Source organism: Rhizobium grahamii CCGE 502 (genome assembly GCF_000298315.2).
In the GTDB taxonomy this organism is placed as follows: Bacteria; Pseudomonadota; Alphaproteobacteria; order Rhizobiales; family Rhizobiaceae; genus Rhizobium; species Rhizobium grahamii.
Map to the genome: position 1 here is coordinate 1 of NZ_AEYE02000017.1, position 85616 is coordinate 85616.

Genomic DNA, 85616 nt, shown 5'->3' on the forward strand with positions numbered 1-85616 from the left:
GCCTGTTTCGACCTCGGCGCAAGGCTGATCTGCAGAACGCTCAGTTGTGACGTGAGCAACGGCCATCCGATGCCATTGGTTTGATCAAGCCCAAACCATACTGGCACGCGGCAAAATTCCAGTCGGCATGACTGGAGGACGCTCAACCAGCACTGGCAGATCTCGCAAATCTCGTCGACGAGGCGGCAGCAAGAAAGGAACAAGTACTCTCAGAGAACAAATTCGTCACAAGCGAATTCTTAGTCTTATTATTGCCACTGGTTCTCGGAAGAGCCATCCCCGATTTCAAAGGTGGCTTCGGCGCCACGTCCTCGGCAATGCCGGGAAAAAGCCCTGTCGCACCGATCAGCACATCAAGGGGAAGGAGAAGAAGGCGAGGCCGCGGCTTCATGGGTCAGCGACACGACCTGTTTCATCGCCTTCTGCGCTATGTACGATAGCGCCGGCTGCCGTTCACGTTCTTTCCGACGATTTCCCTAATGATCGTCAACGTTTCTCTTGCTGCCTCCTTAGGCGGCAAGGCCGTATCTGCTACATTGCTCACAAGCTTCGTGATGTCGTGATCGATGTCCTTCTCGGACCATCGCTTGCCGCTGGCGACGGTGATATAGACCGAATAGGCGTGGTGCATGGTACCGGGGCGTTCGCCGATGATGTGGAGAACCTCTCGCAAGCTGTTGGGGTCTGCCTTTTCGAAAAGCAACTCACCGATCCGGTAGCCGGCCCGTACCCTCCCGCCGGTGACGAGGATGTTGCTGTCGCTCATCGGCACGTCGGCCTCGGCAAGCAGCCTACGCATCTCCTCCAGATAGGGTGCAAGATGTCCGTCGTCCATGATGGCCTTGGCGTTGAGGCCGTCTGAGATAACGATCTGGCCCTTGGGCAGGTCGCCCCCCCAGGAATCCCTTATCCTTTCGATGTCGGCAATGGCTTCCGGGTTCAGCTTTTCGCCGGAATCCGGATGGGCGATATAGTCGTTGCGATCGCTGGACAGGGTGCGGACTGGTACGACATTGGGGATGCCGGCGATGAACTCGGGCGTGAGCTCGGCCCACAGAGACTGCTTGGCATCATCGTACAACCCCCTGACCTTGACTGCGAGCTCCGAGTTCAGATCCCAGATGTTTTCGCCGTGCCCGGTGGCCAGGTCGACACCTCTTTCTTCCACCTGCTTCATCTTCTCCCGGCCCTCCGCATAGACTGCATCCCTGGGCCGCTTGTCACCCTTGGCGAGGCGGTACTGGTAGTACACCCAGAGAGGATCCCCGTAGTTGGCAGAGTATCTGTCGTTCTCGTCGACGATCCCGATCCGTTTGTAGAAATCCCACATCGCATCATTGACCTTGAAGCCGAATCTTTCCCTCAACCGGACATGGTCCTGGAACGACGTCGTGAGATAGCTCAACATGGGATCGTTTTTCGTGGGCAGTGCAATGAGATAGACGGGATTGGCCGGCATGATCTGGTCCTGGCACCAATCCAGATCTTCCAGGCTGACCGCCATGTGCAGTGTCGTGCAGATATCGAGGCCGATGGTCAGGCCATGGAGCTTGCCCATGGCAATATCCTCGAGACAGCACCGTACCAACTGCTCGCGGCTCTTGAAGACCTCGGGCCCGATGAATCCGGCGACATCGTTGACATGAAGCCACGCGCCCTTTGGCTGCACCTTCGCGAGCTCTAGTCCCACCGCCCTGCTGAACCCATACTTTCGGGACTCGAGCACCATCATATCGACGCCGTTTGCGACGCCGTTGGTGAATTCAGAGCCCTGGCCGGTCTCGAAGTAGAGGCCATACCTCTGGCCCTTCTTTGCGCGCGCATACTTCAGGATCTTGTCATTCGTAATGTCAAAGATCTTGTTGCAGTCGTCCGTTCCAGCAAGGCTTTGGAACATCGTGGCAACGGTTGCGGGATAATTTTCGGCCACCTCCGCCTGGACATCGATATGCGAAAGCACACACCAGGGGATCACGTCGCCTAGCTGGAACGTATCGACTACGTCCTTGAGCGCCCGTTCGACCGTAGCGACGCTCGCCACCGTACTGTCGACGGGATTGGTGCCGATGACAATGTCGCCCGTTGCGTAGGAAAAGGCATCGAAAACCTGCCAGACCACATCGTCTGGATGATCAGTGGGAGAATTGGGCTGGATGCGAGCCCCCATGTATCCCTTTGAGCCGATCATCGTGCCGGGCAGCACATTGAAGATTTTCTGGCCGAGGGCGATGAGCTCCTCGTTGCTCATCAGTTTCGGTACGCAGCCGATCGTATCGCTCGTCAGGCCATTCATGACGCCCTTGATGTCGATCTCGGACCGGGTCAGGAGAAAATCCTTCAACTGGCCCATGGTCCAGTCCTTGACCTTTGCATATTGGGCCTGGTCGGTCGTCTGCCAGATTAATCGTTGCAGATCGTCCTCGAACAGCGGATGCTCGTAGAGATCCCCTATTTTCGTGTTTGTCAGCAGGGCGCGGGCATTTGTCCGTGTCGCCTCGTCGGCCGCCCCAACTCCAGTGGCCCGATCTCCCTCCTTGAAGTCATTCGCCGCGCCGATCACCTGTTGATAGACCGTGCGATCAAATCCGCCGGTTCTTCTGCTGACATAAGCAAAGACGTCCTCGCCCGGCGCGACTTCCCCGACCACGATGCTGTCTCGGGCGGCCCTTGCAGCATTGCCGTAGCTTGCAAGGACAGTGGAAGCGCTCATCATGACGAGAAGCTCTCTTCTGGAGAGCCCTTCATGTCCCTCTGAGTGGCCCTTGTGCATGGCTATCTCCCTTTGTCGAAGACCGACACTGTGGTCAGGCTGGCACGGATTAAACGAAATGCAGGAAAGGCCCAGGCGGTTTTCCGCCCTGAGATGCGAAAACAAAGAGATGGAGCGTTTCGTTAATCGAGAAGCGCAGGTCGAGGTCAGATCGTCATCACGACCCGGCCGTCGATCTTGTTCTGCCGCATCCGATCGAATATGGCGTTTATGTCATCGAGACGCTCGGTCGAGTAGTGAACCTTAACCTTCCCGTCGCTCGCGAACTGAAGGCATTCAGCCAGGTCCAGCCGGGTGCCGACTATCGACCCCCTGATGGTCTTGCGGTTCAAGACGGTGTCGAAGATGTCCAGTTCGAACGAGCCTGGCGGCAATCCAACGAGAGACATCGTGCCGCGCTTCGCGAGCATGCCAAGACCTTGCCGGAAGGCAACCGGCGAGACCGCCGTGACAAGCACCCCCTGGGCCCCGCCGCAAAGCCGGTGAACCTCCGCCACAGGGTCAGCCGTCTTGGCGTTGATAACGGCGCTGGCACCCATTTCGCGGGCTAGTTCGAGTTTGTCGTCGGCTATGTCGACAGCAATGACCTCGAGGCCCATCGCCTTGGCATATTGAACCGCGACATGACCGAGCCCGCCTATGCCCGAAATCACGACGGTATCGCCGGGTTTCGTGTCCGTCTCTTTCAGCCCCTTGTATACGGTGACCCCGGCGCACAGGATGGGAGCCGCCGCTTCAAAATCGAGGCGGGCTGGCAGATGCCCGACATAATTGGGGTCCGCGAGCACATATTCCGCGAACCCGCCATTGACCGAATAGCCAGTGTTCTTCTGCAGATCGCACAAGGTCTCCCAACTGGCGAGACAGTGGCGGCAATGTCCACAGGCCGTGTGAAGCCACGGCACGCCAACGCGATCGCCCTCTTTCACAGATGTCACGCCCCCGCCCACGGCGACCACGGACCCGACCCCTTCATGCCCCGGAATGAATGGCGGACTGGGCTTCAGCGGCCAATCTCCGTCGGCCGCATGCAAGTCGGTATGACAAACGCCGCAAGCTTCGATCTTCACAAGGACTTGGCCCTGACCGACCTCGGGGATCGGTACCTGCTCGATGGACAGCGGCTTCTTGAACTCTCGCACGACGGCGGCTTTCATCGTCTTCGACATTGTGCCCTCCCTCGGTGATGCCGACGATACGCTGATGCCTGTTCAGGTGGCGCCGACCCACCATGTTTTGATGAGCGCGATAAGGAGCGAAAACGACATGCCACGCCCTTGAGGTTGCAGTGCCTTGATGAGCTTGAACCGGGCGCGGTGGTTGGATTGACGGCAAGCGCTCACTCCGGCGTTCATAGTGCACGTCGCGACAACCTACGTCAATTGGAAGCCGCCGCGGGTGTCGCCGCGAGCCTTTTTAGAATTGCCACGTTCGCAATCGCCTGGCCGCAAAATCCGACACGGCCCAAGGTTTTACCTCATCCGGCCCTCACGTCCGGCTTTGCAAATCGCGGCATTTCCAACGTCGTCTCCAACGCGAAGCTACCCGCGCGCTTTCTTATAAACGCATTCCCCATACACCGTCTCGAAGAGAATACCGCCAAGTGATGCCCGTGTGGGAGGGCTGTCTCCCGTATGGATAACGCGTCTTTGGACCGACCGAAGCTTCATCCTCGCTATCAATCTCAGCCATCCGCCGGTCGTACTCTGAAATGACAGCAGGCATGCCGATCTTTCGCTGGAGACTGCCGGCCAAGGCCACTACGGCGAGTTATGATGTCAGGGCACGGGTCCCTGACTTGCGCGGAGCCGGCCGCTCCTATGCAGCATCTTGAACTGCCGTCCCACTTGCAGCAAGCCAGATGCTCACAGCCGCCGCCCCCGCGTCAGGACTGCCGATTGCGCGCTCGCCGATATAGCTGGCCCTCCCCAGCTTCGGTCGCATGTCAATCGTCAGTCGCATGCCTTCTTGAGCCGCAGTTACAGCACGTTGCCAGGCGTCCTTCGGAGAGAGTCCCGCGGCGAGTTGATCCTTGAACATCGATGCCGCAGGGTGCAGGGCGTCCACCATGGTCCGATCGCCAGGCTTTGCTCCACCCAAATCGGAAATCGCCTGGACCGCAGCCGAAAACGCAGCGGCAATGTCATTGGCGGACGGGTCTTCGATCTTGGCCAAATGCCTGGATGCCCGCATCAGTCCAGCTGCATAAAATGGGCCCGAACTCCCGGCGATCGCCTTTCTGACGCGATCGGCGGCAGAAGATAGGCCTTTCGAGACGGAAGAGAATGCGGTTTCGGGAATGTCCAGAATGGCCTCGGCGCCCCGACGCATGCTTGCGCCGAGATCGCCGTCGCCGGAAATTCCATCCAGCGTGGCCAGTTCATCTTCCGCCGCAATCAGTGCCCGTGCAGCATAGGCGAATATCTCCTGCAATCGCCGCCCCGCGAGGGTGATAATCACTTGGTCTTCCTGCGCTTCGACAGGTAGGTTGTCGGGACGATCCGGTGTTGCCACAAGCTGCGTGTTGAGATGGCCGCTGCCCGGCCAGTCGCGCGCTTCGACAGGCATATCGAAAAGCGGCAAGTCGTCAGATGTGACCGGCATAACCGACAATGAAAATCCCGGCATATCCAAAGCAGACAGGAACGTGCCCGCCCAGGCCCGCACGACCGTCACGCCTGCGGTTGAGAGAGTTCCAAGGCCGCTTCTTGCGAGAATCGCAAGCTCAAGCGGCGGCGTTGAACCAAGTCCGTTTACCAGGAGGACGGCTTCGTCTCCTCTTCTGATCTTTCCGTCGGCCAGGATGGTTCTCAGCGTCAGCTCGACCAACTCATCGGCGCTGGCAATTTCCCTGCGGAGAACTCCCGGCTCTCCGTGAATACCAAGACCAACCTCGATTTCCTTTTCGCCAAGAACAAAACCCGGTTTCCCGACAGAAGGAAGAATGCAGGTTCCGAGCGATATGCCCATCGAAGAAACGCGCTGAGCTGCACTGCGTGCGATTGCGGCGACGTCAGTGAGGCAATTCCCCTGGGCCGCTGCGGCTCCTGCCAGCTTGTGGACGAGAATTGTGCCAGCGAGGCCGCGCCGTCTGTCCGGAGCCACCGTATCGCGCAAGGCGGCATCGTCAGCAACAACAACAATTTCGACCGGAATGCCCTCTGCCCTTGCTATCTCGGCTGCAAGCCCGAAGTTCAATCTGTCACCGGTGTAATTCTTGACAACCAGCACGGCACCCGCGGGTCCACTGACCGCCCGGATGGCCGACAATATCGCGTCGGAACTCGGCGATGTGAAGATGTCGCCAGCTACCGCAGCAGAAAGCATAGACCTGCCCACGTAGCCTGCATGCGCCGGTTCATGTCCGCTTCCGCCGCCGGAGATGACAGCAACGGGACGGGCTGCAGCATCTGGCAAGCCCGATTGAATGACTATATTCTCGTCGGAAAGAAGACCGGTGCCTGGCGATAATGCAACGACGCCTTCCAGCGCCTGTCGGACAGCCTCTTCGGGACGATTGATCAGCTTTTTCATCTGCACTCCTGAATGCTTTTGAACCTTTGATTTCGGGGGATTTGTACGTCCGGCCGCTGCCTACGGAGAGGCTCCGACGGCAAGGCTTGGGAGGGCGCGGCGGTTGGTCCGACGAGGCGTGTGTCCTTGTAACCGATGCTCGATAAAGCGAGCGGCAATCGACGCCGGCCATGCAAGGCCAAAATAGAGTAGTGCCGTCAGCGCAAAGACATGTAGCGGCAGAAAGCTCTCCGACATCAGCTCCCGTGACACCAGGGTGAGTTCGGGAACAGATATCAGGGCACAGATCGAACTGTCTTTCATGAGAGAGACGAGATTGATCAACAATGGCGCGATCGTCTGCCGGACGGCCTGCGGCAGAAGAATAATCCTGAAGGCTGCAAGTGGCGTCAGACCAGCTGCAAGCGCGGCCTCTCGTTGACCAGCAGGAATTGCACCGAGACCGGCACGAAAGACCTCTGCAAGATAAGCTGCATAGACCATCCCAAGGCCGACCGTGCCGGCCATGAATGCCGACAATGTGATGCCTGCCTCCGGCAGGGCAAAATAGAGCAGGTAGAGGATCACCAGAATCGGGACGCCGCGGGCAATCGAGATGTAAAGGCGTGCGACCAGTCGAGGGATAAGTCCGCGCCGCGAGCGCAGGTACTCGATCAGCAGGGCGATGATGGAAGCGAGACAGAACCCTCCTGCGGTCAATGAAAGCGTAAGGTGAAGCCCCTTGAGGAGACGCGGACCCCAGTCAGCGAGGTTGTTGGAAATGATTTCGATGAACATCATCTAATCTCCAGTTTCTGCTCCATCAGGGAGACGGACCGCGCAACGACGCTGGTCAGGATCAAATAGACCGCGGCAGCGCCGCCGTAGATCAGTGTCGTCTCGAAGGTTTCGTTTACGAGCTGTCTTGCATTGAAGAGGATCTCGGGCGCGGCGATGGCCGCGACCAGGGACGTATCTTTGACGAGCGAGACCGCGTAGTTTCCAAGGGAAGGGAGAGCCAGGCTCAGCCCCTGCGGGAACACGATCAGCCGGAACGCAGCGAGAGGCGAGAGGCCAATCGATGCCGCCGCTTCACTTTGCCCGACGGGAACGGACTGAAATCCAGAGCGGAAGATGTCGACACAGATAGCGCCGCCGATCAGTCCCAATCCAGCAACCGCCGCCGCGATTGAGGAAAGCCTAAAGCCGAGCGACGCCAGACCGAAGTAGAGAAGGAACAGGAAGGTCAGGCTCGGAATGTTGCGCAAGCTCTCGACATAGAAACGGATGGCGATCCGCAGTAGGCGGTTGTCTGAAAGAAATTCAATGGTTGCCAGAGCGATGCCGATGATGAGGGCCACGATAAGCGACCCAGCGGTCACCTCGATAGTCACTGCCGCACCTGAAACGAGTGCTCCTGCAAGCATGCCAAGAAGGTTGTCATTCATGCCCACCTCCCCCAAGCTGCAGGCTCGCAAGAAATTGCTTCAGTCGCGCTGTTTGGGGATCATCGAGGACGGCCCTGGCTGGACCTTCCTCGATGATACGGCCGCCGTCCATGAAGATGATGCGATCGGCAACCTCGCGCGCAAACGCAATTTCATGCGTGACGAGCACCATCGCCCGACCTTCCTGCGCGAGTTCCTTTATAACCGTCAGAACCTCTCCCACCAGCTCCGGGTCGAGCGCGGACGTCGGCTCATCAAAAAGCAGCAACTTCGGCTGCTGGGCAAGCGCGCGGGCGATCGCAACACGCTGTTGCTGTCCACCAGAGAGCCGATGCGGCATATCATCAGCTTTCTGTGAGAGATGGACTTTCGCGAGCAGTTCGGCGGCAAGCTTGTCCGCCTCTCCCCGCTTCAATCCTCTTACTTTTGTCGGCTGCAGTGCCACGTTTGCGTGAACCGACAAATGTGGCCAGAGGTGGAAGTGCTGGAAAACCATGCCTATGTCCGCTCGTTGGGGCGCCATCTCACGTTCAGTCATCAAACGCCCGTTCCTGCGACGACCGATCAGTGTCCCTTCCAGGCGAATTTCGCCTTCGCTTGGCGGCTCGAGGAAATTGATCGCTCTCAGACAGGTCGATTTGCCGGATCCACTGGGACCAATCAGCGCAACGCGCTCTCCCCGTCGCAAATTGAAGGAGATGCCGTTGAGAACCCTCAACGGACCAAATGACTTTCCGAGGTCTTTAACCTCAAGAAGAATGTCGGCGGCCATCGCGACCTCCTTTTCTGTGAAGAGCGGCCGTTTCACCGGCCGCTGATGCTCAATGGTTACAAACCGGTGGTGCCCAATCGGCAGGTCGGTCGACGCCCGCCCTGAAATTCTCCGCAGACGGCGTGTAGTTCGCCTCGCTGATATTGCCGTAGAGCTTGCCGATCGACTTGATCTGGCATGAGGCCCATAGGGCGCGGATCTCCTTGCTCAGTGCCGCCGCAAGGTCCGCATTCTCCTTGGATAGACCGAACACATATTGACGCCCGAGACCGGTCAGGAGTGGGAAGTCAGGGTTGTTATCGGTGAAGGCCAGGTTGACGAGACCCCAATCAGGGTTCTTCGACAGCGCATAATCGATGACCGGTGGGTCTCCGACCAACGCTTCGACACGACCAGCCAGGAGGTCGCGCAGCGCGGCATCAGTGCTGTCGTAAAGCGATAGCTCCAAACCCGGGATCTTCCTGAGCTCAGGCAGGAAGGAAAATCCCGTCATCGATCCGACCTTGCGGTTTTCTAGATCCTTCAAGCTATGCCAACCATCGTTCTTTTTGGAGGTAACACCATTCTGGAAATAGCCGGTCGGGTCGCTCATCGACAGGGTTTCGGCCCGTTGCTTTGTCCAGGCAACGTTGCCTCCGATGACATCGACACGGCCTGTCTGCACCGCCGCAATTGCGCCTGACCACTCCATCGGAACCGGCCTGATTGTCAAACCCAGCTTTTCGGCAGCAATCTGCAGGATGTCGCCGTCATAGCCGGCAAGTTTTCCACCACGCGCCACCAGCCCCGGCATATCACCAGTGATGGCGACAGAAAGAACGCCCGGTTCGGCAAGGTGATAAGCCGGCTCGGCGGCGAACGCAGAGCTCCATTGAAGGCTTGCAGTCAACGCAAGCGCTCCTCCAAGCAGTTGAACAAAAGAATATCGCACGTCTGTTCCCCTTTCTTTTTCCTCTTTCAGGGTTGTTCCGCCGGCGTGAGTGCCGGTTGGAATCGTGTCATGGACAGGCCGGCAATCGATGTCGGCGAGTGACCATCAAGACAAAGTTCGCTAAGGACTGCGCCCACGGCTGGCCCCAGCTGGAAACCGTGACCGGAAAAGCCAAAGGCATGAAAAAGACCGCTCACGTTGGGGCTTTCCCCTACAATCGGGAGACCGTCTGGCATGCGTCCCTCGATCCCGGTCCAGCTGCGGACCAGGAGAACATTGGCAAGCTGAGGCACCATGGCGATCGCCTCGGCAGCAGCTTCCATTGTCACGTCATCCAGAGGTCGGGCTCGTTGCGAATCCCGATCGGCAGAGCCGAGCCCTGCCCCAAAGACGACGCTGCCTTGGGTTGCCTGACGGATGTAAATACCGCCTCCGCAGATTCCGAGATTCGGCCCAATCAAAGGGGCGATCGGTTCGGTCACGCACATGTTCGGTGCCATGACGCCCTCTTCGACATGATCGTCGAATTGCGCGGCGAAAGCCGACCCCCAGGCCCCCGCCGCATTGACGAGGCGCCGCGCCTTGACAGGGACGGGATCGTTTTCGAGATGTAATACGAATCCTTCGACACAAGTGGTCGCGGTCCTGACGGTCGCACCCTCACGAATGTGTGCGCCCCAAGCCCGAGCGGCTCGCGCGAAGGCAGGCGCCACAAGACGCGGATTTGCCTGCCCGTCCTCGCTGCACAATGAACCACCGGGATAATGACCGGCAAGATAAGGGAAGCGGCGCTTCAGATCACTCGCGTCGAGGATTGCAGCATAGATGTCGTGCTCGGCAAGCAACCGCTGATGCGCGATCAGTTCCGCCATATCCATGTCATTTCGAGCCAGCTTCAAGTGGCCGGTCACCGCGAACTCACAGCTGGTGCCAACCAGTTGTTTCAGATTTCCCCAGATGGCGCGGCTGCGCCGCGCCAGTGGAAGCTCCGCCGGGTGGCGTCCCTGTTGGCGCACGCCACCATAGTTCACGCCGCTAGCCTGGGCGCCGCAGCGCCCTCGCTCCAGGAGAACTACGGATGCGCCTTTCAAAGCCGCGTGCAGTGCCGTGGAGCATCCCGCGAGGCCGCCGCCGATAATGGCGAGATCATAGAGACTGGTCATGAAAGTCCCTTTGCAAGCTCGGATAGCGGAACCGGTTTGAGCGGAGCCTGAGCGCGGATGCGACCAACAGACTCGATCGGGACACCGCCGGTTACCGCAATAAGCTCAGCCGTCACCGGTCCGCATATACGGCCCTGGCACCGGCCCATGCCCACCCGACAAAACGCCTTGATCCGATTGATCTCGGTTTCGCCCGACGCAAGCACCGCCTGGCGGATTGCGCCCGCCGTCAGCTCTTCGCACCGACATACCGTAACCTCGTCTGGAAGAGACGCGGCCTGCGCGTGCGGGTAGACAAAAGCCTTGTCGAGTCCCCTTCTGAAACGGGCCGATCTTTCAACAAGTCGACGGTCACGGCTCAAGCGCGGATGAGCGGCATATCCGGCGTCAACGAGCAGTGCCGAGGCGGCAATCCGGCCAGTCAGCTCCGCAACGTCGCTGCCTCGAACAGACATCCCGTCGCCTGCAAGATAGACATTCGGTATCGTCGAGCGCCCGTCGAGGTCAGCGCGTGGCAGCCATTGTCGTTGCCCCGCGTCGAAAGAAAATTCAGCACCAATCAGGTCGGCAATCTGAGACTCGGCTTTCAGGCCATGCCCGATCGCCAACGCGTTGCAGGACAGGATCGCGTCGCGCCGCCCGTGCCTGAACGACAATGCGGCGACCTTTTCGTCAGCGCCGCGCATTACCTCGACCAGCTCAACACCCTGATGAATCGCAATACCGCGCGCCCGCAATGCTGCCATGTAGTAGAGACCTCTGACGAACGTTGCCTTGCCACTCATCAGTGATGGAAGGTGACGCCAGGCGCTACGCGGCCTGCCCGTTTCCAGCACGGCGACGACACGTGCGCCTGCCAAGGCGTACTGGTAGGCGACGAGATAAAGGAGAGGTCCAGTCCCGGCAAAAAGGACGCGACGACCAATGAGAGACGCATCTGCCTTCAGCGCGACCTGAGCTCCGCCAAGGCTGTAAACTCCAGGCGCTGTCCAGCCTTTGACCGGACAAATGCGATCCATTGCCCCGGATGCGATAATGAGGCTCGACCATGGTTGCACAAAGGCCTTGTCTGCATTGACGACGTGAAGCATTCCGTGCGCCGCACCCCAGACCTGGGTGTTCGGGAGATAGTCAATTTCACTCTCGAGCGACGCGGCTGCGTTGAAATTCGCGATCGCTCTTGCGGCATCGAACCCATAGAGCTGCTTTGGCGGTCGCAACAAGTCCGGTTGCGGTTGCCGAAAGATCTGCCCGCCTGCCTTCGGTGCCTCATCGATAAGCACCGGTCTAATACCAGCCTCAACCAGCACGCCAGCGGCCGCGATTCCAGCCGGACCTGCGCCTATGATCACGACAGGTGCCGTCATGGCAGCATCTCCTGCGTCGTCATCAGCTGCATCCCCTCTTCGACGCGGGTGGTACAGGCGCGCAGCCGACGGCCGTCCGTCCGCCAGATCCAGCAGTCCTGGCACGCGCCCATTATGCAGAAGCCGCTACGCCGTTGTTGCGAGAAGTCCGAGCTGCGCACATAGCCAATTGCCAAGCGAAGCGCCGTCAAAACGCTCTCTCCCCGCCTTGCAGATACCGGTCGATCATCGACGGTGATGTTGACCGGCGCGACCTCCACGACGGCCAGCGTTGCCGGCCCTGAATTGTGCTTTCTGGCCATTTCGCTCCTCACTCCCGCATTTGTTGTTGACAGGCTAGAGATCCATATTATGGATGTCAACGCTGTGACTTATCCAATCTTGTCTGTTCAAGCTGAGGGTGTTCGAAACTTGGGTACTACTTCCGGGAGTATAGAAGCGGCGGCAAAGCCATATGGTCTTTTGGTCATAGCAAACTCGTGCACAGCGACGACCAGGGTGCCCGAGCCGGTTCTGGTGGCCGCGCGCAAAACCCTCCTCGACACTTTGGGTGTTGCGGCAGCTGGTTCTGTAACGACGGGCGGCAAGGCCTCCTATGAAGCCGCCCCGCACATCTGGGGCAAGGGAGGTTCTTCAGTCTGGTTCTCCACGATGAAGCTGACCTCGGCAGGCGCTGCCTTCGTGAATGCGACCTACGCTGCTGCCTTAGATCTCGATGATGGTCATCGAGCCGCATCCGGACACCCGGCAGCTGCGATCGTCCCTGCGGTCCTGGCGGTCGGCCAGGCAATGGGTGCCAGTCCGACACGGCTGCTCACAGCCACCGTACTCGGCTACGAGGTCGCTGTCAGGGTCTCTGCCGCTCGTGATATCGCAAGCTTGCGGACCACCGACAGCGGGCTGTGGTGCGGCCTTGGCGTCGCAGCTGCCGCAGGATGGCTAGCTCGCCACCCCGCCCCAGTCATCGCACATGCGATGGCGATCGCTGGGCAGACGTCGACGTCTCAGGCGGCCACCGGTTGGACCAAGCTTGGCCACACCGTCAAGGAAGGGATCCCCTGGGCTACGGCCAATGGTCTTCAGGCCGTTATTCTGGCGGCAAGTGGCCACCAAGGACCCCTGGATCTTCTTGACGATCCCAACGCGTATGATCGTACCGTGCTGCTTGACCACTTCGGACGCAACTGGGCAATAGAGGAAGCCTACTTCAAGATCTACAGCTGCTGCCGATGGGCTCACGCCGCAATCGACGGCGCACTCATTCTCAAGAGCGCGATGCACCTGCGCGCCGGAGACATCGAAAGCATCCTTGTCGAGACCTTCGATCGGGCGCTGACGCTTCCCAACCAGAGCGAACCGCGCTCGAACGAGGCCGCGCAATATAGTATCCCCTTTTGCATCGCTCTTTCCCTGGTGCATGGCGCAGAAGCACTGTTGCCGCTTAAGGATGATTATCTTCGAGACCCCGCCGTAATCGATCTTGCAAAGCGAATTCGATTGACAGAGGCGTTCGAGTATAGAGGCGCTTTCCCCGCTGCCACACCAGCACGCGTCACTACAATCGCCAATGGCCGCCGCAAGACGCTCGAGGTCTATCTGCCAAAGGGCGAACCGCACAATGCCCTATCGGACGCAGACCTGCAGCGAAAATTTGAAAGGCTTGCTGCCATCGGACCTCTTTGCGCCGACCAAGCCCAAGAGATACTTGAGTTAGTCAACCGTCTTCAGTTCGATAATGCTGCTCATCTTGTTGCCGCACTCGAACCGCGCTTGAATATGAAGTGACCGGGGCGCCGGGCGGGACCAGCAATATCACTTGCGTACCGCTCGCTGATGAAGCGCTACCGCTCGCTGCGCCGTTCCGATCGTCACCGCGTGGCTTACGCCAGCCGTGACAATTTGGCATCGTCGGCATAAGCAAACTGGACATCGCACTCTCAAAGAAAACGCTCTCACGTACGTCCTGGCCGTTTACATTGCCGTCGCGATGTATATGGAATCGCCTCAAAAGCGATGCGGGAATTGATATGGCTAATGACGAGATCGCGGGAACTGGCACGCAATTGCTCGATCGAGCCGTCGCGATCCTGAAATATCTCGGAGAGGTCGGCCAAAGCGGGGCCTCGATGGCGAGGATCGTCGATGTCATGGGCCTGAAGCAGCCGACCGTACACCGCATTGTCACTGCACTCGAACGACACGGGTTGGTCGATCGCGAACGTCAGACCAAGAAATACAGATTGGGGCTCGCACTCTTTGCCATGGGCGCTGCAGCAGCTGACGGAACCGGACTGCGCCAGCTTGCCCGGCCCGCACTGATGCGTCTTGCCGCAACAACTGGCGATTCCGTCTTCCTCATGGCCCGCGCCGGATTCAACACCGTGTGTGTCGACAGGCAGCAGGGCACCTATGTGATCGATAGCCTTACCGGTCATATAGGCGGGCAAATCCCGATGGGGATCGGCCCGGCGAGCCAGGCTATCCTTGCCTTTCTGCCGCCGGCCGAGGCCGACGTCATCCTGGACAAGAACGCAGCCCTCTACAGACAATATGGAGCTTTCACAGCCCGCAAGATCAAGGACGCAATCAAAAAGATCAGGGCTGATGGTTATGCGGTGGATGACGGGGAACTCGTCGCCGGTATCTCGTCCATCGCCGTTCCGGTCCTGCCGCCCGGAAGAGACGCGATCGCCTCCATTGCCATCAACCTGACAAGTCCGAGGCTGACCGACAGCCGCCTGCCAGAGCTCGTCGCCTTGCTGACGACTGAGGTGCGACAGATCGAGGCGCAGCTCAATCCACTGGCGGAATGATCGGCGCAAGGGCCAGGCGGGACTGGATCCCTCATGCTATTGCCACTCATAGCCGGTATCGAGCGCCACCTCCTTCAGGCCAAGCGATGAAAGAACGAGGCGTGGGCGGGCACCGAGCTTCTCGCAAAGCTGTTCGAAGGCTGGCCTGTCGAAGCCATGCCGGGTCATCAAATAGTCATGATGGATTCCGCTCAGCACCAGCGCTGAGGTAACATTCGCCTGACTGGCGCCCCTGATATCCGTTTCCAGGCTGTCTCCGATCGCAAGCACTCGACTGGGGGGCAGTTGCATCGTTCTCAGCGCCTTCTGGTAGGTCGGCAAAGTCGGCTTGCCAAAGCGATAAACCCTTCCTCCCACAGTTTCATACTCGGCCGCCACCACGCCAGCGCAGGCGACCTCCCGGTCGCCGATCATTACGCTCAGATCCGGATTCGCGCAGATGAGCGGTAGGTGACGTGCTGCTGCCTCCTTCAGCTCCGCGAGGTCTGCGGTTTGCCCAAATGCCCCCGTGGCGAGAACAAAATCCGCATGCGAAGCATCTGCCACCCTTCTAAAGGCCAATCCTGTCAGAAGCCCTGATAGCTCGCCTGGTCCAATATGAAGGTATCTCGATCCCAAGGCTGGCATAAAAGGATGTTCCCGCGTCGCCAAGGCCTCGAAAACCAGCTCACCAGAAGTGATCAACGTGTCATAATATCTCATGTCGATCTTCATCGAATGAAGCCGGTTCGCGACTTGGTGTGCCCGCCGCGGCGAGTTCGACAGCAAGCAGATTCTTTTCCTGGCAGACCTGAGGTAGCCAAGTGCTTCAATGGCCGGGGGGAAGGACCGTACACCATCATGCACAACACCGAAGAGGTCGATGATGAAACCTTCGTAGCTCTCGGCTACGCTTCGCAGTGTCTCTTGCTGACGATCTGATTTGTGCATGACGTTTGCTCTTTACCGAATGGCATCTCGTGGTTGGGCGAGGTGGGCAACGACCGCGAAAACCACAAAACTGCCACCGAAGGCAGTTTGCCAGGACGGACGCATGCCGTAAGCAAGCCAGACGAAGCCGATAGAAAATGGCACTTCCGCCAGGGAAAGCAGCGCCGTATCCGCCGGGGGAAGCAACCGTGCTCCCTTGGCAAAAAAGATCAGGCCGATCGTCATCTGAAACAATGCAAAGCATGCAAGCAGGCACGCTTCGCGACCTGTCACGGCAAGTCGATCGGCAAGCAAGGCTGCTGCGACCGTTGACAAGGCGTTGGACAGCGCGACCATCCCGAGAACCGTGGGCGTCTTCGACATTCTGATGGCAATGGTCATGACTGCCATGCAGCTTGTCATTGCCAGCGCCAGAGCGTCTCCCAAGATGCGCAATCCCGACGACATCGAACCTGAAAAGATGAATATCGCACCCGCTGCAGCAAGGACGCCATAGGCTGTTGCTTGGCGCGACGCGGTCTCCTTTGACACCACAACAGCAATCATGGTTGTCAGCAGGGGCAGTGCTGCATGAATGACCGCGACATTGGCAACCGATGTCAGCCGCAAAGCTGCGATGAAAAGCAAAGTTGCCAACGCGGACATCGTGCTTGCCAGTAAAGCGTGGCTGTCAAAGCCAGTCAAAGCGCGTCGGTCAGGTTGATGGATGATAAGGAGACTGGTGAAAATAAGCGCAAAAGCGCTGCGCCAGAAGACAACCGTCCAAAGCGGTGTGTCCAAAAGACCCATAAACAGACCTGCCGTGCTGAACATGGCGGCTGATGCCAAGACAAATAACGGAGCCAGCAGACGAGGCTTCATGTCTGTTCTCCCGGGCTATTGGTGCGATAGTTGCGCTGGCTGGACCGGCCGAGCCTTGTGAGGATTTCCTGCGGTATTGTTGCTGCAGCGCCAGCTAGGTTTTCCACGGGCTGGCTTGTGCTTACGAGTTCGACCCAGAGGCCTTGTCGCCTAACCGCAGCAGGAATTCCGGTCACGTCAACGGCGGCGTACTCCATTGACACCCGGCCCACCACGGGTGCGCGATGAGAGCCAATCTCGACCGACATCCGGTTGGCGAGCGACCACGGCAAACCATGCGCATAGCCTGCCGCAATCACCGCAATCCAGCTCGGACGCTGTGTACGAAACGTCGCCATATAACCGATCGTTGCGCCAGCCGGAAATAGGCGCGTATCAACGATCCGGGCGCGCAACCTTACGACAGGGAGGAATGGGTTAGGATTGAAGTTTGCACCGCCGATTCCGAAAATAGCAGAGCCAATACGCACCTGATCGAAATGATAGGCTTCGCCGAGTCCCAGTCCGGAGGATGCGACAAGACTACGGCGGACATCTCCAAGCAGTCCAGCCATTCCGATGAACCGATCCCGCTGCAGCCGGTTCAGCGGATGTCGTAGATCGTCGGCACATGCAAGGTGGCTCATCACCAGAACTGGGCACGGTTGATTGAGGTGCATGAAGCGGCAGGTATCAGGTTGGTTCAGACCCAGCCTCGACAAACCGGTTTCGAGGTTTATCGCGTACGAGACCCCGGTGGATGAGACCGCCCTTGCCTCGGACAGCGTGTTGCAGACCGGCACCAGACGATCGCTGCGGTACTGCATTTTGCGGCTCGGGCGAAATCCATCGAGCACGAAGATTTCGGGCTCCGGTAACCGACGGCGGATTCGCACTGCTTCGCGTACATCGGCGACAAAAAAGCTCTGACATCCGACGCTTGCAAGCGACGAGACAATTGGGTCGAGCCCGAGGCCGTAAGCATCGCTCTTCACCACCGCGCTCACCCCAACCTTCTTGCCAACAAGGCGCCTAACGGCCTGAAAGTTATACTCGATCGCTGATAGATCGACGCTAAGTCGGGTCCTTGGTCTCATTGACAGTTCCTACTCGCAAAAGCTGTGCTGCTCCCCGTTCCAATTTTCAGTTGAACTTTAGATCAAACTAATGCACAGTGCAATCTATTGATGTCCTTGATAACAAATAATCGTAGAACGGGAGAGGCAAGATGACACCTGATCGTCAGACGAAAATTCTCATCATTGGACAGGGCGTCCTTGGCGGCGACGTTCTGGACCTGCTGCTGCAGAGTGGCGCGGACCTGGCAATCACTGTCGGGGCGCGCAACCCCGAAAAAGCCCTGCAGCGGATCAATCTTGCGCGTTACACCGCGCTCAACCTTGGCCACTCGCAGCCAGTCGATTTGGTGGGCGTCGACCTCATGGAGATACAGCAGACGGCAGATCTCATCGAAAGGCTGAAGCCCGATATCATCTTCAATGCCACAACGCTTCACAGCTGGTGGGTAATAACCAAGCTTCCACAGGCCGCCTTCGCTCGTCTCGATGCCGGTCGCGGCGGCATATGGACGCCGATGCATCAGGTTCTGGTCCGCAAGCTCATGAAGGCAGTCCGCCTGGTCGACAGCAAGGCTGTGGTTGTCAATGCATCCTATCCCGACGTGGTCAACGCATCGCTTGCCGGCGAAGGGCTGGCACCGTCCGTCGGCATCGGCAATATCGCCAATGCAGTTCCCGGTATCAGACTGGCTGCTGCGCACATGCTTAACCTGCCACCTGCAGCCGTCGACGTACGCTTCTTCGCACATCACTATTTGAGCTACCGGATGCCGAGCACCGGTGGAACCGACGGGGCGCCCTATCATCTGACCATCTATGTCAACGGGATGGAGATCCCGGCCGAAGAGATAGACCACGACGCTCTTTTCAAGTCCGTGGCTGGCCGGTTTCGGCGGATCAAGGGTCTTGCCGGGCAGTCTGTTACAGCTTCGTCAGCGACGGCCATGCTCCTTGCACTTGCAAATCCGGCAGGACAGGTTGTCCACGCGCCAGGGGTGCATGGTCTGGTCGGCGGCTACCCGGTGCGCATAACTAAGGCCGGCCTCCTTGTCGATCTTCCCGAGACGTTGACGCTGGAAGAGGCAATCGACGTCAATTACCACTGCCAGCACTATGATGGAATCGAAAGTATCGATGTTGACGGTACGGTCCGCTTTACAGCGGCTTCGACAGCGGTCCTCCGCGAAGTCCTCGGTTACGATCTGAATGCGTACAGACCTGAAGAGTGTGAAGAGCGCGCAGCGGAACTCGCCGCTCACTTTGCCCACTATGCAAGGATCAACGGGATGCCTTCCGCTGAAGCCAGCTAGGCCAGCAGACCAATGTGTTGGGGAGAGGCTTCGTCTGGCTGCCCGGACCATATCGTCAGTTTGCGTTGACCACAGTCGAAAATGACGGAAAACGCAGTCGCGGTCTGTTCACGCGTCGAAAATGACTTGAAGATCGCATCGGGTGCGCCTGTTCGGTCGTGTAACAGCGCCGACAGGCTTGCAGCGTCCGTCAAGGTGTGCAGGCGCGCGGCCCTTAACCTCTCGCGGCTGGAAGGGTAGTGGCGCGCTCCGGCTTCGATATCTTCCCAAATCGAGGCATCGGGAAAGAGGGGATGGTTTGTATGAACGACGGACCCGACAATGTGGCGAGAGACGCCAACCGAAGGACCGACCTCGGCGAGTTGCAGTCGACCGGCAGCATCGCCAAGGATGAAAGAGCGGCCGGACATGTGATGCTGACACATCAGCACGCTGAGAGCGGCTTCAACGCTTGGCCGCGCAAGCATCAATCGGCGAATGACGAGGCTCGGCAGGCTGTCGTGCTTCTCATCGAGCATCAGGTCATTGTTGACAAATGCGAAGCCGCTGTCGTTCAGACCGACCCAACCCAGAGTCCCGGCGGTTGCTATCGTGACCATGCGCTTGCCTGGAGACTCGTGCACGAGAACGGCAAGATGCCGTTCCGCGCCTTCGGGTCCATCCCAATTCTGCGCAACAAGCGCGCCAGATGGCGTGGAAACCGCCGCCGAGGTGCATCCCGTGGTTCTCTGCGAAAAGTACTCGAAGCAGGACAGCAGGTACATATCGACGGTGGAAATTCCCGTCTCCGCGGCCATTCCTTCAAGCTCGGACGAAAGATCGGGATCGAGTGCAGAAGCCTTTTCCAAGGAGGCCACGGCTTTCGCTGATGCGCATTTCCACACGTCAGCATCAGCCGTGCGGCGTAAATGGTCGTAGTTGGCGACGATGAGACTGCGCAAATGGGCGGCATGCTGTTGGCCGCGTTCGAATGCCGTGCCGCGCAAGACGATGACTGGAATTTTCGATTTCGCCACAGGCCACCTGGAGTTTCTTAGGAGCTAGATCCATAAAGTGGATATGCGCATTTCTCCAGACACTGCTCGTTGGGATTGTGTGAAAGTTTTATGCGTCCGAGGACGGATGGAGAAGAGCCCGATGCACACGAGGAAGTCCCGCCCTGCAGGCCCGCTAAACCAGCTTCAATGATTGCTTTGTCGGCAAAAGTCTCCTGCATTCTGATGTATGTCGCAGAGAGCCCGGGATCGAGCGAAAGAGCCTGCCTTACCAAGGTCGCCGCCCTATCCGGTTTGTGGCAGCTCATGTTCGCGCCAACTACGCTCGGTGACAAAAAATGCTTTTGGCCACTTGGATGCATGATGAGACCCGGCAGCTAGTGATGATCTAAAGGGCACTAGCAGCCTAGATGTTTTTAACGGATCATCTCCACATACTAACAGTTAGTAGAAAGCCTGTTTGAGGTAACACTCGCTTTAAGCCTCGTGAGCTGCAAAAGCCCTAAAGGCGGTGATGACGTTCTTGACCGTTTAACAGCAATCATTAAATTAGCGTGGAGAGTGTTGAATTCTCATCCGGCATTTCCAGGGGAGGCAGCATGGGTAGATTGGAACGTGGTGATCGTTTGCAGGTCATGCTCAATGCAGAGGAGTTCGCGGCATTGGAAAACTGGCGCTTCGAAAAGCGCATGCCGAGCCGGGCTGCAGCGATACGCGAGTTGCTGCGGCGCGGTCTTGCGGCTGAGGACTTCCTTACGGTCGAACCAGGCACAAAGTCGCAGGACTTCGGACTACTCAATGGCAAGGGCAGCGACGCTGGCGAGGGTGCCTGAGCGGCGATTAGGCTGGGGCTGCTGCTTATCCGGTGGCAACCGAGAGAAAAACGTGAGGATGTCGGGAGACTTGGTGGAGGGCGATCATAGAGGCCGTCTTCGGCCGCTGAATTCGAGGGTGCAACTAATCCTCGGTCAAGCCGAAGAGACCACTCATGGAGCGCGCAACATAGACAACCGCCGTCGCGAGATCGTCCCATCTTGGCAGGATGTCGGGTAGCTCGGGGTTGTTTCGCGGCCATCGCGCCGGACCGTCTGTCGTAGCGGACATGGCTGGGCGATGCGTAAGACATGGACCCTCCTGCACTATGGTCGGGCTTAATCGGTTTCGCATCGGGACGCCTTTTCAAGGCGAAGATTTTATGACAATACAAACATAGGATGTACTCGCACGAGGCACAGCCTTTCGGATATGTCGCTTCGTTGGAGGACCACGATGAGCGCGTTTGTCTCCGATGTGTTGTTTGAGTTTCTGGTCGGAAGCGAGGAGGCGGCTGACCAGCAGCAGATTTTCGGCGCGATCGAGAAGGTAAACAGTCGGCTTGGGATCGACTATTCCGCGATGGCGTTTCTGCCGTTGGCTCATGAGCCACTGGACCAGCATTTCGTGTGGCATCGGTGGCCCGATGGCTGGCTTCCCCGCTACCTCGAGAACGATTACTTTCGCCTCGATCCAGTCGTCAGCTTCGTGCGCGCAACAGCGCGACCCTCCATCTGGTCACGATCGGTGCGGCTGACACATCTTTCAGGTCGATCAAAACGCATCATGGATGAAGCGGGCGATTTCGGAATGGACGACGGCCTGACCATTCCACTTCATTCCCGCTCCGGTCTTGGTGGACTTTTCTCGGTCGCAGGCAAACGGATCCCGGTGGGACCATCGGAAGTGGCCCTGCTGCAGTTTGTTGCCGAAACTGCCTACCGACGAATCCTGGATCTTAAAGCCCCGCCGCGTGCCCTGTCAGACGATCTGCAGATCACGCGCAGCGAGAGCGAGTGCCTGACTTTGTGCGCAGCAGGCAAGACCGACCGGGAAATTGCCGCCATTACCTATCGCTCTCAACGCACCGTGCAGCAACACATCCGAAACCTGCAGGGAAAGCTTGGCGTATCCAACCGCGCGCAGTTGATCGCCGAATCCTTCCGCCGCGGCCTGCAGCGCTAAAAAAATACGACATTTTACGGATAGAATTTTGTTATCTGCAGTTGCATGCTCTGACCATGCACGTGGGGCTCGGACATGCTCTCGATACTCTATGAAGATGACGATCCATTATTGATGGAGAAGGTCTGGGCGTTTCGCCACAAACGCTTCGTCGAACAGATGGAATGGAACGAACTGAGGCGCCCGGACCGGCGGGAGAAGGACACGTATGACCGATCGGATGTTGTGCACGCTGTGCTGATGCACAGGGAGGAAATGATCGGCTATTCGCGCCTGCTACCAACCACAGCACCCCATTTTGCTCGAGATTACGGTCGACTGCCATCCGGTGCGCTCCCTTGCGGACCAGACATATTTGAATGGAGCAGGTGTGCCACCGCGGTGAATGCTCCATCGGTCAACGGCATAGCTGCCTCCGACCTGTTGATGACAGGTGTCCTGGAATGCCTCGTGCGCATTGGTGCAAAGGCGATCCTGTTTCTGACCTATCCCCCTCTCGTTATGATGATGCGCCAACGTGGCTATCCAGTGCAGGTGCTTGGCGAGGTTACGCTTCAGGGACATCGGGTGCAGGTTGCCTATTCGATCATTCCAGAAGGCCTTCTCTCACGTCACCAAAAAGACTACGGCATCCGGGGAAGCCTCCTCTTCTTGGGGACGAGAAGCCGGGGTGGCCTGGTGCAAAGCGGATAGACGAGGTGTCTTGTGGCTCGTCGCGATAAACCGCTCATGGATGCCTCGGCTGCGCGCCGCTTGGCTTTCGCAACAGTCCACACTGAAGCCGCCAGGCTTTTGCGCCTGACGGAGGAAATCTGCCAAACCTATCCTGGAAGCGACGACATGCTCTTTCTTCGCTATCTGCTGAGAATGATCATGCTGGCAACCGAGCACGATCCCACAGATTAGTCCGGTTGGCTGAATTCGAAAATGTTAAGACGCCGTCTTAAAGTTCTTTGCAAACGTGAAATAACTTGCTAGTCTGCAACCTAGGCGGTTATCGCCTTGAGGCGTAGAATCCTCATTTGGTAAAACGCAGAAAGCGTAATCTTCGCGATCTAGTGAGTCGGGGAGCTCGTGGAATATACAAGAGGCGCTTGCGCTAAAATCCACGGGGGCTGGTTACCACAGCAATTCTAACTCCCCGGCTTCTCAAGCCAGCATCATGCTGGCCAGCGGGAGCGTTTTCATGCAGCAGAATGTCTCGACCAGTGCCGCCCTTAAAGATCCGACATCGTTGACGATCATCAACGGGCTCCATCTTGTTGACGTTGAGGTCGGCAAAAGAATCAAGAAGCGCCGACAGCAATTGCGTATCTCGCAAACAGCGCTTGGCGCCGCTGTCGGTGTCTCCTTCCAGCAGATCCAGAAATATGAGCGAGGTTCAAACCGTGTCAGTTCCTCGGCACTCTATTCGCTGGCCCAGGTTTTGGATGTTCCGGTCGCCTATTTCTTCGAGACCCTCAACAGGCCGATCAGGATAGACTGCGCGGAACTGGAAAGAAAAGCGGCACTGCGGGAGGACTTCGTCGCAACCGAAGAGGGACAGCGCCTTGTCGATGCCTTCATGATGATACCGAAAAAGATGCGGCCGAAATTCATTTCGCTGCTTGCCACTTTCTCGAGCGAGCCCTGATTTCAGTATTCCTTCATGAAATCGGCAGCCGATCGGTCCACCTCACGGGTAAGCGGGAGATGGACCGGATTGGCACTGCAGTTCTTGACACGCCTGCTGCAGCTGCCCGCTCGAGCACGCTGGTGAGGCAAAGCTTCAAACCCGGCTATTTCCGCTGCAGGGCAAAGATCGAATCGAGGATGGTTGCCACCGTTCGCAAAGTGTCCGGCGGGAGCGTCTGAATCATCTTCGTGATGCGACGGCGCTCATCAGCTTCCTCTCTGGTTTGTCCCCAAAGATGCGGCGCGGCGTCGAACAAAAGATCATCCGGAAAAATTCCCAGCACCTCGCAAAGGTGCAGGACTTGAGTCGCGTGGAGTTTGGTGACAGCTCGTTCGTACCTGCCGTAAACTGCCTCGATTGATCCGAGAAGGAGCGCTAACTCAGCCCTGGACAAGTCCTTTTCGATCCGAAACTGCCGAAGCGATCTGGCGATGCTTTCGTCCATTTCCTGAGAGGTCGAAATGCCCTCGAAGCCCGGGCGCCTGTATACCGGTCGCTCTACCTTGGCGTCAGTGGTCGCCTCAAGGCCTGCTTCGGCTATGTAAGCATCTGTCCGTGTCGTCATGCATCCATCCAGGTTCACGCCGTGATTTATACCACCGGCGACGTGGTTTGCTATCCCGTTTTCGGTGACTTCGAGCAGGCGCAGCTGCGCGCGGAGCTAATCATATATTTGGAAGAGGTGCATTCATGGAAAATGACAACATAGTGGCCGAGATGTTGCGGCGGGCGAAGGCACACGAACAATCGACGATACAGGTCATCGGTTCGAAAAAGCGATCAATCGGAGCAAACCGAAGTGACCTTGAGGCTGCCCTTGCGGATGAACAGACAACGAGGAAAGAGTTGATCAGCTGGCAAGCCCCAAACGCGTCGATCGCAGTGAGAAAACTTCTCCATTTGCTGGCCCATGTCCTTGCAGCAGAGCTTGCCTTCGACGACCAGTCCTTGGCCGAGATAGAGGCTGAAGCAAAGCGGCTCGGATTCGATGGACGGGCGTCTTCATCTGATCGTAGCAATAGACAGCGCATCCTGCTGAGTGGATCGTTTTAGCAAGGAAAACCGGAGCGATTGGTGTCCTTGTCGATTTCCCAAGCAACTGGGTTGAAAATTGGTCGGTTGCTAAGTTTGCAGCACGCCATAACCCGGGCCAGGCGACAGTGGGGCCGTATGCGAATTAGATTTGCCGTGCGCAATGCGCAGGCAAACTCAGTGGGGCCTTTCATTGATAAGCGATGCATCCTTTGGTCCCTGTTACAGATACCAGTCTTGCGCGGCTGGAAGCCATTAGGCTCGCGTACCCGCACGGCCGATGGCTCGTCTTCACCTGCGCTCAGATATCTGCGAGTAATTCATTTCGATCGGAAGCAATGGCCATTGCGGCGCTGGAAGCAGCGGCCCCGCCCGGCTTTGATTTTCGCATTTTCCACGTCTGCCGGATAGAAAATCTCACCATTGCGACCATATCCTTGATAGCGCTAACGCGTCGCCCCAACGCTGGCGCTAGGCCGGCCCACGAGCGGGCAGTGCATGCAGCAAGTGAGCCGGCCACCCCAGATCGGCACCCCAACTTGGCTACTTGTGGGGTCGCATCACGTCTTCATCCTACTTGGTTTGGATCGATCCGCCACGGACCAAGGTCTGAATAAAGTCCACACGCTTGCGTATAATTCAACTCGGACCTTTATGATGCGCAGACCGCTCGGAAACGGCTTTGTTGTGACCGCCGCGAGGACCGTGTCCAGGTATAGGGCTAGTCGCCACGGTCGGAATGGTCAGCATGAGATCAGAGCTCCTGGGGCCAGGGACTGTCGGCAACCGTCTGAGCACGCAAGCAATTGACTACCACCGGCGCAGAATACGGATTCGATGAATGGCAGTTGATCCGTGGCAACAACGACTTGAGTTCCGCCCCCGGCGCCAACGATCCATCGGATCGAATAGTGCTCCAACCCTCAGCCAGCTTAACTGCCCCTCTCATTCAGCGCACGCCTGCGAGCGAAGGTGCTACGGGATCCTGCAGCCATACCAGAGACACCGCCTGCGCCCCCGCTGCGATCGGGAACTTTCTTGCGCGGTCGAACTTGGGTTCGACGGAGAAGCAAATGGCTGACGCGCGCACGACATACGACGAAATCCTCACCGAAATCGATGGTTATCACCGTTCAAGGACCAGCAGCGTCGAATTTCGATGGATAGCCGAGTACTTCACCAGGGAGGCAGTATTTTACCAGTTTACAGGTGGCTGCCGTGCCGACAGCCAAGCGGCAAACGGCCAAAGGTTCGATGGGCCCTTGGGCACGGTCGGGCTCCTGTCGCCTCATCTCGCGGTTGGAGCATTTGCGGAATTCGCCCGAAACGACGAAATCCTATTCTATCGTGGAAGCCGCACCAGCACCTCCTCTATTTTTGAGGAAATCCTGGCTTGCTTCACCGACCAGCCTGAGATCATTTACGTGGAAATTGTCAAAAAGCACCTGGGCATCACCACTGCCCGATGCACCACCCGCCTTCTCTTTGTCGGGTTCAACCGAAATTGGATCGGGCTCCCGTCCAGCATGCCGTGCGCTGAGATTGTGGCGAGCGACAACCTTCTCCATCCCTTCTGGTGCCGTGACCGATATCAGCCAAAACTGCCCGCGTTTGAAAAAAGGTGAGATCTCATCAATTCCGCCGTGACAGATGGCGGTCCAGCAGTTGTCACGACCTGCGACCTCCCGCCTCAGACGCATTTGTGGTTCCAGCAAGAAACTCTCGCTTTAAAAGATCGGTCAGGCCTCCGCCTTATCCGCTTATGATCCAATTGAAGTTGGAGCGGTTTCGTACCAAGCGATCGACACAGCAGATTTGACATTGACGCACGGACTTAACGCGCAATCAATAGGTTCCCGGGTCGATAAGCCTAGGGGAAAACCATGACCACGCCACTCGGACGAGTACGCGGCTTAGGCTCGGCAAAGGGGGGAACCGGGCCCTATGTCCTGAAACAGGCCTCCGGTTTGGCGCTTGGGATACTGACCCCTTACCTGGTTGGGATTGGCATTTACCTTTTCGGCCGTGACCGCGAATTCGTCGTGACTGCTATAGGCAGCTTTTGGATCGGGCCTGCCCTGCTCGGCTTCATCATACTCAGCGCCATCCACATGGACTTGGGGATGCGGGTCATCATTGAAGATTATGTCCATGGCCATGCAAGGAAGCTCGCGCTCCTCTTTCTGAATTCCGCTTTTACCTGGGCGGTCTGTCTGGTTTGTGTTTTTGCGATCCTGCTCATGATGTTCGAGAGCGCAAGATTGTAATCCGGGACGGTGAAACTGCCCCCGATACCTGCGTCTCTTCAATTTCGCTTCCAGTTGGGCCGCTGCCCCCGCAGCCCGATCCTTGATCAGCGTGATTGCTGGAACCAAACTTCGCCTTCTTGGTTTGAGGACCTCCAGTAAGGAGGATACCCATGTCAGATAACGAGACGCGCGATATATTCATCCTGGGCCTGAGAAACGCTCACGCTATGGAAAATCAGGCTTTGAGCATCATGAAGCCGCAGCTTTCCCGGATAGAGAACTATCCCGAGGTCGCGGCAAAGCTGGAGCAACATATACGCGAGACCGAAGGCCAGATCGTACGAATCGAAGAAATTCTGGCGAGCCTCAACGAGGATCATTCGACGCTGAAGGACATAGCTTTATCGCTCTCGGGTGCCATGGCTGCGATGGGCCATACTGTCGCCGGCGACGAGATTCTCAAGAACGCGTTTGCAAATTTCGCCTTTGAGAACTTCGAGATCGCAGCATACAAATCGCTGCTTACGGTGGCTGAAACCGGCGGTTATAACGCAGGCGCGCTTGCGCTGCAGGCAAATCTTGCCGAGGAGTTGGCGATGGCAAGGTGGCTTGACGACAATCTCGTCACCCTCACCACCAAGTTTTTAAGCCTGAGAGAAGCGGGGGAAACAGCAAAGGTTTGACAGTCCCACCTGGTGGAGAATCAATCCAGAGCTCCCTTCGTGAGTTCGATACCGGCCTTTCGTCGGCATCAGGCTCGCTCAGAGGCGACCCGTGTCTGTTGAAATTGACCATCGCATCCTGGATCTTACGCTCGGATGGTCAATTTCGGTCGTAGCGTCGTTATGCCCTTGCAGGTCAATGCCGGGTCTCAAGCAATCCCCGCGCAGTTCGTACCATCATTGCCAGATGCGCCGGATCGTGCACTCCCTCGCGGTAGAGCTTCACCAGGATCGCTGCTATGCGGTCGGCTTCTTCCGACCCCTTTTCCAGACCACCTTCTGTGAGCACCTGGTTGAACACCGGCTGACAGGCGGCAAGGTCCCGGGCGTCAAACGTATTTGGCTTTCGAACGTCAATCGTCTTCATCGCTGCAAAGGGAGCGCCGCAATCGCGACGCCCCCGCCCCCTCCAGTTACGCGACTTGCTTTTCGGCGTCGATCTGCAGCGAGTGAGGCGCAGTTTTTGCGCCAATCGCAATCTTGCGCGGCTTCATGGCCTCGGGAATTTCTCGCTTCAGGTCTATGCTGAGGAGACCATTTGTCAGCGTTGCATTTTCAATGCGAACGTGATCGGCAAGCTCGAAGCGTCGTTCGAAGGAACGGCCAGCGATCCCTCGGTGAAGGTATTCGCCGCCACTGTCTTCCGCCTTCTGACCCTTCACCACAAGAACATTGCGCTCCTGCGTGATGTCGAGATCACCATCGGAAAAGCCCGCGACTGCCATCTGGATCCGGTAGCCGTCCTCGTCCGTCTTCAGGATGTCATATGGCGGCCAGGTTTCTGTCCCCTGAACGCGCTGCGAGTTGGCAAGAAGATTGAAGACCCTGTCAAAGCCGATGCTGGATCGGAAAAGCGGTGCAAAGTCGAGTTCGTTTCTCATAACCAAAACCTCCGTAAAGCGAGTTGGAATGGAGACGCGCAAGTCGGGCGCCTCCGATACTGCCAGCCCCTTTCAGGCGGCCGGCGAAATTGATCTGGTTTGGTGGATTTGCAGATTCAAGATGGCTCACAAAATTTTTTTAAGCAGCGGCGACGCCGACCTCTTGAACGATGAAATCGTTGAAACAATCTCAGTTCTGCCTGGAGATTTTCACTCCCTTGATGAAGGTTTTTAGGAGAAACGAAGATGACGACTGAAAGGAACGATCAACTCAACCCTCGTGCCTCGGAAAAGCCGGGCGCAATTCGGATCCTTGATAGGAAGCAGTCCTATGACCACCCGCGCGATATCCTTGCGACCGCGCTATGCGATAGCGAAAAGCGGGCCATCCTTGCTTCCTGGGCTTCCGATCTCTTTGCCGTCGACTCCTCGCCGCAACTGCGGCGCCCACCGGGGGTCAGGAAACCTGTGCGCTATGAGGACATCCTTCAGGCTCTCAAGGCGCTCGATGACGGCGAGGTTTCTTCGGTGGCCAGACCCGAAGCTTATTACCGCTAATTTCGGAGGCCATCATGATCGCGAACCCAGGTGCTACGGCGGCTGGAAACGGTCCCCGGGTCGATGAGATCGGCGGCCGAATGATTGTCGCCTCCCGCTATGCGGATTGCCTGTACCGTCTTGCCCGACAAGCGTACCGTTTCGATATGGCCGACCTTGGCGCCAAGCTAAACGATGTCGCTCGAGCAATCGAGGCCAACGCGCACCAGATCGGCGTCGACGATCGCGGAGTCGTTGTCCTAAGCCGGGCAAGCCGCCTGATCGGCGCGGTAGAAGCAATCGTCGAAAAAACGTCGAAGAAGACCTTCCTTCACTAGCAGCACCCGTCGTCAGGGGCGGCGCAAGATCTTGATGGCCGCCCCTTTCCTGAGGCGCTATGCAAATCGATTGCAAGGCTAAGGAAGCGCTTCAGCTTGTCCAGAGCAACGAACCGGCAGATGGAGGCGGTTCCAGATGAGCCCTAGTGGATGGCGTGACTGCGCATGCGGTGAGGGTGGACGGCCTCGAACTGGCGGACGAGTTCCCTCGCCTGTTTCATGACATGAACAGGAGTATGGCTGTCGTCGCGGGCCAGTTCATCGGCGCTGATGAAGATCGCATCGGCCATGTTCTTCGAGACCATCGCGAACTTCCGGTTGCCTTCCACCATGGATTCCAGCGCGGTACGATCCAGCTGCCGCGCAATATCAATGAAGATTTCCTCGCGCTCCTCGACACTCAGCGCCCTCATGTCGCCTTCTGAATTCATGCTCGTCTCACTCCTTTGACGTGAAGCCGCGCGGCCTCCTGTGAGCACCGCAGCCACAACCTAGGAACCGAGAATTTAGAGATCAAGAGGGAGGCTGGCACTCGTTGGCCAAGAGTGCCAAAATTTTTTCGAGACCATCTTGAAAGCCGAAAAATAGCAAAATAAATTTTTGCCGCGAGGTGCTCTTCGAGGCCTCGCACCCGCCCGGACTGGCCATCCGGTCCGGCAAGGGTTTCAAAACATGATCGTTTGTCCAAGGAGGAAAACATGTCGTTCCGTCCACTGCATGACCGTGTCCTGGTCCGCCGCGTCGAGTCTGAAGAAAAGACCAGGGGCGGCATTATCATCCCCGACACAGCTAAGGAAAAGCCCCAGGAGGGAGAAGTGGTCGCCGTTGGCGCCGGCGCTCGCAACGAGGCAGGTCAAATCCAGGCGCTCGACGTAAAAACGGGGGATCGCATCCTGTTTGGCAAGTGGTCCGGCACCGAGATCAAGATCAACGGAGAAGACCTTCTGATCATGAAGGAAAGCGACGTTATGGGAATTATCGAAAATCACAGCGAGCAGAAGCAGGCCGCTTAAGGCGCAGTTGTGTCAATTGCTATCTCGGAGTTAGAAAAATGGCTGCAAAGGAAATCAAGTTCAGCACTGATGCGCGCACCCGCATGCTGCGCGGCGTCGATACACTTGCCGACGCTGTCAAGGTGACCCTTGGTCCCAAGGGACGCAACGTCGTCATCTCCAAGTCTTTCGGCGCGCCCCGCATCACCAAGGATGGCGTGACGGTTGCCAAGGAAATCGAACTGGAAGACAAATTCGAGAACATGGGCGCGCAAATGCTGCGTGAGGTAGCATCAAAGACGAACGATCTGGCTGGAGACGGAACGACGACCGCAACCGTTCTCGCACAGGCCATCGTTCGCGAGGGCGCCAAGGCTGTCGCCTCCGGCATGAACCCGATGGATCTAAAACGCGGCATTGATCTGGCTGTCGATGCGGTGGTCAACGAGTTGAAGACCAACGCGCGAAAGATCTCCAACAACTCGGAAATCGCTCAGGTCGGAACCATTTCCGCCAACGGCGATTCCGAGGTCGGTCGCTTCCTCGCAGAGGCGATGCAGAAGGTCGGCAACGAGGGTGTCATTACCGTTGAGGAAGCCAAGACTGCCGATACCGAACTCGAAGTCGTCGAGGGAATGCAGTTCGACCGCGGTTATCTCAGCCCCTATTTCGTCACCAACCCCGAGAAGATGCGTGTTGAGTTCGAGGAGCCTTATATCCTCATCCACGAGAAGAAGCTGTCGAGCCTCCAGGCCATGCTCCCGGTCCTCGAAGCCGTCGTACAGTCGGGCAAGCCGCTCCTCGTCATCGCTGAAGACGTCGAAGGCGAAGCGCTTGCTACGCTCGTCGTCAACAAGCTGCGCGGCGGCCTGAAGATCGCTGCTGTCAAGGCTCCTGGCTTCGGCGATCGCCGCAAGGCCATGCTTGAGGACATCGCGATCCTCACCGGCGGAACGGCGGTTTCGGAGGATCTTGGTATCAAGCTCGAGAACGTCACCCTGAACATGCTTGGTCGTGCCAAAAAGGTCACCATCGAGAAGGAAAACACGACGATCATCGACGGCGTCGGATCAAAGGCCGAGATTGATGCGCGCGTCGCACAGATCAGGGCTCAGATCGAGGAAACGACCTCCGACTACGACCGTGAAAAGCTGCAGGAACGCCTTGCCAAGCTCGCCGGTGGCGTTGCCGTCATTCGTGTCGGCGGTTCTACAGAGGTAGAGGTCAAGGAGAAGAAGGACCGCGTAGACGATGCCCTTCACGCGACCCGTGCCGCAGTTGAAGAGGGAATTCTTCCCGGCGGCGGCGTTGCGCTGCTGCGCGCCGTCAAGGCTCTCGAGGGCATTGAGACAGCCAACCGCGACCAGCGCGTGGGGGTCGATATCATCCGCCGCGCCATCGAGGCTCCCGTCCGGCAGATTGCAGAAAACGCTGGCGCCGAGGGTTCGGTCATCGTTGGAAAACTCCGCGAGCAGACGGGCTTCTCCTTCGGCTGGAACGCACAGACAGGCGAGTACGGCGACCTCTATGGCCAGGGCGTGATTGATCCGGTCAAGGTCGTGCGCACCGCGCTTGAGGACGCGGCTTCCGTTGCCGGTCTGTTGATTACGACCGAGGCGATGATTGCCGAGAAGCCAAAGGACGAAGCCGCTCCAGCGCTGCCTGCAGGCGCCGGAATGGACTACTAGGAAAGGTGCTCATGCCGTCGTTAGGAGAGCGTCCTGGAGTAAGGAATGACGACACGTCTTCTGACTAGAGAAGAACTCCGCCTTTGTGTAGATGCCGTCAAGACGGTCGCACGCGAACGCGGGGTCGAAAAGGATGCGGCTGCGGTGGCCAGGATCATGGCAACCGTTGCCGATCTTTTCAACAAAGGCATGCGCACGCATGACGATCTGGTAGCGGCCATGAAGGCCGAAACCACCATATGACCGGGAGCGCCTGGCAACTTGTCGGGCGCGCCCACCTGAAAATTTTCATAGCCACTGAAGGTTTTTGGGACAGACGAAATGAACATGAACGGCACCCATTGGATAAGTCACAACGTGCTGACTGATGCGCTTTCGGTCTCCTACATCCTGGACCACCACCGCTTCATCATTGCCGAAGAAAAGATAAAGGTTCCTTCCAGGGCGCAGACATTGTCGCAAAAGGCCTGCAATCCTGATGTTCATTGGCCCGCGGCTCGCCCCCGCAACCGGCAAAAGCGTTCTCCAAACTCGAGGGGCGATCCTGTTAATGGACAATTGTACCCGCGGCCGATAGCTTTCGAAGCTTGGTCCTGGAAGATTTGCTAGGCCAACATTTTAGGGGTGGTCCTGTGTCGACGACCGCAGGCCTGATTTTTGCAGCTGTCATCTCGATCATCGCCAGTTCGGCGTTCGCCCATGGCGGTGGGGGTGGGAAATGGCGCAATATGGACTGCGCAACGCTTGCCTTGCAGGAGCGCAACGTCATCGGCGGCAAGCTGCCGAGCAAGGACATCAAGCACCGAGAAAAGCTGAAAGCGGAGGATGGAGAAAAAAGGTTGCACGGCTGAAGTCAGTTGAGGCCCGCCGCCAATCAGCCGGCTGCCCGGCGGATTTCGCTCCCCGACGTCAGTCTGGTCACTGCTCGTATTTTAGACGCTCGATCGCTTCATCGGCGTCTTCTTCGAGAAACTTGATGCGGATCCAGAGCTGTTTTGGATTGACCTCGTGGAGCCTTGCAAGCTCCAGCACAGAGACATCGGCGCCCCGCGACCTCACCACAATGTTCTCATAAGCCGCCGGCTTGCGTTTGGACGTCCATATGCAGTTGGCCGGCTCGAAGTCTCCCGAGTTTTGGAGACGGCCCAGCACCGTACCGGGAGGGCGCTCACCCATGTCTTCAAGGAAAGCTGAAAAGGAAGCCCAGCGCGGGCACATTTTGACGCCTGCCCCACCGAACTTCCAGTAAAGCGGATCGGCGCTGTTTTCACATCGGCTTTTCACCTGCGTGTACGCACGTCTGGTCGGACTGACTTTATGGCCAGTCGCGTGGCCATGAACCAGGGATCGCTCGCGGTTGCGTTCCACGCGCAGGCATCCGCAGCTTTTGCTGTCTCCCTTTTTTACAGCAGAGAGAAACATAGAACGCTCGTTGCCGCAATCGCACCGAAAGATCCAGCGCTTGTGACGGCCAGGCGCGCGATCGGGACGGAGTCCGATCAGACGGCCGTATCTTTGCCCGGTGATATCGTCAGCGCGTGACATTCCCTTCCATTCCCGTGTTCTCACCCAAGAGAAAGAATTTCGCATCTGCCTCTGTCGGCTTTGCTGCGATAACAGCGGGTGACTTTCAATGCCCGCCGGACGGAGGACAGGGAGTTTGCTCTCAGAAATTGATGCGGCCCGGCGCAATGCCCCTCACGCCGGGCCCCACCCAGTCAGCGATGTTGGTCCAGGCAGCAGGCTGCCCAGCGCTGACTTTTTCGCACCACCGCAAACTCGGGCGTCGTCAACGAAGTCGCGTTCCCGGCGATGTCCTTGCAGGCATCATCATCTCGGCGGGGTCGGGGTTTTCGATGATGACCTCCCGATCACTGAAAACAGCAAGAATAGTAACGTGGCTAAATTAGAGTTCAATAAATGATGCAGTACGCCAGCGTACGCTGAGGCGCGGCGGTGCCAGCCACATTACGAGATCGAGAGCAGGATCCGCGTCTTTATGATGTTCAGGCAAGGCAAGCGTTTGATAGCCCGCAACGGGAGCAAATACCGCGAGTAACCCTCCACCACGCGTGAGCTGTTTTCGAAAACCCGCGTCAAGGGCTGTCTGTCCGCTATCGTACGTTGGGGAACTTCGCCGACGATCTATAACCATTCTTAACAACCCTATGGTGTCTTCGCCAGATCAGAGGGGGAAAATCATGTTCGCTTCTTTCCGTTTCATCGTTCTCGCATTTTTACTCGTTCCGGTGTCTTCGTTCGCCGCAAATGATGACTGGCGGGTAGCCAAGGCCACGAATGAGGTTCGATATTCACTCGGGGATGCCACGTGGCTCGAATTGCGGGCCGGAGACGTCTTGCCGAACCGCGCATGGGTTGAAACAGGTGCCCGAGGACGAGCCATCCTGGTTCGCGGTATCGAGAGGATCGAGTTTCAACCGAACACATCCGCGTCCATCACGACGACATCCGGCTTTTTCTCGTCGCGCAAGACGCAAATCACACAGCAAATCGGATCACTGGAGCTGGAAATCGAGAAGCGGAGCCAGCCCCATACCACCGTACAGACACCCTACCTCGCAGCCGTCGTGAAAGGCACGGTCTTCCATGTGTCCGTCAGCAAGACCGCCGCATCCGTCAAGGTCGACCGAGGTCTCGTTCAGGTTACCTCCTTTGCCAGCGGCCAGCAGGCAAATGTCGGCCCGAAGCAGTCCGCCAGCGTCGGCGCCAAGACCGGTATGAGTGTCGCTGGGCAGGAAGCCAGACCTTCGATCACCTCGGTCCCGGCGTCGGTAGCGCAGATTCCGGCCGCGGGAAGCAAAAAACTGGCCGGTGAGAGGCAGGTCAACAGCAATAACAAACCTTCGAAGGCCGATGATGGGACTAAACCTGCCAGCGATGCCAAAGGCAAGAGCCACTCTGGCGGAAAGAACATTGGCGGTGGTAGACCCAGCAATGAAAACAACGGATCGGATCGTTCCCGTGGGGCCGGCAACGGCAATGGAAAAAGCGGCGACAGCGGTCATGGAAACGGCGGGAACAACGGTGCCAAGGGCAACAACTCTGGCAGCGGAAACCACGGGAATTCCGCGAGCGGAAACAACGGCAATGGGCATGGTAGCAGCGGGAACAACGGAAACGGCAAGGGGGGCAGCGGCAATAACGGAAACGGGAAAGGGAACGGCAACGGCAACGGCAACGGGAATGGGAATGGCAAGGGGCGGTGAGGAAGGCAGCTGCGAATTTACTGCGGGTTGCCAGCAGTTTCGCTGAAGCGACCGCGTCTCGCTGCATCATCATAGCAGGGATGCTGGGTATCGCGGCGTTTTGCGCCGACCTTCGTCCAATCGTACAGTTGGACGACGCGCTGGTTGCAGAACGCTTTTACTTGGGCGGCCGCGCTGCATCCGGAAAGATCGCTTTCGTCGCGATCGACAAACGGAGCCTCGATCAGGTCGGTACTTGGCCGTGGCCGCGGGGTCTTTATGGAGAGCTGCTGGACAGACTCGTGTCTGCCAAGGTTGGCGACATCGTGCTGGATATCGATTTTTCGACGCCCTCCACTGCCGAGGAAGACGCGCTCCTTTCAGCTGCGCTGGAACGCGCCGGCGGAGGCGTCTTGCTTCCCCTGTTTCGCCAGCAAGCGTCGGCAAATTCATCGGAAACCGAGATATCAAGACCTGTCCCTCAACTCCTCGACAAATCCTGGCCGGCCTTCGCGAATGTTTCACTTGACCCTGATGGATTGGTCAGACGGTTCTCGCTTGGCGATGTTGATAACGGTATTCCAACGCCATCCGTGGCCGCGGCACTTGGCGGCGCCTCGGGAACAATGGAAAACCAGTTGGTGGACTTCTCGATCACTCCGCAAAGCGTACCAACCTACTCCCTGTCGGACATTCTTCCCGGAACGGTTGGAGACACTGAGCTTGCGGGCCGCTCTGTCGTTGTCGGTGCCTCGGCAACCGAGCTCAAGGACATCTTCCCGGTTCCTGTCTACGGCGCGTTGGCCGGCCCTCTAATCCATGTCCTGGCCGCCGAAACCCTGCTTCAGGGCCGCACACTCAAGACATTCGATCAACGACCGCTCGAACTGCTACTGGCGACCTGCCTCATCGTTGCGCTGCTTTCCTTTCGACATATCGGCATGACAAGAACGAGCGGACTGTTGGCCGCATTCGGATTGATCGGGGAGATCGCCGCATTTCTTCTCCAGAGGGACTGTGCGATCGTGATCCGGACCGCGGTACCCTGGATGCTGCTCTCCCTCGCATGGGTTCTTGCATTGAACGAGCGCATCGACCTCGGCCAGGTGGTCGCAGCTATCGCCAGGACAAACGCCAGCAATACACGGCGCCTGATGGTCCGCATCATCTCCAACAGTTCGGATGGCATTGTGGCGTTCGGCGACGACCTGAAGATTGTGGAGATCAACGAGTCGGCAAGATCGATCGTGAAATCCGATCTTGGCGCCAATCTTCTCACCGCCGTAAATGAGCGCGTCTCCAGGGCCCTTGGTGAACTGGTCCATCAGTTTGCGGCAAGCCCCGGTAAGCTTTGCTCAGTGAGCGTCCAGTTTTCCGAAAATGTGGGAGACAGCCACTTCGACTACGAAGCAATCATCACTCTTTCGCCGCTCGAGGACGCGATCTCGAAGTCCGGAAAAAGATTTGGTGGCTGCATCATCATCCGTGACATCACCACCCGCAAGCGCTACGAAGCCAGGCTCAAGCGGCTCTCCGAAGAAGATGAGCTCACCGGGCTCCTCAGTCGTCGTGAGTTTCTGGCGCGTATCGAAGGGTGCGACGGCATGGTCGCGGTCCTCGACGTCGACCGGTTCTCTCGCATCTGCTCGACATTGGGAAGAGCCGTCGGCGACAATATGCTCAGAGCAATCGCCAACCGCCTTTCTGAAAACGTGGAGGCATTGCTTGCGCGTATTGACGGTGACCTTTTTGCGATCGCATGGCTCGAGGAAATCCAGGATAAAGCGGTCCTTGCCGAACATCTCGTTTCACTTTTCGACGAGCCCCTCTTCGTAAACGATATGCGGACCAATGTCTCTGTTCGACTGGGAGCCGCCCCGCTGGGACTGACGGATCCGGAGCAGGCCTTGCGCGCCGCTGAGTCCGCGCTTTATGAGGCCAAGGCAGGGTCGACGCGCTGGACGATGTTTGACCCGGCCACGGCCCAAGCTCAGGCACGTTCCCGTCGTCTTGAAGCCGACATGCGAACAGCAATGGCAGAGCGCCAGTTCTTTCTCCTGTTTCAACCGCAGATCAATCTTGCCACCGGCAGATTTGTTGGCGCAGAGGCCCTGTTGCGATGGCGACATCCTGAGCTCGGCCTCATATCGCCAGCAGAGTTCGTGCCAATTGCCGAGACATCAGGGCTGATCTGCGAGATTGGTCGCTGGGTTCTTATGGAGGCTTGTATCGAAGCTTCAAGGTGGCCCTATGGCACAGTCGCCGTCAACGTCTCGCCAATCCAGTTCGAACGCTCAGACGTCGAAGCGGAAGTGAGGCAGGCTCTCGGGTCAAGTCGGTTGCCCACATCCAGACTTTGCATCGAAATGACCGAGTCGACCTTTCTCGACAATAATGCGCGCTCCACTGAAAAAATGGCCGCACTGCGTGCTGCCGGGATCGCTCTGGCATTGGACGATTTTGGAACAGGATATTCTTCGCTGAGCTACCTCGCAGACCTTCCGCTCGACAAGCTCAAGATTGATCAGTCCTTCATTCGCAGGTTGACGCGGGACAGCGGCGTCATGGAGATCGTGAAGGGCATCGTGTCGATTGCGCATGGTCTCGGCCTGGAGATCGTTGCGGAAGGCATCGAAGGCGCGGTTGAGATGGAAGCGCTCCAAAACCTGCGGTGCGAGACAGGCCAGGGATACCTGTTTGGCAAACCGCAGACCGCGAACGAGATGCTGGCAAACCACGTGTTACAAGAGGTTTGAATAGGGGCTCGGGCTTTAAGACGGACTGTTCGCTACACACCCTCGCGCTACTCGAACTTTATCGCAACCTCAGGACGGCCCATCGGTGGACGACCGAAAGAATCTTCGTCACTGCCGGAACGCACGCCGAACTCTTCGAATGAAGACCGCTAACACACACCAACGTCAGTCGGGCAAGTCGAAATAAAACCTTCCGAACGATGCAGTACGGTCATCGACAATGTCAAAGTAGTAAGGCTTCTCCCGTCTCGGCCGCGCCATGTAGTCCACATAATCACATCGCCAGCGGCTGTGATAAACGCGGGTGACGTCGCCTCGCTCCACACTTGAAATGCGCCGGTTTCTCGTGTCTCCGACAATCCTGCCCTCCCGGCAGTCGCTTCCTTTTCGCATGCACTGCGACAGCTCACTCGGGTCGTGCCCACTCATGAATCCGCCAGCTGCTGGGGACCAGCCTGGTGGACAATCGTCAAACTTCTCGAAACCCGGTTTGCCAGCGCCGCCTTCCGGACATATCGGCCAGGAAAAGCCCGGCCTTTTCATGGCCGAAATCAACCGGCTCATGGGGGGACGGCATTCTGCAATGCCATGCCAGGACGGATCGGACGAGGCAGCGCAAAGAAGGACTTCGCAGCCCCATTCATCGGCTGTTGCATGGTTCACGGCGGTCGACAGCATTAGAACGGAAAGAGCAAGGAGGACAGACTTCATGTCAACGGTCTCCGGTAAACGATTAACGGTCGGTGCGTTTCGGTGATCGCTTGGCATCAACAAATGGCGGCGAAATCTCAGCGCGTCGTTGGCGCAGTAAATTATAATCGGCGACAGGTCGTCGGCTGGGCGTACGATCAATGGCCTTCTGCCGCCACTCGTTCATGTCGAGGACATACGTCCCCCACATGCCATAACGCGCGTCCATGGCCCGGCTTTGCGCCAGCCGGTATGTGGCAACGGCGGTGTTCCCAGGCGCAACTCTTGCCCAGCCAACCCTTAAAAGCTCGAAAGCAAGGTCACGACCCCCGGCACGACAACGTCCGGTGCGAAGATATCCTCTCCCCCCGATCCGGCATTCGACGCGGTGGGCTCCAATCGACCTCTTCAGCCAGGCTTTTGCGAAGGCACCGCAGGGCACAGGTTTGAGGCGATCGCCAGCTGCGTCACGCACGTCGCCATTGAATGCCCATTGCGGAAGGTCGCACCCGTCGACGCCCGCGAGCGTTACCCTTAGTCCATGCTCGGGAAAGAGCAGCGTGCGCCCATCGATGACGGATGCCCTGCCGGCGAGTTCGAGCGAGCCCGAATGCTTGCGCGACGACCATGGCGGTGAATTGATCGCGTCTGCGCTGCGAGAGGTAGTCGCGGTGGTGATGGTAACGACCACCATCAAGCCGACCACCCTTAGTGGCGACACCGTTGCGTTCCACATAGCGCCGAAGGCGCAACTCGTGATGTCTTCAAAACAATTCGCGACTGTCATGGCCGCGTCCTCGGATCGGCCCACATTCCATAGCCGAGACGTCCAATCTTTTCGGCCTCCACAAGATCCGGCCGCATCGGGGAGCCGTCCTGCTTCTTTGCCAGTCTGAGCGCGCCGATAGAAAGCAGCTGTTCCTCGAAATTGTCGACGCTTTCAAGCACACCGGGGAAGTAATAATAGCCGAAGCAGGTCACGTCCTGCTGCGGCGCGTTTTCTTCCGAAACAAAAGCCCGGCAGAGAATCACCTTCGGCGACTTCAGATGAACCTGGAGATGCTGCTGCCCGAAGTCCGAGCAGCTGCCCGAAAACCCCTCCCGCTGGTTTACCATCTCTCCTTCGCACGGCTCTACGCCGTAGAGGTGCAAGGTCGTTTCGCTATCGAGGCGAACGTCAACGGCAGAAAGGGCACGAAAACCGGTGGCAGATGCATATCCCTTGCGAGCCACGACGGTGTTGGCTCCGTCGTAATACTCGATCACAAGAACTGTCTTTCCAGGAGCCGCAAGTGACTTGATGTAGGCGCGGTCGACCGGGGCCGCAGCTAGGACCTGCGATGGAACCGCAAGCATCACAGCCACCAGCGCCAAGGTTTTCGATTGATGAACCAAAACCGCTCGTCCCATCCAATCCCTATTGCACATCAGGCCAGCCCTTTGGAAGTCAGTTTGCAAACTATAACAGTTTGTTTTCGGGATTGACAAGCAGCAATTTTTGATATGTTTTCATTTTACATTAAACGCGGAGGTAGTTTAGTGCCACGCAAAAGCTGGATCCTTATTGGGGTTACACTCGCATCTCTGCAATCCGTCACGGGCTGGTCGCAACATGCCAATGCCGCTGATAATGTGGGCGCCGCAGGTGACGTCAAGCAACAAGCGGCACCTGGAGTCGTTGCCGTTACCGAGACAGAGGAGCCGGCCACTCAAATTCCGACGGGCATGGCAACCGCCGCAATCGACCACCTATCAGCCTCTCCCCTTCCAAACCATATTGGTTCGATCTCCTCTGCCGCTCACGTCAATCCTTCGATTGAAAATCAAGATATAACGGTAGACACGGGCCGAACCGAAACAGTTCATACTCGGGCTCCGTCCCCCGCCCCCGCACCCTGTGGCCCACCATCGATGTCTGTTGAAGACGTCAAGGCGCTGGTGATTGATCGTGCCCGCAGATACGAGGTGAATCCTGACTTGGCGCTCGCTATCGCCTGGACTGAAAGCCGCTTTGACAGGGTTCGCAACAGTCCAAGGGGTGCCCGCGGGCCAATGCAACTGATGCCTGAAACCGCAAGGCTCCTCAACGTCGTCGACGTTTGCGACCCCGTCCAGAATATCGATGGCGGGATGCGCCACCTGCGCGCGCTTCTCGACGAGTTCAGAAATCCGATCATTGCTGCTGCCGCATACAACGCTGGTGCAAAGGCCATCCACGACAATGGTGGGATCCCAGCCTATCCGGAGACCGTCCGTTATGTGGCCTCCGTGATCAACCACCAACTCGGTCTCACCTTTTCTACCGAGCCAACAAAGCGCGGTTCCCGCCGGGAAACCGATGTCGTCGGCCGCACGGTCATTGGCGCTCGTCCACCGCAATTCAAAGGCGGGGTCATGCAGTTCTGAACCAGAAGGAGAAGCTTATGAAGCACGTCGTGTCTCATCTTCAAAAGACCCTGACGCGAGTTATGGCCATCACCTGTGCAGTTGTCCTGGTCCAGTTGACCTTTGCAGACGTTGCGCTGGCGCAAGCGACCAATCAGGCGTTTGCTCCCCTGCAGACCGTGGTGCAGGCGGTCGTCGACTTCATCACCGGTCCCTTCGGTCGGCTCGTTGCCATCATCGCCGTCATTGGCCTCGGCTTCCTCGCCTTTGCCGGGCGTCTCAGCTGGTTCACCGCCGGTGCTGTCGTCCTTGGCATCGGTCTCGTCTTTGGGGCGCCTGCCATCGTCGATCAATTGATATCGACCGTCGGGAACTAAGCCATGGCTATGACAGAAGACGACAAGCCTCACCTGACCCCTTTGGTGATCGGTCTGACACGCTCGCCAACGCTGTGGGGTGTTCCTTACATGGCGGTGGTCATCGTCATTGGCCTGACAATCATCGCCTGGCTGATAAGCAACGAAATATGGGCGCTGGCGACCGCGCCGATTGCCTTTGCTGTTCTGTTCACACTGTGCAGTCGGGATCCACGCGCCCTCGATGTGCTGCAGATCACAACCCGTCTCACTCCAAGAACGCCGAACAGGACGTTCTGGGCTTCCAACTCCTATGGACCATAACCCATGCTTGCCGTCATCAGCCAAGAGCTCGCCTTCGGTTCCGTCCGCCAACGCGAACGACCAATGGCTCACCATATCCCCTACGTCAGGCATGTGGCGGACACGATCGTCAGCCTGGAGGACGGCGCCCTGATGAGCACGATCAAGCTGGACGGCCTCTTCTTCCAGACGGAGGATCAGGCTGAGATCAACATGCGCGCGCTCGTCCAGAACACCTTGATCCGCGCGCTTGGGTCAAGCCGGTTCTCCCTTTGGTCGACGGTCGTCCGCCGACGGCTTGATACCGCGCTTGATGGCGAGTTTGAAGATCCGTTCCTTGCACAGCTCGACCGGCGCTATGCCGCCTCACTTGCCGGCAAACGCATGTTCACCAACGAGCTCTATCTCACCGTTTTGCGGTCCGGCACACGTGGCGCACTGGCGCTCGGTGCGCGCGCCCGTCGTCTTCTTATGCGATCGTCCGGCCGCAAGTCGGAGGACGAGAACCTTCGCGAAGCGGTTGGCGAATTGGAAGAGCTTATCGGCAATATCGTACGCGATCTCGGCAAATACGGCGCCACAATCCTTGGTATCTCCAGCATTGATGGCGAGCCCTATTCAGAACCGGCTGCCTTCCTGAATACGCTTCTGACCTGCGGTGTCCCGCGCATGATGCGACTCCCGCGCATCGGTCTTGCAACCTACCTTGGAACATCACGGCTGCATTTTTCCACACGCACGATGCAGGCACAGGGCGCGACCAGAGAGGACGACCGCTTCGGCGCCCTGCTCTCCATCAAGGAGTATCCGCCTTTTACCGGCCCTGGGATGCTCGACGGTCTATTGCAGGTAAACCACGAGTTCATCCTTACCCAGTCCTTCACGCTGGTCGACAAACCCATTGCCCAGGAGAGGATCACAAGGCTGAAGCGGCAGATCAGCGCATCCGACGAGGCCGGCAGCGATGTCGAGACCGATGTCGATTTCGCCTTGAACAGTCTGCTGAACCAGGAGGCCGTATTCGGTTTCCATCATCTCTCGCTGCTATGCCTGTCGCGCGACGTGACGGGAGTCAACAGGTCCGTCGCAGATCTCGGCGCCTGCCTGACAGACATGAACATCAACTGGCTACGCGAGGACCTGAACCTTGAGGCATCCTTCTGGGCGCAGTTGCCAGGCAATCACGCCTATATCGCCCGCCGCGCATTGCTCTCGAGCGCCAATTTCACCGGGCTTTCCTCGATGCACAACTTTGCTTCTGGCAAGAAACTGGGCGTGCATTGGGGCCGTCCGATCACCATCCTGGAGACCACCAGCCAGACGCCCTACTGGTTCAACTTCCACCAGCGTGATACCGGCCATTTCCTGGTCACCGGACCGACCGGTTCGGGCAAGACCGTGGCCCTGACATTTTTGATGGCACAGGCTTTCCGGGTCAGGCCCACGCCTCGAGCCGTCTTCTTCGACAAGGATCGAGGCGCAGAGATCTTCATTCGGGCGATGAATGGTGCCTATGAGATCCTGTCGCCGGGAACACCCGCAGGCTTTAATCCGCTGCAGCTTGAAAATACCGGTCAAAACCGGGAATTCCTGCTTCGGCTGCTGAAGGCGATGCTTCGCAAGCGTCATGATGCGATATTCGACCAGCAGGAAGAAGACACTCTGGAGCGTGCCATCGTGCGGCTCATGGCCGAGCCTGCGACTGAGCGAACCCTGCCGAACCTTGCCGGACTTCTGACCGGCCGATCTCGTGCCGAGCAGAACGATCTTCATGCCAGGCTTCGTCCGTGGATCGATGGCGAAAAGGCCTGGCTCTTCAATGCCCCCCACGATGTCCTGTCGTTCAGCGACCGCCGGATCTTTGGTTTCGACATGACAAGCATTCTGGACAACGACGAGGTGCGCACACCGGCACTGATGTACATTCATCACCGCCTCGAAGAACTCTTCGATGGCACCCCGGTCATGATATTCATGGACGAAGGCTGGCGTCTGTTGAGGGATCAGACCTTTTGTGACTTCATCGTCGACAAGATGAAGACCATCCGTAAGCTGAACGGGATCGTCGGCTTCGGCACGCAATCAGCCGCCGATATCGTGCGCTCGCCAGCTGCCCACACACTGATCGAGCAGTCCGCGACCACGATCCATTTTCCCAACCCGCGCGCCGACGAAGAAAGCTATGTCCACCGCTTCGGTCTGACGGCGAAGGAATTCAATTTTATCCGCACCACCGCGCCGGAAAAGCGCACGTTCCTGATCAAGCACGGCAATGACAGCGTCATTGCGCGGCTCGACCTCATCCTGATGCAGGACCTCGTCAAGGTCTTATCCGGTCGCAAGGAAACCATCGAGGAATGCGAGCGCCTGCGCACTGAGCTTGGCAGCGATCCGGCAGCCTGGCTTGCCCGCTTCTGTGGCTGGGAGGATCAGCCATGAGTGCCTCCCCTGCATCAAGATCGCCCTTGGCAGTGATCACCTTTGCGGCGGCAGGCTTCGTTGCCGCACCCGACGTTGCCAAGGCCGATGTGCCGACGGTCGATCGTTCGGCGCTTGGCCTGCGTCAGCATCGCGAGCGGGTAACCGGCGATCTCGAAGAGATCGAGCAAAATCGCCATATCATCAATTCCTCGGTAACATGCTCCATGTATCGGCCGGCACGCCGCAACGATCCGGTGGGCGCAGCTGAGGCAAATCCTGAAATCGTTGGCCTCGTTCGTCGTATCGCGCGTGAGGAAGATGTGGACGAGAACCAGTTTCTCGCGCTGGTCTACCAGGAAAGCCGCTTTAACCCGTGTGCCCGATCAGCAGCAGGCGCGACTGGCCTTGCTCAACTCATGCCCGAAACCGCGGCAGCCCTTGGCGTCGATATCAACAACATCGAGGAGAACCTGCGTGGTGGCGCGCGCTACTACAGGAACCAACTCCAGAGTTTTGGCGGCAACGTCAACCTGGCGCTTGCCGCCTATAATTCGGGGCCAGGCAATGTCAGCAAATACGGCGGCATTCCTCCGTTCAAGGAAACACAAGGCTATGTCGCTCTCATCACAAAGGCATGGCTCCCCGCGTTTGGCGGCTCGGACAAAACGGCGATCCCTCTGAACTTTGGTGGAGGCGAAACCGCCTTCACCAACATGCGCTCCTCCACCCTTCTTGCCATGGGCATGACTGCCTCAACATCGGCAAGTCTTGGCGACGTAGCGAGCTGGTACAAGCAGCTTGGCGCGACAACACCAGGAACGGTGCAGGAAAGCTTCGATCACAATTCCGTGGCGCGCAACGCCAACCTCGAGATGATGAACAACGTCATCAAGCTGACGACCGCAATGGCCGAGCTGATCAATTCCCGCAACGCCGTATCCTCGGCCAGCCTCTCGGGCTCCTCGCGGTCATCATCAACCGACCGAATCCGGCAATCCCACGACACCATCCAACTGTGTGATCCGCGCCAAGATCTGTTCTGGAGCGACGAGGCCAAAGCCTGCGTCGAGAAACGAAGCGATGGGAAACAGGTGCAGCTCATGCTGCACCCTCAATGACGGGAGAAGATGCAATGAGACATGAACTTGTAGCCGTTTGCCTCCTGCTTGCCACGGCTCCGGCCGCCCTTGCCGACGTGCCGGTCATTGACAGGACCAACTACCAGGTGGCGAAACAGACCGCCGAGACCACGGACAAGATCCTCGATACCAACAAGAACATTCTGACGACCGTTCAGGACACGTTGAAGGCGGTCACCGGAGATCGCGCCAGCACTGCAGCTACGCTGAAGGATCTCGCCATTGGCAACGGCTTTAGTGCTTCATCCATTCCCTCCCTTGACGGTATCCTCAGGCAGGGGGCACCGAACTTCGGATCGTTGAACGGTGATGTCGCGAGAGCAGCAACAACCTTCGTCAACGGGCTGCAGTTGGTCAAGAACCTCTCGGGAAAGGATGAAAGCGCCTTTTCCGGCGACAAATCCTATGAGCAGCTCGTCAACACGGTGCTTGGCGTCTCAGCCCTTATCAATGGTTCCCAAACGGCAATCGAGACGCGCCGCAATGCGTTTCGAAATGCCGGGGCGCAAATCGGTGCGGCCGAGGACATCAAGGGATCGATCGACCAGAATACCCAGTTGCAGGTGCAATCCGGGCTGACCCTCAACGAAATGATCGGGGTGATGAATGGCGCCGTGTCATCGTTGCAGGCCGAAAACCAGCGCCGGCTTACCGACATTTCGAATACCAAGAAACTTCTGACCTACGGCAAGTAGAATGATCCAAAAGCTTTTGATCACTGCCGCAGCCTGTGCTGTTTTCCTGACTGGCTGCGGCAGCGCAAGGGAAAAGTCCGCTCCGTGCAAACGGCCAAGTCCGCTTGCCTATGCCCCCGATCCAAGAAGCGATTGCGGCGCCATGCACCGCGTCAACGATCCGGTGGCCGCGTTTGACGCGATCGGCATTGTCGATCCCGCCCGGAAGGACAGCCTGTAATGCAGGACTTCCTCGGCGACCTTCTTCAGCGCATCGAAGAGACAGGATCAAGCTTTTCTGCGCAGGCCTATACTGTCGTCGGCGATGAACTGATGCCGCTCCTTCGCGTCATGTTCATGGCCTATGTCGCCTGGTACGGTCTGCAGCTCGTCATGGGCACGTCACGACTTTCCGTCGGCGAGGTCATTGGCAGGCTCGTCAGGATGATGCTGATCCTCACCCTTGTCAGCTCCTGGGCAAATTTCGACAATCTCTTCTATCGCTGGCTCAGCGACACCCCGGAAGATGCCGGTCGCGCCATTCTGGCTGCCTCAGGCACGGGAATTACCGAGCCGACAAACGGTCTGTCGCAGATCTGGAACACCGCCAATGAAGCAGCATCGGTGTTTGCCGAACAGTCTGGCTATTTTTCCATCCTGCCGAGCATGATCGGTATCCTGATCATGACGGGTGCTGGCATCTTCATCGCCATAGCGCTTGCCATCCTCATCCTTGCCAAGGTCATGCTCTGGGTCCTGATCGGCACCGCTCCGATCTTCATCGCCTGCCTGCTGTTTGACCGGACGCGGGCCTACGGCATGGGCTGGTTCAATCAGGTGCTGACCTATGCGCTGATCCCGCTCTTCATCTACGTCATTGCTGCCTTCCTCATTGCTGCAATGGATCCGGAGCTGACGAAGATCAATGCAGCGAGCAATTCCCGGACGCTGACACTTCCCGACATTGCGGGCTTCCTGCTTCTTAGTCTCGCCGGCGGATTTGTCATGCTTTACATCCAGTCGATCGGGCAAGGGATCGCAGGCGGTATCGCCTATGGCGTCGGGAGCGCCGCGACAAGGACTTCGGCACTGCTTGGGTTGCGACTTCCGATTAACGCAGCAGGTGCAACGACAGGCGGCGCCAGGCGCGCCTATCGCGCCGGCCGGTCACTCTCGAGCCGCTTCAGGACGAGCGAAAATAATCCCGCTGCTTCCGGTGCGCGCAACGCCATGCAAACGAAAATTTCCAGGCAGGGTCTTCCCGGCTGAACGATCACAAAAGAGCTTGAACGATGACTGACAAAAGGGAACTTGATCTTCGTACCTATTACCAGAGCGGTGACATTTGGGAACAGGAGATCGTCAAGAAGGCGAAGCGGTCGCGAACGCTTGCCTGGCTGGTGACCTCGGTCTTCGCGGGCATTACGGTGCTCGCGCTTTCGGCGCTCGTCCTGCTCGTTCCACTCAAGAGCTTCGAGCCTTACATCGTCGAGGTCGACAGGAATACCGGCTATGTCGAAGTCAAGACTGGGCTGACGCGGCCAGCCAGTCTCACCGACAAACAGGCAATCACTCAGGCCAACATCGTTCGCTACATCCGCGCCCGCGAGGGTTACGATCCCTACGCGATCGAAGAGAATTTCGGGGTTGCCGCATTGCTTTCGACCGGCAATGCCGCGCGCGAGCTGCAGGAGCTTTATAGCGCCGCCAATGCGAAGAATCCGGCCAGGGTTTTTGGTAAGAACAGGAAGGTGACGACCGAAATTGCATCGGTGACGTTTCCGAACAGCTCGACCGGCATTGTCCGTTTCGCCACAAGTGAAATTTCCGACACGGATACCATCACCCGCCATTGGATTGCCGTGGTGCGCTATCGATACACCGACACACCGGCGACCAATGAATGGCGCTTTGAAAACCCGCTCGGCTTTCAGGTCTACGACTACCGGCGCGACCAGGAAACCGTGACGGAGAATAACCAGTGAGAGGCTACGCAATGGTTGCCGCGGCAGTCGCAGTTCTCGCACAGGCCTTGCCGGTTGCAGGTGCCGAGACACCATCCGCCGGCCGGCTTGATCCACGTGTGACCCGTGTCGTCTACCAGCCAGAAAACGTCGTGCGGGTCTCGGCCACCTACGGGATTTCGACAATGATCATCTTCGATGAGGACGAGAAGTTCGAGACCATAGCTGTCGGCGACACCGAAAGCTGGGACGTGGTGCCGACGGACAAGGGTAGTATTCTCTTCGTCAAGCCGAAGGCAAGGAATGTTTCGACCAACCTCAACGTCGTGACGACGAAACGGATCTATTATCTCGAACTCAACGACTTCGCGCCCGAGGACAAGAGACAGGTTTTCGGCATCCGCTTTGTCTACCCGGACCAGGACCTGAACAGGTCGCTCCGGAAAGAGGCCGAGGCGCGGGCCTCCTATCCGAACATTTCAGGCATCGACAAGGAAAACGTCAATATCAACTATTCATTCTCCGGCAACCCCGGCCTGAAGCCACTGATGGTCTTTGATGACGGCAAGAAGACCTTTTTCAGGTTCGGTGCCAAGGTGCCGGCAATCTTTGCCGTCAACAGCGATTTCAGCGAGACGCTTCGCAACGCTCGTCGCGAAGCAGACTATCTCGTCGTTGACGGCACGGCGATCCAGTACACGCTGCGCGATGGCAATGACTGGACCTGCATCTTCAATCTCGAAAGACCGGATTTCGGTGCGCCGGATCCGGCAATCCTTGGACCCTCCCTTGATGGCAAGGCAAGCATGCGTCGAAGGAGCGGCAACTGATGCAGCGTTCGCCGGAACTGGAAGCAATGCTTGCGGCCGATGAAGCCGAAGTCCGTGACGCGCAAGTCCGGAAGAAGCGGATGCTTGGCGGCACTGCCCTTGTGATTGCAGGAGCAGCCCTTGCCTATGTCTTCGCTCTTTCGCCGCAAAAACCCTCTCAAAATGTCCTGGAGGGAGACGAGGAGTTTTCCACCACGACCTTCAGACCACCGTCGTTCCTGCGCGAGGAAACCAAGCAGGAAACACCGCCTGCCGACAACATCATCCAGATCCCCGAGCCGCCTCCACCCCAACCCCAACCCGAGGCGAGCGAGTTCAACGTCCCTTCGCCGCCTGCAGCCGCGCCTGTCGACCCGGCTCCGGATGTCTTTCCAGAACGATACCGGTCAAAGCAGATCGTTGCCGACATCGCGGGAACGGCAGAGGCAACATCGGTGAACGCCAGCGAGGCCGGCGGCGCAATCGTTGCCGGCGAGGATCGCAACAGCAAATACCTCGCAGCAGCGTCTGCAATCGCCGACAGGTCGGCAAAGGCTCGCCAGATTTCCCGCATCGATGCCCTGATCCCCGAGGGAACGCTGATCCCTGGCATTCTGGAGACCGCTGTAAACAGCGATCTTCCTGGCCAGATCCGTGCCATTACATCTGAAGATGTCTATTCCTTCGACGGTCGCCGGGTTCTGATCCCGACCGGCACGCGTCTGATCGGCGAATATCAGTCGGACATCACGCGCGGGCAAAAGCGGATTTTCGTGATCTGGACGCGGTTACTGCGCGATGACGGGGTCTCGGTGCGCTTGAACAGCATAGGAGCCGACGGCCTCGGGCGTTCCGGCCTTACCGGCCGCGTCGAAAACAAATGGCGCGAGCGCTTCGGCTCCGCGATCCTGCTCTCGATCGTCGGTGCAGGGTCGTCCTATCTGACCGGATATGGCAGCAACCAGTTCTCTACCGGCAGCGATGGGTACTCCCGGTCCGGCGAGGCTGCCGATCTAGCGCGGCAGACAATCGCGCAGACATTTTCCGATATGGCCAATCAGGCGCTTTCCGAAAACCTCAAGATCCCACCGACGATCAGCGTCCACCAGGGCGAGCGCATCTTTGTCTACGTCCGCCAGGACCTCGATTTTTCCGCAATGTATCCAGATCCGGTCGAGGAAGCATTGAAGGAGATCAGGCGTGAACGAGGCCTCGATCAGAACCGTTTCCGGTAGCGACCCACACTACTTCCTGCGCCGTGCGCTGTCGCCGCTGGCGGACTTTCTTGGCGATCCATGCATCATGGAGATCTCTCTCAACCGTCCTGGCGAGGTGTTCGTCGAGCGTATCGGCGCCTCGGCAATGGAACACCATGCGATCCCCGCACTGACGGCCGCGCAGATCGAGCATATCGGAGAGCGCGTTGCAGCTGCCAGCAACCAGTTCATCAGCCGCGCCAATCCGATGTTGAGTGCAGCGTTGCCTTCCGGCGAACGGATCCAGATCATATTGCCGCCGGCAGCCCCCGACGGCGGAGCGCTCTCGATCAGAAAGCAGGTCATCAACGACCTCAGCCTCGCTGACTATCGTGACAGCGGCGGGTTGGACAAGGTCGCCGTTACCGTCGGTGGTCCGAGCGAGACCGAACAGCACCTGGCGGCGCTGCTTCAGACCGGCTCCATCCACGACTTTATCGAAACGGCAATCTTGCGCCGCGTCTCCATTCTGATCAGCGGCGGCACTTCGACCGGAAAGACCACCTTCCTGAATGCCTGTTTGAAATCAGTGGACAAAAACGAACGCATCCTGACGATCGAGGACACACGCGAGCTTTTTCCCCCGCAGCGCAATCGCGTCCATCTTCTCGCCTCCCGCGGCGATCAGGGCACCGCTCAGGTGACGATCCAGTCGCTGCTCGAGGCAGCACTGCGCATGCGGCCTGACCGGTTGTTTGTCGGCGAAATCCGCGGGACCGAGGCATTCGCGTTCCTTCGCGCCATCAATACCGGTCATCCCGGCAGTATGTCGACCGTGCATGCCGATACGCCAACGGGTGCTTATGAGCAACTCGCGATGATGATGATGCAGGCGGGCATGACGTCCGGTTACTCCAGGCAGGATCTGATGTCCTATATTCGCATGGTCATCCCGATCGTCATCCACCTCAGGCGCGACGGGGGTCGTCGTGGCGTCTCCGAAATCCATTATGCGCGGCAGTCGGCATGAGCCGCCCCTACCTCATAGCGTACTCCTGTTTCTGCCTTCTGATCGCACTCGCGACCTGGATGCTGGGCTATAGTCTTATCCTGCAAATCGTCTGGAGGGATGGGCGGATCCTTAGGCTGATGACGACAACGGACCCGCTTGCCCCCTTTCGTCAGTTTTTTGCCTATGCAGAAAACAGGTCGTTGCAGTTCGTCGCCCTGGCCGCATTGCTTCCGTCAATTGCCGCAGGGGCGTCTGCCCTAGCCTTCGGGCTGCGCCGACCAGCAAACCCGCTTGGTGACGCGGCCTTCCAGGACGCCGCCTCACTCAGACGCGCCGGCTGGCTTGGCCGCGATGGCCATATTTTCGGCAGACTGGGCAGGCGCATCCTTCGTCGCAAGGACGACCGTCACCACCTGATCATTGGGCCGACCCGCTCCGGAAAGGGCGTAGGCTACGTGATCCCGAATGCCCTGATGTTCGAAGGGTCGATGATCGTGTCAGACCTGAAAGGCGAAATATTCGAGCACACCTCCGCCTACCGGAAGGCAAGAGGCAACCAGGTCTTTCTGTTTTCGCCAGGTGCATCACGAACTCACCGCTGGAACCCGCTCGATTTCGTGCGTTCCGATCGCGGCGAGAGAACCATCGACATCCAGAACATGGCGGCAATCCTGATCCCGGAGTCTGCCGGATCAGATAATGCCGTCTGGCAGGGACTGGCCCAGCAGGTGATTGCCGGCGTCATCAGCTATGTCCTGGAGAGCCGGCATTATCGTAACCGGCGCAATCTCGGCGAGGTCAACGCCTTTTTCAATACCGGCGAGGACCTGCAGCTCCTGATGAAATCGCTGAAGGAGAAAGACAAGGATCTCTCCTTCTTCACGCTCGCGAGCTTCAACGCCTATATCGCGCTCAACGAGCGGGCGGCACGCTCCGCTCTCCTTGATATACAAAAGGCGCTGGCGCCGTTCCGTAACGAACGGGTTGTCGCGGCCACCGCCGTCACCGACATCAACATCGCTTCCCTGCAACGCCGGCCGGTGACGATCTATCTTTCACCCAGCATCACCGACATGACCATCCTTCGACCGTTGCTGACCCTCTTCGTGCAGCAGCTGATGGATCTCTTGACACGTCACCATGATCCGAATGCCGTGCCGGTCTATTTCCTGCTCGACGAATTCCGGCAGCTGAAGCGGATGGACGAGGTTCTCAACAAGCTCCCCTATATCGCAGGCTACAACATCAAGATGGCGTTCATCGTCCAGGATCTGAAAAGCATTGACGAGATATATGGAGAGACTGCCCGCCACTCACTGCTTGGCAATTGCGGCCTGCAACTCATCCTCGGTGCCAATGATCAGGCAACGGCGGAATACGCCTCACGCTCGCTCGGCAAGCGGACGATCCGCTACCAGTCGGAAACACGAACGATCGAACGCCTCGGCCTTCCCCGTCGAACCAGGGTCGAACAGATCCGCGAGCGCGACCTGATGATGCCGCAGGAAGTACGGCAAATGCCGGAGGATCGGGCAATCCTCCTCGTCGAGGGTCAAAAGCCGATCCTGGCGGGCAAACTGCGCTACCACGCGGTCGAGCCGTTCAAAAGCGCTGCGGCGCGTAGGCTCCAGGCCAGCGTCGAGATACCTGAAATCGAGTTGCCATTGGCCTCGTCCGTGCCGGATATGCTGGTACATCCAGAAGAGCCGGTGACGGGGCTCCAGCAAGGGCAAGTCCCGACAGTGGTCGAACCCATGCCGGCGCGCGTCGGCACCGCAGAACCAGTCAACCACGATACGTCCGTTGCTACGGCACGGTCTCGTTCCGTCGCGACTGCAAGCGGCCCCGGATCCGAAGCACGACTTTCCGTGACCGCATCGAACCTTAACGCCAAGGTAGCAAGAGCTCTTCGGGACACCGCTCTTACAACAGAGCAACGCGTGAGCATTCGGGATATCCTGGCAAATACGGTGCCGGATCCCGCCGATGTCGGTCTCGAATCCGCCGACGGAGCAAGCTGAAATCGCCCAAAAGACTGCCGCCGATTGTTGCTGCCTTTTTTCCTCAAGGGCACCACAAGCCCTCGGACGGACGACTAACAGACTGACATGTCGGTGACTGCACCTTGCGCATTCTATCAAGGACCTTGGAGAGCCACGCCCGTGATCTTGCCGGCCACGTCGCACGTTCGAACAGGCGGTTGTGCAAAACGAGCAGCGTGGCCCACCACCGCGGCTCCAGCCATGGCATCGTGCTTATCGGCACGAACAGCGGCCGTCACTTGCTGGCCAAGGCAGTGCGGCGTCACCCGGATCCTGTCCTTGCCGCAGCGCCAGCGCGACAAAGCGGCAACAACCTGCTGACCTGGTACTGCCCGAGCGTTGAGGCAGGACTACCAGGCCTTGGAACCACGGCCGGATGGATCGAGCGGAGAAGGCATCGTTCGGGCGGTTCGCGGTGATTGCTTGGCTGTCCGCCCCGTTTGACAGGTCGCTCCAGCGCGTTCTCGATGAGGCTTGTCTGACCCAAGACCGCCTCGCTGTGCTCGGCTCGTTCGGCCTGGCGCAACGGCCGGCTCGTTTTTCTTCCCCTGCCGGCCAGGGCCGGCATTCCTCGCGATGACAAGAAAGCCTCGACCAGGCCGTCCTCCACTTCGTTGCGGTCTTTGAAGATGCGCGCCGCCCGTCTTCGGTCTCATCGACAGCCATCGAGGACGCGATGGGCGCGGCCCGATCAACAGAAGGAATACAGCAATGGCAACCATCGGTTCTTTCACCGCCTCCAGCGACGGCTTCACCGGCACGATCAAGACCCTCAACCTCAATGTCAAAGCCAAGATCGTTCGCGTTGAACGCTCGTCGGAAGACGCCCCGGACTTCCGGGTGCTTGCCGGAACTGTCGAGTTCGGCGCCGGGTGGCAAAAACAGGCCCGCGACAGCGAACGCGACTACATCTCGGTCAAGCTGGACGACCCCTCGTTTGCAGCACCGATCTATGCGACCCTTGCCGAAGTCCAGGGTCAGGAAGGACTGCAGCTCATCTGGTCGCGCAACGCCCGCAGATAAGCCGCTGAATCGAGCCCCGCCTGATCAGGCGGGGCTTTCCCCGTGTCACCTGTTGCGCCAGCCGTTCAACTTGGCCTCGCGAACGCCGCCCAATTGGCGGCGGCTCGATCGTCGGGTCTCGCCGGCCTCGCGCTCGGCTACCTGCTTTGCCTTGCAGGTGCGAGAACCCAGGCAGCGACGTTGGTAACATTTCACAAGCGCTGCGGTGATACCCGTTTCGATCGGTGATGATGTTGGGTTTCGCCAACGGCATTCATCCCCGGCTTTGCAGCGGCAGCAGCGGCATCTCGCCATCTGCAACTCGCCAGATCCATGCCGACTGGTCGGATCGGGCGATCACCATATCCCGAAGCGACGCTTCGAATGCCTCGTCGGCCGACGGCTTGCACGATATAAAGCGCGACCCGCTGCGGCTTCATCTCCGGCAAAGTCGCATTGGCGAAAGGCTGATCGCGCGCAAGATCAAAACGCAAACCCGTTACTGATTTCGTTCGCAGGCGGGCGAGCCTTTCGACGAGCAGTCGCTCGTAGCACTCTCGATCGGCAGCCATTGTTCGCTCACGCTCATCAGTGCGATTTCGTTGACGGTAACGACGCCGGCGGCTCCGCTCGCAATTGTCGCGATCATCATCAAATGCGAAGTCTTGCAGGTGATGATCGAGGGACAGTCACGCTTCCAGCCTTTCGGCTTATCCTGTTGGGGTTTCGAAGATCTCAACAAGGGAGTTGGAAGCATGACTGCCTCTTATGATTATCATATCGGCGTCGACTACCACAAATCCTACAGCCATCTGGTGGTGCAGGACAGCAGCGGCAAGACGCTGAGATCGGGCCGGGTGAAGAACGATCGCCAGTCGCTCGGTGGGTTTCTCGAGCGCTACCGCGAGAATTCGCCTGCCGTGGTCGAGGCGACGCGCAACTGGATGGTGATGTATGACTGGCTCGACGACATTTGTGATGATGTCGTTCTCGCCCATCCATGGAAGGTCAAGGCGATTGCCGACGCCAAGATCAAGACCGACAAGATCGATGCGACGGTGCTGGCACATTTGCTGCGGGCCGACCTGGTACCCGAGGCCTGGGCGCCAAGTGAGAGATCGCGGGACCTTCGCGTCGCGCTCCGCGAGCGGATGTTTTACGTGCGGCTGCGCACGATGACGAAGAACCGCATCGTCACGGTGTTTGATCGCTATCCGGAGCAGACGGCACAATTGAAGAAGCTTGGCGATTTGTTCGGCAGGGCCGGCCGCATCCAGCTAGCGCAGGTCAACGTCTCAGAGATCGACCGCATCCAGATCGACCGTGGCCTCGACTTCATCGGCGACATTGACGTGCGGATCAAGCAATCGGAAGCAACGATCCGGGCGATGACCAAGGCCAATGCCAACGTCAAGCTGTTGAAGACGATCCCCGGCATCGGCGAGTTCTTCGCCCGGCTGATCGACGCGGAGATTGACGATATATCCCGCTTTCCCAACCCGAAGAAGCTTGCCGCCTATGCCGGGCTTGTGCCCTCGATCTATTCGAGCGGCGGCAAAACCTTTCATGGCAAGATCATCAAGCAGGGCAACAAGTGGCTGCGCTGGGCTTTTGTCGAAGCCGTCAGCCCCGCCATCGCCAGCGATGCGCAGCTTCGCGCCCAATACGAGCATCTGAAGTTCAGAGGAGTGAACAAGGCGCGTGTTGCGGTCGCGCGCAAGCTTCTGACGATCGCCTTCCAGATCCTGCGTGACCAGCGCGCCTACGAGCCGCGCGACACCAGCACCACGGAAGGGGCGTCGACGATATCCCGGCTGTCCTGATCGTCGTTTAGCGAGCCCGGAGCGCAACACGATCGAGGCCGAACTCGAACTGGCACTTGCCGAACGCGAAGTCATCTGGGCCGAACTCGACGGCCGCATAGACGGCGAGCCGCCGTTCTGAGGCGGCTTTGCCCCTTGCTGATCGAAGCACGCCGGATCGACCGGCGGCCTTCGATAGTAGCGCTCAATAGCCATTGTCTTGTAGATAGATGTCGATGGCCGCCTGCAGGATCACTGTCATCTTCACGTCGTTCTCATGAGCTGCGCGCATCAGCCTCTCCTTGACCGCCTGTTCGAGCGGCACGTTGACGTAAGAGCGTAGCGCCCGCTCCTTTGCCCGCTTCAGGTTCTTTAGCCGCCGTCGCGCTTCCTGCTGGTCGCCGGCGAGTTTTGCCGCGCGGCGGCGGCGCTCCTCCTCGGAAAGACGGGGCAATGTTGCTGCAGCGTTTGCCGTCGCTGGCTGCATCGTGGCATCGTCAGCCAACCGAGCAGCGGCCTTGGCATCTATCAAGGTCATGCCACTTTCCGACTTGCGGCGCGTGGCAAGCGAGAACTGCTCAATGTCGATCGGTTGTTTGCTCAAGTTGTCACCTCATCCGATGCTGCGACCCGCCTCAGCTCAATTTCCTGGACCAGGGCCTTCACCTCCAGGCGCGCCTTGCGCACGCTCTCGGTCAGTTCCTGCATTGCAGCGTTCCAAGGCCATTCTGGATGTCACGGTAGACGTTGCGCTCGACCAGCTCCGTCTGCAGCAGCATGGTCTGATAATTGGCCTCGATGAGGCCCGCGACGAAGGGACGAATGAAGCGATAGGCTGCCAGGCTTCGGCCGGGCAGGGTAATTCTGGTGCGCACGTTCATGTGGAGGACCGACAGTCCAAACCGATCATTGATGGCGTTGACTTCGGCGACTGTCTGCCCGGCGGCTTCGATCTCCTTGATCCCTGGCTGAACCGGTGACAGCACCAGGTCGGAGGAGCGGATGATCGTCGTCTGCAACACACTATCGACACCCGGGGCATCAATCACGACCCGATCGAAAGTGTCGCGGTATCGATCTATGGTCTCGGCGACCGCCCTCTGCGTGGCCGCAGTGGTAACCTCGATATTGTCTGGCACGTGCCCTTTGGCGTGGCACAGCTTCCACCAGCCGGCAAGGTTCTGCCGGCCATCGGCATCGACCATCAGCACACGCTGCTGGCCGAGCGCATATTCGCCGGCGAGAAGTGTCGCCAATGTTGTCTTTCCAGCGCCACCCTTGTTGCTTACGACCGCATAGATCAGGGACATCACTAGCTCCGCCAGACACCGCAGAATTTGAACCATTATAGTTCGTTTTCCGGATCCGTCTAGTCGACCCTTGTGTAAACCTGGATGGGGGATGAGCTGCCGCATTGTGGGCATCCCCGGATCGGTCATGGCTCACGATGGCGAGATGTGGACACTTGTCCGCAGAATGTGAAGGTACGCTATGCCTCTGGCGTAGCGTAATACTTTCTTGCTAAGTCGAACTATCATGTGTTCACACGACCCAGTCGTGTGATGGCGAGATATTACTTTTCCCATTACGCTGGCTCGCCTCCACGCCGTGGGTCAGCAATTCACTTACGGGTTGCAAATTCGAACCAAAATGGTCTATATTGGTTTGGCAGGATACGTAAATTTGTGATACAAATTTGCTGACGATCGACGGACAGGCCGTCGATGGGCGCCTGCGGCTGTTAGCTCAGGGTTACGACAGTGGCTCAAGTCAGACAGGCAACATCGACGGTAAGCCGTCAGCGCGAGCGCAGGGAATGCGTCGTGCACACTCGCTTCGCCTCCACGGAATGGATCGCGGCGCAGCGTGCCGCGAGGCACGCCGGCATGACATTGTCGGCCTTTATTCGATCGCTGGCACTTGATGGCGCTGACGTTCTTCCGTTTCTCACCGAGGAGGATCGGGCCGTTTTCGAACCGCTTCACCATGACCTCAGGACAATCGGTGTGAACCTGAACGATCTGGTTCGGCTTTCTAAGCAGCACAACGTCTCGCCTGATATCGCCATCGTGCTAAGCGATCTCCAGCTCCTTCTCGTCGGGCTCAAGCTTGAGCTTCGACGACTTGCGGCCCGACCGGGACGGAAGATCAGGGAGCGCGATTGATGGAGATCTTTCTCGGCGCCTTTACCGAGGAATGGGAACAGCGCAGAGCTGCCTATCTGCATGAGCGACTGGCCGGCAGGAAGACCAAAGACGAAGAGGAAAGGCTGCGCCGGCGCGGTATCCTTGATGACGATAGCCTGGTCCACCAGGCGTTGAGGTCGAAGACACGCGGTCGGCAGAGCCTGGCACGACATTCGCCGGCGCCTCGGCCGATGGCAACGCGCTTTACAGCACTAGCCGGCGGCAGTCAGCCGGCTGTGGTCAAGATGGCGTCGTTTGCCGGCGGTCGACGTCTGGGGGCGATGGCCAACTACATCTCCCGCGATGGCGAGCTTGTGATGGAGAACCAGCAAGGCGATAGGATGCAGGGTCGCGAGGCGCTGGCCGCACTTGCGGACGACTGGGCGCCAGTGATGGCCAATCGTGCCGAAAGCCGAGACATCGGCTGCTTTCGCATCGATGTCGCCAGCCAACCCGGCGATAAGCAGGCGCTGGATGTGTGGGCGGGGGAATTTGTTGCCTCGGCGCTCGGCGACCGGTCGTTCGCCTTCGCAGTGAGCGAGCGGCAGGGACAGTACCGCATCGACGGCGTGGTGGTATTGCGCGATCGCAGCGGCGAGCGGCTGAGTGCCGACGCCAAGGCAGAGGAGATCATTCAGCGCCGCATGGCTGAGCAAGGCGGGGCGTCTGCCGAAGACGTCCAGTTCCGCTTTACCGGTTACGGCAACGGCGTCGACTATGGCGCGGCCAGGCTGCGCCAGCTGGTGGAGGACTCCGCGGGTGCCGTCATGACCGACCGCGGCGAAACGATTGCCGATGCCAAAAGGGCCGGCGAACTCGTGCAACTGCAGTGGCGCGGGGAGCTTCATAGTCGCAAACCCCGGGATGTCATGCATCTTGTGATGTCGGCGAGATCAGGAACCGATGCCGAGGCGTTTCGCTCGGCAGCCCGGGAGTTCCTGGCAGCAGAATTCCGGCACCACCGCTATGTCTTTTCCCTTCACGATCCGGCCCGAGATCCAAAGGGCGAATTGGAAGGCGGCAAGCGACCCCACGTGCACGTCCACGCGATAGTTGCCATGCAATCCGAGGATGGCGAGCGCGTCGAAACGTCAATCGCATCGTTCCGGCGCTGGCGCGAAAGCCTGGCGGAACATGCACGGGCCCACGGCATTCGCATGGAGATGACGGATCGTCGTGAGCAGGCAAGCGCGCCAGCCTTCAACCAAAGCCAGGTGCGCCCGATCAGTCATGACGGTCGAACCGAGCATGAGGGAACCTCGGCACATGGGCGGCGGCGATACCAAGACAAGCGGCGCGAGGTTCCCACCATGGCCAGAACGGCTGCAAGCCTCGCGTATAGCCGCGGCGTTCACATGCAATGGTCGGAGCTCGCCCGCGGCAATGCCGACCCTGACATTCGGGCCTTCGCCGATCGGCAGGTTGCGCGTCTGGAGACAGCGCTCGGGCGTCGCGAACCGAAAACACTCGGCCGGCAAAGCGCTGATCAGTCCCAAGATCAATTGCGGACTGTTCTTCTCTCCCTATCAAGACTGGCGGAGGTCGGTTCCATGAAAGTGATGACACGATCCGAATTCGACGCGTACGAGCAAAGGGTGGAGGCAAGTCTGTCTCGCGCTGAACGCCTGATGCAGGAAGAGCAGCGCGATCTCTTCCAGGAGATTGCCGCTGCCGCGCGTGAACATGTCGGCGTGCGCCGCGAAATCGTGGAGCAGGCGGAACGAACACCTGATCGATCGCCACAGAACAGGCCAGAACAGCGGCGCGACGATGCCAACAGCCGGGACGAGGCTGTCGCGCGCCATGGATTCCAAGCTGTCGAGGTCGCCAACCGCATCCTCGCGGAAATCGATCACTATCGAGAAAAGCTTGCCGGCACCGAAGGCGGAGACCACCCCGAGAAACGATCGCTGAGTGCGAGCCTCCACCTTGCGCTCGCAAGCGCGGCAGCACTTTGTGTCGATGGCAACGACGTCATTTGGGAAGCCGCTGAAAGCGACGAGGAGTTGCGGCTTGAGATCGAACGGGCCGAACGCTCCCGTGACAGAACCAAAGCCCCGAGTGGGCCGGCGATGGAATCCCAGGCCGCCTCACCCTTCAGGGATCATGCCGATAGGACTGCGAATGGTGCGGAGGAACGCCGTCGCTCACCGGCAGAGAATGCCAGGGGATTAGACCACGTTGCCCATCCCGATCCCACCGAGGAGCACGGGCAGCGAATGGACGGGCAAGACCGTGAGCGGCGTGAGGATGACGAATACGACCGCTAGCTGCGGCATCTCGCGTTGCCGCTTTTGATTGTATCAATGGCAACATTCGCGTAAAAGGTATAAGTGCGAAATGACCATGGAACCGCTACGATGGATGCGATTCACACCGAAGGCTTTGACGCTGCTTTGACACTGACCGACCACATCAAGCATTTGCCGGAGCGGAAGCGGCGGGAACTGGCCCGCGTGCTGGAGATCGTGTTCTCCGAAGTTCAGCAGTTCCAGTCCACGAAACTGTCCGACAAGAAGAAGGCCGGCAAGATCCTCAAGGTGGTCCTCTATGGCTCGTTCGCGCGTGGCGACTGGGGATTGGTGCCGAACTTATGCTTGGAAGGGAAATTTGGCGCGATGGCGCTTTCATGCTCCATCAAGCCACCGAACGTGCCTATCATTGCGCATTGTTGACCCTCACCCTCTATAGCCCGAAGTCGCATCGCATCAAGGTGCTGCGGTCTCGCGCAGAGGGAGTGGAGCCGCGCCTAATTGCGGCCTGGCCGAGGGACAGCAGGTTTGCGCGTCGATGCTTCGAGCTGCTGTCTCGCGCCTACGTCGAAGCCAGATACTCCGCGCAATACGAAATCACGCCAGAGGAACTTGCCTGGTTGACGGCACGGGTCAGGAGCCTGCAGGAGGTTGTCAAAATAGTCTGCCTCGAACATCTGTCCGACGAGTAGTTTGCCGACGCCCACTGCCACAGGATGGGCGTAGCAGCTTCAACCAATGATGAGTTTGTTACCGAAGCGCAACGTCTGGCGATCAAAAAAACCGTTTGGCGCCACCCACCTGAACTTCGAGATTGATCGACTCAAACAAGAATAAAAGGCTCGCGTCAGCGGCTAGCTTCTGCGCGGGCCGAGAGGAAATCAGTCGGACCGGCCCCAGCCCTCGGGCCCAGGTTCAATCGAAAGGGAATGGATCCCAATGACTTTCCGGATGGCTTTGTTGACCTCCGCCGCGGCATTTGCTGCTGCGTCCACGCCAGTCTTCGCTGCTGATACAATCGTTGCAGCAGAACCCGAACCGGTTGAATACGTCCGCGTCTGCGACGCCTATGGCACTGGGCACTTCTACATCCCTGGCACCGAAACCTGCCTCAAGGTCAGCGGTTACCTGCGTTTTGAAGTCTATGCCGGCCCGGATGAGAAGGGTACCTCGGACTGGAACGCTCGTACGCGCGCCCACGTGCAGTTTACGGCCAAGAGCGACACCGAATATGGCCCGCTCACCGGGGTGATCGTGATACGTAACAATGGTGACAATGCCGAGACGAACTCGATCCTGGACTCGGCCTACATCGCTACCAGTATGAAAGCGGCGACTTCTACGCTGGCATCACCGTCGACGAGCTGGAAGACGGCTATTACAAGCCCGGTGAAAACCCGAACAATGTCGGTGTCGGCCTCGGCATTGGCGGCAAAGCCGGATCGATCAGCTACCAGCTCATCGGCAGCTACGACACCGACAACGAAGACGGTGCCGTTCGCGGCATGCTCTTTGCCGACATCGGTCCGGGTACGCTCCGTCTGGCAGCTGTCTATGCTTCTGGCCCGAACTCCTACTACTCCCAGTCGTAATGGACTGTGGCTGCTGAGTACGCATACAAGGCCACCGAAAAGTGGACCATCACTCCGATGGCCCAGTACTTCGGCAATTACGTGCCTGATCTCGGTACTTTCAGTGGCGACTCGTTCGACGGCTTGGGCGACGCATGGAAGGTCGGCATCACGATTGACTATCAGATTGCTGACAACCTCTATGCCAAGGCGACGGCCGATTACACTGATCCTGACGACGCTGACGACATAACCAAGGGTTTCAGCGCTCGTTCTGATTCCTGCCGGCGCCCTCATAATTGGGGCGCCGTTCAATCCCATCGGTCAAACGTGTTCTTGTTTTACTGCTCCATTTGATGCGACGCGGCACGTCGGTGCCGTATTCGGCTTCGAAGCCCATTCATGGGATCGAAGTGAGCGGATACCGCTCCCGGACAACTTGGAGATGGACGCTGCGAGCCTCGGCCGATGGCGAGTGACGCTCTCAACGCCCGCGGGTTTTGATGACCTGTGACCGGACACTCGCAGCTTGCGCGACTACGCCAGTTCTCTGAAGGTAATAGAATATCGCAGCTGTTCAACCGGAGGGATGGAATGTTCCCATTCCGTCCGCGAGGGACCTGAGAGAAGATATGCGGACCCAGCCGCCGCGCTGATAGATCTTCGCTCCCACTTGCCGGCCATACGTCGGCGAAATCTAAATGTGCATGAAGACAAGAGCGATACACCGACCACACGGCCGAACGTCATTTTGTCCCTGTGCCAGCCAATTGGCGCGCCAGGTGAATATTCAGTGATGAGCGCCTGCTGGAGCTTAGTTGGCTCCATTTCAGCAAACTTCGCAGCAATCTCGCGAACCGGCAAGAGAAAATCGGGAAACGGATCGGCGGGTCGCAAGGTCTGGCTGTCGAAGTCGAACTTCCATCCAAATGAAATGACCTTCCGCTTTCCCTCGAAACCATGAAAATCGAAAGGCTTGAATGGAAGAGCGCGGATTGTCTCTAGAATCTCATCCTGAGCATCTTTGGAGAGGATTTCCGGCGCATACCGGAAGCCAGTTGGTAAGCTCGTACCGGTCGTTGTGGGTTCTCCAAAGAGGTCGTGCTGAATCAAGATAATCCCGACTAGAAGCTGGGCTGGCAAAATATAGCGACGGAAAACGCCGGGGCACTAAACTGATGGCACGGGCGTATCCGCTAGCCAACATGTAGGAAGGCTGTCATTTATCTGCAACCTGCACCTAAGCTTCGCAGCTGCCCCTGACGGTCTAGACCTCGTCTGCAGCAAGCGTTTGAACACTTGCGCTACGGAGCCCCTGGCGTTGCTCAGACTGCGCCACCAAAGCCAGCGTTCACTGTCGGACTATGCGCCTTTCTGCTAAGCCGCGTCCACTATAGAGATCGGAGATCCCTCGTGACCGCATACTGGACCTCCTGAGAAGCCGGTATTCAAACCAAGGTTAGCTCGCATGGATCGCGGCGTAGTAGCTGGTCATCCTGACAATGCTCAGCTTTGCGGCTGGTGTTAAATCATCGCGCGCTTGCGAACCATCTCCCGGAAGGTGCAACCCGGACGTCGCCCGTCGGTCATAGGACCTGTCAGCTGCGCAAATCGTGAAATTGGCGTTGCGCGGGAGCACCGGCCCGTCCTCATCGAAAACAGTCCAGAGTTGATGAGCCTCCCCTCGACACGCCGTGCACTCTTGATCTCCCTCGTTGGCCGCCAGAACTTTAGGACCTTCGTCCAACTTGCCGATCTTCGTCCTGCGCGTAAAGTTCAGTTGCCCTAATCGCTGTGTGATTGGGCAGGACACCGGGAGGTCTTCGATCGCCAGCCCTATCCCGTCGAAGGCTTCCCGGCGCTACTTCGTGGCCTCTGCCCAACACCAGAGATCGCGCTGGTTCAAGGTTTTCCTTCCCGTTGAGACGATCGGTCCCTCGGGCTGATGAACATCAATGTGGGACAAGCGGGTGCGTGACTCATTCAATGGCATGACGATCGAAGAGAGGTATCAGATCTGCGAGCTGTTGATCTGTGTGCTCGACAAGATTCGCAAACAGCCTCGATACGAGGGGGATGATCAACTCTATGAGTCTGTAGAAGAAATGTTCAGGACAATCCGTGACGAACTGCCGTTGCTTATCGAGAGCGACGGAGCCGCCGCCGGAAAGATCCTGAAAAAGGCGACCGAACTTGTTGTTGAAGTATATAGCGCCCGTGGCGACCCCCTCGCCTCCTTCTCGATCCATTAAGAAACAGCACGCATGTCTACGCCTGTGCCGCGACCTGCCCGCCCATACGAGCGCTCGTCGCATCGAACCCTGTTCTGGCAAGGCCGGGTGGATTTAGAAGCTTTCGTGCCGCGCACGGGGCAGTGCCGTTCATGCGGAAACCATGAGCTTTGGAGAGCCCAGGGTGGGCGTTGAAGCTTCATTGCGCATCACGTTTCAAAGTGTCTAAAGATTCGCCCGCCCCGGAAAGCGGCGTTGACCGAGCGGCCGGCCAACATGTCCCCGTTCCAAAAGCCAGATTTGAAGCTGCACCAGGCTGTTGTATCCGCTCATTTCATAGTCAGTGCATTCCACCCCACCACCAACACTCGCAGGCTGTTTTTTTCGGGCAGGAAAACCGCCGCCTGCGTCTTTAATCCCTCATCTCTTCGTGATGAGCAGAACACGTGAAGGTGCCCCTGCTCTATTCAGAACTACTCGCGGAGCGGGAGCAGCGGCCAGAAGCGGGCAGTTCGCCCGGTACGGATCTTGCAAGGTTACCGATGTATGAAGGCGAGCGAAGGGCGAATGTAATGATTTGGCACAGACATGGCGATTTTGCCCCTCTGATGCTTGTAATGGGCGCTCCGCAAAAATACAGGCTGATCAGCACTCTTGGTGATGTCGCCGAGGCGTTGATTGGCATTTGGCCAAGTGATGACGGCGAGGAATATGTCGTTGCTGTCAGGATATGTCTCGAAGCAATCCATGGGAAGCTATCGCCCAATGAAGCGCGCTCCGCCCTCATCCGGGCAGCTGAAGAGGCTGGAATCCCGGTGATAACAGTCGTTCATTGATCTCGATCTTCTCAATCTTTTCGACGGCTACGAGCAAGCCGGGACGCCGCCAGAAAGGCCGCTACCGGCCTGCGGCGCCGAGCCACTTGCTCACATGGTCATCACGTTCTATCAAAGCTGGAACACATGGCCGTTGTCGGCATTCAGGCCGGCTTTCGGAGCCGAATTCAGCCTCGTCGTGCGGCGATCAAGTCATCTTCGCCTCGAGACCCGGTTCTACTTCGCGACGACGGAGACGCCAAAGATAGTCGCGAGCTCGTATTTCAATAAGCCTGTACGCGAGCGTACATTGAAACCGTGCTTGTGAGAGCAAACGTCATACCGTACACCAATAAAAAGTGTCATGTCGTTCAAAAAAGCCTTTCTTGTTCTGCTCCCTAGCCTTTACGCAATTCATGACGTCCAACAAAAAATCGGCAAAGACGGGAAATGCCAGACCCAAGATCTGCTGCAACGCCTTGCTGCCCAGCCAGAGAAACTATTCGCAGGCAAGTTCCGCCAACAATGTGCCGCCTTGTGCTTCCGCTATAGGGATGACGGTTCCACGATTGAAATTCTGGTTATCACATCGCGCGACAGCGGGCGCTGGATCATCCCAAAGGGATGGCCCATGGAAGGCAAAGCACCACATGAGGCTGCAGCAATCGAAGCGTGGGAAGAAGCAGGAGTGAGGGGGAAGGTCAGAAAGAAGCCGGTTGGCAGATATACGTACCTGAAGCTTCTGGGCGACGGCGAGGTCGTGCCCCGTATAGTTGATGTCTTTCAGATCGAAGTCAAAAAGAAGTACGAGACGTTCGAGGAACGTGGGGAACGCGTTCTGGCATGGGTATCACCGGACGAAGCAGCGCGCAGGGTCCGCGAAGTTGCGCTCAAGTCTATGCTGGTGGAGTTCACACCCAGGGGTGCGCGGCGGAATTGACGAATCACCGACCGACTTACGCAGCAGCCGAGTGCCGCGTCCGACTGAGAAACTTTAGTTGCACGAAGTAACCCTGTGTGATGATTGAAGACGGTGATCTGTCGACCGAGATTTCTCGGAATTGCTGCTTTGGCATTCAAAATCAATGGGTTCTCAGACACTACCCGCAGTTTTATGGATCAAAGGATTGCTCCGCTGTCGGGCTCGGCCTGGTTGCGCTTGTGAGGGCACATGGATTGATGGGTTTGAATCCGACATGTAAGGTCCGGCGTAAAGATCGATCTGACGGAGGCGCAGTGAGGATCCTCATTATCAGCCGAACAGGCGAGGAAAAAAGACGACAGTTTCAATTGCAACAAATGCAAAAAATGGGACTGGATTTCGAGTTTCTGGATGCGTTCGAAGCACGCGACCTTTCTATGGAAGAATGCCAGGCCGCCGCAAACACCTGGCCAAGTCCAACGTTGCGCGAGGACATCGCCTGCTTCACCTCGCACAGGATTGCCTGGCAAATCGTCATCGAGCGGAACGAACGAACCCTGATCCTTGAAGACGACGCGGTGTTATCCTCGAGCTTTTCCGATGCGATCAGGAGCATCAAAGCCCGCAGCGACGACTGGGACTGTGTTTACGATCTCGAGTTCGCGCCTCGCCCGCATATTCTTGCAAGATCACCTTCTTGGAGCGACGGTATCCATAGGGCGACGCGGATTTTTCAGAACCGCGTCGGCAACGCTGCCTATGTGATCGGACCCCGAGCTGCTGCAAAAATGTTGGAGGATACGAAAAATTACGCCTTGGTCGATGCCTATTTCTGGCACCGTTCGTGGTTGAAAGCCTATCAGATTGAACCAACGCCAGTCGTCCAAATGCAGTTCCTTGACGGCAGCGCCAACAGGTCCGTATTTTTGCGCAAATCGATTGACCGAGCTTTCTTGCCGCAAAGCAGGCTGCGCAAGAATGTGATGCGGCTCTATCTTGAAAGTATCAAGGCGAGAAATCTGGTCAGGGGGTGGCTCGGCGGCGAAAAACGCCCGCTACAAATCGACCGGTCAAGCTTTGCGCCAGATCCCGATCTCGCGCTGACTTCCGGCTAATCAATGCTGTTGCTCCAGCACTCTTCCAGCAACCGCGCAACGACGTTATGACCAACACCATACCCCCTCGGTGACAGGCCGCCTCTTCTTGACAGGTTAATGCCAGGCGCATGGGCCCCATCTGCTGAGCTGAAATGACGACTGAGGTGTCAACCCTGCTTGTCTTTACGTTGGTGTGTTCAACGATCTATCGCGGAATGGATTTGCCTGGAATTTGATAGGAATTCACAGCATGTTGGATGTCGAGGGGCTTGCGCGCACTAGGCGCTATGTTACACGCTGGGTTCGGTATCAGCTGGCAGGGCCGCGAGTTACGCATTTTGAGCGCGACTTTCTCGGGAAGACGGTCGTAGTTTCTGGCTCCGCGCCCGTCTCCACCAAACCCCGGGGCTGGGACGATTCATTTCGCGTTTTGACCATAAACGCCTCCCAAATGGCGGTTCAGGGTTGGTTAAGTCAGCCGCCTGATGTGACATTGATACAGTTCAATCAGGTTGAAGGCCTCAACCCCGCGGCAGTCGAGGTTCGCCGCGTATTGCAGCATCAGAAAACCGGACTTCTTTGTATTCTCAACTGGCGACACGAGCGGGAGCGGCTCGTGAATGGACTCCAGGCTTTCGATTATCGCTACGACGAGCTGTCCCTGATCAGTCGCCATGAGAGGATCGCCCTCATGCATCGAATGACAGGAAAATTGAATCTGGAACTCGAAGGGGAAGCCAAGTGGTCAAACGGCATTGTCGGCGCGGCGCTTGCTTTAGCAAGCGGCGCAGCAAACGTGGTCCTCACTGCCATCGACCCGCTCTCCAAGGGCCACAAATACAACTCACTTGATCTCTCCCGCATGCATCAGGAAACGGATCTGCAAGCCCTGCGGATCTTTCGCGAGCGACGGTTGCCAGTGTTCACAGCTGATCCAAACGTGGCGCAATCGATCGACTTGCCTCTTTGGGAGCCGCGATCGCGCTAGGTTTTTCGCACACAGTCTACCCAGTCGCGCCGGAGCGCAAAACAGATGCGGCCTCGGATCGCGCCTCTCCGGACATGGCCGCGACAAGTATTCTTCACATCTGGCTTAGTATTCACACTCGATTCATCGATCCCCGGCGACTTGCAGCATGCGGGCAGTAAGCTTGCGGCGGACCGCTATCGAAAACGCTCCCATGTAGCATGCTGAACATTTCTGTTTGCCTCGGAATGGCGTCCCGGAACGCCTGTTGTTTCAGGTGCTGATGTAACAGGTTGGGATAAGACGTCAAAACTGTCCGTGGTAAATAGACATGGCCGGTAAAAACCGGTAACAACAGGATCCATGATCAAGGCAGCACTAAGTGTCATCGAAGATGGCGTTCTGGAGTCTGCGAAGCGGACGCTTGGCACAGAGAGACGCGCACTTGAGGCCTTGGAGCGTGCTTTGGGCGGCGGACTTGCAGACCCGTTTCAGCGTGCGGTCGAAACAATCAGCGGCATTACCGGTCGGGTTATTGTTACCGGCGTCGGCAAGAGTGGTCATATAGCGGTCAAGATCGCCGCGACGCTGGCTTCGACGGGCACGCCAGCCTTCTTCGTCCACGCTGCTGAGGCCAATCATGGTGATCTGGGAATGATCGGCCCGAGCGATGTTGTTCTTGCCTTGTCGAAGGGCGGGGAAAGCGCCGAAATTCGGGGCATCGTTTCCTATGCACGCCGTTTCTCGATTCCACTGATCGCCGTCACCTGCTCGGAAAAGTCATCGTTGGCATCAGCCTCCGACATTATTTTGCTGATGCCTAACGAGGCGGAAGCGTGCCCGCATGGACTTGCTCCTACGACGTCGACGTTGATGCAGCTCGCTATGGGCGACGCGCTGGCAATCGCACTTTTGGAAAAACGCGGCTTTACGGCGCGGGATTTTCATGTTTTTCATCCTGGTGGAAAGCTCGGTGCGAGCCTCCGCCACGTCGCTGATGTCATGCACGGGGCGATCGCGTACCGTTGGTGGCGAGAGGAACGTCTGTCCCGGAGGCCATCTCGACACTCTCACGCAAGCACTTCGGTTGCGTTGGAATCATAGAGGATGACGGCCGTCTTTGCGGCATTGTGACGGAGGGAGACCTGGCTCGGAATCTAAGGCGCGATCTCTCCGCGCTGCTAGTCGATGATATTATGACCCGAACGCCGAAAACGGTGAAGCCGTCGCTATTGGTGACTGCGGCGCTGGCGATCCTCAATCAGCATAGCATCGGAGCTCTTATCGTCATCGATGACGAGAACCGTCCGATCGGGCTCGTGCACTTTCATGATCTCCTTAGGATCGGACTTGTATGACCGAGTTGCGGAACGGTGGCTACAGTCGGGGAGGATATTGCTCGGGTCATATGCTGAACTGCAGCTCGCATGTTGATCTCTCCAATAGTCAGCGAAGGAGGAGGTCGCTACGAGGATCTTGCGTCGAGCTCTTCATAGATTGCCTCTGGCTGCGTCGGTGTACGCCTCCATCGCAAATGGTGACCGCGTGTATGGCACAGCATGAGCATTTACTTCCCTTCCATTGCGTCCCATCGCCGCTGCTTACGCGTCCTAGGCTTTAGTTTCTTGTAAGTTCTATCGATGAAACGGAGGAACCTCGTCACCTGCATCAACCTGTCGACGATCGAGCTCAGATTCACGAGACGCTCCGACAGCACCTCGTTCGCCGTCAGTGCAATTTCGCCCGGAGAGTATTCAGGAAAGTGTTCTGACAGGTCGGCATAAGGATTTGTACGCTCGCGGCCCAGAATGTCGATCTTCCCACGTCGATACATTAGCCGCAGGACGACCTGCTCAAACGTCCAGTCATGAACGTCGAGCACCTGATAACGCTCACTTCGCTTTGACGAGAAGCCAGCCAGGGTGATTGTTGCCGGAAGCTGGAGGTTGGCGAGCCAGAAGCACAGCGCAAATCCGCTCGTCGGAAAACTAGTCGTCGGATAGAACGGAGCAAATACGGCGGTGAGATCCAAATGCCTGACCGTCACACCTCCAAACTCGGAAGCCGGGCTAAACTTTTCGCGATCACCAATTGCCATATTGATGATCCCGAGGAAGCTATCTTTGTCGAAGTATTGGAGAACCCTCGATACTTTTCCGCTTTTGACGAGGTTTGCTCCCAATGTACCGCTTCGCGACACCAGAATGGCACTGCGCGTGAACGGTTTGCTCAGGACCTTGTAAACCTTGTTGAAGAAAATGAAGAGCGTCGTCTCCGGAAATCGGGAGACAAGCTCATTGATGTCAACCTCGTCGCTGTTAGCAACCAGGACGATGTTACTATATCCGACAAAAAACGATCGCCAGTCTTCCGAGTCGATTCCTGAGGGAACTGTGTACGTTGCATCTGAACTGCTGAGGTCAGGGCTACTCATCATCAACCTTGCGTGTCATCTTGCTGCCTAAACCCCTGCATCGGAACCTGGCGATCATTGGTTTTTTGTTTTTCCATCCTCGATTTTACAAGGCGCGCGGGCGCTCCCACATACACACCATAGGGTTCCGTTGCGCCCTTTACCACGCTGTTCGCCCCAATAACGGTACCACGAGCGATATTTGAGCCCGCAAGCACTTTGGCGCCCGCGCCTATCCATACATCGTCACTGATCACAATAGCTTCTTTCCTGATGGATTGCTCGCGTATCGGGATCGTCGGATCTTCGTAGTTGTGCTCCAATGCAGCTACGACGACGTGTGCGGCAATGCGCACGCTGTCACCGATGCTAAATGCCACCATGACCCAACAGAATGGAGTAGTCATTTAAGGAAACATTATTTCCTATTTTGATGTGCCCACTCTGTGCATCGATGACAACACCGCAACGGGTAGTAAACCTGTCGCCAATTTCTATTGGCCCTCTGCCTCGGAAGCGAGCCCAATAGCGCATATTCGGCCCTCTACCGATGCGTACGGAGCGCCGCGAAAGCATCCAGCGAAGTTTGATTAGATAGCCGAGATTCAAATGTCACACCGGCCCAAACTGAGGATCGATCGCCAGCGCCTTGTCGAGCCACTTCTCCGCATAATCGACGTCCTGCCAGTTTTTGAACCACGGACCTCCATTGGTGTAGTGAACACCCTTGGGATAGCCGGCCGACGGCTTTGAACTCCAGCCTTCCAGCCAGTTCCACTCTTCCGGAATTTCCCCGATTGCGCTGTCAGCCGCCCACTGAAGGCGATGCAGAAACGCACCAGTTTCAGCGTTGATTAGTTCCGGCGTCAACTTGCGAGTGGAGGGATGGGCACAATTGAAGAGCATGAACGACGACCAGTTCTTGCGCGGGTACGTCGTCTGGATCTTTCCATCCATCTTTACACCTTCCTTTGGCGTGTAGTCATGGTGGACACAAGCAACGGCCTGATCCTCATTGCGGTATTGCAGCAGATCAGCGACGTCGCCAAAGAACAGGAAATCGCAATCGCAAAACAAGGCCCAGCCTTTGTAATCGGCCAGCCACGGCGTGAAAAAGCGAGAATAGGTGAACTCGGTTGAGGCAAGCGGATCTACAGAGCGCGTATAAACGCCGCGGTCAACGAGGTCCTGCAGCTTGATCGGATGAACGTCGACGTCGATCGACGCATTTTCGAGCAGCGATTCCTTCGCCACCTGATAGGCAATATCTTCGCGGGAATCCCAACCAATATAGACCGACAGTTCCGCCATACGTGTTCTCCTTGCATTGGTTCGGGGAAGGTGGACGATGAAGGATTGCAAAGCTAATAGACGAGTAGATCGCCGGCGTGAAGGCTTGTGTATAAGCAATTCACGAAAATACTCCGTCGGAGATGCTCAACCTCCCACTGCAGAAGCATGCACGGAATAGCATTCCGGCAATAACCGCTACCGCGCGCTGAACGCCCGCCCTGCGCTAGGACCATGCATCTGACGTACCTCAGCACAAGGCTTCTATATCCGTGAGTTCACTTTTCCACTGCTTTTGCCGGGACTCAAGGTTGCACTTAGTTGGCAGGAAGAGTTGGGAGTCGACTTCTGCGATATCAGACGATATAGAGCACCCCAAAATGCGGCGCGGCGATGTTTGTCCAAAGTCACGGCAAAGGGTTGCCAACAGATGCGGACCCGCCCTCTACTGCGGAGTAAAGATGACAAAGAAGGTGGCGCTTATAACCGGGATCACTGGTCAGGACGGAGCCTATCTGGCGGAGTTCCTGCTTAACAAAGGATATTCGGTTCACGGCATTCGGCGCCGAACGTCCTTGTTTAACACGGATCGAATCGACCACCTTTATCACGATCCACATGATGTCGGGGTCGATCTGACTCTGCATCATGGCGACCTGACCGACTCATCGAGCCTCACGCGGATCATTCAGCTCGTTCAACCAGACGAGATCTACAATCTTGCTGCCCAGAGCCACGTTGCTGTTTCCTTTGAAGAGCCTGAATACACGGCCAATTCGGACGCCATTGGAGCACTGAGAATTCTCGAAGCGATCAGGATCCTCGGTCTGCAAAAGAAGACCCGTTTTTACCAGGCGTCTACCTCAGAGCTCTACGGCTTGGTGCAGGAAGTTCCCCAGAGAGAGACGACGCCCTTCTATCCGAGATCGCCTTATGCGGTTGCTAAGCTCTATGCGTATTGGATCACCGTGAACTACCGCGAAGCGTACGGAATTTACGCTTGCAACGGGATTCTCTTTAACCATGAGTCTCCCAATCGCGGCGAAACGTTCGTGACGCGCAAGATCACGCGTGCGCTCGCCCGAATTAAACTAGGATCCCAAAAGACCCTGTTCCTGGGAAATCTCGATGCGCTCCGGGACTGGGGACATGCGCGCGACTATGTCGAGATGCAGTGGCTCATGCTTCAGCAGCAGGCAGCCGAGGATTTTGTCATCGCCACCGGTGAACAGCATTCAGTGCGGGAGTTCGTGGAGCTTGCTGGCAAGGAAGTCGGCCTTTCTATCCGGTGGGAGGGTGAAGGTGTCGATGAGAAGGGCTACGACACAGAGACAGGCGCCTGTATTGTCGCTGTCGATCCTCGCTATTTCAGGCCCGCGGAAGTAGAGACTCTGCTGGGTGATCCATCCAAGGCGAAAGAAAAACTCGGATGGTCCCCCAAGACAAGCTTTATCGAGCTTGTTAAGGAAATGGCTGCCGAGGACCTGAAGAGCGCACAGCGCGAAAAGTTCCTGGCTGAAAGCGGCTACGAATCGTTTCTTCGCAAAGAGTAGTTATGTCCCGTATTCCCGTATATGAGCCCCAACTCGGCGGAAACGTATCCGCCTACGTGAACGAATGTCTCTCGACGGGTTGGATCTCGTCACGGGGCCAGTTCATTTCAAAATTTGAAGACGCATTCGCGCACTATGTCGGCGCGGAAGCGGCGACAACAGTGTCAAATGGCACTGTCGCTATTCACCTCGCTCTCGAGGCGCTGGGCATAGGGCCGGGAGACGAAGTCATCGTTCCCAGCTTCACGTACATTGCTTCGGTCAACACAATACTTCAGACGGGCGCGCGGCCTGTTTTTGTGGATTCGCTCGATGCCACGCTCCAAGTCGATCCTGTCTTGATCGAGGCGGCAATTACCCCGCGAACCAAAGCGATAATGGTTGTCCATCTGTATGGCCATCCCTGCGATATGGATGCGATCGTTGAAATATGTCATCGCCGCGGTCTTCTATTGGTCGAAGATTGTGCCGAAGCCTTTGGCACGCGATGGAAGGGACAACATGTCGGCACCTTTGGTGATGCTGCAACGTTCAGCTTCTTCGGAAACAAGACAATAACGACGGGTGAAGGCGGTATGGTCTTGGCTCGCGATCACGGCGTCATGGAGAAGTGCCGGCGACTGAAGAGCCAGGGTGTTTCGCCCATGCGCGAATACTGGCACGATATGATGGCATTCAACTATCGCATGACGAACATACAAGCGGCGATCGGCTTGGCCCAGCTCGAACTCGCGGAGGATTTCCTGCAGCGGAAATCCAAGATCGCTCAATACTACGCGGCGCGGTTCAACGGCTTGCCCGCACGTACTCATGCTCCCGTCGGCGATGTCACGCATTCTTACTGGATGTGTTCGCTCATCTTGGATCAAGCAGAGGTGAGAGATCCTTTGCGTTCCCATCTAAACGAACGGAAAATCGAGACTCGACCATTCTTTCCTATGGCGCACCGAATGCCGCATTGCCGGACAGATCAAGTGCTGCCGATCGGTGAGAATTTGAGCGTTCGAGGCATAAACTTGCCTAGTTACCCGGGTCTCACAGACGAGCAACTTAATCACATCTGTGGATCGGTATGCGAATTCTTTAATCTACCGCAGCTTGAACGGGCGGAGCAAGTACTTGCTTGATTACGCAAAGGGAATATGGATGGCCCGGTATTTCTGGGTCCATCTCATGATGTCTGATCTTAGGGCACGTTGGAGAAGGTCGTTCTTTGGCATATTCTGGTCGATGCTACAGCCGCTAGGTTTGACCATCCTTATCTCAATCGTGTTCAGCCGAATTTTCAAATCCTCGATCGCAGAGTACGCGCCATACATTCTCTCCGGCGTAATTATCTGGGAATATATCGTTTTCAACGTGACAGGCGGTGCTTTGGCGTTTGTCCAGGCGGATGCGTACATAAAACAGACCCGGCATCCGCTGGCGATCTACACCCTGCGAAACGTCCTGTCCGGGATGATAATACTCGCCCTCGCCGGTGTAAGCTTAATCGGCTGGGTACTGGTGGTCATGCCGCAAAACTTCGGATGGTGTTGGCTTGCTGCGCTTTCCGTTTTCCCGCTTATCGGAATGATCGTATGGCCGTGGGCGACAATGATGGCCTACTTTTCGGCAAGGTTTCGCGACTTGCCGCACGCGCTTGGGCTCATTCTTCAAGCAATCTGGTTTGTATCGCCGGTTTATTTCGAGGCCTCAGTATTTCGCAACGGCAACCTTCACGTGCTGCTCGACTATAATCCAATCTATCATCTGCTTCAAATCGTTCGCGCCCCCTTACTTCACGGCGAATGGCCGACCGCCGCCAACTATTTGTGGTGCCTCGCTGCTGCATTCATCTTGGCAGGCGTCACAATCGTTGTTGGCAGACGTGCAGAAAAGCGGGTGATCTTTTACCTATGACAAACAAGATTGTGTTGAGCGACGTAAATCTTCACTATGCCTCCGTCGCTTTCAAAGAACGCTCCCTGAAGACAATGCTCGCATCCTTGGTACAGAGCCCTGGAGCGCGGCAGGCAATCGCGGACATCCATGCATTGAAGGATGTAAGCTTGAGCATTGTTCCGGGCGAGCGAGTGGGGCTGCTTGGGCATAACGGTGCTGGAAAAAGCACGTTCCTCAAGATGGTGGCGGGGCTATATCCCATTTCGTCGGGTAGAAGAACTGTTGAGGGTACGGTCAGATCTTTATTCGATATAAGCCTCGGATTCGAGCCCGATGCCACTGGCCGGGAAAACATTCTCTATCGTGGCTTGCTTCTGGGGCTCACGCCAAAGTTCATGCGATCTATCGAAAGTGAGATCGTCGAGTTCGCCGATATAGGCGAGTTCATCGATTACCCAATCAAGACCTATTCTGCCGGCATGCAGGTGCGCCTCGCGTTTGCGATCTCAACTGCGGTCGGCGGAGATATTCTGTTGCTGGATGAAGTGATTGGGGCTGGTGATGCAAACTTTATGATTAAGGCGCGCAAGCGCATTGGAGAGCTTGTAGAGAAGGCCGAAATACTATTGTTGGCTTCACATGATTTCCACACCTTGCAATCCATTTGCAGGCGGGGGTTGGTCTTCCATCACGGTCAGATTATCTTCGATGGGGAAATTCAGGACGCAGTTAATCACTACAAAAAAGTGAACCATGTCTGAGACCGGTTATTGAGTAACCCTTTCGGTCTATGTCCAATCCGACGGGCCTCGTGGCGTTACGCTCGTGGATGGCGGCGGCTGACAAGGGCCGAATGCTCGCTCACAGTTACGTTCTAGTTGGACATCTTTTGCCCTCGCACTTACAAGAGTGTACATTACTGACCCTCAGGCGGGCTTCTTCAAGGGCAATTAGCCCTTTGGCGCTCGTCTATCATTGTGAATAGCTCCAGATTGTGAAACCGAGAAAGGGTCGGCCGAAGCCGGCCACCGTGGTGCCGAAGAGAAACAATCTGATATGGTTTGTTACTACAATATGCCCCTACCAAGGCCGTGGTCCCTATTCCCCACCGCATGTTTCGCGTGTAGGAGGCGTCAGGAAATGGGGGCGCTGAATGATAAAGCGTGTTGAATTCGTGAACACCTTGCGCGGGCTGGCTGCCGTGTTCGTCGTCATTTCCCACTATCTCGGTGTGTTCTGGTTCTATCGACCGATAGTCGCGGATCTCATTAAATCTGGAAAGCCAACGCCGGATGGCGTTCCAATCTATGTGGAGTGGGTCTCTATCCATCCCCTGTTCAACTGGGGAATGTTTGGTGTTGCGATCTTCTTTCTGATCAGTGGGTTCGTAATTCCGGCGTCACTCACGAAGCTGTCCAGTTCTAACTTTTTAAAGCATCGCGCTTTTCGCATCTTGCCGACCTACGTGGTGGGATTCGGTATTTCTCTTGCGGCAATCGCTTATAACGTGCGGGTAGCCGGTGCCGAATGGCCCTTTCCGTTCAGCCACGTGGTCGCTCACTTCTTTCCTGGTATCAGGGATGTACTCGGATTGACAAATATCGATGGCATTATCTGGACACTTGAAATCGAAGTAAAATTCTACCTTGTGTGCGCACTCATCGCTCCGCTCTTTGCGAGACAGTCGCTAAGGGTTTTTATTACACCAGCTCTTCTGGCCGCCTTGATTTTTGCCCTGGCGACTGTATTGGCTCCAACTATGGCCACTCTCCTCGGCCGTCTGCTGTTTGCCGCGCAGTTCATTGTTTTCATGTTTTCGGGAACGGCGTTCTATTATGTTTGGACAGGAAGGATATCGGAAAGAAAGGGGCTTTTTCTGAGCTTTGTGTTGCTGCTGACGTTCGCAGCCCTTGTCGTTGTGAACCCTGTAGGCGTTCCCACAGATAAGACAGTGCTCAATTACGGTTTTGCCTACCTATTGTTTTGGTTTGCCTTTGCATTCCCGCAGTTTTTCCCTAAGAACGCCATCATAGACTTCTTTGCGGATATCAGCTACCCGCTGTACGTCGTGCACGGTGTCTTTGGCTACTCAATCCTGACGGTGATGAGAGCGAATGGCTATCGTGCATCGATTTGCCTCATATCTACCACGGTGATTGCCATTGCGGTTTCCTACGCAATTCACATCCTCGTTGAAAAGCCTTGCCAAACGTGGCTCAAGGCTGCCCGACCGACAAAGTTGGCTCCGGCGGAATAAATTGAACATGGCATAAGAGATATGGGCGCTCGTAGGTCTCCGCCGGGATCGCGCGGATGATTGCTGTAGCGACCCTCATTTAGCCGGCTCGCGAAGTGGGCCTTTTGAAAGCTTTGGAGAAGGCCGTCAGACCTTCTCAAACACAACGTTTATATATTCACCATCCTTGATACGGTCTATCATACGGAACCCGCTTCGCTCGGCCAATATCTCGGGCGATCGGCCAAGCAAGAATACGGTGTGAAAGCGTGTAACCTCGTATCGGTACTCGTAGCATGGCGATGAATGCGCCATCCGCCCGCCGGGAGGAAGCAAATCGGCAAATTTCTTGAACTCCGCTACCGGATTTAGGAAGTGCTCTATCACATTATTGGAGAAGAGACCGTCCAGCTTTGAAGGTAAAGCATCTTTTTGGGATATAACAAATTCCGATGTGACCCCTGCCGACGGCTCGAAGCCCCAGACATTCCAAGAATCGCTCCGAAGCCTTGGAACGGTGTTATTCCACGCACCACACCCCCAGTTAACATATGCTCCTTCGGTCGTTGGCGACAGCGAGTGAAACGTCCTAATTTCGTTCTCGACTGTATTGCCTTCCTTATACCGTGAATAGAGAAGTTCGTAGTCTAGGCCGATCATGTCCTCGCCTTGATCGAGGAACTTCTGAGCACCGAAAACACAGTCGCAATGAGGGCAGCGATACCGCTCCAACTTCCCGCCGCCGAAAATGCAATTGCTCGTCAGTATCTCGTAGCTATCGCGCTTGGAGGAGTTGCCGCAAACAATACACGATATCACCCGGTCCTGAAGCGCTATGTCATAGACCTTATCAAGAGCGGCCCAAAAAGAGAGCGTGTGGTGTCGCTCCGAAAGAGAGAGTTGTGCCTCAAGAGCGGTTACCCTTGCTGCGAGGTCAGCATTGTCCGGATTCGGTGGGGCAACTACTTCGATGGGACCAACTAACCGTAGGACCCCTTTTCTAATTAACCGTTTGATCAACAAACATCTCCATGCCACAAAGCGCAATATTTGCCATCATGTGCGGTCCGAGGCAAGCAATCGCTCTCGGGCAGGACGATTTTCCGAAGCTCATTCATGAAGTCGTCGATCGATGGCCACCCGGGTCTGCGCGTTACCCTAGCTTCAACCACTTCGTGTTTGATCGCGGCACGGCCCGCTAGGCGCTTATGCGCGTTAAAAGCTCCCGATTGTAGGATTTCGTTTGGTGCTCTATGGTCGCCGGATCGGTGGTGCCTTTTGAGCGCTAAGCACCGATTCCGGTTTGAAATCTTTGCTATTTACAAACGTTCACAACGACGTTTCGCGGGGGCCCCTTGAAGTTCTACGGACAGTTTGAAACCCCGGTCGATAGGTTCATTTTCGAACGCTATTTCCCAGACGTGGGCATAAAGGGAACATTCATCGAGTGCGGGGCATTCGATGGTTCGACCGAGTGTTCTTGCAGGTTCTTCGAAGAGACCATGGGATGGCGCGGGATCAACTTAGAGCCGGTCCCGCACATTTTTGACAAGCTTTTAACCAACCGGCCTGGGAGCGAGAACCTCAATTTTGGCCTTTCGGACAGAGCGGCATCATTGAATTTTCAGATCGTAGAGCATCCCCGGTACGGACTGGATACAACGATCGGCGCCATCAAGCATGATCCGGCCTATAAACAGGCGCTCCTTGATGAGGGCTGCAAATTTCATGACATCGAAATACAGGTCATCTCGTGGAGCGATTTGATCGCGCGAACGGGCGTGGAAATCATCGATCTTATGGTTCTCGACGTCGAAGGCCATGAGTTGTCCGTCTTGGCTGGCATGAAAGGTCACCCGATACTTCCCCATGTAATGTGCGTCGAGTTCGGACACATCGGATTCGACAAGCTACGGGCGACAATGGACGAGCTCGGTTATGACTACGACATAAGCTCCTATGCTAACGCGTTCTTCGTGCGACGCGACAAACTCACCCTTTTCGCGCACCGAGCGCAGGCGAGCCGCGAGTCGCTCAGGCAGCAGGAGCAGCGCCGGTCTGCTCTCGAGGAAGAGGTTGCCGCCCTCGAAGAGACGATCTCGACCATCACCAGGCTGAAAGAAGAGCAGATTTCCATGCTTAAACGCTCCACGAGCTGGCGGGTAACAGCTCCTCTCAGAGCGGTAAAAGCACTGTTCAACAAGGCATAGGGCTTATGCAAAGGTTTATCACGGACGTTAATTCGCCATGAGCGCAGAGACCGCGACTATCATCGAGACACTGAATGCAATCGCTAGCGCACGCTAGGTGGTAACATTCAACGTTCAGAAAGCCAAATCTCGGCCGCGTCAAGAAAGCTGAGAGCGCTTTTTTGACGCGCGAAGGTGTAGCAAAGGAATCTATAGGAACGGCAGCAGCGCCGGGACAGCGCCAGCTATCGCTCCTACGTTGTGGACCTCGCAGAGAGCGCCGAATAGCATGGTCTGATAGGCGTTGTGATATGCCGGGGTGAAGATCGATATTTCCGCCTGATCAATGTCGGACGCCGCATTCCTTTTTGAGCGGGTGGTATGCTCTAAGGAGGCTCATCACGTTCTTTGTTCGGCCGTATTAGATCGGTGTAAGAGAGAAACTGAGATCTTTGGATGCGTATCATCTTGCATTCATATCGTTTACTTTTTTCTCCAACGCCCCCTCTTACGAGCTCGCGCGAGGAGAGGTGGAAAATCAACAGATGACGTCGCTTTACATAGGCCGCGGCTGGAATTTGATTGACCCTAGGAGCTCCCCACATTAGTTATCGCGCAACATGGGGAGCAATTGACGGTTGAGCATGCTGAAACACATAACGGTAATACTGCCCATAGCATATCGCGGGGGGTCTCTTCGGGTAACCAAAACTATCGCCCGGATGATTAAGATGGGGAGCGCTCGCGATGGCGCTTCTTGCGGTGTTCGCATTGCAGTATTGGCTGAAAAGTACGATGTTGAAAGAGAGTTCCGCGATGTCCTGTCGGAAGGCATTGAGGTTAGAGAATTCAGTTGGAAGCGCACCGACGGCCGTGAAGTTGAGTTTATAAACAAGCTTGAGGATCGGTCGCCAGAGCTTCTTCATAGCCGCTATTATTTGCCGGAAGATGGCATCCACAACCTGATGGATACAGACTTTTGGCTGGTTGTCTCCGACCGCACGGATCTGCCGTTGGCTCCGGTAAAGCCCTACGCGGTATTCGCTACCGACTACATTCAACGATATGTGCCAGAGATATTCCCGCCAAATGGACTCGGCAAGATCGACGCTCCGTTCATCCAGACTGTCAGAGGCGCGAACGCCATCATTGTGACCACCCCGCAAACGATGCAGGACGCGATTTCATATGCAGGGGTTCCAGCGGCGAAGGTTCATTTGGCGCCCATGGATTTTGACCCTACTGCGGTATCGACATACTCCGCTGACGATGCCGGGTACAGCTCGCACTTTGTGTGGCCTACGAACCCGACACAGCATAAAAACCACAAGCGAGCTTATGATGCGCTTGAACGCTATTACACCAGGATGGGTGGGAGATTGAAGGTCAAGGTCGTTGGGCCAAACACACACTGGTTGGACCCGGAGCAGACCATTCCAAAACATATAGCGGAAATCCAGTACATCGCTGATCTCCGGGAACAATACCGGGAGTCCAGTGCCTTGCGCGAAAACGTAGAATTCTGCGGAGAGCTGCCGGACGAGGAGTATTCAAAAATTGTCTCTGCAGCGCAGTTCTTATGGCATCCAGTGCTTTACGACAATGGAACCTTCGCGGTTGCCGAAGCCGCATTGATGGGATGTCCATCACTATCCAGCGGTTATCCACAAATGCGTTACATTGGGGAGCGCTTTGGGATCCCTATGAAGTATTTTGACGCTAGGTCGGTCCCTAGCATGGTCGAAGCATTAAAGGCGATGGAAGGCGAAGCCCAGGAATTGAGGCGTTCATTGCCAGACGCGGAGACCCTTTCTCGTCATTCTTGGGAGCGCCACGCTGCTGATTATTGGCGAATGGTTCAAGGGTTTGCAGCATGAAGAGATTAGGCATTTTCCTCGGGTTTACCCCAAAGCAGATGGTGCCTCACGAAGGTATCGCGCGCCTGATCGGCTTCATCGTAAAGGGTGCCACGGAATCAGGCGACATTTCCGTCACACTTGCGGGACCTTCGTGGCTCAAGCCGGAGATCATCGCATTGTTGGATGATGCGAATGTTCCACGGGGTAGCGTGGAAATCGTCACCACGCGGAAGGAGCCATACATCGTCAAGATCTGGCGGGTTTTGGCTAAGATCAAATCGCGCGATAAAAAGCCGAAAGCGAGAAAACACCGCCTTAAGCGATTGGTCAAGCAATTACTTCTCCTTGTGGTCTCGTGGCTTTCGACCAGATCGACCCTGCTTTTTGTGGCTGGGTGCATTTTGCTAGCCGCAGCGGCGTTGATCCTTGCCATCCCTCTACTTTTAGTCCTCATCTTCCTGGCGGCCGCGTTCGTGGGGAGCCGCACACTTCCGAGAGTATCAAGGCACCCGATTTCACACCGTGTCCTTGGGAAGCTCGGTGAATTCAAACTCTCTGTCACTTCGTCACTGAACATTGTTGATCGCGTTCGCGAAAGCGAGCTCAAGAGATTGATAGGAAAAGTCAATCGGCGGAAAGATATAGACGTGTGGTATGTCCCTTCGATGTTTTGGCCAGAAGTCTCCGGTCTTCAAGGGAAGGTAGTGATGGCGGCGCCGGATATCGTTTTCTACGAACACCCCTCCCAATACACCACTGCAGAGTTTAGGGGCGCGCTAGATCGCATATCTGCAAGTGTGAAGGCTGCCGATCATCTCATCTGCTATAGCGATTACGTCAGGCAAAACCACATGGTTGAGCGACAGCATGTGCCAGAGGAGCGCGTGTCGGTAATCCGCCATGGCTTTGTGGATACGAGTGCCGTGGAACGTGGCGACGGTTCTCGTGAGGCATCATTGGACGTCCTGCACAGTTATCTTCAAAAGAAAAAGCATCAACTTCCTAGCTATCTCGCTGGGTTCCGGTTTGATGATGTTCCGTTCCTTTTTTATTCGTCGCAGGTTAGGCCTCACAAAAACATCGAAGGCTTGGTCATCACGTACGAGAAGTTGCTGCGGGAACACTTCCGCCCCGTAAAGCTTGTGCTCACTGGGAGGTTCAGCGGGAACGATCGCATCGCGGGTATTGTTAGGAAGCATGGCCTTGAGCGGGATGTCATTTCACTTCCGTCGGTGCCAAACGACGTTCTCGCAGCACTCTATCGTCTGTCTTGTTTGTCCGTTAACCCAACCATGTTCGAGGGCGGGTTCCCATTCACCTTTGCGGAAGGCTATTCCGTCGGGACGCCCTCAATTATGAGCCGGATCCCCGTCGTCACTGAGATCATCAAAGACGAGAGTTTGCTCGATATGATGACCTTTGACCCCAGAGATCGCGATGAAATGCTGAAGAAGATCCTATGGGGGATGGACAACGCCGACGCGCTATACAACGCGCAACGACCTCTGTTTGACAGCATGTCGATGAGAACTTGGACCACCGTTGCGGATGAGTATCTCGGCCTGATGCGAAAAGTTGCCGAGGAGTAGTATCGTAGCAAATTCGTGACCAACTGAACTATAGAAGATCACCTTCATCCTGAAGTCTCAATGACTCAGCTAATCTCAATGCAGGCTGAGACCATGGTACCACTAGCGAAGAGGTTTTCGGTTTGAGGAGCCACAATCAAATGGAGACCTGTTAGTGTTGAGGCCAGGTTTACTGCTTCTGATAGCTGGAGCGATGTATCTAACTATCGTGGTTGTGGCGAAACTGCCCGCCTAAGAAAGGCGGCGGCAACGCTTGATCCGAAGGCTGCCCAACGCGACCTTTATAGGACATCCCCATAAACTCATGCCCGACGTCCGCCGGGTACTTTCGCGCCTGGTCGCTGCGGCTGATCGAGCTGCGGCACTCGCCGACATTGTTCCGAACGCAGTTCCCGGCCGTGTCCCTGAAGGCTCTCCGTATGCGGCGTCTCCGCCCCATTGATTTTGCTGTAGCGGCGGTCTGGTCTAGCGCTTGGAGATTATCCTATGAGCACGTCAGGGAGTCCCGGACGAGCTCATTGTGAGGCACTGATCCGTTGCGCATAGGCCCACGGCATGAGACCGTCGATGCCTTTGGCGAGGTGACCATTTGCGAGGCTGGTGAAGAGATCGCGCAGATAGGCGTAAGGCTCAACGCCGTTCATTTTGCATGTGCCGATCAGGCTGGCAAATCGGGCCCAACTCCGGCCACCTTCATCGTGACCCGCGAATAGGGCGTTGCGGCGGTTCATGGCCGGACTACGGATCGCGTTTTCGACCAGGTTGGAGTCGATGTCGACGCGGCCGTCATCCAGGAACAGCCGGAAGCCATCCTGGCGTTTGAGCATATAAGCCATGGCCACGCCGAGGTCGGACTTGCGCGAGACGCGCGCGGCCTGAGCTGTCAGCCAAGTGAAGAACTCGTACACCAGCGGGCGAGACAGGTTCTGGCGGACAGTCCGGCGGTGTTCGGGATCAGAACCGCGGATGCTGTCCTCGATCTTGTAGAGAGCAGCGACGCGCAACAACGCCTCGTCGACGATGGGCGAACGCTTCTTCGGCTTTGCCTTGATCAGCTTTCTGCGGCCATGTGCCCAGCAGAAGGCCAACCTCAACGACTCGCCGCCCGTGCGTTTGGGCGTGGCGAGGTGAGAGTAGCCACCATAGGCATCCACTTGAATCGTGCCATTGAAGCCATCGAGGATTTCTGCGGCATATTCGCCGTTACGCCCGGGTCGATAATGGAACCCACGCCCGGCGGCGCTGATCCGTTCGAGCCGCGGTCGTCGCGCAAAACAGCCCAGAGATAAGCAGTTTTCGTCTTGCCGCGCCCCGGATCCAGCACCGGAGCCGTGGTTTCGTCGACAAAGAGCCGCGTACTTTCCGACATCAGGCGTTTGGCCATGTGGTCTACAACCGGGGCGATTGCTCCACCCGTGCGCCCCAGCCAGTCGGCCAGGACGGTGCGGTCGATCGGCACTCCGTGCCGGGCCATGACCGCTGCCTGCCGGTTCAGCGGCATGTGTTCGGAATGCTTGGACACGACGATCTGCGCCAATGATGCCTCGGTCGGCCAGCTGCCTTCCAGCAAATGCGCCGGCGCCCTGGCCTGTACCACGCCTGTACGGCCCTTGGGGGAAGCGTATTTTGGGCGGATCGTGACGATCACCTGATAGCGTGCCGGAATCTGGTCAAGCCGTTCCGTCCGGTCTTCGCAGATCCGGACCATGTTGCCGCAACCACAGGGGCAGGCAATGCTGTCTGGCTCGATCACCCGCTCAACCCGCGGCAGGCCCTGTGGCAGTGCGCGTGCCTTGCGCTCCTTGCGAGCAACGGCCTTTTCGGGGCCGACTGCGCTGTCCGCGATCTTTTCCTCGACGAAGGCGATCTGGGCCTGTGTTTCGGCATTCGCCGTCTCCAGGTCCTCCAGCGCCAGTTCCATCTGCGTCGGATCCAGCTTTTCCGACTTCGGCCCGAACTTCGTACGGCGGTAGTCCTGAACCTGACCTTCGAGTTTTTCGATCAGTTCCTTCAGCTCGGTGATGAAGGCGTCCTTCTCGGCCACCACCGCCTGCTCATGCTGACGTGCCGCACGCTCGACCGACAGCTCGAACTGCACCGCCGCAAAGGCACTCAATACCTCAGGAGGAAGGTCCGCGAACTGGCTGAGATCGATCGGCTGCGACATGCGTCTTCATAGCAAATCGAAGCAGAAAAGCCCGATAAAACAATGCCAAAACAGGGCGACTTAGTCATCCTGCCGCAGTCGGCGCTGTTACCCGTTGCGCCATAACCCGCCGCCAATCGAGGCCTTCGAACAAGGCTTCGTACTGTCCTCGCGACAGACGCATCGTGCCATCCTGCACTTTAGGCCATGCAAAGCTGCCCCGTTCCCAAATTTTGTAGGTCAGCACCATTCCAGTGCCATCCCATACCAGGATTTTTAGGCGATCCCCGCGCTTCGATCGGAAGATCACCGTCACCCCCGAATGCGGATCAAGCTTCAACTCGGTCTGCACCATCAAGGCCAGCGCCTGATGACCACAGCGGAAGTCCACCGGGCGCGTTGCGATCAGAATCGGTAGTCGTTGGCCCACGATGATCACGCCGTCCCTCGCATCGCACGCACCAACGCTGCAACCCGATCAACCGGCACACCGCCGGGAACCCTCACCACGAGGTCTGCGCCTATTTCTACCGTCACGATCTGCGAAGCGGCCGCCACCGGATCCGCGATCGGCAAAGCATCGGTAGCCGTCTTCGGCTCCGTCGTAATCGCCAGT

82 protein-coding genes and 5 pseudogenes are annotated in these 85616 nt (G+C 57.3%); 55 read left to right on the forward strand and 32 right to left on the reverse strand.

Going from position 1 to position 85616, the window contains the following annotated elements; translation table 11 throughout:
• Positions 1-427: 427 nt before the first annotated feature.
• The 10 genes from RGCCGE502_RS16615 to RGCCGE502_RS16660 all read right to left on the reverse strand — a co-directional run bounded on the left by RGCCGE502_RS16615 (position 428) and on the right by RGCCGE502_RS16660 (position 12266).
• Positions 428-2770 carry an ethanolamine ammonia-lyase gene (locus RGCCGE502_RS16615; protein ID WP_019280043.1) on the reverse strand — a complete coding sequence of 781 codons (2343 nt, stop codon included), beginning with the start codon at positions 2768-2770 and terminating at the stop codon, positions 428-430.
• Between the two features lie 146 nt (positions 2771-2916).
• Complete coding sequence (gene adhP, locus RGCCGE502_RS16620; protein WP_016555338.1) at positions 2917-3939, reverse strand: alcohol dehydrogenase AdhP; 1023 nt, start codon at positions 3937-3939, stop codon at positions 2917-2919.
• Between the two features lie 649 nt (positions 3940-4588).
• Positions 4589-6304: a dihydroxyacetone kinase family protein gene (locus RGCCGE502_RS16625; RefSeq protein ID WP_016555340.1), complete on the reverse strand. Its 1716-nt coding sequence runs from the start codon at positions 6302-6304 to the stop codon at positions 4589-4591.
• 60 nt (positions 6305-6364) lie between these two features.
• Positions 6365-7084 carry an amino acid ABC transporter permease gene (locus RGCCGE502_RS16630; RefSeq protein ID WP_040674802.1) on the reverse strand — a complete coding sequence of 240 codons (720 nt, stop codon included), beginning with the start codon at positions 7082-7084 and terminating at the stop codon, positions 6365-6367.
• Positions 7081-7731 carry an amino acid ABC transporter permease gene (locus RGCCGE502_RS16635; protein ID WP_016555342.1) on the reverse strand — a complete coding sequence of 217 codons (651 nt, stop codon included), beginning with the start codon at positions 7729-7731 and terminating at the stop codon, positions 7081-7083. Before RGCCGE502_RS16635 ends, RGCCGE502_RS16630 begins: the two co-directional genes overlap by 4 nt.
• The gene (locus tag RGCCGE502_RS16640; protein WP_016555343.1) at positions 7724-8503 is read right to left on the reverse strand and encodes an amino acid ABC transporter ATP-binding protein; all 780 of its coding nucleotides are present in this window, start codon (positions 8501-8503) and stop codon (positions 7724-7726) included. Before RGCCGE502_RS16640 ends, RGCCGE502_RS16635 begins: the two co-directional genes overlap by 8 nt.
• A gap of 49 nt (positions 8504-8552) precedes the next feature.
• Complete coding sequence (locus RGCCGE502_RS16645) at positions 8553-9392, reverse strand: substrate-binding periplasmic protein (protein WP_016555344.1); 840 nt, start codon at positions 9390-9392, stop codon at positions 8553-8555.
• Positions 9393-9460: 68 nt separating this feature from the next.
• Positions 9461-10597 (reverse strand): NAD(P)/FAD-dependent oxidoreductase, encoded by a 1137-nt coding sequence (locus RGCCGE502_RS16650; RefSeq protein ID WP_016555345.1) that lies wholly within the window; start codon positions 10595-10597, stop codon positions 9461-9463.
• Positions 10594-11964, reverse strand: coding sequence for an FAD/NAD(P)-dependent oxidoreductase (locus RGCCGE502_RS16655; RefSeq protein ID WP_016555346.1), 1371 nt, complete (start codon positions 11962-11964; stop codon positions 10594-10596). Before RGCCGE502_RS16655 ends, RGCCGE502_RS16650 begins: the two co-directional genes overlap by 4 nt.
• Positions 11961-12266, reverse strand: coding sequence for a (2Fe-2S)-binding protein (locus RGCCGE502_RS16660; protein ID WP_016555347.1), 306 nt, complete (start codon positions 12264-12266; stop codon positions 11961-11963). Before RGCCGE502_RS16660 ends, RGCCGE502_RS16655 begins: the two co-directional genes overlap by 4 nt.
• Positions 12267-12462: 196 nt before the next feature.
• Between RGCCGE502_RS16660 and RGCCGE502_RS16665 the strand changes: the two genes are divergently transcribed.
• Positions 12463-13749, forward strand: a complete 1287-nt coding sequence (locus tag RGCCGE502_RS16665) for an MmgE/PrpD family protein (protein ID WP_016555348.1) — start codon at positions 12463-12465, stop codon at positions 13747-13749.
• Between the two features lie 242 nt (positions 13750-13991).
• A complete protein-coding gene (locus RGCCGE502_RS16670) occupies positions 13992-14777 on the forward strand; it encodes an IclR family transcriptional regulator (RefSeq protein ID WP_016555349.1) in 786 nt (261 codons plus the stop codon).
• Positions 14778-14813: 36 nt separating this feature from the next.
• Here RGCCGE502_RS16670 and RGCCGE502_RS16675 read toward each other — a convergent pair whose 3' ends face one another.
• The 3 genes from RGCCGE502_RS16675 to alr are packed head-to-tail and all read right to left on the reverse strand — an operon-like array spanning position 14814 to position 17644.
• Positions 14814-15707: a TIGR01459 family HAD-type hydrolase gene (locus RGCCGE502_RS16675; RefSeq protein ID WP_016555350.1), complete on the reverse strand. Its 894-nt coding sequence runs from the start codon at positions 15705-15707 to the stop codon at positions 14814-14816.
• A gap of 12 nt (positions 15708-15719) precedes the next feature.
• A complete protein-coding gene (locus RGCCGE502_RS16680; RefSeq protein WP_016555351.1) occupies positions 15720-16568 on the reverse strand; it encodes a DMT family transporter in 849 nt (282 codons plus the stop codon).
• The gene (alr, locus tag RGCCGE502_RS16685; RefSeq protein WP_016555352.1) at positions 16565-17644 is read right to left on the reverse strand and encodes an alanine racemase; all 1080 of its coding nucleotides are present in this window, start codon (positions 17642-17644) and stop codon (positions 16565-16567) included. The genes RGCCGE502_RS16680 and alr overlap by 4 nt, the downstream gene beginning before the upstream one ends.
• 131 nt (positions 17645-17775) lie before the next feature.
• Here alr and RGCCGE502_RS16690 point away from each other — a divergent pair, with 131 nt between their 5' ends.
• Positions 17776-18936, forward strand: coding sequence for a hypothetical protein (locus RGCCGE502_RS16690; protein WP_016555353.1), 1161 nt, complete (start codon positions 17776-17778; stop codon positions 18934-18936).
• On the opposite strand, the gene RGCCGE502_RS16695 is transcribed toward RGCCGE502_RS16690, so the two are convergent.
• Positions 18933-19952, reverse strand: a complete 1020-nt coding sequence (locus RGCCGE502_RS16695) for a C45 family autoproteolytic acyltransferase/hydrolase (RefSeq protein WP_016555354.1) — start codon at positions 19950-19952, stop codon at positions 18933-18935. The genes RGCCGE502_RS16690 and RGCCGE502_RS16695 overlap by 4 nt on opposite strands.
• Positions 19953-20530: 578 nt before the next feature.
• Between RGCCGE502_RS16695 and RGCCGE502_RS16700 the strand changes: the two genes are divergently transcribed.
• From RGCCGE502_RS16700 to RGCCGE502_RS16715, 5 genes are all read left to right on the forward strand, one after another.
• Complete coding sequence (locus tag RGCCGE502_RS16700; protein ID WP_016555355.1) at positions 20531-20764, forward strand: hypothetical protein; 234 nt, start codon at positions 20531-20533, stop codon at positions 20762-20764.
• 436 nt (positions 20765-21200) lie between these two features.
• The gene (locus RGCCGE502_RS16705; RefSeq protein ID WP_016555356.1) at positions 21201-21929 is read left to right on the forward strand and encodes a LuxR family transcriptional regulator; all 729 of its coding nucleotides are present in this window, start codon (positions 21201-21203) and stop codon (positions 21927-21929) included.
• A gap of 75 nt (positions 21930-22004) precedes the next feature.
• The gene (locus RGCCGE502_RS16710) at positions 22005-22622 is read left to right on the forward strand and encodes an acyl-homoserine-lactone synthase (RefSeq protein ID WP_016555357.1); all 618 of its coding nucleotides are present in this window, start codon (positions 22005-22007) and stop codon (positions 22620-22622) included.
• Positions 22623-22634: 12 nt separating this feature from the next.
• Positions 22635-22835, forward strand: coding sequence for a hypothetical protein (locus tag RGCCGE502_RS35365; protein WP_016555358.1), 201 nt, complete (start codon positions 22635-22637; stop codon positions 22833-22835).
• 280 nt (positions 22836-23115) lie between these two features.
• The gene (locus RGCCGE502_RS16715; protein ID WP_016555359.1) at positions 23116-23562 is read left to right on the forward strand and encodes a helix-turn-helix domain-containing protein; all 447 of its coding nucleotides are present in this window, start codon (positions 23116-23118) and stop codon (positions 23560-23562) included.
• A 145-nt stretch (positions 23563-23707) separates the two neighbouring features.
• On the opposite strand, the gene RGCCGE502_RS16720 is transcribed toward RGCCGE502_RS16715, so the two are convergent.
• Complete coding sequence (locus RGCCGE502_RS16720) at positions 23708-24049, reverse strand: helix-turn-helix transcriptional regulator (RefSeq protein ID WP_244441716.1); 342 nt, start codon at positions 24047-24049, stop codon at positions 23708-23710.
• Between the two features lie 245 nt (positions 24050-24294).
• Between RGCCGE502_RS16720 and RGCCGE502_RS16725 the strand changes: the two genes are divergently transcribed.
• From RGCCGE502_RS16725 to RGCCGE502_RS16740, 4 genes are all read left to right on the forward strand, one after another.
• The gene (locus RGCCGE502_RS16725; RefSeq protein WP_016555361.1) at positions 24295-24657 is read left to right on the forward strand and encodes a hypothetical protein; all 363 of its coding nucleotides are present in this window, start codon (positions 24295-24297) and stop codon (positions 24655-24657) included.
• A gap of 1052 nt (positions 24658-25709) precedes the next feature.
• Positions 25710-26261 carry a hypothetical protein gene (locus RGCCGE502_RS16730; RefSeq protein WP_016555362.1) on the forward strand — a complete coding sequence of 184 codons (552 nt, stop codon included), beginning with the start codon at positions 25710-25712 and terminating at the stop codon, positions 26259-26261.
• 258 nt (positions 26262-26519) lie between these two features.
• Positions 26520-26903, forward strand: coding sequence for a succinate dehydrogenase, hydrophobic membrane anchor protein (gene sdhD / locus RGCCGE502_RS16735; RefSeq protein WP_016555363.1), 384 nt, complete (start codon positions 26520-26522; stop codon positions 26901-26903).
• Positions 26904-27055: 152 nt separating this feature from the next.
• Complete coding sequence (locus RGCCGE502_RS16740) at positions 27056-27568, forward strand: ferritin-like domain-containing protein (protein WP_016555364.1); 513 nt, start codon at positions 27056-27058, stop codon at positions 27566-27568.
• A 175-nt stretch (positions 27569-27743) separates the two neighbouring features.
• On the opposite strand, the gene RGCCGE502_RS16745 is transcribed toward RGCCGE502_RS16740, so the two are convergent.
• Positions 27744-27974, reverse strand: coding sequence for a hypothetical protein (locus RGCCGE502_RS16745; protein ID WP_016555365.1), 231 nt, complete (start codon positions 27972-27974; stop codon positions 27744-27746).
• Between the two features lie 46 nt (positions 27975-28020).
• Positions 28021-28488 (reverse strand): Hsp20 family protein, encoded by a 468-nt coding sequence (locus tag RGCCGE502_RS16750; RefSeq protein WP_016555366.1) that lies wholly within the window; start codon positions 28486-28488, stop codon positions 28021-28023.
• Between the two features lie 28 nt (positions 28489-28516).
• Between RGCCGE502_RS16750 and RGCCGE502_RS16755 the strand changes: the two genes are divergently transcribed.
• From RGCCGE502_RS16755 to RGCCGE502_RS16765, 3 genes are read left to right on the forward strand one after another with little or no spacing between them, the layout of a single operon-like run.
• The gene (locus RGCCGE502_RS16755; RefSeq protein WP_016555367.1) at positions 28517-28723 is read left to right on the forward strand and encodes a hypothetical protein; all 207 of its coding nucleotides are present in this window, start codon (positions 28517-28519) and stop codon (positions 28721-28723) included.
• A gap of 11 nt (positions 28724-28734) precedes the next feature.
• A complete protein-coding gene (locus tag RGCCGE502_RS16760; protein WP_016555368.1) occupies positions 28735-29046 on the forward strand; it encodes a hypothetical protein in 312 nt (103 codons plus the stop codon).
• A gap of 14 nt (positions 29047-29060) precedes the next feature.
• A complete protein-coding gene (locus RGCCGE502_RS16765; RefSeq protein ID WP_016555369.1) occupies positions 29061-29363 on the forward strand; it encodes a hypothetical protein in 303 nt (100 codons plus the stop codon).
• A gap of 143 nt (positions 29364-29506) precedes the next feature.
• Here RGCCGE502_RS16765 and RGCCGE502_RS16770 read toward each other — a convergent pair whose 3' ends face one another.
• Entirely contained in the window at positions 29507-29794 is a 288-nt protein-coding gene (locus RGCCGE502_RS16770; RefSeq protein ID WP_016555370.1) for a hypothetical protein, read from the reverse strand.
• Between the two features lie 267 nt (positions 29795-30061).
• Between RGCCGE502_RS16770 and groES the strand changes: the two genes are divergently transcribed.
• The 4 genes from groES (at position 30062) to RGCCGE502_RS16795 (ending at position 32894) form a co-directional block, all read left to right on the forward strand.
• Positions 30062-30376 (forward strand): co-chaperone GroES, encoded by a 315-nt coding sequence (gene groES, locus RGCCGE502_RS16775; RefSeq protein ID WP_016555371.1) that lies wholly within the window; start codon positions 30062-30064, stop codon positions 30374-30376.
• Between the two features lie 38 nt (positions 30377-30414).
• Positions 30415-32043, forward strand: coding sequence for a chaperonin GroEL (groL, locus tag RGCCGE502_RS16780; protein WP_016555372.1), 1629 nt, complete (start codon positions 30415-30417; stop codon positions 32041-32043).
• Positions 32044-32088: 45 nt separating this feature from the next.
• Positions 32089-32286: a hypothetical protein gene (locus RGCCGE502_RS16785; protein ID WP_016555373.1), complete on the forward strand. Its 198-nt coding sequence runs from the start codon at positions 32089-32091 to the stop codon at positions 32284-32286.
• A gap of 389 nt (positions 32287-32675) precedes the next feature.
• A complete protein-coding gene (locus RGCCGE502_RS16795) occupies positions 32676-32894 on the forward strand; it encodes a hypothetical protein (protein ID WP_016555375.1) in 219 nt (72 codons plus the stop codon).
• Positions 32895-32961: 67 nt separating this feature from the next.
• On the opposite strand, the gene RGCCGE502_RS37975 is transcribed toward RGCCGE502_RS16795, so the two are convergent.
• Positions 32962-33465: a hypothetical protein gene (locus tag RGCCGE502_RS37975; protein ID WP_244441717.1), complete on the reverse strand. Its 504-nt coding sequence runs from the start codon at positions 33463-33465 to the stop codon at positions 32962-32964.
• Between the two features lie 779 nt (positions 33466-34244).
• On the opposite strand from RGCCGE502_RS37975, the gene RGCCGE502_RS16805 reads away from it, so the two are divergent.
• Both RGCCGE502_RS16805 and RGCCGE502_RS16810 read left to right on the forward strand, forming a co-directional pair.
• On the forward strand, positions 34245-35270 hold the full coding sequence (locus RGCCGE502_RS16805; protein WP_016555378.1) for a FecR domain-containing protein: 1026 nt from the start codon (positions 34245-34247) through the stop codon (positions 35268-35270).
• Entirely contained in the window at positions 35267-38005 is a 2739-nt protein-coding gene (locus RGCCGE502_RS16810) for an EAL domain-containing protein (RefSeq protein WP_019280047.1), read from the forward strand. The genes RGCCGE502_RS16805 and RGCCGE502_RS16810 overlap by 4 nt, the downstream gene beginning before the upstream one ends.
• A 733-nt stretch (positions 38006-38738) precedes the next feature.
• On the opposite strand, the gene RGCCGE502_RS16820 is transcribed toward RGCCGE502_RS16810, so the two are convergent.
• Together RGCCGE502_RS16820 and RGCCGE502_RS16825 are read right to left on the reverse strand one after the other, a co-directional pair.
• Entirely contained in the window at positions 38739-39482 is a 744-nt protein-coding gene (locus tag RGCCGE502_RS16820) for a thermonuclease family protein (protein WP_016555381.1), read from the reverse strand.
• Complete coding sequence (locus tag RGCCGE502_RS16825; protein WP_040674837.1) at positions 39479-40051, reverse strand: hypothetical protein; 573 nt, start codon at positions 40049-40051, stop codon at positions 39479-39481. The genes RGCCGE502_RS16820 and RGCCGE502_RS16825 overlap by 4 nt, the downstream gene beginning before the upstream one ends.
• A 555-nt stretch (positions 40052-40606) precedes the next feature.
• Between RGCCGE502_RS16825 and RGCCGE502_RS37980 the strand changes: the two genes are divergently transcribed.
• The 14 genes from RGCCGE502_RS37980 (at position 40607) to RGCCGE502_RS16900 (ending at position 54019) form a co-directional block, all read left to right on the forward strand.
• The gene (locus tag RGCCGE502_RS37980) at positions 40607-41101 is read left to right on the forward strand and encodes a lytic transglycosylase domain-containing protein (RefSeq protein WP_016555383.1); all 495 of its coding nucleotides are present in this window, start codon (positions 40607-40609) and stop codon (positions 41099-41101) included.
• A gap of 17 nt (positions 41102-41118) precedes the next feature.
• The gene (locus tag RGCCGE502_RS16835) at positions 41119-41457 is read left to right on the forward strand and encodes a TrbC/VirB2 family type IV secretion system protein (RefSeq protein WP_016555384.1); all 339 of its coding nucleotides are present in this window, start codon (positions 41119-41121) and stop codon (positions 41455-41457) included.
• A gap of 3 nt (positions 41458-41460) precedes the next feature.
• Positions 41461-41760, forward strand: coding sequence for a VirB3 family type IV secretion system protein (locus RGCCGE502_RS16840; RefSeq protein ID WP_016555385.1), 300 nt, complete (start codon positions 41461-41463; stop codon positions 41758-41760).
• A gap of 3 nt (positions 41761-41763) precedes the next feature.
• Positions 41764-44178 (forward strand): VirB4 family type IV secretion/conjugal transfer ATPase, encoded by a 2415-nt coding sequence (locus RGCCGE502_RS16845; RefSeq protein WP_016555386.1) that lies wholly within the window; start codon positions 41764-41766, stop codon positions 44176-44178.
• The gene (locus RGCCGE502_RS16850) at positions 44175-45278 is read left to right on the forward strand and encodes a lytic transglycosylase domain-containing protein (RefSeq protein WP_016555387.1); all 1104 of its coding nucleotides are present in this window, start codon (positions 44175-44177) and stop codon (positions 45276-45278) included. The genes RGCCGE502_RS16845 and RGCCGE502_RS16850 overlap by 4 nt, the downstream gene beginning before the upstream one ends.
• Before the next feature lie 14 nt (positions 45279-45292).
• Entirely contained in the window at positions 45293-45994 is a 702-nt protein-coding gene (locus tag RGCCGE502_RS16855; protein WP_016555388.1) for a type IV secretion system protein, read from the forward strand.
• A gap of 1 nt (position 45995) precedes the next feature.
• The gene (locus RGCCGE502_RS16860) at positions 45996-46214 is read left to right on the forward strand and encodes a hypothetical protein (protein WP_016555389.1); all 219 of its coding nucleotides are present in this window, start codon (positions 45996-45998) and stop codon (positions 46212-46214) included.
• Entirely contained in the window at positions 46214-47242 is a 1029-nt protein-coding gene (locus tag RGCCGE502_RS16865; RefSeq protein ID WP_016555390.1) for a TrbL/VirB6 family protein, read from the forward strand. The genes RGCCGE502_RS16860 and RGCCGE502_RS16865 overlap by 1 nt, the downstream gene beginning before the upstream one ends.
• A 23-nt stretch (positions 47243-47265) precedes the next feature.
• Entirely contained in the window at positions 47266-47958 is a 693-nt protein-coding gene (locus RGCCGE502_RS16870; protein WP_016555391.1) for a VirB8 family type IV secretion system protein, read from the forward strand.
• Positions 47955-48767 carry a TrbG/VirB9 family P-type conjugative transfer protein gene (locus tag RGCCGE502_RS16875; protein ID WP_016555392.1) on the forward strand — a complete coding sequence of 271 codons (813 nt, stop codon included), beginning with the start codon at positions 47955-47957 and terminating at the stop codon, positions 48765-48767. Before RGCCGE502_RS16870 ends, RGCCGE502_RS16875 begins: the two co-directional genes overlap by 4 nt.
• Positions 48767-49981, forward strand: coding sequence for a type IV secretion system protein VirB10 (gene virB10 / locus RGCCGE502_RS16880; protein WP_016555393.1), 1215 nt, complete (start codon positions 48767-48769; stop codon positions 49979-49981). Before RGCCGE502_RS16875 ends, virB10 begins: the two co-directional genes overlap by 1 nt.
• Positions 49947-50972, forward strand: coding sequence for a P-type DNA transfer ATPase VirB11 (gene virB11 / locus RGCCGE502_RS16885; RefSeq protein WP_016555394.1), 1026 nt, complete (start codon positions 49947-49949; stop codon positions 50970-50972). The genes virB10 and virB11 overlap by 35 nt, the downstream gene beginning before the upstream one ends.
• Complete coding sequence (locus tag RGCCGE502_RS16890) at positions 50969-52975, forward strand: type IV secretory system conjugative DNA transfer family protein (RefSeq protein ID WP_019280050.1); 2007 nt, start codon at positions 50969-50971, stop codon at positions 52973-52975. The genes virB11 and RGCCGE502_RS16890 overlap by 4 nt, the downstream gene beginning before the upstream one ends.
• A gap of 732 nt (positions 52976-53707) precedes the next feature.
• The gene (locus tag RGCCGE502_RS16900) at positions 53708-54019 is read left to right on the forward strand and encodes a DUF736 domain-containing protein (protein WP_016555397.1); all 312 of its coding nucleotides are present in this window, start codon (positions 53708-53710) and stop codon (positions 54017-54019) included.
• 191 nt (positions 54020-54210) lie between these two features.
• Here the strand turns inward: RGCCGE502_RS16900 and RGCCGE502_RS37985 are convergent.
• Positions 54211-54755: pseudogene (locus tag RGCCGE502_RS37985) on the reverse strand (DUF1173 family protein).
• On the opposite strand from RGCCGE502_RS37985, the gene RGCCGE502_RS16910 reads away from it, so the two are divergent.
• On the forward strand, positions 54754-55821 hold the full coding sequence (locus RGCCGE502_RS16910; protein ID WP_016555400.1) for an IS110 family RNA-guided transposase: 1068 nt from the start codon (positions 54754-54756) through the stop codon (positions 55819-55821). The pseudogene RGCCGE502_RS37985 and the gene RGCCGE502_RS16910 sit on opposite strands and share 2 nt — an antisense overlap.
• 184 nt (positions 55822-56005) lie before the next feature.
• On the opposite strand, the gene RGCCGE502_RS16915 is transcribed toward RGCCGE502_RS16910, so the two are convergent.
• Both RGCCGE502_RS16915 and RGCCGE502_RS16920 read right to left on the reverse strand, forming a co-directional pair.
• Positions 56006-56404 carry a hypothetical protein gene (locus tag RGCCGE502_RS16915; protein WP_016555401.1) on the reverse strand — a complete coding sequence of 133 codons (399 nt, stop codon included), beginning with the start codon at positions 56402-56404 and terminating at the stop codon, positions 56006-56008.
• 91 nt (positions 56405-56495) lie between these two features.
• Complete coding sequence (locus RGCCGE502_RS16920; RefSeq protein WP_016555402.1) at positions 56496-57110, reverse strand: ParA family protein; 615 nt, start codon at positions 57108-57110, stop codon at positions 56496-56498.
• 450 nt (positions 57111-57560) lie between these two features.
• On the opposite strand from RGCCGE502_RS16920, the gene RGCCGE502_RS16925 reads away from it, so the two are divergent.
• The 5 genes and pseudogenes from RGCCGE502_RS16925 to RGCCGE502_RS35385 form a co-directional block, all read left to right on the forward strand.
• The gene (locus RGCCGE502_RS16925) at positions 57561-57965 is read left to right on the forward strand and encodes a plasmid mobilization protein (protein WP_071224920.1); all 405 of its coding nucleotides are present in this window, start codon (positions 57561-57563) and stop codon (positions 57963-57965) included.
• On the forward strand, positions 57965-60256 hold the full coding sequence (locus RGCCGE502_RS16930; protein WP_016555404.1) for a relaxase/mobilization nuclease domain-containing protein: 2292 nt from the start codon (positions 57965-57967) through the stop codon (positions 60254-60256). Before RGCCGE502_RS16925 ends, RGCCGE502_RS16930 begins: the two co-directional genes overlap by 1 nt.
• 90 nt (positions 60257-60346) lie before the next feature.
• Positions 60347-60661: a nucleotidyltransferase family protein gene (locus RGCCGE502_RS39200; RefSeq protein WP_016555405.1), complete on the forward strand. Its 315-nt coding sequence runs from the start codon at positions 60347-60349 to the stop codon at positions 60659-60661.
• Complete coding sequence (locus RGCCGE502_RS39205; protein WP_439332344.1) at positions 60580-60930, forward strand: HEPN domain-containing protein; 351 nt, start codon at positions 60580-60582, stop codon at positions 60928-60930. The genes RGCCGE502_RS39200 and RGCCGE502_RS39205 overlap by 82 nt, the downstream gene beginning before the upstream one ends.
• A 247-nt stretch (positions 60931-61177) precedes the next feature.
• Positions 61178-62073: pseudogene (locus RGCCGE502_RS35385) on the forward strand (porin); the annotation flags it as partial.
• 273 nt (positions 62074-62346) lie between these two features.
• Here RGCCGE502_RS35385 and RGCCGE502_RS16945 read toward each other — a convergent pair.
• A complete protein-coding gene (locus tag RGCCGE502_RS16945) occupies positions 62347-62928 on the reverse strand; it encodes an alpha-ketoglutarate-dependent dioxygenase AlkB (RefSeq protein ID WP_040674848.1) in 582 nt (193 codons plus the stop codon).
• A gap of 836 nt (positions 62929-63764) precedes the next feature.
• On the opposite strand from RGCCGE502_RS16945, the gene RGCCGE502_RS16955 reads away from it, so the two are divergent.
• The 6 genes and pseudogenes from RGCCGE502_RS16955 (at position 63765) to RGCCGE502_RS16980 (ending at position 69199) form a co-directional block, all read left to right on the forward strand.
• Positions 63765-64061, forward strand: coding sequence for a basic helix-loop-helix domain-containing protein (locus RGCCGE502_RS16955; RefSeq protein ID WP_016555409.1), 297 nt, complete (start codon positions 63765-63767; stop codon positions 64059-64061).
• 551 nt (positions 64062-64612) lie between these two features.
• Positions 64613-64876 (forward strand): DUF982 domain-containing protein, encoded by a 264-nt coding sequence (locus RGCCGE502_RS16960; protein WP_019280055.1) that lies wholly within the window; start codon positions 64613-64615, stop codon positions 64874-64876.
• A gap of 343 nt (positions 64877-65219) precedes the next feature.
• Entirely contained in the window at positions 65220-65795 is a 576-nt protein-coding gene (locus RGCCGE502_RS16965) for an NUDIX hydrolase (RefSeq protein WP_016555411.1), read from the forward strand.
• Positions 65796-65875: 80 nt separating this feature from the next.
• Positions 65876-66892, forward strand: a complete 1017-nt coding sequence (locus RGCCGE502_RS16970; protein WP_244441719.1) for a glycosyltransferase family 25 protein — start codon at positions 65876-65878, stop codon at positions 66890-66892.
• A gap of 232 nt (positions 66893-67124) precedes the next feature.
• Complete coding sequence (locus RGCCGE502_RS16975) at positions 67125-67862, forward strand: hypothetical protein (protein ID WP_040674813.1); 738 nt, start codon at positions 67125-67127, stop codon at positions 67860-67862.
• Between the two features lie 342 nt (positions 67863-68204).
• Positions 68205-69199 (forward strand): annotated as a pseudogene (locus RGCCGE502_RS16980) (KpsF/GutQ family sugar-phosphate isomerase).
• Positions 69200-69408: 209 nt separating this feature from the next.
• On the opposite strand, the gene RGCCGE502_RS16985 reads toward RGCCGE502_RS16980, so the two are convergent.
• The 3 genes from RGCCGE502_RS16985 to RGCCGE502_RS16995 all read right to left on the reverse strand — a co-directional run bounded on the left by RGCCGE502_RS16985 (position 69409) and on the right by RGCCGE502_RS16995 (position 71565).
• Entirely contained in the window at positions 69409-70278 is an 870-nt protein-coding gene (locus RGCCGE502_RS16985; protein ID WP_016555415.1) for a hypothetical protein, read from the reverse strand.
• Entirely contained in the window at positions 70278-70661 is a 384-nt protein-coding gene (locus tag RGCCGE502_RS16990) for an acyltransferase (RefSeq protein ID WP_016555416.1), read from the reverse strand. Before RGCCGE502_RS16990 ends, RGCCGE502_RS16985 begins: the two co-directional genes overlap by 1 nt.
• 205 nt (positions 70662-70866) lie before the next feature.
• Positions 70867-71565, reverse strand: a complete 699-nt coding sequence (locus tag RGCCGE502_RS16995; protein ID WP_016555417.1) for a hypothetical protein — start codon at positions 71563-71565, stop codon at positions 70867-70869.
• A 440-nt stretch (positions 71566-72005) separates the two neighbouring features.
• Between RGCCGE502_RS16995 and gmd the strand changes: the two genes are divergently transcribed.
• The 5 genes from gmd to RGCCGE502_RS17020 all read left to right on the forward strand — a co-directional run bounded on the left by gmd (position 72006) and on the right by RGCCGE502_RS17020 (position 77238).
• Positions 72006-73097, forward strand: coding sequence for a GDP-mannose 4,6-dehydratase (gene gmd / locus RGCCGE502_RS17000; RefSeq protein ID WP_016555418.1), 1092 nt, complete (start codon positions 72006-72008; stop codon positions 73095-73097).
• A 2-nt stretch (positions 73098-73099) separates the two neighbouring features.
• On the forward strand, positions 73100-74224 hold the full coding sequence (locus tag RGCCGE502_RS17005; protein WP_016555419.1) for a DegT/DnrJ/EryC1/StrS family aminotransferase: 1125 nt from the start codon (positions 73100-73102) through the stop codon (positions 74222-74224).
• Positions 74217-74999 carry an ABC transporter permease gene (locus RGCCGE502_RS17010; RefSeq protein WP_040674816.1) on the forward strand — a complete coding sequence of 261 codons (783 nt, stop codon included), beginning with the start codon at positions 74217-74219 and terminating at the stop codon, positions 74997-74999. Before RGCCGE502_RS17005 ends, RGCCGE502_RS17010 begins: the two co-directional genes overlap by 8 nt.
• Positions 74996-75742, forward strand: coding sequence for an ABC transporter ATP-binding protein (locus tag RGCCGE502_RS17015; RefSeq protein ID WP_016555421.1), 747 nt, complete (start codon positions 74996-74998; stop codon positions 75740-75742). The genes RGCCGE502_RS17010 and RGCCGE502_RS17015 overlap by 4 nt, the downstream gene beginning before the upstream one ends.
• A 392-nt stretch (positions 75743-76134) precedes the next feature.
• Positions 76135-77238 carry an acyltransferase family protein gene (locus RGCCGE502_RS17020; RefSeq protein ID WP_016555422.1) on the forward strand — a complete coding sequence of 368 codons (1104 nt, stop codon included), beginning with the start codon at positions 76135-76137 and terminating at the stop codon, positions 77236-77238.
• A 126-nt stretch (positions 77239-77364) separates the two neighbouring features.
• Here RGCCGE502_RS17020 and RGCCGE502_RS17025 read toward each other — a convergent pair whose 3' ends face one another.
• Positions 77365-78237, reverse strand: a complete 873-nt coding sequence (locus RGCCGE502_RS17025) for a methyltransferase domain-containing protein (RefSeq protein ID WP_016555423.1) — start codon at positions 78235-78237, stop codon at positions 77365-77367.
• Between the two features lie 335 nt (positions 78238-78572).
• Between RGCCGE502_RS17025 and RGCCGE502_RS34540 the strand changes: the two genes are divergently transcribed.
• From RGCCGE502_RS34540 to RGCCGE502_RS17040, 3 genes are all read left to right on the forward strand, one after another.
• The gene (locus tag RGCCGE502_RS34540; protein WP_016555424.1) at positions 78573-79427 is read left to right on the forward strand and encodes an FkbM family methyltransferase; all 855 of its coding nucleotides are present in this window, start codon (positions 78573-78575) and stop codon (positions 79425-79427) included.
• A 710-nt stretch (positions 79428-80137) separates the two neighbouring features.
• The gene (locus RGCCGE502_RS17035; RefSeq protein WP_176705705.1) at positions 80138-81283 is read left to right on the forward strand and encodes a glycosyltransferase family protein; all 1146 of its coding nucleotides are present in this window, start codon (positions 80138-80140) and stop codon (positions 81281-81283) included.
• Entirely contained in the window at positions 81280-82854 is a 1575-nt protein-coding gene (locus RGCCGE502_RS17040) for a glycosyltransferase (protein WP_016555426.1), read from the forward strand. Before RGCCGE502_RS17035 ends, RGCCGE502_RS17040 begins: the two co-directional genes overlap by 4 nt.
• 515 nt (positions 82855-83369) lie before the next feature.
• On the opposite strand, the pseudogene tnpC reads toward RGCCGE502_RS17040, so the two are convergent.
• The 3 genes and pseudogenes from tnpC to RGCCGE502_RS17055 all read right to left on the reverse strand — a co-directional run.
• Positions 83370-85021, reverse strand: a pseudogene (gene tnpC, locus RGCCGE502_RS17045) (IS66 family transposase).
• A 64-nt stretch (positions 85022-85085) separates the two neighbouring features.
• On the reverse strand, positions 85086-85439 hold the full coding sequence (gene tnpB, locus RGCCGE502_RS17050; protein WP_016555427.1) for an IS66 family insertion sequence element accessory protein TnpB: 354 nt from the start codon (positions 85437-85439) through the stop codon (positions 85086-85088).
• A pseudogene (locus tag RGCCGE502_RS17055) lies at positions 85436-85616 on the reverse strand (IS66-like element accessory protein TnpA); the annotation flags it as partial. The gene tnpB and the pseudogene RGCCGE502_RS17055, both read right to left, overlap by 4 nt.

Excerpts from the sequence above, each read along its gene's own strand:
- RGCCGE502_RS16785 (WP_016555373.1), top strand. The coding sequence starts at position 32,089 with ATGACGACACGTCTTCTGACTAGAGAAGAACTCCGCCTTTGTGTAGAT.
- RGCCGE502_RS39200 (WP_016555405.1), top strand. The coding sequence starts at position 60,347 with ATGGATGCGATTCACACCGAAGGCTTTGACGCTGCTTTGACACTGACC.
- RGCCGE502_RS16615 (WP_019280043.1), bottom strand. The coding sequence starts at position 2,770 with ATGCACAAGGGCCACTCAGAGGGACATGAAGGGCTCTCCAGAAGAGAG.
- RGCCGE502_RS16640 (WP_016555343.1), bottom strand. The coding sequence starts at position 8,503 with ATGGCCGCCGACATTCTTCTTGAGGTTAAAGACCTCGGAAAGTCATTT.
- RGCCGE502_RS16765 (WP_016555369.1), top strand. The coding sequence starts at position 29,061 with ATGATCGCGAACCCAGGTGCTACGGCGGCTGGAAACGGTCCCCGGGTC.
- RGCCGE502_RS17015 (WP_016555421.1), top strand. The coding sequence starts at position 74,996 with ATGACAAACAAGATTGTGTTGAGCGACGTAAATCTTCACTATGCCTCC.
- RGCCGE502_RS16700 (WP_016555355.1), top strand. The coding sequence starts at position 20,531 with ATGGGTAGATTGGAACGTGGTGATCGTTTGCAGGTCATGCTCAATGCA.
- groES (WP_016555371.1), top strand. The coding sequence starts at position 30,062 with ATGTCGTTCCGTCCACTGCATGACCGTGTCCTGGTCCGCCGCGTCGAG.
- RGCCGE502_RS16865 (WP_016555390.1), top strand. The coding sequence starts at position 46,214 with ATGCAGGACTTCCTCGGCGACCTTCTTCAGCGCATCGAAGAGACAGGA.
- virB10 (WP_016555393.1), top strand. The coding sequence starts at position 48,767 with ATGCAGCGTTCGCCGGAACTGGAAGCAATGCTTGCGGCCGATGAAGCC.
- RGCCGE502_RS16930 (WP_016555404.1), top strand. The coding sequence starts at position 57,965 with ATGGAGATCTTTCTCGGCGCCTTTACCGAGGAATGGGAACAGCGCAGA.
- RGCCGE502_RS17040 (WP_016555426.1), top strand. The coding sequence starts at position 81,280 with ATGAAGAGATTAGGCATTTTCCTCGGGTTTACCCCAAAGCAGATGGTG.
- RGCCGE502_RS17035 (WP_176705705.1), top strand. The coding sequence starts at position 80,138 with ATGGGGAGCGCTCGCGATGGCGCTTCTTGCGGTGTTCGCATTGCAGTA.
- RGCCGE502_RS16745 (WP_016555365.1), bottom strand. The coding sequence starts at position 27,974 with ATGAAGACGATTGACGTTCGAAAGCCAAATACGTTTGACGCCCGGGAC.
- RGCCGE502_RS16760 (WP_016555368.1), top strand. The coding sequence starts at position 28,735 with ATGACGACTGAAAGGAACGATCAACTCAACCCTCGTGCCTCGGAAAAG.
- RGCCGE502_RS16995 (WP_016555417.1), bottom strand. The coding sequence starts at position 71,565 with ATGGCGGAACTGTCGGTCTATATTGGTTGGGATTCCCGCGAAGATATT.
- RGCCGE502_RS16955 (WP_016555409.1), top strand. The coding sequence starts at position 63,765 with ATGTGGGACAAGCGGGTGCGTGACTCATTCAATGGCATGACGATCGAA.
- RGCCGE502_RS37975 (WP_244441717.1), bottom strand. The coding sequence starts at position 33,465 with ATGTTTCTCTCTGCTGTAAAAAAGGGAGACAGCAAAAGCTGCGGATGC.
- RGCCGE502_RS16805 (WP_016555378.1), top strand. The coding sequence starts at position 34,245 with ATGTTCGCTTCTTTCCGTTTCATCGTTCTCGCATTTTTACTCGTTCCG.
- RGCCGE502_RS16845 (WP_016555386.1), top strand. The coding sequence starts at position 41,764 with ATGCTTGCCGTCATCAGCCAAGAGCTCGCCTTCGGTTCCGTCCGCCAA.
- RGCCGE502_RS16855 (WP_016555388.1), top strand. The coding sequence starts at position 45,293 with ATGAGACATGAACTTGTAGCCGTTTGCCTCCTGCTTGCCACGGCTCCG.
- RGCCGE502_RS16770 (WP_016555370.1), bottom strand. The coding sequence starts at position 29,794 with ATGAATTCAGAAGGCGACATGAGGGCGCTGAGTGTCGAGGAGCGCGAG.
- RGCCGE502_RS16970 (WP_244441719.1), top strand. The coding sequence starts at position 65,876 with ATGATTGAAGACGGTGATCTGTCGACCGAGATTTCTCGGAATTGCTGC.
- RGCCGE502_RS16675 (WP_016555350.1), bottom strand. The coding sequence starts at position 15,707 with ATGCACAAATCAGATCGTCAGCAAGAGACACTGCGAAGCGTAGCCGAG.
- RGCCGE502_RS16965 (WP_016555411.1), top strand. The coding sequence starts at position 65,220 with ATGTCGTTCAAAAAAGCCTTTCTTGTTCTGCTCCCTAGCCTTTACGCA.
- adhP (WP_016555338.1), bottom strand. The coding sequence starts at position 3,939 with ATGTCGAAGACGATGAAAGCCGCCGTCGTGCGAGAGTTCAAGAAGCCG.
- RGCCGE502_RS16850 (WP_016555387.1), top strand. The coding sequence starts at position 44,175 with ATGAGTGCCTCCCCTGCATCAAGATCGCCCTTGGCAGTGATCACCTTT.
- RGCCGE502_RS16710 (WP_016555357.1), top strand. The coding sequence starts at position 22,005 with ATGCTCTCGATACTCTATGAAGATGACGATCCATTATTGATGGAGAAG.
- RGCCGE502_RS16910 (WP_016555400.1), top strand. The coding sequence starts at position 54,754 with ATGACTGCCTCTTATGATTATCATATCGGCGTCGACTACCACAAATCC.
- RGCCGE502_RS16635 (WP_016555342.1), bottom strand. The coding sequence starts at position 7,731 with ATGAATGACAACCTTCTTGGCATGCTTGCAGGAGCACTCGTTTCAGGT.
- RGCCGE502_RS16740 (WP_016555364.1), top strand. The coding sequence starts at position 27,056 with ATGTCAGATAACGAGACGCGCGATATATTCATCCTGGGCCTGAGAAAC.
- RGCCGE502_RS16725 (WP_016555361.1), top strand. The coding sequence starts at position 24,295 with ATGGAAAATGACAACATAGTGGCCGAGATGTTGCGGCGGGCGAAGGCA.
- RGCCGE502_RS16630 (WP_040674802.1), bottom strand. The coding sequence starts at position 7,084 with ATGATGTTCATCGAAATCATTTCCAACAACCTCGCTGACTGGGGTCCG.
- RGCCGE502_RS16730 (WP_016555362.1), top strand. The coding sequence starts at position 25,710 with ATGGCTGACGCGCGCACGACATACGACGAAATCCTCACCGAAATCGAT.
- RGCCGE502_RS16720 (WP_244441716.1), bottom strand. The coding sequence starts at position 24,049 with ATGGACGAAAGCATCGCCAGATCGCTTCGGCAGTTTCGGATCGAAAAG.
- RGCCGE502_RS16985 (WP_016555415.1), bottom strand. The coding sequence starts at position 70,278 with ATGATGAGTAGCCCTGACCTCAGCAGTTCAGATGCAACGTACACAGTT.
- RGCCGE502_RS16755 (WP_016555367.1), top strand. The coding sequence starts at position 28,517 with ATGGAGACGCGCAAGTCGGGCGCCTCCGATACTGCCAGCCCCTTTCAG.
- RGCCGE502_RS17005 (WP_016555419.1), top strand. The coding sequence starts at position 73,100 with ATGTCCCGTATTCCCGTATATGAGCCCCAACTCGGCGGAAACGTATCC.
- RGCCGE502_RS39205 (WP_439332344.1), top strand. The coding sequence starts at position 60,580 with ATGCTTGGAAGGGAAATTTGGCGCGATGGCGCTTTCATGCTCCATCAA.
- RGCCGE502_RS37980 (WP_016555383.1), top strand. The coding sequence starts at position 40,607 with ATGTCTGTTGAAGACGTCAAGGCGCTGGTGATTGATCGTGCCCGCAGA.
- RGCCGE502_RS16680 (WP_016555351.1), bottom strand. The coding sequence starts at position 16,568 with ATGAAGCCTCGTCTGCTGGCTCCGTTATTTGTCTTGGCATCAGCCGCC.
- RGCCGE502_RS16840 (WP_016555385.1), top strand. The coding sequence starts at position 41,461 with ATGGCTATGACAGAAGACGACAAGCCTCACCTGACCCCTTTGGTGATC.
- RGCCGE502_RS16890 (WP_019280050.1), top strand. The coding sequence starts at position 50,969 with ATGAGCCGCCCCTACCTCATAGCGTACTCCTGTTTCTGCCTTCTGATC.
- RGCCGE502_RS16650 (WP_016555345.1), bottom strand. The coding sequence starts at position 10,597 with ATGACCAGTCTCTATGATCTCGCCATTATCGGCGGCGGCCTCGCGGGA.
- groL (WP_016555372.1), top strand. The coding sequence starts at position 30,415 with ATGGCTGCAAAGGAAATCAAGTTCAGCACTGATGCGCGCACCCGCATG.
- RGCCGE502_RS16975 (WP_040674813.1), top strand. The coding sequence starts at position 67,125 with ATGTTGGATGTCGAGGGGCTTGCGCGCACTAGGCGCTATGTTACACGC.
- RGCCGE502_RS16920 (WP_016555402.1), bottom strand. The coding sequence starts at position 57,110 with ATGTCCCTGATCTATGCGGTCGTAAGCAACAAGGGTGGCGCTGGAAAG.
- RGCCGE502_RS17020 (WP_016555422.1), top strand. The coding sequence starts at position 76,135 with ATGATAAAGCGTGTTGAATTCGTGAACACCTTGCGCGGGCTGGCTGCC.
- RGCCGE502_RS16715 (WP_016555359.1), top strand. The coding sequence starts at position 23,116 with ATGCAGCAGAATGTCTCGACCAGTGCCGCCCTTAAAGATCCGACATCG.
- RGCCGE502_RS16820 (WP_016555381.1), bottom strand. The coding sequence starts at position 39,482 with ATGACAGTCGCGAATTGTTTTGAAGACATCACGAGTTGCGCCTTCGGC.
- RGCCGE502_RS16900 (WP_016555397.1), top strand. The coding sequence starts at position 53,708 with ATGGCAACCATCGGTTCTTTCACCGCCTCCAGCGACGGCTTCACCGGC.
- RGCCGE502_RS16870 (WP_016555391.1), top strand. The coding sequence starts at position 47,266 with ATGACTGACAAAAGGGAACTTGATCTTCGTACCTATTACCAGAGCGGT.
- RGCCGE502_RS16705 (WP_016555356.1), top strand. The coding sequence starts at position 21,201 with ATGAGCGCGTTTGTCTCCGATGTGTTGTTTGAGTTTCTGGTCGGAAGC.
- RGCCGE502_RS16670 (WP_016555349.1), top strand. The coding sequence starts at position 13,992 with ATGGCTAATGACGAGATCGCGGGAACTGGCACGCAATTGCTCGATCGA.
- RGCCGE502_RS16825 (WP_040674837.1), bottom strand. The coding sequence starts at position 40,051 with ATGCTTGCGGTTCCATCGCAGGTCCTAGCTGCGGCCCCGGTCGACCGC.
- RGCCGE502_RS16750 (WP_016555366.1), bottom strand. The coding sequence starts at position 28,488 with ATGAGAAACGAACTCGACTTTGCACCGCTTTTCCGATCCAGCATCGGC.
- RGCCGE502_RS16690 (WP_016555353.1), top strand. The coding sequence starts at position 17,776 with ATGACACCTGATCGTCAGACGAAAATTCTCATCATTGGACAGGGCGTC.
- RGCCGE502_RS16860 (WP_016555389.1), top strand. The coding sequence starts at position 45,996 with ATGATCCAAAAGCTTTTGATCACTGCCGCAGCCTGTGCTGTTTTCCTG.
- RGCCGE502_RS16625 (WP_016555340.1), bottom strand. The coding sequence starts at position 6,304 with ATGAAAAAGCTGATCAATCGTCCCGAAGAGGCTGTCCGACAGGCGCTG.
- alr (WP_016555352.1), bottom strand. The coding sequence starts at position 17,644 with ATGAGACCAAGGACCCGACTTAGCGTCGATCTATCAGCGATCGAGTAT.
- sdhD (WP_016555363.1), top strand. The coding sequence starts at position 26,520 with ATGACCACGCCACTCGGACGAGTACGCGGCTTAGGCTCGGCAAAGGGG.
- gmd (WP_016555418.1), top strand. The coding sequence starts at position 72,006 with ATGACAAAGAAGGTGGCGCTTATAACCGGGATCACTGGTCAGGACGGA.
- RGCCGE502_RS16835 (WP_016555384.1), top strand. The coding sequence starts at position 41,119 with ATGAAGCACGTCGTGTCTCATCTTCAAAAGACCCTGACGCGAGTTATG.
- RGCCGE502_RS16660 (WP_016555347.1), bottom strand. The coding sequence starts at position 12,266 with ATGGCCAGAAAGCACAATTCAGGGCCGGCAACGCTGGCCGTCGTGGAG.
- RGCCGE502_RS16655 (WP_016555346.1), bottom strand. The coding sequence starts at position 11,964 with ATGACGGCACCTGTCGTGATCATAGGCGCAGGTCCGGCTGGAATCGCG.
- RGCCGE502_RS16960 (WP_019280055.1), top strand. The coding sequence starts at position 64,613 with ATGATTTGGCACAGACATGGCGATTTTGCCCCTCTGATGCTTGTAATG.
- RGCCGE502_RS16990 (WP_016555416.1), bottom strand. The coding sequence starts at position 70,661 with ATGACTACTCCATTCTGTTGGGTCATGGTGGCATTTAGCATCGGTGAC.